The organism is Photobacterium sp. CCB-ST2H9, assembly GCF_023151555.2.
GTDB lineage: Bacteria > Pseudomonadota > Gammaproteobacteria > Enterobacterales > Vibrionaceae > Photobacterium.
Genome location: NZ_CP100426.1, coordinates 1,381,564 through 1,496,906, shown reverse-complemented (window position 1 = coordinate 1,496,906; position 115,343 = coordinate 1,381,564). Strand labels below are relative to the sequence as shown.

General features: G+C 48.8%; 113 protein-coding genes and 1 pseudogene (2 of these 114 only partly in view). 35 read left to right on the top strand and 79 right to left on the bottom strand.

The annotated features are described in order from the left end of the window. The 3 genes from L4174_RS23565 to L4174_RS23555 all read right to left on the bottom strand — a co-directional run. Positions 1-965, bottom strand: partial view of an HlyD family secretion protein gene (locus tag L4174_RS23565; RefSeq protein WP_248142821.1) — the 5' portion only. The gene continues 286 nt to the left of window position 1, outside the view; the window shows 965 of its 1,251 coding nt (coding positions 1-965); it begins with the start codon at positions 963-965; its stop codon lies beyond the left edge, outside the window. A gap of 582 nt (positions 966-1,547) precedes the next feature. Then, the gene (locus L4174_RS23560; RefSeq protein ID WP_248142822.1) at positions 1,548-2,786 is read right to left on the bottom strand and encodes a radical SAM protein; all 1,239 of its coding nucleotides are present in this window, start codon (positions 2,784-2,786) and stop codon (positions 1,548-1,550) included. A gap of 69 nt (positions 2,787-2,855) precedes the next feature. Next, positions 2,856-3,008 carry a hypothetical protein gene (locus tag L4174_RS23555; RefSeq protein WP_248142823.1) on the bottom strand — a complete coding sequence of 51 codons (153 nt, stop codon included), beginning with the start codon at positions 3,006-3,008 and terminating at the stop codon, positions 2,856-2,858. A 1,137-nt stretch (positions 3,009-4,145) separates the two neighbouring features. Between L4174_RS23555 and L4174_RS23550 the strand changes: the two genes are divergently transcribed. Continuing rightward, positions 4,146-4,601 carry a GNAT family N-acetyltransferase gene (locus tag L4174_RS23550; RefSeq protein WP_248142824.1) on the top strand — a complete coding sequence of 152 codons (456 nt, stop codon included), beginning with the start codon at positions 4,146-4,148 and terminating at the stop codon, positions 4,599-4,601. Positions 4,602-4,842: 241 nt separating this feature from the next. Next, positions 4,843-5,580 carry a hypothetical protein gene (locus L4174_RS23545; RefSeq protein WP_248142825.1) on the top strand — a complete coding sequence of 246 codons (738 nt, stop codon included), beginning with the start codon at positions 4,843-4,845 and terminating at the stop codon, positions 5,578-5,580. A 225-nt stretch (positions 5,581-5,805) separates the two neighbouring features. Here the strand turns inward: L4174_RS23545 and L4174_RS23540 are convergent, their stop codons facing one another. From L4174_RS23540 to rimK, 12 genes are all read right to left on the bottom strand, one after another. After that, positions 5,806-6,462: a Qnr family pentapeptide repeat protein gene (locus L4174_RS23540; protein WP_248142826.1), complete on the bottom strand. Its 657-nt coding sequence runs from the start codon at positions 6,460-6,462 to the stop codon at positions 5,806-5,808. A gap of 361 nt (positions 6,463-6,823) precedes the next feature. Further along, positions 6,824-7,117 (bottom strand): antibiotic biosynthesis monooxygenase, encoded by a 294-nt coding sequence (locus L4174_RS23535; RefSeq protein ID WP_248142827.1) that lies wholly within the window; start codon positions 7,115-7,117, stop codon positions 6,824-6,826. Between the two features lie 81 nt (positions 7,118-7,198). Continuing rightward, the gene (locus L4174_RS23530) at positions 7,199-7,558 is read right to left on the bottom strand and encodes a hypothetical protein (RefSeq protein ID WP_248142828.1); all 360 of its coding nucleotides are present in this window, start codon (positions 7,556-7,558) and stop codon (positions 7,199-7,201) included. 70 nt (positions 7,559-7,628) lie between these two features. Beyond that, positions 7,629-8,015 carry an ASCH domain-containing protein gene (locus L4174_RS23525; RefSeq protein ID WP_248142829.1) on the bottom strand — a complete coding sequence of 129 codons (387 nt, stop codon included), beginning with the start codon at positions 8,013-8,015 and terminating at the stop codon, positions 7,629-7,631. Between the two features lie 221 nt (positions 8,016-8,236). Then, positions 8,237-8,680, bottom strand: coding sequence for an NUDIX hydrolase (locus tag L4174_RS23520; protein ID WP_248142830.1), 444 nt, complete (start codon positions 8,678-8,680; stop codon positions 8,237-8,239). 98 nt (positions 8,681-8,778) lie between these two features. Beyond that, positions 8,779-9,111 (bottom strand): DUF3332 family protein, encoded by a 333-nt coding sequence (locus L4174_RS23515; RefSeq protein ID WP_248142831.1) that lies wholly within the window; start codon positions 9,109-9,111, stop codon positions 8,779-8,781. Between the two features lie 181 nt (positions 9,112-9,292). Continuing rightward, the gene (locus L4174_RS23510; RefSeq protein ID WP_248142832.1) at positions 9,293-9,688 is read right to left on the bottom strand and encodes a DUF2391 family protein; all 396 of its coding nucleotides are present in this window, start codon (positions 9,686-9,688) and stop codon (positions 9,293-9,295) included. 102 nt (positions 9,689-9,790) lie between these two features. Beyond that, a complete protein-coding gene (locus L4174_RS23505) occupies positions 9,791-11,185 on the bottom strand; it encodes a magnesium transporter (RefSeq protein WP_248142833.1) in 1,395 nt (464 codons plus the stop codon). A gap of 20 nt (positions 11,186-11,205) precedes the next feature. Further along, on the bottom strand, positions 11,206-11,787 hold the full coding sequence (locus L4174_RS23500; protein ID WP_248142834.1) for a mechanosensitive ion channel family protein: 582 nt from the start codon (positions 11,785-11,787) through the stop codon (positions 11,206-11,208). Then, complete coding sequence (locus L4174_RS23495; RefSeq protein WP_248142835.1) at positions 11,787-12,743, bottom strand: CorA family divalent cation transporter; 957 nt, start codon at positions 12,741-12,743, stop codon at positions 11,787-11,789. The genes L4174_RS23500 and L4174_RS23495 overlap by 1 nt, the downstream gene beginning before the upstream one ends. A 51-nt stretch (positions 12,744-12,794) precedes the next feature. Then, the gene (locus L4174_RS23490) at positions 12,795-13,838 is read right to left on the bottom strand and encodes a succinylglutamate desuccinylase/aspartoacylase family protein (RefSeq protein WP_248142836.1); all 1,044 of its coding nucleotides are present in this window, start codon (positions 13,836-13,838) and stop codon (positions 12,795-12,797) included. After that, a complete protein-coding gene (gene rimK, locus L4174_RS23485) occupies positions 13,825-14,730 on the bottom strand; it encodes a 30S ribosomal protein S6--L-glutamate ligase (RefSeq protein ID WP_248142837.1) in 906 nt (301 codons plus the stop codon). Before rimK ends, L4174_RS23490 begins: the two co-directional genes overlap by 14 nt. A gap of 328 nt (positions 14,731-15,058) precedes the next feature. Between rimK and L4174_RS23480 the strand changes: the two genes are divergently transcribed. Then, positions 15,059-16,039 carry a DUF3187 family protein gene (locus L4174_RS23480; RefSeq protein WP_248142838.1) on the top strand — a complete coding sequence of 327 codons (981 nt, stop codon included), beginning with the start codon at positions 15,059-15,061 and terminating at the stop codon, positions 16,037-16,039. Here L4174_RS23480 and L4174_RS23475 read toward each other — a convergent pair. Beyond that, positions 16,011-16,922 carry a LysR family transcriptional regulator gene (locus L4174_RS23475; RefSeq protein ID WP_248142839.1) on the bottom strand — a complete coding sequence of 304 codons (912 nt, stop codon included), beginning with the start codon at positions 16,920-16,922 and terminating at the stop codon, positions 16,011-16,013. The two genes, L4174_RS23480 and L4174_RS23475, sit on opposite strands and share 29 nt — an antisense overlap. Positions 16,923-17,039: 117 nt before the next feature. Here L4174_RS23475 and L4174_RS23470 point away from each other — a divergent pair, with 117 nt between their 5' ends. Then, positions 17,040-18,134 carry an HlyD family secretion protein gene (locus tag L4174_RS23470; RefSeq protein WP_248142840.1) on the top strand — a complete coding sequence of 365 codons (1,095 nt, stop codon included), beginning with the start codon at positions 17,040-17,042 and terminating at the stop codon, positions 18,132-18,134. Continuing rightward, positions 18,127-19,710, top strand: a complete 1,584-nt coding sequence (locus tag L4174_RS23465; protein WP_248142841.1) for a DHA2 family efflux MFS transporter permease subunit — start codon at positions 18,127-18,129, stop codon at positions 19,708-19,710. The genes L4174_RS23470 and L4174_RS23465 overlap by 8 nt, the downstream gene beginning before the upstream one ends. 93 nt (positions 19,711-19,803) lie before the next feature. Here the strand turns inward: L4174_RS23465 and L4174_RS23460 are convergent, their stop codons facing one another. From L4174_RS23460 to L4174_RS23420, 9 genes and pseudogenes are all read right to left on the bottom strand, one after another. Beyond that, complete coding sequence (locus L4174_RS23460) at positions 19,804-21,513, bottom strand: hypothetical protein (protein WP_248142842.1); 1,710 nt, start codon at positions 21,511-21,513, stop codon at positions 19,804-19,806. A 94-nt stretch (positions 21,514-21,607) separates the two neighbouring features. Next, positions 21,608-23,320, bottom strand: a complete 1,713-nt coding sequence (locus L4174_RS23455) for a hypothetical protein (protein WP_248142843.1) — start codon at positions 23,318-23,320, stop codon at positions 21,608-21,610. Between the two features lie 196 nt (positions 23,321-23,516). Next, positions 23,517-24,008 (bottom strand): methylated-DNA--[protein]-cysteine S-methyltransferase, encoded by a 492-nt coding sequence (locus L4174_RS23450; protein WP_248142844.1) that lies wholly within the window; start codon positions 24,006-24,008, stop codon positions 23,517-23,519. Beyond that, positions 24,005-25,414 (bottom strand): DNA-3-methyladenine glycosylase 2 family protein, encoded by a 1,410-nt coding sequence (locus L4174_RS23445; RefSeq protein WP_248142845.1) that lies wholly within the window; start codon positions 25,412-25,414, stop codon positions 24,005-24,007. The genes L4174_RS23450 and L4174_RS23445 overlap by 4 nt, the downstream gene beginning before the upstream one ends. Before the next feature lie 123 nt (positions 25,415-25,537). Then, complete coding sequence (locus L4174_RS23440) at positions 25,538-25,852, bottom strand: YbjQ family protein (protein WP_248142846.1); 315 nt, start codon at positions 25,850-25,852, stop codon at positions 25,538-25,540. Positions 25,853-25,916: 64 nt separating this feature from the next. Then, positions 25,917-26,618: pseudogene (locus L4174_RS23435) on the bottom strand (dienelactone hydrolase family protein). A 507-nt stretch (positions 26,619-27,125) separates the two neighbouring features. Then, positions 27,126-27,620 carry a MarR family winged helix-turn-helix transcriptional regulator gene (locus tag L4174_RS23430; RefSeq protein WP_248142847.1) on the bottom strand — a complete coding sequence of 165 codons (495 nt, stop codon included), beginning with the start codon at positions 27,618-27,620 and terminating at the stop codon, positions 27,126-27,128. 87 nt (positions 27,621-27,707) lie between these two features. Continuing rightward, a complete protein-coding gene (locus L4174_RS23425) occupies positions 27,708-28,133 on the bottom strand; it encodes a DMT family transporter (RefSeq protein ID WP_248142848.1) in 426 nt (141 codons plus the stop codon). A gap of 6 nt (positions 28,134-28,139) precedes the next feature. After that, complete coding sequence (locus tag L4174_RS23420) at positions 28,140-28,625, bottom strand: DMT family transporter (protein WP_248142849.1); 486 nt, start codon at positions 28,623-28,625, stop codon at positions 28,140-28,142. A 243-nt stretch (positions 28,626-28,868) separates the two neighbouring features. Here L4174_RS23420 and L4174_RS23415 point away from each other — a divergent pair, with 243 nt between their 5' ends. The 5 genes from L4174_RS23415 (at position 28,869) to L4174_RS23395 (ending at position 33,880) form a co-directional block, all read left to right on the top strand. Further along, positions 28,869-29,201, top strand: coding sequence for a YegP family protein (locus L4174_RS23415; protein WP_248142850.1), 333 nt, complete (start codon positions 28,869-28,871; stop codon positions 29,199-29,201). A 194-nt stretch (positions 29,202-29,395) separates the two neighbouring features. Continuing rightward, the gene (locus L4174_RS23410; protein ID WP_248142851.1) at positions 29,396-30,163 is read left to right on the top strand and encodes a (Fe-S)-binding protein; all 768 of its coding nucleotides are present in this window, start codon (positions 29,396-29,398) and stop codon (positions 30,161-30,163) included. After that, entirely contained in the window at positions 30,156-31,619 is a 1,464-nt protein-coding gene (locus L4174_RS23405; RefSeq protein ID WP_248142852.1) for a LutB/LldF family L-lactate oxidation iron-sulfur protein, read from the top strand. Before L4174_RS23410 ends, L4174_RS23405 begins: the two co-directional genes overlap by 8 nt. Then, positions 31,616-32,272, top strand: coding sequence for a lactate utilization protein C (locus tag L4174_RS23400; RefSeq protein ID WP_248142853.1), 657 nt, complete (start codon positions 31,616-31,618; stop codon positions 32,270-32,272). The genes L4174_RS23405 and L4174_RS23400 overlap by 4 nt, the downstream gene beginning before the upstream one ends. 645 nt (positions 32,273-32,917) lie before the next feature. Further along, a complete protein-coding gene (locus L4174_RS23395) occupies positions 32,918-33,880 on the top strand; it encodes a TDT family transporter (RefSeq protein ID WP_248142854.1) in 963 nt (320 codons plus the stop codon). A gap of 29 nt (positions 33,881-33,909) precedes the next feature. Here L4174_RS23395 and L4174_RS23390 read toward each other — a convergent pair whose 3' ends face one another. Then, complete coding sequence (locus L4174_RS23390) at positions 33,910-35,109, bottom strand: MFS transporter (RefSeq protein ID WP_248142855.1); 1,200 nt, start codon at positions 35,107-35,109, stop codon at positions 33,910-33,912. Between the two features lie 98 nt (positions 35,110-35,207). Between L4174_RS23390 and L4174_RS23385 the strand changes: the two genes are divergently transcribed. Both L4174_RS23385 and dkgB read left to right on the top strand, forming a co-directional pair. After that, a complete protein-coding gene (locus tag L4174_RS23385) occupies positions 35,208-36,092 on the top strand; it encodes a LysR family transcriptional regulator (RefSeq protein WP_248143351.1) in 885 nt (294 codons plus the stop codon). A gap of 112 nt (positions 36,093-36,204) precedes the next feature. After that, positions 36,205-37,011, top strand: coding sequence for a 2,5-didehydrogluconate reductase DkgB (gene dkgB / locus L4174_RS23380; RefSeq protein ID WP_248142856.1), 807 nt, complete (start codon positions 36,205-36,207; stop codon positions 37,009-37,011). On the opposite strand, the gene L4174_RS23375 is transcribed toward dkgB, so the two are convergent. Further along, positions 37,008-38,441 (bottom strand): ATP-binding protein, encoded by a 1,434-nt coding sequence (locus L4174_RS23375; protein ID WP_248142857.1) that lies wholly within the window; start codon positions 38,439-38,441, stop codon positions 37,008-37,010. The two genes, dkgB and L4174_RS23375, sit on opposite strands and share 4 nt — an antisense overlap. Next, complete coding sequence (locus tag L4174_RS23370; protein ID WP_248142858.1) at positions 38,419-39,096, bottom strand: response regulator transcription factor; 678 nt, start codon at positions 39,094-39,096, stop codon at positions 38,419-38,421. The genes L4174_RS23375 and L4174_RS23370 overlap by 23 nt, the downstream gene beginning before the upstream one ends. Before the next feature lie 163 nt (positions 39,097-39,259). Between L4174_RS23370 and L4174_RS23365 the strand changes: the two genes are divergently transcribed. After that, positions 39,260-39,742 carry a heme-binding protein gene (locus L4174_RS23365; RefSeq protein WP_248142859.1) on the top strand — a complete coding sequence of 161 codons (483 nt, stop codon included), beginning with the start codon at positions 39,260-39,262 and terminating at the stop codon, positions 39,740-39,742. Between the two features lie 130 nt (positions 39,743-39,872). On the opposite strand, the gene L4174_RS23360 is transcribed toward L4174_RS23365, so the two are convergent. From L4174_RS23360 to L4174_RS23340, 5 genes are all read right to left on the bottom strand, one after another. Further along, positions 39,873-40,127, bottom strand: a complete 255-nt coding sequence (locus L4174_RS23360; RefSeq protein ID WP_248142860.1) for a hypothetical protein — start codon at positions 40,125-40,127, stop codon at positions 39,873-39,875. Positions 40,128-40,223: 96 nt separating this feature from the next. Continuing rightward, complete coding sequence (locus tag L4174_RS23355; protein ID WP_248142861.1) at positions 40,224-40,472, bottom strand: hypothetical protein; 249 nt, start codon at positions 40,470-40,472, stop codon at positions 40,224-40,226. A gap of 263 nt (positions 40,473-40,735) precedes the next feature. Then, positions 40,736-41,479, bottom strand: coding sequence for a carbonic anhydrase (locus L4174_RS23350; protein WP_248142862.1), 744 nt, complete (start codon positions 41,477-41,479; stop codon positions 40,736-40,738). 515 nt (positions 41,480-41,994) lie between these two features. Continuing rightward, a complete protein-coding gene (locus L4174_RS23345) occupies positions 41,995-42,594 on the bottom strand; it encodes a pentapeptide repeat-containing protein (RefSeq protein ID WP_371929454.1) in 600 nt (199 codons plus the stop codon). A 137-nt stretch (positions 42,595-42,731) separates the two neighbouring features. Then, positions 42,732-43,058: a MerR family transcriptional regulator gene (locus L4174_RS23340; RefSeq protein WP_248142864.1), complete on the bottom strand. Its 327-nt coding sequence runs from the start codon at positions 43,056-43,058 to the stop codon at positions 42,732-42,734. 293 nt (positions 43,059-43,351) lie between these two features. Between L4174_RS23340 and L4174_RS23335 the strand changes: the two genes are divergently transcribed. From L4174_RS23335 to L4174_RS23315, 5 genes are read left to right on the top strand one after another with little or no spacing between them, the layout of a single operon-like run. Continuing rightward, complete coding sequence (locus L4174_RS23335; protein ID WP_248142865.1) at positions 43,352-44,518, top strand: MFS transporter; 1,167 nt, start codon at positions 43,352-43,354, stop codon at positions 44,516-44,518. Further along, positions 44,508-45,158: a hypothetical protein gene (locus L4174_RS23330; protein WP_248142866.1), complete on the top strand. Its 651-nt coding sequence runs from the start codon at positions 44,508-44,510 to the stop codon at positions 45,156-45,158. Before L4174_RS23335 ends, L4174_RS23330 begins: the two co-directional genes overlap by 11 nt. A gap of 25 nt (positions 45,159-45,183) precedes the next feature. Then, positions 45,184-45,948 carry an AfsA-related hotdog domain-containing protein gene (locus L4174_RS23325; RefSeq protein ID WP_248142867.1) on the top strand — a complete coding sequence of 255 codons (765 nt, stop codon included), beginning with the start codon at positions 45,184-45,186 and terminating at the stop codon, positions 45,946-45,948. Position 45,949: 1 nt separating this feature from the next. Continuing rightward, a complete protein-coding gene (locus L4174_RS23320; protein ID WP_248142868.1) occupies positions 45,950-46,621 on the top strand; it encodes an HAD family phosphatase in 672 nt (223 codons plus the stop codon). Continuing rightward, positions 46,618-47,127, top strand: a complete 510-nt coding sequence (locus L4174_RS23315; RefSeq protein WP_248142869.1) for a DUF2165 family protein — start codon at positions 46,618-46,620, stop codon at positions 47,125-47,127. The genes L4174_RS23320 and L4174_RS23315 overlap by 4 nt, the downstream gene beginning before the upstream one ends. Positions 47,128-47,271: 144 nt before the next feature. Here the strand turns inward: L4174_RS23315 and L4174_RS23310 are convergent, their stop codons facing one another. From L4174_RS23310 to L4174_RS23285, 6 genes are all read right to left on the bottom strand, one after another. Continuing rightward, the gene (locus L4174_RS23310; RefSeq protein WP_248142870.1) at positions 47,272-47,610 is read right to left on the bottom strand and encodes a hypothetical protein; all 339 of its coding nucleotides are present in this window, start codon (positions 47,608-47,610) and stop codon (positions 47,272-47,274) included. Positions 47,611-47,764: 154 nt separating this feature from the next. Further along, complete coding sequence (locus L4174_RS23305) at positions 47,765-48,871, bottom strand: ABC transporter ATP-binding protein (RefSeq protein WP_248142871.1); 1,107 nt, start codon at positions 48,869-48,871, stop codon at positions 47,765-47,767. 5 nt (positions 48,872-48,876) lie between these two features. After that, on the bottom strand, positions 48,877-49,734 hold the full coding sequence (locus L4174_RS23300) for a carbohydrate ABC transporter permease (protein ID WP_248142872.1): 858 nt from the start codon (positions 49,732-49,734) through the stop codon (positions 48,877-48,879). Further along, on the bottom strand, positions 49,731-50,651 hold the full coding sequence (locus tag L4174_RS23295) for a carbohydrate ABC transporter permease (protein ID WP_248142873.1): 921 nt from the start codon (positions 50,649-50,651) through the stop codon (positions 49,731-49,733). Before L4174_RS23295 ends, L4174_RS23300 begins: the two co-directional genes overlap by 4 nt. 135 nt (positions 50,652-50,786) lie before the next feature. Continuing rightward, the gene (locus L4174_RS23290; protein ID WP_371929453.1) at positions 50,787-52,007 is read right to left on the bottom strand and encodes an ABC transporter substrate-binding protein; all 1,221 of its coding nucleotides are present in this window, start codon (positions 52,005-52,007) and stop codon (positions 50,787-50,789) included. 423 nt (positions 52,008-52,430) lie between these two features. Beyond that, positions 52,431-53,162: a response regulator gene (locus L4174_RS23285; RefSeq protein WP_248142875.1), complete on the bottom strand. Its 732-nt coding sequence runs from the start codon at positions 53,160-53,162 to the stop codon at positions 52,431-52,433. Positions 53,163-53,426: 264 nt separating this feature from the next. Between L4174_RS23285 and L4174_RS23280 the strand changes: the two genes are divergently transcribed. Beyond that, the gene (locus L4174_RS23280) at positions 53,427-53,951 is read left to right on the top strand and encodes a GNAT family N-acetyltransferase (RefSeq protein WP_248142876.1); all 525 of its coding nucleotides are present in this window, start codon (positions 53,427-53,429) and stop codon (positions 53,949-53,951) included. Between the two features lie 48 nt (positions 53,952-53,999). On the opposite strand, the gene L4174_RS23275 is transcribed toward L4174_RS23280, so the two are convergent. Then, entirely contained in the window at positions 54,000-54,989 is a 990-nt protein-coding gene (locus L4174_RS23275; protein ID WP_248142877.1) for an NADP-dependent oxidoreductase, read from the bottom strand. 118 nt (positions 54,990-55,107) lie between these two features. Here L4174_RS23275 and L4174_RS23270 point away from each other — a divergent pair, with 118 nt between their 5' ends. After that, positions 55,108-56,037 carry a LysR family transcriptional regulator gene (locus tag L4174_RS23270; RefSeq protein ID WP_248142878.1) on the top strand — a complete coding sequence of 310 codons (930 nt, stop codon included), beginning with the start codon at positions 55,108-55,110 and terminating at the stop codon, positions 56,035-56,037. On the opposite strand, the gene soxR is transcribed toward L4174_RS23270, so the two are convergent. Next, complete coding sequence (soxR, locus tag L4174_RS23265; protein WP_248142879.1) at positions 56,032-56,469, bottom strand: redox-sensitive transcriptional activator SoxR; 438 nt, start codon at positions 56,467-56,469, stop codon at positions 56,032-56,034. The genes L4174_RS23270 and soxR overlap by 6 nt on opposite strands. 102 nt (positions 56,470-56,571) lie before the next feature. On the opposite strand from soxR, the gene L4174_RS23260 reads away from it, so the two are divergent. Beyond that, on the top strand, positions 56,572-57,765 hold the full coding sequence (locus L4174_RS23260) for an MFS transporter (protein ID WP_371929452.1): 1,194 nt from the start codon (positions 56,572-56,574) through the stop codon (positions 57,763-57,765). 50 nt (positions 57,766-57,815) lie between these two features. On the opposite strand, the gene L4174_RS23255 is transcribed toward L4174_RS23260, so the two are convergent. Then, positions 57,816-58,727, bottom strand: coding sequence for a LysR family transcriptional regulator (locus tag L4174_RS23255; protein ID WP_248142881.1), 912 nt, complete (start codon positions 58,725-58,727; stop codon positions 57,816-57,818). 110 nt (positions 58,728-58,837) lie between these two features. Between L4174_RS23255 and L4174_RS23250 the strand changes: the two genes are divergently transcribed. The 5 genes from L4174_RS23250 (at position 58,838) to L4174_RS23230 (ending at position 63,667) form a co-directional block, all read left to right on the top strand. After that, positions 58,838-59,944, top strand: a complete 1,107-nt coding sequence (locus L4174_RS23250) for an alkene reductase (RefSeq protein WP_248142882.1) — start codon at positions 58,838-58,840, stop codon at positions 59,942-59,944. A gap of 27 nt (positions 59,945-59,971) precedes the next feature. Further along, complete coding sequence (locus tag L4174_RS23245) at positions 59,972-60,991, top strand: zinc-binding alcohol dehydrogenase family protein (protein WP_248142883.1); 1,020 nt, start codon at positions 59,972-59,974, stop codon at positions 60,989-60,991. Between the two features lie 313 nt (positions 60,992-61,304). After that, the gene (locus L4174_RS23240) at positions 61,305-62,075 is read left to right on the top strand and encodes a TIM44-like domain-containing protein (protein ID WP_248142884.1); all 771 of its coding nucleotides are present in this window, start codon (positions 61,305-61,307) and stop codon (positions 62,073-62,075) included. Between the two features lie 55 nt (positions 62,076-62,130). Next, positions 62,131-62,913: a hypothetical protein gene (locus L4174_RS23235; RefSeq protein WP_248142885.1), complete on the top strand. Its 783-nt coding sequence runs from the start codon at positions 62,131-62,133 to the stop codon at positions 62,911-62,913. 37 nt (positions 62,914-62,950) lie between these two features. Beyond that, on the top strand, positions 62,951-63,667 hold the full coding sequence (locus L4174_RS23230) for a hypothetical protein (RefSeq protein ID WP_248142886.1): 717 nt from the start codon (positions 62,951-62,953) through the stop codon (positions 63,665-63,667). A 59-nt stretch (positions 63,668-63,726) separates the two neighbouring features. Here L4174_RS23230 and L4174_RS23225 read toward each other — a convergent pair whose 3' ends face one another. The 9 genes from L4174_RS23225 to menB all read right to left on the bottom strand — a co-directional run bounded on the left by L4174_RS23225 (position 63,727) and on the right by menB (position 74,934). Beyond that, entirely contained in the window at positions 63,727-64,884 is a 1,158-nt protein-coding gene (locus tag L4174_RS23225; protein WP_248142887.1) for an MFS transporter, read from the bottom strand. Between the two features lie 12 nt (positions 64,885-64,896). After that, a complete protein-coding gene (locus L4174_RS23220; RefSeq protein WP_248142888.1) occupies positions 64,897-66,456 on the bottom strand; it encodes an ABC-F family ATP-binding cassette domain-containing protein in 1,560 nt (519 codons plus the stop codon). Between the two features lie 419 nt (positions 66,457-66,875). Continuing rightward, positions 66,876-67,022, bottom strand: coding sequence for a hypothetical protein (locus L4174_RS23215; protein WP_248143375.1), 147 nt, complete (start codon positions 67,020-67,022; stop codon positions 66,876-66,878). A gap of 131 nt (positions 67,023-67,153) precedes the next feature. Continuing rightward, positions 67,154-69,748: an alpha-amylase family glycosyl hydrolase gene (locus L4174_RS23210; protein ID WP_248142889.1), complete on the bottom strand. Its 2,595-nt coding sequence runs from the start codon at positions 69,746-69,748 to the stop codon at positions 67,154-67,156. Between the two features lie 352 nt (positions 69,749-70,100). After that, the gene (locus L4174_RS23205) at positions 70,101-70,958 is read right to left on the bottom strand and encodes a hypothetical protein (RefSeq protein WP_248142890.1); all 858 of its coding nucleotides are present in this window, start codon (positions 70,956-70,958) and stop codon (positions 70,101-70,103) included. Positions 70,959-71,226: 268 nt separating this feature from the next. Next, on the bottom strand, positions 71,227-71,475 hold the full coding sequence (locus L4174_RS23200) for a hypothetical protein (protein ID WP_248142891.1): 249 nt from the start codon (positions 71,473-71,475) through the stop codon (positions 71,227-71,229). Positions 71,476-71,621: 146 nt separating this feature from the next. Further along, complete coding sequence (gene menE / locus L4174_RS23195) at positions 71,622-73,076, bottom strand: o-succinylbenzoate--CoA ligase (RefSeq protein WP_248142892.1); 1,455 nt, start codon at positions 73,074-73,076, stop codon at positions 71,622-71,624. Continuing rightward, the gene (gene menC, locus L4174_RS23190; RefSeq protein WP_248142893.1) at positions 73,073-74,050 is read right to left on the bottom strand and encodes an o-succinylbenzoate synthase; all 978 of its coding nucleotides are present in this window, start codon (positions 74,048-74,050) and stop codon (positions 73,073-73,075) included. Before menC ends, menE begins: the two co-directional genes overlap by 4 nt. Before the next feature lie 17 nt (positions 74,051-74,067). Continuing rightward, complete coding sequence (gene menB, locus L4174_RS23185) at positions 74,068-74,934, bottom strand: 1,4-dihydroxy-2-naphthoyl-CoA synthase (RefSeq protein WP_248143352.1); 867 nt, start codon at positions 74,932-74,934, stop codon at positions 74,068-74,070. Positions 74,935-75,390: 456 nt separating this feature from the next. Between menB and L4174_RS23180 the strand changes: the two genes are divergently transcribed. Both L4174_RS23180 and L4174_RS23175 read left to right on the top strand, forming a co-directional pair. Beyond that, positions 75,391-78,858, top strand: coding sequence for an alpha/beta fold hydrolase (locus L4174_RS23180; RefSeq protein WP_248142894.1), 3,468 nt, complete (start codon positions 75,391-75,393; stop codon positions 78,856-78,858). A 43-nt stretch (positions 78,859-78,901) separates the two neighbouring features. After that, a complete protein-coding gene (locus L4174_RS23175) occupies positions 78,902-80,110 on the top strand; it encodes a metallophosphoesterase (protein WP_248142895.1) in 1,209 nt (402 codons plus the stop codon). Between the two features lie 111 nt (positions 80,111-80,221). Here L4174_RS23175 and menH read toward each other — a convergent pair whose 3' ends face one another. From menH to L4174_RS23160, 3 genes are read right to left on the bottom strand one after another with little or no spacing between them, the layout of a single operon-like run. Next, positions 80,222-81,028, bottom strand: coding sequence for a 2-succinyl-6-hydroxy-2,4-cyclohexadiene-1-carboxylate synthase (menH, locus tag L4174_RS23170; protein WP_248142896.1), 807 nt, complete (start codon positions 81,026-81,028; stop codon positions 80,222-80,224). Beyond that, entirely contained in the window at positions 81,018-82,796 is a 1,779-nt protein-coding gene (gene menD, locus L4174_RS23165) for a 2-succinyl-5-enolpyruvyl-6-hydroxy-3-cyclohexene-1-carboxylic-acid synthase (protein ID WP_248142897.1), read from the bottom strand. Before menD ends, menH begins: the two co-directional genes overlap by 11 nt. Further along, on the bottom strand, positions 82,796-84,127 hold the full coding sequence (locus L4174_RS23160) for an isochorismate synthase MenF (protein ID WP_248143353.1): 1,332 nt from the start codon (positions 84,125-84,127) through the stop codon (positions 82,796-82,798). The genes menD and L4174_RS23160 overlap by 1 nt, the downstream gene beginning before the upstream one ends. 241 nt (positions 84,128-84,368) lie before the next feature. On the opposite strand from L4174_RS23160, the gene L4174_RS23155 reads away from it, so the two are divergent. Further along, a complete protein-coding gene (locus tag L4174_RS23155; protein WP_248142898.1) occupies positions 84,369-84,608 on the top strand; it encodes a hypothetical protein in 240 nt (79 codons plus the stop codon). A 138-nt stretch (positions 84,609-84,746) separates the two neighbouring features. On the opposite strand, the gene L4174_RS23150 is transcribed toward L4174_RS23155, so the two are convergent. From L4174_RS23150 to L4174_RS23100, 11 genes are all read right to left on the bottom strand, one after another. Continuing rightward, positions 84,747-86,198, bottom strand: coding sequence for a bifunctional 2-methylcitrate dehydratase/aconitate hydratase (locus L4174_RS23150; RefSeq protein ID WP_248142899.1), 1,452 nt, complete (start codon positions 86,196-86,198; stop codon positions 84,747-84,749). Positions 86,199-86,240: 42 nt separating this feature from the next. Further along, positions 86,241-87,428: a 2-methylcitrate synthase gene (gene prpC / locus L4174_RS23145; RefSeq protein ID WP_248142900.1), complete on the bottom strand. Its 1,188-nt coding sequence runs from the start codon at positions 87,426-87,428 to the stop codon at positions 86,241-86,243. A 196-nt stretch (positions 87,429-87,624) separates the two neighbouring features. After that, positions 87,625-88,494 (bottom strand): methylisocitrate lyase, encoded by an 870-nt coding sequence (prpB, locus tag L4174_RS23140; RefSeq protein ID WP_248142901.1) that lies wholly within the window; start codon positions 88,492-88,494, stop codon positions 87,625-87,627. A gap of 28 nt (positions 88,495-88,522) precedes the next feature. Continuing rightward, complete coding sequence (locus L4174_RS23135) at positions 88,523-89,233, bottom strand: GntR family transcriptional regulator (protein WP_248143354.1); 711 nt, start codon at positions 89,231-89,233, stop codon at positions 88,523-88,525. 264 nt (positions 89,234-89,497) lie between these two features. Next, positions 89,498-90,289: an SDR family oxidoreductase gene (locus tag L4174_RS23130; RefSeq protein ID WP_248142902.1), complete on the bottom strand. Its 792-nt coding sequence runs from the start codon at positions 90,287-90,289 to the stop codon at positions 89,498-89,500. 67 nt (positions 90,290-90,356) lie between these two features. After that, complete coding sequence (locus L4174_RS23125; protein ID WP_248142903.1) at positions 90,357-90,860, bottom strand: DUF962 domain-containing protein; 504 nt, start codon at positions 90,858-90,860, stop codon at positions 90,357-90,359. A gap of 169 nt (positions 90,861-91,029) precedes the next feature. Further along, positions 91,030-91,956, bottom strand: a complete 927-nt coding sequence (locus L4174_RS23120; protein ID WP_248142904.1) for a DMT family transporter — start codon at positions 91,954-91,956, stop codon at positions 91,030-91,032. Then, positions 91,949-93,136: an acetyl-CoA carboxylase biotin carboxylase subunit family protein gene (locus L4174_RS23115; protein ID WP_248142905.1), complete on the bottom strand. Its 1,188-nt coding sequence runs from the start codon at positions 93,134-93,136 to the stop codon at positions 91,949-91,951. The genes L4174_RS23120 and L4174_RS23115 overlap by 8 nt, the downstream gene beginning before the upstream one ends. Beyond that, complete coding sequence (locus tag L4174_RS23110; RefSeq protein ID WP_248142906.1) at positions 93,133-94,350, bottom strand: acetyl-CoA carboxylase biotin carboxylase subunit family protein; 1,218 nt, start codon at positions 94,348-94,350, stop codon at positions 93,133-93,135. The genes L4174_RS23115 and L4174_RS23110 overlap by 4 nt, the downstream gene beginning before the upstream one ends. Before the next feature lie 12 nt (positions 94,351-94,362). Beyond that, positions 94,363-95,244, bottom strand: a complete 882-nt coding sequence (locus L4174_RS23105) for a 2Fe-2S iron-sulfur cluster-binding protein (protein ID WP_248142907.1) — start codon at positions 95,242-95,244, stop codon at positions 94,363-94,365. Between the two features lie 23 nt (positions 95,245-95,267). After that, positions 95,268-95,945 (bottom strand): hypothetical protein, encoded by a 678-nt coding sequence (locus L4174_RS23100; RefSeq protein WP_248142908.1) that lies wholly within the window; start codon positions 95,943-95,945, stop codon positions 95,268-95,270. A 502-nt stretch (positions 95,946-96,447) separates the two neighbouring features. Between L4174_RS23100 and L4174_RS23095 the strand changes: the two genes are divergently transcribed. The 3 genes from L4174_RS23095 to L4174_RS23085 all read left to right on the top strand — a co-directional run bounded on the left by L4174_RS23095 (position 96,448) and on the right by L4174_RS23085 (position 98,617). Further along, positions 96,448-97,029, top strand: coding sequence for a chloramphenicol phosphotransferase CPT family protein (locus L4174_RS23095; protein ID WP_248142909.1), 582 nt, complete (start codon positions 96,448-96,450; stop codon positions 97,027-97,029). A gap of 185 nt (positions 97,030-97,214) precedes the next feature. After that, positions 97,215-97,820: a LysE family translocator gene (locus tag L4174_RS23090; protein WP_248142910.1), complete on the top strand. Its 606-nt coding sequence runs from the start codon at positions 97,215-97,217 to the stop codon at positions 97,818-97,820. Between the two features lie 14 nt (positions 97,821-97,834). After that, positions 97,835-98,617, top strand: a complete 783-nt coding sequence (locus tag L4174_RS23085; RefSeq protein ID WP_248142911.1) for a hypothetical protein — start codon at positions 97,835-97,837, stop codon at positions 98,615-98,617. Positions 98,618-98,705: 88 nt separating this feature from the next. Here L4174_RS23085 and L4174_RS23080 read toward each other — a convergent pair whose 3' ends face one another. Both L4174_RS23080 and L4174_RS23075 read right to left on the bottom strand, forming a co-directional pair. Next, on the bottom strand, positions 98,706-99,023 hold the full coding sequence (locus L4174_RS23080; RefSeq protein ID WP_248142912.1) for a chaperone modulator CbpM: 318 nt from the start codon (positions 99,021-99,023) through the stop codon (positions 98,706-98,708). Next, entirely contained in the window at positions 99,020-100,039 is a 1,020-nt protein-coding gene (locus L4174_RS23075; RefSeq protein ID WP_248142913.1) for a DnaJ C-terminal domain-containing protein, read from the bottom strand. Before L4174_RS23075 ends, L4174_RS23080 begins: the two co-directional genes overlap by 4 nt. Positions 100,040-100,214: 175 nt before the next feature. Here L4174_RS23075 and L4174_RS23070 point away from each other — a divergent pair, with 175 nt between their 5' ends. Beyond that, on the top strand, positions 100,215-102,056 hold the full coding sequence (locus L4174_RS23070) for an MFS transporter (RefSeq protein ID WP_248142914.1): 1,842 nt from the start codon (positions 100,215-100,217) through the stop codon (positions 102,054-102,056). A gap of 142 nt (positions 102,057-102,198) precedes the next feature. Here L4174_RS23070 and L4174_RS23065 read toward each other — a convergent pair whose 3' ends face one another. Then, on the bottom strand, positions 102,199-103,671 hold the full coding sequence (locus L4174_RS23065) for a PepSY domain-containing protein (RefSeq protein ID WP_248142915.1): 1,473 nt from the start codon (positions 103,669-103,671) through the stop codon (positions 102,199-102,201). Between the two features lie 105 nt (positions 103,672-103,776). Then, entirely contained in the window at positions 103,777-104,148 is a 372-nt protein-coding gene (locus L4174_RS23060) for a hypothetical protein (protein ID WP_248142916.1), read from the bottom strand. A 569-nt stretch (positions 104,149-104,717) separates the two neighbouring features. On the opposite strand from L4174_RS23060, the gene L4174_RS23055 reads away from it, so the two are divergent. Beyond that, positions 104,718-105,131: an aegerolysin family protein gene (locus L4174_RS23055; RefSeq protein ID WP_248142917.1), complete on the top strand. Its 414-nt coding sequence runs from the start codon at positions 104,718-104,720 to the stop codon at positions 105,129-105,131. A gap of 72 nt (positions 105,132-105,203) precedes the next feature. On the opposite strand, the gene L4174_RS23050 is transcribed toward L4174_RS23055, so the two are convergent. The 9 genes from L4174_RS23050 to L4174_RS23010 form a co-directional block, all read right to left on the bottom strand. After that, positions 105,204-106,439 carry a His-Xaa-Ser system-associated MauG-like protein gene (locus L4174_RS23050; protein WP_248142918.1) on the bottom strand — a complete coding sequence of 412 codons (1,236 nt, stop codon included), beginning with the start codon at positions 106,437-106,439 and terminating at the stop codon, positions 105,204-105,206. Further along, positions 106,440-106,787 carry a TIGR03982 family His-Xaa-Ser system protein gene (locus L4174_RS23045; protein ID WP_248143355.1) on the bottom strand — a complete coding sequence of 116 codons (348 nt, stop codon included), beginning with the start codon at positions 106,785-106,787 and terminating at the stop codon, positions 106,440-106,442. It lies immediately after the preceding gene. A 5-nt stretch (positions 106,788-106,792) separates the two neighbouring features. Next, entirely contained in the window at positions 106,793-107,326 is a 534-nt protein-coding gene (gene hxsA / locus L4174_RS23040) for a His-Xaa-Ser repeat protein HxsA (protein ID WP_248142919.1), read from the bottom strand. Beyond that, entirely contained in the window at positions 107,323-108,441 is a 1,119-nt protein-coding gene (gene hxsC, locus L4174_RS23035; RefSeq protein WP_248142920.1) for a His-Xaa-Ser system radical SAM maturase HxsC, read from the bottom strand. The genes hxsA and hxsC overlap by 4 nt, the downstream gene beginning before the upstream one ends. Beyond that, positions 108,434-109,831, bottom strand: coding sequence for a His-Xaa-Ser system radical SAM maturase HxsB (gene hxsB / locus L4174_RS23030; RefSeq protein WP_248142921.1), 1,398 nt, complete (start codon positions 109,829-109,831; stop codon positions 108,434-108,436). Before hxsB ends, hxsC begins: the two co-directional genes overlap by 8 nt. Further along, the gene (gene hxsD, locus L4174_RS23025) at positions 109,828-110,103 is read right to left on the bottom strand and encodes a His-Xaa-Ser system protein HxsD (RefSeq protein WP_248142922.1); all 276 of its coding nucleotides are present in this window, start codon (positions 110,101-110,103) and stop codon (positions 109,828-109,830) included. Before hxsD ends, hxsB begins: the two co-directional genes overlap by 4 nt. A 481-nt stretch (positions 110,104-110,584) precedes the next feature. Beyond that, a complete protein-coding gene (locus L4174_RS23020; RefSeq protein ID WP_248142923.1) occupies positions 110,585-111,826 on the bottom strand; it encodes an RtcB family protein in 1,242 nt (413 codons plus the stop codon). 205 nt (positions 111,827-112,031) lie between these two features. Then, positions 112,032-112,919, bottom strand: a complete 888-nt coding sequence (locus tag L4174_RS23015; protein ID WP_248142924.1) for a DMT family transporter — start codon at positions 112,917-112,919, stop codon at positions 112,032-112,034. Positions 112,920-113,035: 116 nt separating this feature from the next. Beyond that, entirely contained in the window at positions 113,036-113,536 is a 501-nt protein-coding gene (locus L4174_RS23010) for a GNAT family N-acetyltransferase (RefSeq protein ID WP_248142925.1), read from the bottom strand. Between the two features lie 150 nt (positions 113,537-113,686). On the opposite strand from L4174_RS23010, the gene L4174_RS23005 reads away from it, so the two are divergent. Further along, complete coding sequence (locus L4174_RS23005) at positions 113,687-114,709, top strand: GlxA family transcriptional regulator (protein WP_248142926.1); 1,023 nt, start codon at positions 113,687-113,689, stop codon at positions 114,707-114,709. Here the strand turns inward: L4174_RS23005 and L4174_RS23000 are convergent. After that, positions 114,690-115,343 carry the 3' portion of a dienelactone hydrolase family protein gene (locus L4174_RS23000; RefSeq protein WP_248142927.1) on the bottom strand. It continues 210 nt past the right edge of the window, so 654 of the gene's 864 nt are visible here — the last part of the coding sequence; its start codon lies off the right edge, out of view; it ends in the stop codon at positions 114,690-114,692. The two genes, L4174_RS23005 and L4174_RS23000, sit on opposite strands and share 20 nt — an antisense overlap.

Sequence of the window (115,343 nt, the reverse complement as noted above, 5' to 3'; positions counted from 1 at the left end):
TCTCCGTTTTCAATAAAAGCCGACGATTGGGTATTAATTTCTAACTCTGCAATCAGTTTAGAACCATAGGGTATAATCATTGCCAGAGAACTGGCTTCATCAATATAATCTCCAACATTGATATTGACCGAACTCACCAGCCCTTTTTTAGTTGCCTTTATGATTTTTTCACCACTATTTTTTAATTTTAATATTTCCTTTTTAACATCCGACAATTGATTGAGAATAATATTTTCATTTTTTCTATTTTTAATCTCATAATCAGATGATTCTATTTCAATATTGCTTATTTTTGACTGCCATGATCGCAATGCAAAATTGCTTTCCTCTATCCTCAGTTTCAACTCTATTAATTCATCAATTAATATATAATGATCAAGAGAGTTTTCTAAACCATCCTGCAGCAATTCATATGATGATTTTATAATTTCCTCTTTATTTATTAACTGTTCATTCAGTTGGGTAATCCGAGATTCAAAATATAATTTTTCCGTTCGTGCTGTTTCCAACTTCACTTTTATTAGCTTCTTAAAGTTCAAAAGAAGCTCTTGATTACGCTTAATTTCATTTTTTAAATTTCCCTCCTGAAGTTTCAGTTCGAATAATAATAAACTTAGGTAAGAGGTATCATCATAATAGTCTTCAGATACGATAGAGAAAAGGTTATCACCATTATTAACCAAGTCACCTTCTCTAATGTAGATCTTATTAACAACCCCATTATACCTTGGCTCAACTCTTATAATTCCCGAGCTACTTTCTATCATACCATGGACAACTGTTTTTCTAGAATAGTCAAACGATAGAACATAAAACAAAATCGAAATAAATAAAATTAAAACGACTACAAATATATATCTTGTTTTATGTGAATTTGCTAAATTAATAGTACCACATAGCCGATACTGTTCGTTCTCAAAAACTTCAGGCCTGAAAAGACTCTCTTGTTTATTATCTAATCCCATGATTTACTTGCTTTACATTATCAGTTTTAATTGACACGATGGCAAAACCATTAGAGAGAAACGCCGTAAAAATCTCGTTATTTTTTCATACATTCAATACTTCGAAATATTTCTCTGTCATGTTAAATCCTGTTTAAATTTCTAATTTTCTACTCAAAAGTGAATAAGATAAAATTTACAATATTTTTCCAATTATTCGAAAAAATACCCCCTTGCCTAACTTACTCAGTAAAAACCATCAAAGTAGAAAAATAACCATCAATGTCTAATAATAACGTCTGAACGATTACAACATCATAATAAGACAATTGAAAATCAAAACCATGTTTGAGAAAAAGATTTAATAATTTTTAATGCTTCCTATGTCAAAGAATGATTTTATCTCATCAAATCAATAGCGATCAATTATGATTTACTACATATGTATAACGATAATTACTGTCCCCAATGAAATTCATTCCATCCGGCATCGATAAAATTCAATCAAGATGATACCCTCTGTAGAAATAAGAACCAGAAAATTCTTATCCCACCATAATGATAACCTCAAATTATTTAAGAAATCTTCTGACTACGTATTACTCAAATTAAAAATCTATTTCCAAGTTTCTCTTTGATTTCATTTTCCGGGTATCCTGATGCTATTAGTTTCTCATTAGTTTTATCAAAAAGATACTTTATATCATTGCAATATATACTGGGATTATTAAAACCATTTTTTATTGAGTATCTGTGTTGTAGATCTCCCCCTCCACAAATTGTTTTGTAAAGGCAAGCATCACATTTTTCATGTTTATTTTTATATATTCTATCTATCTCTACAAATGTATTAGAGTTTAAATAGTCTAGAAAATAAATATTTCTAATATTGCTTTCATCACTAGCAGCTAGAAGTTTATCTGCTTCAGCCGGTAGGAATCTATCATAATGATAAAGCCCACCATCACTTCTTACAATAACCATTCTAAATGGTGTGAATTGACTTTTAGAAATCGAATTCAATTCAATTGTCATCGTTTTTTCATCTTCAATGTAATCATAGTTTCTTAAAGCATCAAGATAATCATTAATATTCTTGAACGCAATTTCAGGTTTTTCTGACCACTTTTCTACACAACCTAAAAGAGCTTCACCAAGATTATTTACATCAAAAAATGTATCAGATGTCCACTCATCATGTGTTGCATCTGGATATAAAAAACTTATACGTTCGATATCCATCTCATCAACAAGATAGCTATAAGTACTGAGGAGATCTTCCTTATTTGAAACTACTGAAATTACACCAACAGCTGGAGCTTTTTTCAGATCAATCCCCTCCTGAAGCATCTTTATTCCTCGGACAACATCGTCAAAGCTCCCACGACCCGATTTATAAACTCGAAATTTATCATGAATAAACTTGTTGCCATCGATAGAAACACCTACACCAATAGAATATTCATTAACAAGATCAATAAACGACTGATCAACAAGTGTTCCATTGGTTTGAACACCAAAAGTCAAGTTTGTCTTGTTTTCAAATTTAGAACGGAAGTTTTCCAAAATCTCTTTAAGATACTTTCTTTTTAAGAGAAGAGGCTCTCCTCCATGAAATACAATATCTAGATTATTTATTTTTACTCCAGACATCATCATATTTGATAGATCGGAGATTAATTTTTCTACGACATCTTTTTTGAAAATGGCAGGCCTTTGCCTATAGCTTTGGTCAGATCCATTGAAATAATAGCAATAACTACAATTTAGGTTACACCTTTCTGAAACCTTCACTATAATTTGAATCTTATCAAATATTTGAGTTGTAACTTCCGTATTCATGATCCATTCTACATTAAGATATAAAACATAAAATAGGCACTATGGTATAGTGCCTATGATTTTTATTTATTATAAACCTGGTTTATCTCTACCTGCACCGCGACTATGATCTTTGTGATTGTATCCACCAACAATCACTTCAATTTCCTTTTCATTTAGTACTTTAAAATCTTGTTTTTTCGATTTTTTTTGACGCAGAATTTTTACAACATTATCAAACATATTATTTCCTTTATATAGCATGATAAAAATCAATGATTATTCTAAAGTGAATACAAATATATAATTTCAACTAAAAATATACCTAATTGAATTTACTTTATATTTATATGATATCTTCACTTTTAATAAATCATAATCACATTCAATGTCGCATATTGAACAAGCACATAGTTGCATAACATGCATGATGTCTCAATTATTTTTGCGGTTGAAATTCACAAAACATATGAAATACATTGAATTATTATATTTTTTGCGATCCATAGAACAAAATACCCACACTACTACAATAGCTTTAACATAACGTCTACAGCTGATAACACACGCCATCTGCTTGTCAACAAAAACGCCCCTAAGCCAACAGGGCGATAATTAATGTGGCAACTTCCAAGGAAATAATAAAAAAGATATTCGACTCTGACTTTACTAAATAGTTGTTCCTAATGGCAGCTCTCTCAGGGAAAGGAACTCAGTCCAAATTGCGAAATCTGATCATTTATCTCCGCAGCATTTCAGGGAAGGCCATGCTTCCAGTCAATATCGACACTCTGGGAAGGATTGGTGACAGTGACTTCTTCCGTTGAATCGTTTGATAGTACACAACTTTGTATCATATGCTCGCTCACCTGATCGCGATTTGACCGTTTTATTGAGTTTGGTTTAGTAGCGTTGGCATCACTTCGCCATCAGTAAGACTTGAAAACAAAAGTTCTGACCAATTGATTTGATGTGTAACTATCAATAACAGGATGAAGCTTGTGACAGACTCGCGCTGTTTTTGGACATGCTATTTCCATTTTCCAATAACCTTCATCGAAAACTGTCAGGCCATTTGCATCAGTAGTCTTATGGCGATTTACATCTCGGGCTACCATTTTAACGAAGATATCGACAGACCGTAAACGGATGCTCGTAAATAACAGTGAATCATGAGACAAGCTCGGACTCAGTTGTCAAGTATGATTCGCTGAGCATCGAAAAAAGCAACATCCATCTCTGAGTTTTTTAGCGAGTTCGTCTCAGTGGTGGCGGCAGCCATGCAATCCAAATAGCGCAATCCAAGGGTCAGAATCCGGAAGACCAAAAGTGGCAGATGTTAAATAATATCCATGCCATGAATGATAAATACAGGACCATATGAACGAATACTTAAAGTTAGATTTGCTGACTCTGGCGCAGTTATCGCAAGACGCTGGCAAGCCGATTGACGATGCGTTATATCTGAAATCCCTCCACAAAGCGGATCAAGACGGACTTCTGTTTGAATGCAGAAAACAAGGGTTACTTCAAGGGTATTTCACACTCAGAAAACTGGATGAATCAACATGGTTTATCCCGATGTTCGTCGTCCATCCGCAGTACCGAAATAAAGTTGTATTGACCTCTCTGTTTACACAACTGGCTCGTTTCATCAGAAAAAATTCCGTTCAAAACCTATTCAGCAATGTATTCAGAAACAATACATTATCGGTCAACTTTCATCAGCGACTTGGCTTTGTCATCACGCGAGAAAACGAACTGGAGTATGAATTCCAGTTAACCATCAATGAAAAAGTGAACACCCAATGGAAGCACCTCGAAAAAGATCGCTAACTACAGAGTAAGGCAGCTCCCTTTACAAGCAGACTGTATTTTGACCATATAAATGAACTATAAATCAATCGCTTGCCTTAAAGAGGATCTGCATAGATACTAGCGCAACATTGAGCTATGCAATCAACTGATCATGATTTGTTGGCATCTCATCTCTGTTTATCAGACTGTTTGGGACCGGCTCAAGATGCCGTGGACATGGCTCAGCTTTTTACACTCTTCGAAAAACAAGGTATATCAAGTGAAGATGAAACTTTTTTCTGTTGTCAGTTTAGTGGCATTAGTCGGTTGTGGTGGCACTACAACAGAAGATCTCGGAAATACAGAAACCGTTTTTCATGGAAGCAGCACTGGATATTCCAGTGAGATTTCAGATTGGTTTGACATTGAGGTTGGACTGTACAATCAGATTCAAAACTCGGTAGAGAAATCAAGCATTCGGATTACATTTGACATCAATCAAAACGCAATCTTCGATGACGGGGATATTCGGATCATTGCCGGTAATGCAACTGACTTCACTCAGATACTGGGCTCATGGGCTTATAATTCTGATTACATCGTTGAACTGAACAATGGTGGTTCTCCAGTGATCCTCCGTGAGCCAAAAGGATTCATTATTCGCGATTCGGAGACTCAGTATGTCAGTAATCTGGGAGGTGTAAAAACCGACATTGAAAAAGTTAACGGAAACGTTACTCAGCAGAGTTTAATCCTGCGTACAAACAGAAATATTTCTGGCTCGACTCCGGAAGTCATGCAATTTGTACAGCAAGCGAGATTGATTGATGCAAACACACCAATCAATATTGAGTTAACCGATGGGTTGAGTGATGCGAGTTCTGACTATGTCCCAGAACGTAATCTCTTTACTCAGCAGCCTGTGCTTTCTTTGAAAGACCCTCAACATGATTATGTTGGCAATAGTTCATGGGTTGATATTAAATCCGTAAACTTTACATCCAGCCGAATTGAATAATCAACCTACAAGTGATATCAGCTGATATTTAGTCGCTGAAATTCAACGCCGCCAATGGTTCATTGGCGGCATTCTATATCACACCAAACCTGATATGAAATACCGGGACTTTTATTTAAATCCGGAGGTTTTGCTTTACCTGAACGAAGAATCATTCGTTCAAACACGATTTATCTGATTGACATCAATCTGATTTCAACAGCAAATTTTGCAACAACAAAGCTATCAACATGGTAATACAATCACCCCAAGTGGTTGCAATAACTGCTCTTGCTGCCAGTCGCAAATTTTAACGCCGCTTAGATCGACTGTTCTGGGATCAAGACCGTCGAGTTCTGAATGACTAAGATCAGCGCCCTGGATGGAAAATTGTCCCCAGCTGTCTTCTGAAAATACGCTTCTGCTCAGATCAGAGCCTTTGAATGATGCGCCACGCAGGTTGGCCCCAGTCCATTTATTTTCAAATAAATCGCATTTTTCAATACACTGCCGTTCAAAGTTTGTATAAGACAAATTACACCCGGTGATATAAGCGGCGCAAAAGTACATCTGATGGCTGACCTGATTCACAAAACTCACCTGAACAAAGTTTGCCCCTTTCAGATCACAGCCTCTGAATTCAGCTCCGAAGCCGTTCGCCCCTCTGAAATTCGCCAGAGATAACTGACAGTTTTTAAAACTTGCATCGCGCAAGTCGCAATAGTCAAAGTGACAGCCTTCCACCGCCCCTTGTTCAATGAAGAGGCAGTCTTCAAATTGCGTTTCTCTCAGATTTGCTCGGCTAAAATCACAACGATAAAATTTACAGCGTCGAAAGCATAAATGGCTCAGATCCTGATTTGAAAAATCAACCTGTTCAAATATTTCATTTTCTTTGGTCATGCGTCGTCTCCTGAAAACCCGGGCCAGAGACTAGCACTGAAAAAATGGATGACCAAGAAAAACAACCCCTTTAAAAACAGCAATTTAATACCTCTCCAAATCACCATTTTAAGGCACCAAATCAGCCCACAGAGAAGCGTTTAAAGAGATGTACGTCCGCTTGAATGAAGAAAAAAGTTTTGCCGAATACAGCGCGATACAGGGATTAACTTATTTTCATGATATACAGGAAATTCCGGCCTGCATCTGAAAGGCAGATGGGTACGCTTTTGCCATTGAAACTTGTCATTTACAACGCGAAAGCAAGATAAGGTGCAGTCAGTCCCGCCTGACAGCACCGCTGGACTCAATTGCTGCCCCCTTACTCCTGGAAGCTGTACCGGCGCTTCACTTCCACAACCTCGACCGTATAAGCGGCATACCATTTTTCACGGCCCAGTTGTTGCGCCAGTGTGTGCTGACTGTCCTTGTGCCAATTTTGGATATCCTCTTCAGACTGCCAGTAAGAGATTGCGATTTCCTGTTCACCTTCGGTCACTGCGATAAAGTCCTGACAATCATATTTGGTAAAAGCCAGCTCCCGCATCACTTTCACCATGTCCGAATAGTGGCTGTCCTGCTCACCAGTTTTTGCTTTAAAAATGACAGCAAACATCGTGGCTCCATTGCTTTTGTGATTCTATTGCACGATCTACAGTATTCCTGAGCGCCTGAATGGCACTCAGGATTCGGTCTCTTACTCTGATTCCAGCCAAACATTCACGAATTCACAGTCTGGCAAACCATGACCACTCGCTTTCGGAATTGTGCTGGAAGTCTTGTAATAAAATCCGACTTTTTTATTTGCAGCCTTGGCCGTTAAGAATAAAGACAATAAATCTTTATCGTCCGCAGACAGCAACACCCGAGGCAAATGATTACTGTCAACGCGACAATCCCCTGCATGTTGCAAAGCATTTTTCAGCTGAATAAAGTGCCCGCTATTGGTTTTATTGGCACTGACAGCAACCCAGTCTACAACATTATTCCGGGATATTTCTGCATTTGACGTCAACGGGAACAGCATAAATGAAAGCAACACAATCTTTTTCATCATTGAACTTTTTCTCCTTCGTGATTGATATCAAACAATAGGTGCAAACAACTTCATCCAGTGAAACTGAAACTTACCTTTCAACACAAGCTGCCACAGCAGTGGCTTCTGACACTGAAAGCTCATAAAACTTTCTTTTTGCCATTGCTTTGACCGGATGTGATAACTTTCTGATATTGCTAAGTTCCCAGGCGAGATAACCCGCCACAAATTCGGACTCATCACAACCCGCTTGACGGCATTCCGATTGAACCCAGGATTTACAACCGACAATATCAACAATAGCGACCACTTCACCGTTTGGATCAATCTGACCGGCCTGAGTTAAGCGAATCTCATTCTGGACAAGCGCAATATTTTTCATCGGTAATGTGTCAGGTTGCCAGGAACGAATTTCTAACGTCTTCTGACCATTGGCAATGATGTTTCCCCAGGGGGATACCACAGAGAATGCTTTCAATTTTCCTCCCTGAAACAGGCATTATTTTGTCATTTGAAGATCAATGACTTGTAACCGATTCTTCAATTCAACCGCTAAGATACAATACAACATGATTCATATCGACCAATTGTGACTGAATCTGTCATGCTGAAAGCCGGAAATGAATTAATTCCCTTCATGATGTCCGGATCACCTACAAAAAAACGGCGGGAGATCCGCCGTTCATTGGTACTGATGAATTATTCGGACAATATCCGCTGCCGCGCCTGTAATGCCACATCAGCAACCTTTTCAATCAAATCGCTTTGCTGACGGACAATCTCAGAAACTGACATCCATCGGCAATCACTGGCGTCATCACCGGGTTGCAACTCTCCGTTCAGATACCGGCACAGTACTGGAACCAAAATGAAGTGGTGATGACGGTTATCTGCATCAAACTCATTGACTTCTACCACATCCAGCAATTGCTCTGGCTCAGCCGCAACGCCGGTTTCTTCTCTGAGTTCACGTACGGCTGCATCATACAGACTTTCCCCGGGCCAGACCGAACCACCGGGAAACCCCCAGCCACCTTTTTGGGGTTCATTTTTACGTTGGACCAAAATCAGCTGATCGGCTTGATAAGTCACCGCAAGGACGGCCACTCTGGGTGTGGAGAAAGGATGGTCTGGCTTTGTCATGACTGGCTTCCAAAAATATCTCAGAGCGCCATGATAAAACATGTTGCAGGACGAGCATACCTTCCGGCCCGTACAGACCGGAAAGTAAGAGAAAAGAGTCAGTTCAGCGGTTTAATCGGGGCAGTTTTAAACTCTGGATCCAGTTGATCATTAATCTTGATGTAATCTTTCCCTTTCGCATCGTAAATTGACGGTTGCTGAGTCACGACGTTTTGACCCGTCCAGAACTCAATTGGATTCAGGACCACATAATCAGCCACCGTTGCGACAGCGTATACCGGAGACATCAGAATTGTCAGGCCGCCCCGGGCGTAACGGTTGTCCACCGCGTCCATATTCAATTCCATTGTTGTCTGAGTGGCCGCCATTTGACCTGCACAGCCCGTCAGCAAAGTCACCAGAGAAACAGCAACAAAAGCCAATTTTTTCATATTGATTACTCTTACTAAAACAGGCCTGAATTGTACCAATCCGCTTTTTTATTGAAATAAAAGAAGTGTCAAATTTCCGCAAAATTCAGCGAAAATTCAGAGAAAAACAACGTTATATTCATGAGAGAAATCTTGCGGGGGGAATACTTTTTCCAGATGGATAGGGTTGACTCAATAGCACCTATTCCTTATCAAAACTATCTACGATAATTGCCCCCATGGAAGCCGGCATGGCAATCACCAGCGCACGTTTCACCGCAACAACCCAATTGTCCAGAATCGGAAATTGATTCAAAGAGAATAAAATTAAGCAAACGACCAGATAAGTGATCAAATAAGCACCAAAAACCCGGGCTAAAAAAACCGGAACACGTCGGTGAATATTCTGACCAAACATTGATTGATAGGCATACAAACCAATAAAGACCAGTGTAATCGAAACGAGTACGGTCAGATTAAGCAGCGGCAGCGTTTCACTCAATTGCCAGGCTTCTTCAGAAAAAGAGATGGGGACCCCTAAGGCAAAAGCACCAATAACAATCTGCCCCAGATCTTCAGTATTGAATTTCCAGTCCATCGCTTGTCCTCCATCCACATTACCGGCAAATCTGCGGAAATGGCCGCCTGTTGTTCAGGTCGCCATTTCCCCCTCCGTAATCCCGGAGGGGAAAGACACAGGTTAACCGAGCAAAAACAAGCTGCCCAATCCCAGAAATGTGAAGAAACCGACCACATCAGTGACGGTGGTCAGAATGACTGAACCCGACAGCGCCGGATCGATTTCATACTTATCCAGGATCACCGGGATCACGACGCCAGATATCGCAGCAACCACGATGTTGATGGTGATCGCCGCTGCAATCACACCGCCAATCGGCACACTACTGAACCAAAACGCGGCAATGATAGCGATGACAATCGCCCATAACACCCCATTCAGACAGGCGACCAGCAACTCTTTCTTAGCCAGCGACCACACGTTACCGAAGGTAATCTGCCCCATCGCCAGACCGCGAATGATCAGCGTCAGTGTCTGACTGCCGGCAATTCCCCCCATTGAGGCAACAATCGGCATCAGAACGGCCAGCGCAACCACCTGACTCAGTGTGGCTTCAAACAAACCAATGGTCCAGGATGCCAGAAACGCCGTCAGCAGGTTAATACCCAGCCACAAAGCCCGGCGTTTCGCACTGAGCCAGACCGGCGAGAACAGATCCGTATCTTCATCCAGACCGGCACGGGCCATTAGTTTCGCTTCATAAGATTCGCGCGTGATTTCCATCGCCAGCCGCAGAGTTGCGCGCCCGACAAAACGCCCGCTTTCATCCACCACGGCCATCGCAGCCTGATCGGAGTGCTCCAGACGTTCTGCGGCGTCATCCACATCCATCTCTGCATTCAGCGGTGCTGCAATGTCGTCCTGCAAGGTATCCACTCTGGCCTGGCCATCTGCGGCCAGCAGCACAGACAACGACACTTCGCCTTTGTACATCCCTTTTTTATCAACAATATACACCCGGTCCAGCATGGCATGCTCCGCACGGCGGACAGCCCGCAAGGCTTCCGCAACCCGGGTATTCGGTGTCAGCATCACCAGATTGTGGTCAACATAGCGGCCGATTTGTTCTTCATTATACTGCTGGCTTTGCTCATACCAGGTTTTCTGATCCTGGCTCATCTTCGCCAGTGCAAAATCCACCAGCTTATCTGACAGGCTCTGTGACAGCTCGATCAGATCCTCGGCATCCAGACCATGCAGCATGGCCCGCAGATCCGGCATGCTGAGGTTATCGATCAGCGTACTTCGCGCATCCCCCCGCATGGCAACCAGAACTTCAACCCGTTGTTCTGGTGCAACCGTTTGCCAAATCGCCAGACGCTCGCCCATTGGCAGAGATTCAAGCAGAAGACCAAGTTCTGAAGTTTCCAGCGCTTCTGACGCTTCATGGAATACCCGTTCCTGCTCTTCATCCTGCGCACGGTTCAGATCCTCAACCCATTGACTGAGTTCCTGCTGAGGAAGCAGATCCTTTACGGCTGCATTTACATCTGAATTGTTTTCTTCTTCCGTCATATTTCTTCTTTTTATCGAGATTACTGCGGGTTGACCTGTACGACTTCCGCCTGCGGAACTCCCTCAGTTTCCGGTTTGGCGGCTTCCGTCAACCGGGTCAGTTTAATCACAGGTTTTTGCAAAATGATGTTATTGGGATAAGTGACCAGACTTCCGTCCGCACGCTGAATCAGCACATGAAACATGGTGATGTCCTGAATCACACCACTGATATCTTCGTCCTTATCCACCACTTTCACCATGTCGCCGATACGGTACGGAAACACAAAAAAGATCAGCACGCTGGCGGTCACGTTACTCAGCATGGACCACTGGGCAAACAGCGCCACACCCAGCACGGCAAAAGCCGACGAGAAAAACAGCGAGATGTCACTGTAACCCAGCCCCAGACTGATCACCGTAATGCTGAACAGCACAAAAAAAACCGCCGATGAAAGCACGCGTGAAATAAATTTCACTCTGACTTCGCTGACCATCTTTGTCTTCCCCAGCCGGATCAGCCAGAGATTCAGCACACGTTTGGCTATGGTGTAAACCACCAGAAATGTCAGAATAATAAACAGGTTATACGTGAGCCTGCTTTCGAGAACAGCTTCTAGCATTAAAGAAATTTCATCCTTCTCAACAGAATAATTTCAAACAAGGTAATCGCACCCAATGCAATACAAAAGGCCCAGAATGATGCCGCAGAGTCCACCCCGGGCATGCCGCCGATATTAACCCCCAGCAGACCGGTAAGAAAGCTGATTGGCAGAAAAATAATGGAGATCAGCGAAATCAGATATGTGTTTCGGTTCACTTTTTCTGACTGGATCTGTCCCAGGTGCTGATTGACCACCTGAATTTGTTCAATGTAAAAGTTAATGGATTCATTGATCCGGATGACGAGGTCACGACAGTTCAGCAACGGAATACGCCAGGCTTCTAATTCATACATTTCCGACTGGATCAAATCATCCAGCGCATACCGTTGCGGCGTTAAAAATCGCCGGATTTTCAGTAGCCGCTTGTTCAGATCAGCCAGTGACTGACTGTCCGCTTCATCCTGATGCTCGGCGTAATACTCGATTTTTTCCTCAATCGGATCGAGGAAGATTTCAATATTTCGGTTGAGTTTATCAATAATGGTGATCAGCAAAGCGATCAGATTTGCCGGCCCTTTGCCTTCTTCATACTGTCGGCGCGCTTCTGCTATCGCCCGGGACGGATACTTCCGTGTCGAAATCAGACTGCCTCTGAAATAAAGAAACCGGATACTCAGCATGTCATCCGGATTGGTGCCTTCGTTCAGGTTGATTCCCCGAAGAATTAACAGAAAAATGTCATCTTCCAGCTGCTCAAAACGCGGGCGGGTATCATCAGAAAGCAGTACCGAAGCAATCGGTGAAGGCACGCCGACGGCAGATAACCATTCTTTCAAACCTGCTGCATCCCGCTGGCAGTGATACCAGCAATTTTTTTCCAGCTGTTCACAATCCGCCAGTGTCAGCTTCTTTGGCGTTTCCCCTAACTGCCAGCCTTCGATAAACCATGCACCATCGTATTCAGAAATACCCATAAGGCGCGCCTCCTCTGCGCAAAAATTGAAAGACCTGAATGACAGCTTCGTTTAAGTGATATCAACTTCATCACTGACTTCGTCGAGAAAATTCTCAATTTGTTGTTCCACTTCCGAACTGGCGCCTTTACTGAAAGAAGCCAGATGAAACACCGCATCACCTTCATTGACCAATGGCAGCATTTGCTGGCCAATCACAATACCATCCCTTGGCGCCACCATCGTATCTTCTCCCTGGCCCAGGGGGGCGCTGATATAGGCCAGCACCTGGCCTTTGATCACGCGTTCACCCAGCGCAACCACACAACGGACAATCCCGTTCTGCTCGGCCCGTACCCAGCTGCTGGAGCGGGCGATAAAAGGAGATGCTGTTTCTTTCTTCCGGCTGACCCGGCGAATCATACCCAGCATCCGCATTACGCCGACCACGCCTTTGACCGCCGCGGCAATCACCAACGGTTCGAAACGCAACGCTTCACCGCCTTCATACGTGATCACGGGAATATTTGCAGAATCCGCCACCGCACGTAATGAACCGTCGCGGATCGCAGCATCCAGAATCACTGGGGTTCCGAAAGCATGCGCCATGGCCGAGCTGGCTTCATCTTCCAGATTCGCCCGGACCTGAGGCAGATTCGCCCGGTGGATCGCACCGGTATGCAAATCGATAATATGGGTACATTTCTTCACGACATGCTCACTGAACTGATAAGCCATTCTGGCTGCAGTTGAGCCTCGTTCTGAACCGGGAAAACAGCGATTAAGATCTCTCCGGTCCGGTAAATAGCGTGATTTATGGATAAAACCGAACACATTCACCACAGGCACAGCAACCAGCGTACCGTGCAGTTTCATCGGGTCGACTTTATTCAGCAGTTGCCGGACGGCTTCCACACCATTGAGTTCATCTCCGTGAATTGCAGCACTGACCAGTAACACAGGTCCCTGATACCGGCCATTCACCACATGAACCGGAATGTTCAGCGGTGAATGGGTATAAAGTTGCGCAGCTTCAAGATCAATGGTGGCGGATTGCCCGGGAGGCACTTCTGTGCCCATAAATTCGATGACTTTATTTGATTTAGCCTTTGCCACTCGTGCGCGTCCTTTGCGGTTTTGCAGTTGATTCTATGTATTTGATTATCATACCGGCGATATCCTTACCAGTGGCTTGTTCAATCCCTTCCAAACCTGGGGAGGAGTTCACTTCCATGACCAGCGGCCCCCGCTGAGAACGCAGCAAATCGACCCCGGCAACCCGAAGGCCCATCACTTTCGCGGCCAGTACCGCAGTTCTCCGCTCCTCCGGGGTGATCCGTACCAGTGACGCCGAGCCTCCCCGGTGCAGATTTGAGCGAAATTCCCCTTCTGCCCCCTGACGCTTCATCGCTGCGATCACTTTATCGCCGATCACAAAACAACGAATATCCGCCCCGCCGGCTTCTTTGATGTATTCCTGCACCATAATGTTGGCCCGCAGACCCAGAAAAGCTTCAATGACACTTTCTGCCGCTTTGCGGGTTTCCGCCAGCACCACACCAATCCCCTGCGTCCCCTCCAGCAGTTTAATCACCACCGGCGCACCGCCGACCATTTTCAGCAAGTCATCAATATCGTCAGGCTTACTGGCGAAACCGGTAATCGGCATCCCCACCCCTTTCCGGGACAGTAACTGAAGTGAACGCAGCTTGTCGCGCGAACGGGTAATCGCAACAGACTCATTCACTGGGAACACCCCCATCATTTCAAACTGCCGCAACACCGCACAGCCATAAAAGGTCACAGACGCGCCAATTCTCGGAATAATGACATCGAAACCAGAAAGATCCTGGCCTCTGGCATGGATAGAAGGTTTATCTGAATTGATGTTCATGTAACACCGCAAAGCATCGATCACTTCAACCTGATGGTCTCTCTCCTGACAGGCTTCAATCAGTCTTCGGGTTGAATAAAGTTTCGAGTTGCGGGAAAGGATACCGATTTTCATTGTTACTCCAGTAAAACACTTGTCGTCGTAATGTATGGGACAGCCAGCGCTGAAGGAAAATCACCCGGAGCCGGACCCAATTCGTCATCGCAACATGATTCGTCCGTATCATGACAGTCTCACGACATGAATCCTGCATGGGCCGATAAGGTTGCAAAGCTGAGGCACCGCCCGGTTCAGCTGCTGACTATACTCCCCCTATGCTCAATACGCCTTATAAAGACTGAAGTTCAGCCTCAAAGAAACAATAGCTCTCAATAGCTTAGCTGAAAATAACGTGCCCCGAAGGAATGAAGCACAACCGATTTAATTCTGTGCGTGGAAAAATATGGTCGATTGCTGTGCTCTGAATCTGGCAAGAGGTCTGCTCATCGGCGGCGTCCTTTGCCCATCTGCCTGGGCAACGCCCGATACCGTTCAGCCGGATTTCGGTCCGCTCAAAACCTATGCGCAGTCACCATTGCAGTCCACCAGCCTGAGTCCGCAACTCCGAAGCGGTTTTGCACTGCCTGAAGACAGCCTGGAATTTTATGCCAATGCGACGGCATCCAGCATCTGGGCAGAAACAGATGAGTATCGTGCCGATTATTATCAATCCACTTTCAGCACCGGGCTGATGTGGCAGGCCACAGAAGGATGGCAACTGGAACTGGATGCCAGCTGGCGGATTGCTCTCGATACTCATTTAGATAACCTGACGATTGGCTTTCACAAACTGTTCGGTATCGACCAGAATGGCAGGCAACAAGTGCCGAGACACAGTTTCGATATCGCCATCCCGGAATATGATGTGGCCTATTCAGACTTTGAAGGAGAAACGCTGTCTCGCACTTTTACCCTGTACAGCGGATGGCAAGTGATTGATTACCCAAATGAAGCCTTATCAATTGGCGCCTCACTCTATTACAACTATGTCGGTTCCGGTCCGTTTCACACCCATAATTTTGAACAGGCACTTCAGATCAACTACAGCTATCACCAGGATCGCCATCGCTTTCATGCCATGTTCGGCGGCGTGTACCGGAAAAATCCGGCAGCACTGATCCCGTATAACAAGCTGACCTATGCCGCTGCCGCCGGATGGCAGTACCAGTTCAACGGTCCGCACCGTTTTTTACTGGAATACCATTTTTATGAAGGGGCATCGGAAGCCACCTCAGCCCTGTCACAAGCTTCCAATGAAATTCTGACCGGGTACCGGTACCACTTTTCAAGCAGTGTGCTCGAACTGATCCTGATTGAAAATGTTTTCAATATGGACAACAGCCCGGATGTCGCCATTACTTTGGGCTACCGTCAGCGTTGGTAACCGCTGCAAACTGAGCCAGCAGGAAATCAATAAACAAACGCAATCGCTTCGGAATCAGTTCTCTCTGCGGATAGACAAAGCTGATCGGAACCACAGGCGATTGCCAGTCCGGTAGAATCCGGACCAGCTCATTTTTCTCGAGGTATTCCCGACAGATAAATTCCGGCAACATGGAAATACCCAGTCCGTCGACACAGGCAGAAACTGCCGAGGTAATGGTATTGACCCGGAAACGGTAAGGCAGATCAACCTGCATCTTCTGGCCGTCTTTCTCCAGCTCCCAGTAGGTCAGCTTCACCGCATTGTAAATTTTGATCTGATGATGCGGTGCAACCAAATCAGCAGGGGTCATGATTTCCCCGTGCGCGGCCAGATATTCCGGACTGGCGACCAGTATCCGGCGGGATGAGTGGAACGGCCTCGCGACCATCCCCGAATCATTCATATCCCCCACCTGGATATACAGATCAATGCCTTCAGCTACCAGATCGACTTCCCGGTTACTCAGCTCAAGATGCAGGCTGACATGAGGGTAAAGCTTCAAAAACTCGTTCATGCTTTTCCCGAACACTTTCTGACCCAGCTCGACCGGCATCACAACATTCAACCGGCCTCGGATCAGTTCCTGATTCGCCGAAACTTCCAGCTCCGCCTGATTGGCAATTTCGACCACCTGACGGCAGGAGCGGTAGAAGGTTTCTCCTTCATGGGTCAGCACCAGACTCCGTGTACTCCGCGTCAGTAAACGGACACCGAGATCTTTCTCCAGCTCTGCAATTTTCCGGCTGAGCGTGGATTTGGTGATATCCATCGCTGCAGCAGCCTGCGTGAAACTGCCGCATTCCACAACCTGAGCAAACATCGCCCATGCATTTAAATCCATTCCCCACCCATTCATTCAAATATTGCAACAGTGTTTTCGATTTTTCCTATCTAATAAACCAATTCATATTTTTTTACAATTCTTGCTCAAACATAAATGACAACAATATGAGTTCCCATGGCCGAACAATCATCCAAAAAATCTTCTCGTCTTCCTTTGATTGCAACGCTTGTGCTGGGAGTGGTGGCTGCGTCCGCAGCTGGCTACTGGTATGGCTACGGCCGTTATTTCCAGTCAACGGACAATGCCTACCTGCAAGGCGAAATCACCAATATCAGCCCTAAAATTGCCGGATACATTCAGGAAACCTACGTCAGCGATAATGAGCTGGTAGAAGCCGGTCAGCTTCTGGCCACCATTGATGACCGGGATTACCAGGCTGCGCTGGAAAAAGCCAAAGCAAATCTGGCTGTCACACAGGCCGCAGTCACCAACCTCAAAGCACAGTCTCAGTTACAGAAAACCGTCATTCGTCAGTCCGCCAGCCAGGTTGACTCCGCGCAGGCTGAAGTCGAACGAGCCCAGCAACAGGCCAAACGTGCCCGCTCTCTGCTGGCCAAAAATTATTCCTCTCAGGATGAAGTGGACGATGCCAGCTCACACCTGAAAGTCAGTCAGGCAGAGTTCGAAGCCGCAAACGCAAATCTGCAGGCTGCCCGGGATCAGCTGCAGGTGCTCAACAGCCAGAAAAATCAGGCAGAAGCCTCGGTCAGTGAAGCACTGGCACAGGTCAAACAGGCAGAGCTGAATCTCAGCTATACCCACATTTATGCACCGGTCGATGGCATCATCGGAAAACGCAGTCTTCGTCTCGGCCTGTATGTTCAGCCGGGCATGCCGTTACTGAGTCTGGTACCGACGCATGAAGTGTGGATTGAAGCCAACTTCAAGGAAACGCAGCTGGCCAACATTCGTCAGGGGCAGCATGTGGAAGTTGAGCTGGACGCCTATCCGGGCCAGACACTGGAAGGGATTGTCGATAGCTTTTCTCCGGCCACAGGCGCCAAATTTGCCCTGCTGCCGCCCGAAAATGCCACAGGCAACTTCACCAAAATCGTGCAGCGTGTGCCGGTAAAAATTGTGATTCCGCATCCCGAGCAGCTCAATGGTCAGCTTTTGCCGGGGCTGTCGGTGATCACCATCATCGATACCCGTGGATCTTCAGTACAAGACCCTGAAACCCTGGCTAAAGCTGAGGTTGCCCATGAGTGAGCAGGCACTGACACAACCGGTCGCTGCTCCTGCTCAGCAAAACGCCGATGCGGTGCCACGCCGCCATTGGATTGCGCTGCTGGGCGGGATGCTGGGTGCCTTCATGGCTATTCTGGATATCCAGATCACCAACTCGTCGCTGAAAGATATTCAGGGCGCCCTGTCGGCCACACTGGATGAAAGCTCGTGGATCTCCACCTCCTATCTGGTCGCAGAAATGATCGCGATTCCGTTGAGTGGCTGGCTGTCCAGAGCGCTGGGAACACGACGTTATCTGATTGGCACCACGGTAATTTTCACCCTGTCATCCCTGCTCTGTTCTGTGTCCTGGAGTATGGGTTCGATGATCACCTTCCGGGCAATTCAGGGATTCAGCGGCGGTGCGCTGATTCCCATGGCTTTCTCGCTGGTCGTCCAACTCCTCCCCATTCACAAGCGGGCAATTGGCATGGCGATGTTTGGGGTCACAGCGACCTTTGCGCCTTCCATCGGCCCGACACTGGGGGGCTGGCTGACGGAAAATCTGTCCTGGCACTATATCTTCTACATCAACCTGCCCCCAGCATTGCTGATGCTCGCCATGCTCCGCTATGGGCTGGATGATGAGCCGATGAATATCGACACCCTGAAAAAAGCAGACTGGACAGGTATCTCGACCATGGCCATTGGTCTGGGAAGTCTGGAAGTTCTGCTGGAAGAAGGCAACCGGGAAGAGTGGTTCAGCTCACAGTTCATCATCGCGCTGGCTGTCATTGCCAGCCTCAGCCTGATTGCTTTTGTGATTACCGAGCTTCGTCATCCAAAACCACTGGTGAACCTCAGATTACTCCGCAATCCGCACTTTGCCATGTCCGGACTGGCCTATCTGATCCTCGGTATGGCGCTGCTGGGTTCCATTTATGTTCTGCCTTTATATCTGACGCAAATTCAGCATTACAACGCACTGGAAATCGGTAAGGTTCTGATGTGGATGGGATTCCCGCAGTTGCTGCTGTTCCCCCTGATCCCCAGACTGACCCGGATGATCAAACCTAAGTATCTGGTTGCGTTTGGTTTCGTGATGTTCGGACTGAGCTGTTATGTCAACACCCATATGAGTCAGGATTTCGGCGGACAGCAGATGATGCTTTCCATGCTGCTCCGGGCCTTTGGCAGTCCGTTCATTATTGTGCCCCTGTCGCTGGTCGCCATGCAGACGATCGAAAAACCACAGACACCCGATGCCTCAACCATCACCAATGTCCTGCGGAACTTAGGCGGCGCATTCAGTATCGCCCTGATAGCCACTATGCTGGATAACAAAGCCCGGGAGCATCTGGCGCACATCAAAGCCAGTCTGCCCAGCGTCAGTAACGATGCCTGGCATCAGCTGGCACAACAGGCCGGTCAGTATCTACAACAAGGCACTGATTCGACAACGGCGATGCTCAAAGCCAAAACCAGTCTGGCGCAAAGCATGCAAACCGACGCTTTCATCATGGCTTATAATGATATCTTCATGATGATGACAGGATTCCTGGCCTTCGCAGCCATTCTGATTCTGTCGCTGCCGGATGCAGAACCGGCCAGTGACTAAGTGAATCACCAGCGGCACAACAGCAAAGCGCCTTGCCGGGAATCATTGGCAAGGCGCTTTTTCTTTCAGTAAAAAGGGTATCCGGGGTCTTTTTCAGGACGTGAGATGCGCATACCTCCGCTCGGCAGTAAAATAAGCGACAACGCTATACAGCAGCATAAACAGGCACAGCAAATACCAGGTACGGTAGAAGTAAAGTGCCCATGTTATTGCACTGACTTCGTCTTTTGGATAGGGCAACGGCGGATAAACATAGACCACCAGCTCCTTTTCCTGTGGCCTGAAAAAACTGGCCGACGCGTGCATCGGTTGAGTCGTTCCGTAAAGATAGCCAGTCAGTGCCCGTTTCACTTGCTGCTGTAATTGTTGCTCGTTCAGTGGCTGCGCACTGAGATAAGCGGACGAGTCAAAAATTTTTGCCTGAACCTGTGCCAGCGAAAATTCTGCGACATCAAAGTGCCTTTCCCCGATCTCAATTTTCAATCTCGCCTGAGACTTCACAGCTTGCTTAGCGGCAACCAGTTGTCGGTAAATCGCACCTTGCTGACGGAGTAACAGCTCACTTTCATCATGCAATCGCTGGAGCGCATTTGAAGCGTCAACGGTCGGTTCAGTCTGCACCGACCTGACTCTGTCTACAATCAGACCTGTTAAACGGCGAAGTAATGTTTCATCCAGGCTGTCATAGGCGTAAAGCACGCCGGAATCATCGCTCGAAGTAAAATAAATATCCTGTAGTTTGATTGTCTCACCGGAATTGAGCGCAGCAAGTTGCTCAAAGTCTATCTGATCAATGACTTGGTAATTCACATGAAAATGAGTGAAATTGGCATATTCCTGGTAGGTCTCAGAGCGATAAAAATTCAATGTCATATAGCCAAAGAGTACATTTACAATCAGCCACAATCCAATGCAATACTTTAACGAATCTTTCTTCTCGGCAAGAGAAAAAGAAAAATTCTTACCGTTAATCAACAATGGTTCAATGTGAATAGACGGTTTTAAATGAATTCTTCCATGAACTGTATAGTGTTCACCCTCTTCAAATACAGCACGATGACCTTGAATGGGAACACTGGCAATCTCTCCGCTCGTTTGAAACATTGAATCTCTGTATCTTTCTTTACACTGAAAAACACCAGTCAACTCATACAACCTGTGTTGTCTATATATTTCCTGACAGATCACACCAACCGGAAAAAAAGCAAATAAAACATTACAAAAAGTCAGATATCCATAGGCCACGCCATGTCCATACTCATATCTAAATGCCAGCATCAAAAACATATTTACAAAAGAAGCAGGAATCAGTAAATACGACAAATCATAATGATCAGGATTTACTTTCATGACTCTCGGAAGTGTATAGAATGGCTCGAATTTTGATAATATCTGCACCTGATCAATACGAGTCACATAAAAAGAATTCAAGAATATCACGCCTGATATCTGAACTTGCAACGGACCCGACGTCTGATTTTTTTCAACTTTTCTTATTTTATCTTCAGGCCAATAGACGGAGTGAACCTTCATCTCATCAATGTAATAGCATGAGCCATCTATTTTCAAAGTCCCATGAAGTTCATATAGCCGACGGTCATAAAAAGGTCGTTTGTATATCTTTCTCAGTAATTTCATCTGTTCATTAGATAAGTTTACTCGTTCTTCCTGACAGCGAATTGCATGAATCAGTCCCGCTCGTTTGTAAATATATGTGACTATGCCATAGATAATCGCACCTAAAATATAAAAAAGCATGGGTACAGCAAGAAAAACAAAAAGTGATGCAAGAAAATCAAACAAGTCAGCATTCCTGTCATATAGAAAAATCAACGAAGTTCAATCACACTCATCAGTGTATGATTAAACTTCGGCATGTTCTGAAAAAATGTTGTGGCTAATGGTTGTTCTGTTCAGATTCACCCCAATGGCCATATCGCTTATCCAACGACAAATACACAGAGAGTGAATACAAGAAAAATATAATATATAAAATCACCCAGAAGCGATAAACGCGCATACTGACCGAAATCTGATACACCTCATCAGGCAATTTCTTCGGCTGATAAAGATAAACAACCAGAATTTGTTCATCCGGCAGGAAATAACTGACAGAGGCATGCATCGGTTCGACAGCACCATAAAGATATTGAATCACGGCCTGTTTAATTTTGGTATACAGTGCATTTGACGTGATTGTCTGAGTTCCGGACACATGGAATACTTTTGCTAGGAGCGCTTTCAGAGAGAGTCTTTGTGCTTCAAATTTTTTTTCGCCGATATCAATTCTGATGTGTGGTTGTGATAAGACTTGCCTTTTGGCAGCAATCAATTGCTGCTCTAAATTTCCTTGATCGCTCGTCATATTTTCTTTATGCGTAAAAAATGACTTGAGTTTTCTGATATCTAAACTCTCCCGACGCTGATTCTCAGGGATCGTACGCCAAACTTCACTGAAAATACTTTCGGTAAGTTGTTCAATCAGTGTTTCATTCAGTTCACTGCTTGCCCGTATGCTCCCGGGTTCATTGCCGGGAGAAAAATAGACATCTTCGAATTTAATCGCATCTCCCGAGACATAAGATGATAGCTGATCCGTATCAATCTCTCTCACGATCTGATAATCGGCATGCAGTGTTTTGAAACGCGTATATTCCTGATACATATCCGACTGATAAAACCGGCCGGTCATCACGATAAATAAGTAGCCCATCGCAAACCAGATCAGCATCCCCCAACGCATGATTTTCTTCATATCATTCAGAGAAAACCCTGGTCTTTTCTCATCAACAAATCTCACATCGAGATGAAATTCAGGGCAAAGTTTTATTTGTCCGTGTACGGTATAACTCTGATCTTCCTTGAAATCAAAAGAATATGATTTTACCGGAAACCCATTGATCTTACCCTGACTCGAAAATAAATCATTTGACTGCTCCACTGACCGAAACTTTCCAGTCAACTCATAAACCCAGCGATTTTTTCTGAGTTCATTCCAAAGCCACAATAGAAATAAAGTGGCTATTCCATTACAAAAGAACAAGAAATCAGAAGTGCTGTCATAATCCATCGCAGCCAGAATGAATAGATTCAAAAAAGCAACTGGCATCAGGGAAAACAGAAACGCCAATAGACCCAAATTACTTTTCTTCACTTTTGGCAATGCAAAATAAGGTGCTAAAGTTTCAAGAATATTGAAATCATCAACACGAATCACGTAAAAACCATGCTTGTAAACCACACCTTCTAATTTCGTTATTTTCCCACCTTCTTTTTCTAATAATTCTTTCTCTTCAATTGTGTTTGCTTCGGGAATATCTTGATCTGGCCAGTAAATTGATTCGAGCTTCAGCTCATTCAGACAGACTTCCACATAGCGCTGATACAATTGCCCGTTGAGTTCAAATACACGATTATCATTGAAATTCTTTTGATAGATGTTTTTCAGCAGCTGCATTTGCTGGATGGATAAATGGGCCTTATGCCTTTGCCTCGCTAGCTTTGAAATTAATGCTCGCTGATGAAAAAAACCTGACACCAAGTTCGCAATGACGCCAACGATCAGGTAAATCACAGCAATGGATAACAGAAAAGTGAATAAAACTTCCATGGAGAGACGAACCAGATGAAATTAACGCTCTGATAATGCGACCAAAATCAGAAATTATAAAATGAGTCGAACAAGGATTCGTTTCATCAAGCGCCTGAATAAACACCGAAATTCAAGTGATCATCTGGATGTTACTCTCACAGGCAAGTACAGTCCAAAACGGGCCATAGTTACCCTATTTACAATGTAAATCCACTTACGTCTTCACAGTCAGCCCTTCGTGTTCAAGCAACCATTGTTTTTTATCTAACCCGCCGGCATAGCCTGTCAGTGTGCCTGAACTGCCAATAATCCGGTGACAGGGAACAACAATCGGAATCGGATTCTTCCCGTTTGCAGCACCGACCGCACGGACCGCTTTTGGACGCTCAATGCGAGAGGCGATATCAGAATATGAGCAGGTGACACCGAACGGAACGGCCGTAAGCGTTTGCCAGACTTGCTGCTGAAATTGAGTTCCCGGCATCTTCAGCGGCAGATCAAAGGTTGTCCGCTGGCCTGAAAAATACTCCTGCAACTGTGTCACACCGGCTTGCGTGATATTGTTCCCGGCATCATCCGGCTTTGTTTCCGCGTCAAATTCGATGGTGACAATCGCAGACACGTCTGCCACCACCGCCAGCCAACCAATCGGGGTGTCCACTAACTGACGAAACCGCGCTGTTTCTGCTGAATTTCGGGAAGTCATAACATGCTCCATAAATACAAAGTGAGGTAACTGCGCCACGGTGCAGCGGCTGACTCATTGATGGGTTGATCCCATTGCAATAGCGCTTTTTTCACGCCTAAATCCCCCGACAAAAAGATATCCGGGTCACTCAACCCACGCATGCGCATATAGTGAAGCGTCCAGGGACCGATGCCTGGCAGCGCCAGCACTTCTTTTTCCGGTGCGTCCAATCCCGCCGGATGCGACAGCGCAAAACGGGCAAAATGCTGCAAGGTTTCACGGCGTTTCTGTGGCATGCCGAGCTGTTGTAAGTCGGTCTCCAGAACTTGCTGCGGCGAAGGGAAAAACTGATGCACTTCACCGCTGTCCGGATTGAGTTGTACCAGTTTTTCGACAAGGTTCCGGGCCGCTTTCACTGAAACCTGCTGACCCAAAATCGCACGGATCCCGGCTTCAAACGGGCTCCAGATCCCAGGCAGCCGGATTCCGGATTGAACGTCAGGAGAATCTGAGGCCGCCATAGCCAGCCGAATAGCTTCAGCGATCCGTTCGCTGTCCGCATCCAGATCCAGACAGCGCCGGATATTTTGGATCACCGGAATCAGGCCGCACAAGTGATCGATCTGAATCGTCACATCAAAACAGCATTTTTCAGGGCAATGAGTCGCCGTAAAATATCCCTGATAATGCTGTTCCGGATCTCCGCCGGACCGATGCGAAAACGTCCGGCCGTAGCTGCGATCGGTTTGCCATTCCAGACCGGGAATCAGCCGCGCCGCATAAAAATCATGTACCTGTTGCCAGTGATAGGGCGGCCGATAAGCTAATTGCAGCCGGATCCCCTGTCCCAGCGACTGCTCGGCTTTGCCCTGTCTGCGCAGTTGCGAGGGCGACAATGAAAACTGTTTTTGGAAACAATCATTAAAGCGGCGAACACTGTGAAAGCCACTCGCATAGGCGATTTGGGTGATCGGTAATTGCGTTTCATGCAGTAATTTTTTTGCCATCAGGCATTGCTGATACAAACTGTAAGCTTTCGGTGAAAGTCCGGTTGCCTCTGTCACTAACTGCCGCAGATACCGGTCTGTGACCCCTAAACGGGATGCCAGAGTTTCAAGCGACTGATTCATGAGCGTCCCTTCATCAAGCAATCTGAGCGCGCGTTTCACCGTTGCGCCGGTGCCCAGCCATGCCGGTGAACCCGGAGCACTGTCCGGACGACAACGCAGACAAGGACGATACCCCGCCCGTGCCGCTTCCACAGCCGTCGGAAAGTATTCCACATTCACTTCTTTCGGTGCCGGGGCAGGACAGATAGAGCGGCAATAAATCCCGGTCGTTTTCACGGCGGTAAAAAACAGTCCGTCATAGCGGGGATCTTTGGCAAGTCTTGCCTGCTGACACTGTGAAGGTGATAAATTCATGCACTAAGCCTGCGTTGTGGCGCTATCAGACACGCCATACTTCATCCATGTGCTCAGTGTACTCCGACAGCCAGACAAAACTAGCCAGAATCGGAACTGAATAGGAGGGATTGATGTAAACGTTCAGCTCAGCTTCACTGCAGTCCCGTAAACCAGAATTTCTGAAGCCCCCTGCATGATGGTACTGGTTGTAAAACGGACATTGACGATAGCATCCGCCCCCATATGCTCCGCTTCAGCAATGGCACGATGCATGGCCTCTTCTCGCGCCTCCACCAGCATTTGGGTATATCCGCGAATTTCGCCGCCGAAAATCGACTTGAATCCGGCCATGATATCGCGGCCCACATGTTTGGATTGCACCACACTGCCACTCACGATGCCCAGCACCGATTGAATCTGGCGATGCGCTACATCCGGTGTCGTTACACAAAGCATATTTTCACCCCGGTGTCTTCAGGGCGGAGCAAAAGCTCCGCCTTCAATTGAAATCATCTTAAAATCAGAGTGTTTCACTCAGATATGCCAGAAAGCGCTGCCAGGATTTCCTGTCCGCATCTTCACGGTAACGGTCAGAGCCAAAGACCGTGAACGCATGCGGTGCACCACTGTAGACGACCATCTCATTTGGAATGCCAGCCGTTTCCAGTGTCTGATTCAGGGCAACAAAATCATCCATTGTCACCGAGGTATCTGCAGCCCCGTGGAAAACCAATATATTGCCTTGGGTCTGACTGTAGTTCTGTCCCTCTGGTGTGGCCAAGCCCCCATGGAAGGTCACAAATCCCTTCAAATTTGCGCCCGAACGGGCATATTCCAGTACAGCTGTACCGCCGAAACAGTACCCCATCGCTACCGCATCCGACGTATTTCCGCCCGCATGTTGCGCAGCAGCAAGCGCCCCCTGCATCAGGCTCCGCATCTTGTCACGATTCTGATAGAGCGCGCCGGTCAGCTGGCGCTTATCTTCGACGCTTTCCGGACGAATGCCGGCACCAAATAAATCTGCGGCAAAAACTGCATAACCTTTCTCAGCCAGCATCTTCGCCCTTTTCTACTCGTAATCAGTCAGGCCGTCCCAGTCATGAACCATCAAAACCAGTGGAGCATCTTTCTTCGGAGAAATGTAATACCCCTCATAATCTGCACCATCCACCTGATAACGAATGCTCTGCCCTTCATCCGCCGCAGCTTGCGCAGACATCAGCGTTCCCGCAAGAAACACAACCCAGCCCACCACTGCTGCTTTATTCATTTTTACTTTATTCATCAGGTCGTCCTCATCATCTTCTGACAACAAGTGTAGGACACAGGTTAAATCAACCGACAAAATACAAGCAGTTGACGTTCAAATGCTGCCCACGCCAAATCAGATTATTTTTTCACCAGCATGAACCCCAAACATCCCCAAAGTTACCCACTGTTTTTGTGGATAAACTTATTTATTCCTTCAAAAACAGCCGATTAAAAAATGCAAACGCCATTTTTGCTAAAATAACAATTCAGTTTTTTGTTGAAATTTTCAGGACAGGTGCATTGCATCGCTTGGCGTGAAAAAACGAAACCGCCTGAGATGAAAAAGAAGATTCTTCATCTCAGGCGGTTTTTGTCATTCCGGTCGGTGTACCTCAAATACCCTGAATCCGATTGAAATCAGGCGATTCCGGAAACAGCGGTCTTTACAGTTTGAGTATAAAAATTCGTGCACGCCCTACGAGTCGGAATCTTCATGCGGCAGCAACCATTTTCGCAATAAGCCAGCCAGCGCTTCCTGTTCATCGGCTGTCAGTGGATCCAGAATTTTTCTTTCGTTCTCCACGTGATCTGCCACAGCCTGATCAATCAGCGCTTTACCTGCATCCGTCAGCGTCACGCTACAGCTGCGCCGGTCTTCGGCACTTGCGATTCTGTCAATGAAACCACGCTTCACGAGGGCATCAATCCGTGTACTCATCGCACCGGACGATAACATTAAGGTCTGATAGAGCTCAGTGGGAGTCAGCGCTTCCCGGCTTCGGCGTAATGTAGCCAGAATATCGAATTCAATCGCGCTGAGATCGTGTAATTTAAATGCCCTGAGCAATTGCTTATCAACAATCCTGCTGGCTCGGCTGAGCCGGCCAATCACCCCCATTGGTGAGCAATCCAGTTCTGGTCGACACGCCTGCCACTGTGCCAGCACTTTATCGACATGATCTTGTTTCAAAGGCCCCCCTACATTCATTGCTTTCTAAAAAGTGACTTGAGTGAAAATTTATCCCTGTGCATCCGCAAATGAAAGGACTTTCTCCTCTTACTTCCTGTTGCTCAGATAGATACCGGACAAAATCAGACAAGCACCCAATACCCGGTACAGCCCAGGGACTTCACCACGACTGAGACAATCAATCACCACAGCAGACAGCATCTGTCCGGCAATCACAAAAATGGCAGCCTTCATGGCCCCCAGTCGCGGAAAAATATAGCTGCTGACAGCCACAAACAGCGCACCAAACACCCCACCGAGATAGGCCCAGACCGGTACGTTACCAAATGCAGAAAGCTGCCAGTCTGTTCCCATCGACAGCACTAAAATAACAGTCAGGAAAATCAGCCCGACAATATGGTTCCATAGTGAGGCCCTGAACGCCCCCAAAGACACACTCAACTGGCCATTTATGGTTCTGGCCGTTCCGATCATCACGCCATTCAGCATGGCAACGAATAAAAAAGTCATCATCAGATATCAGGCTCCAAATAAAATCATCGCGCTGCCGGCCAGTACCAGAACAACCACACCCATGTCTTTCAGGGTAATGTTTCTTTTTTGCGTGTTCAGCAGACCAAAGCGGTCCGAGAGCATGCCAAACAGGATCTGGCCAACCAGTCCTAAAGAAATTGTGCCGGATAACGTCAGGCCGCCATTGATCGCAATTGCCGCAAGAATCACCGTGAACGCACCGGGGATCCCGCCCAGATATAACCACAACGGTATTTTTTCCCGGATTTGCTGGTTACGGCGCTGACCTGAAAATGCCCGAATCGCAATCAACACAATCAGTAAAGCCGTCAGGGCGCCTACACCGTGTGCAACCCAGGAAGCAAAAAGAGGAGAAGTATCTCTGGCCAGCAAGCTGTTTGTCTGGATCATCAGCGTTAAAAAACTACCGCCAAACAAAGCCAGACTAATGTTTTTGATGGTGTTCACCATGTTGGTGTGATCTGTACTCATACTACCTTTTAAACTTTAAAAAAGTATCTTTCAAAAAAGATACACCAACAAAGACTCCCTATCAAGAATCTTTCGAAAAAGCTTTCTTGGCATCACAAGTTTCTTCTGATGCACCGCCATTTCCAAAACAGGTCGCTTCAACTCCCGCAATGACAAAACACCCGTGCTTCGACAAATATCACTCTCTTTTACCGAAACAGGACTAATCTTGATCTAAATTCACTACACAACAGGGAGTTGGACATGGGCAGTTACGAGTTGAAGAAGGCGAAAAATGATCAAATTTATTTTGTTCTGAAAGCCGCAAACGGCGAAGTTATCCTCAAAAGTGAAATGTATACCACCAAGGCAGCCGCGCAGAATGGGATTAAGTCGGTTCAGACCAATGCGCCCCATGCTGAACAGTTCGAGCTGAAAGAAGCCTCAAACGGACAATTTCACTTCAATCTGAAAGCCAAGAATCATCAGATCATTGGCAGCAGTGAAATGTATCAGTCCAAATCCGGTGCAGATCATGGGATCAAATCGGTGCAGAAAAATGGCCCGACGGACAAAATTAAAGATCTGACTGCCTGAACGAATGATTGAGCCACCTCTTTTACCTGTCATCTCCACTGACCAATGCGGATGGAGATGACATTCCGCCAGTTATGGAATAAATCTTTTTCATGAATGCGCTATTTGACGGTCTGCGAAGCCGTTACCCTTGGTCTGGAAATACATTTCCATAACATCATTCATGTATCCGCATGTCGAACAGGGAGTCCTGCATGCATATCCGTCGCCTTTATCCCGCCAAGCCACAAAAAGTGTATCTCTACGCCACCTGTCTGGTCGATATGTTTGACCCTCAGGCCGGTCTGGATGCCATCTCGCTGCTCGAACGTGAAGGGATTGAGGTCATCTTTATCCCCAAACAAACATGCTGCGGCCAGCCCGCCTACAGCAGTGGCTATAACCGGGAATCCCGTCAGATTGCCCTGAATCAGATCGCCCTGTTTCCTGAACCCTGGCCGGTTGTGGTGCTGTCCGGCTCCTGTGGCGGCATGATGCATCACCATTACTTACGTCTGTTTGAAGGCAGCAAACATGCACTTGAGGTCAGCCGTTTCTGTGAGCGGGTTTTTGAATTCACGGAATTTCTGATCAACGTCTGCCGGGTCCGCTGGCAGGATACCGGGGAACCCACTTCAGTGGTCATGCACACCTCCTGCGCCGCCAGACGTGAAATGCAGGTTCATGTCACCGCCCGGCAGCTACTCAGCCAGCTTGCGCATGTCGACCTCCGTGAACAGGCTTACGAAAGTGAATGCTGCGGCTTCGGCGGCACCTTTGCTGTCCGGCATCCGAACATCAGCCAGGCGATGGTCGAGGATAAAACACATCATCTTTGCGATACTCAGGCGGAACACTTCGTCAGTGCAGACTGGGGCTGCCTGCTCAATATTAACGGCGCCCTTTCCTATCAGGGCCGAACGTTACAGGGGCAACACTTAGCCAGCTTTCTGCTCAGCAGAACCGGAGGCCAGCATGAGTAAATTTCAGCCGGAACACTTTCACCAGCAGGCCGCCGATGCGCTGGCTGATCCGCAACTCAGACACAATTTTCGGGGAGCGATGGATTACCTGCAGAGCAAGCGCAAAAGCGCATTTGCAGATCCCCAAGAAGAGGCAGCCATCCGTGACCGGGCCGAGGCCATTCGTCGGCGCTGCCTGCGGAAACTGCCCGAACTGCTGGAACAACTGGAAACCAACTGCACCGCCAACGGGATTCAGGTGCACTGGGCCGAAAATGCGAAACAGGCAAACGCAATCTTCCTGGCTATCGCTCAATCCGTTGCGCAGCCCGTCTCTAATCCAAAGACGAATCACGCCTTGCTGATGATCAAAGGAAAATCGATGGTCAGTGAGGAAATCAATCTCAATCATGAAATGGCGAAGCATCAGATCACCTGCCTTGAAAGTGACATGGGCGAATACATCATCCAGCTGGATGGCGACACACCGTCCCATATCATCATGCCGGCGATCCACAAAAACAAACAGCAGGTCAGTGACACCTTTTCTGAACATCTGGATCACTTTACCCCCACCACAGATGTCGACAGTCTGATCCGGACCGGCCGGCAGCAGCTCAGGGAAAAATTCCGCACCGCGCAAATCGGTGTTTCCGGAGTGAACTTTGCGGTCGCTGAAACCGGCACGCTTTGTCTGGTTGAAAACGAAGGCAATGGCCGGATGTGTACCACAGTACCTGACATCCACATTGCCGTCACAGGCATTGAGAAAGTGGTGGAATTATTAAGTGATGTGCCGCCCCTGTACAGCGCGCTGACCCGTTCCGCAACCGGGCAGGCCATCACAACCTATTTCAATATGATTTCATCGCCGCGCAAACCCGGTGAGCTGGACGGTCCGAAAGCGGTGCATCTGATTCTGCTGGATAATGGCCGCAGTCAGGCCTATCAGGATGAGGAAACCCGCCAGACCCTGCAATGCATTCGCTGTGGCGCCTGTATGAATCATTGCCCGGTCTATACCCGAATTGGCGGCCATGCTTATGGCACAGTTTATCCGGGGCCGATCGGCAAAATTATCTCGCCGCATCTGCTGGGCCTTGAAGCCACGCAAGACTTAGTCACTGCGTCCAGCCTGTGCGGAGCCTGCGGGGAAGTCTGCCCGGTCCGCATTCCCATTCCGTCCCTGCTGCAGCGTTTACGCCATGATGCGAAACTGCCTCCGGAACAGGAGCATCAACCCTTACGCGGCCAGCAATCTGCGGCCAGCACTACAGAATCCATGATGATGAAAGCATTTGCTACCGTGGCTTGCCATCCTTCGGTTTATCACACCGGCACCTGGCTGGCCGGGAAAGTTCGCCATTGGATGCCCGACAACATGAGCAATTGGACACAATGCCGTACAGCCCCGAAACCGGCAGCCACTTCCCTGCACCACCTGTTAAAACAAAAACGAAAAGGAACGCAGCAATGAACCCAGCCAGACAAGCCATTCTGGCCCGCTTACGCGCCGGACAATCCACAGCATCAGTCACGGACACACAGGAACCGGCATATACTGCCTGGACAGCCCGTGACCCAGCAGAGCAAATGGCTCAGTTTTGTGAACAGCTGACCGCCAGCCATGCTGAGGTTTATCACTGCACATCAGACACTCTTTCAGAGCAGCTGGCGGAACTCATCAGTGAGACTGGCGTCAGACGAATTGCAGCCGGTACAGCTGGTGAATTTCTTGCTCAGATACAGCACGCTTGCCGCACCGCAGAACTTGTTCCTTTCGATGACCCCATAGACAACTGGAAAGATACGCTGTTTTCTGAGGTGGATGCCGGGGTCACGCATGTGCATGCTGCCATTGCTGAGACCGGCACTCTCGTATTGTGGCCGGATCGCAAAGAACCCAGAACCTTATCGCTGGTGCCCCCTTGTCATATCGCACTGGTCAATGCGTCTCAACTAACCGACAACTTTACGGCCCTGATGCACCAGCAACAATGGCATCAGGGTTTACCCACCAATGTGGTCCTCATTTCGGGGCCTTCAAAAACAGCCGACATACAGCAAACACTGGCGTATGGTGCCCACGGCCCGAGCAGACTGATGGTTTTGATCGTGGTAAACCGGTAAAAACAGTCGTTTCGTTCACAATTCAGGGCAAGCCGGAGAAGGAGCACAGATTGGTACTGCGGTGCCGTGAAAATATCCTGGACAAAAAAAGCCGCACGTTGCGTGCGGCTTGTGTTCGTTATCACCTTCAGTCTACCTACTCAGCACACCGATGGTATTTATAACGGGGGCTTCGCCACTCATTACGTTGAGTATGCCGGACTCGATAATCGTCATTTCTTCCAATCGAGCTTTATGGTTTATTGGCGAAGAAGTATTAATTTTGTGGTGTCACTTTCCAAATTGTAACACTAAGTTTTCACAGGCTTAGTGCCTTGGTGGCTGCATCCTCTGAAGCCGGAAACAACCGTGAAGCACAGAACGCAAGACAGTCGAAGAACAGCTTTGATCCTCCAGAAGCTAGAGCATGAAACTCTCTCAGTTCATACGCTTCACTATTACTATGGGATCAAATCCTGTATTTCGCAACTTTTGTCCTCACTCTTTCTGTATCCGCTTCTTTGACTCATTCAGTAACGATTGCAGCTATATTTAGCCCGTACCAGAGAATCTTTCTATTCTTAAGCGATTGGCCGGGATCATTTGTCATCATTTCGTGTAAAATCCCCTCTCTTTGATTAGCTGGTCAATTGAAAAGGAGACCCAGTGACACTCGGCAAAGCATTCGCACAAGTTCCTACCGCTCAGGCTGCTTTAGCATTAGCCATCACAGGGACCGGCCTTGCCTGGTCACTCTACTATCCAAGTTATGGCAATTTCATCCGCTCTCTCTGTGCGTTCGTCGGTGCCTGCCTCCTGATCCCGGTCGTACTGAAATATCTGCTGAATCCGAAACTGTTTCTGTCTGATCTGAACCATCCGTTATACGGCAGTCTGATGCCCCCGATGTCAATGACAATGCTGGTACTGGCCGATTATCTGGCAGGCATTCATCAGGCCAGTGCCCGCATGCTGTGGTATCCGGCTCTGGCCCTGCACTTAACCATGATGGTGATCTTTTTCAGTTGTCAGTTAAAGAAATTTCGTCTGATTCATCTCTATCCCAGCTGGTTCCTGTACCCGGTTGGCGCCATCAGCGGTACTCTGGCCGGTTCACAACTCGGGTACACTGAGTTTTCAATCTTCATGACCAACGCCTGCGTGGCCATCTACTTCTTCATGCTGCCTGTTGTGTTGTACCGGCTGTGCTTTGCCGGACGGCTTCCGCGCGTGGCAAGACCAACGCTGACCATCATGGCCGCGCCGGTGAACTTGTCACTGACCGCGTATCTGACCAATCTGGACACGCCTGATCCCGTTCTTACCGGTGCACTGGCCGGAATCGGGATCACCATGACGATCTTTGTCTACCTGTGCTACATCGATATTTTAAAGTACCGCTTTCAGCCCTCCATGGCTGCGATTACCTTCCCTTCGGTGATCAGTGCCGTCGCCATGCACCGCCTGATCGAGTGGCTGCCGGACGATCACGTTCTGTCGAAGTACCTCAATATGACGGGAGTGATTGAAATCAGCGTTGCAACCTTACTGGTCCTCTGGGTAGGCGCTAACTACGCTGTCCATTACTGGAACACCTACCTCAGAGAGCCGTCCAACGCCAGTCGCTGATCTAAAAAAGGCCCTGAACGGGCCTTTTCTTATTGAGCTGATGGTGCTGTTTCTGATGCTGCCGAAGGTTCACCAGACCGATCCAAATACCCCGATAACCAGGTCAACAGGAAAGCAAGCACCACGATCAGTGCCCCGATCCACGGTGCATCCGTCAGCGCCATTCTTTCAACGACCACACCGCCGATGACAGATCCTAAAGCAATCCCCACGTTAAACGCAGCAATATTCAAACCTGAAGCGACGTCGACTGCGTTCGGATTATACTTGCCGGCAAGCTGCACCACATAAACCTGTAAACCAGGTACATTTCCGAACGCAAAGGCGCCCCAAACCAGAACCGTCAAGACGGCCAGTACAGGACTGTGCGCAGTCATGCTGAACACCAGCAAGGTCAGCGCCAGGGCCGCAAAAATCCACAGCAAAGCATTCACCGGTCCCTGCCGGTCAGCCAGCTTCCCGCCCCAGATGTTGCCAACCGCGACGGATACACCATACACCAGCATCACCAGACTGATAGCACCTTCCGCCAGCCCGGTGACCTGCTGAAGGATTGGCGCCAGATATGTGAACGCCACAAACGTACCCCCATAACCCACTGCAGTCATGGCGTAGACTAGCAATAACCGCGGATGGATCAGTACAGCCAGTTGCTGTTTCAGTTGTGCTGGCGGTGATTGCTTCAGATTGGAAGGGACGAGAAGCGCACTGCCGATCAAAGCAATCAGCCCCAGTAACGCCACAATCAGAAAAGTTGCCCGCCAGCCAAAAACCTGACCAATCCAGGTTCCCAGTGGCACACCCGTCACCAGCGCAACGGTCAGCCCCGTGAACATGGTCGCGATCGCACTGGCTTCTTTTTCTTTGCTCACCAGACTTGTCGCAATCGTCGAGCCGATAGAGAAAAAGACACCGTGGGCCAGACCGGTCAGAATTCGTGCTGCAATCAGAGATTCATATCCGGGGGCCAGCCAGGCCAGAAGATTCCCGCCAATGAACAACGCCATCAGTGCAAGTAAAACCGTTTTGCGCGGCCAGCGTCCGGTCAGCGCTGTCAGCACCGGTGCCCCAATGGCAACACCCATGGCATACAGGCTCACCAGCAACCCCGCAGAGGGCAGTGAAACCGACAAATCCTGTGCAATCGTGGGGACAAGCCCGACAATCACAAACTCTGTGGTTCCGATAGCAAACGCACTCAATGTGAGTGCCCAAAGTGCAAGCGGCATACATCAATTCTCCGTGATTTAAGATTGACGGCGAGTATGCCCAGCCTTATTTTTGTAAAAAACAGCACCAACAACAAATGACTTTATCGAAAATGACAATAATTTCCCGGACAGAAGAACTGGAGATTTTCCTGGCTGTCGTCGACAGCGGCGGATTTTCTGCAGCAGCAAATCAATTAAACATTCAGGTTGCCAAGGTTTCCCGGGCCATTGCGAGGCTGGAAACAGAACTCAGCACAACCTTGCTGACACGCACCACACGTCGGGTCGAACTCACTGAAGAAGGGCGCTTCTTTGCCGAACACATCCGCCATGGCCTGAGCCAGATTGCCGGTGCAGAAGAAAAACTTCGCCTGCTCAAAGGCAAGCCTGCCGGACGCTTACGGGTCGATTCGGCCAGCCCGTTCATCCTGCATCAACTCGTGCCTCATATGGCAGCATTTCAGGCGGCCTACCCGGACATTGAGATTGAACTGATTTCCAGTGAAAGCTTCATTGATCTGATCGAAAAGCGCACCGATCTGGCCATCCGGATTGGTGAGCTGAAAGATTCAAACCTGCATGCAAAATTCCTCGGACGCAGTCCGCTGCGGATTGTCGCCAGTCCGGGCTACCTGGCAGAGTACGGCACACCAGACAGTATTGAAGCCCTGAGTACACATCGCTGTATTGGCTTTGCCGTTCAGCCGAATCTGAACAAATGGCCCTTTGTGAACGGCCCCTATTCCCCGCGGATGCACATCCAGGGCAGCAGCGGGGAAACAGTCCGGCAACTGTGTCTGTCCGGGAATGGATTCGCACTGTTGTCAAACTTCATGGTGTGCCGCGATCTGGCCGCGGGCAGGCTGGTTTCTGTCCTTGAAGCAGACATTGCGACCCCCAACGACAGAGAACCGATTCATGCGGTGTATTACAGAAACACGGTACTTTCACCGCGTATTCGCGCTTTCCTCGACTTTATTGCGGAAAGACTGTGCCTTTAGCCACTGATTATTGTGAATTCTGAAATAGTTATTTGTTCGTTGTGGTCTTTTTCAAAGTGCAAAGGGAAGTAACCTGAGCAGCATCACTCACAATCCCAACAAGGAATACAACATGAATCACCCGATGCCGCATCTGGGCTTTGGCACTTTTCGTCTGGAAGGACAAACCGCATTTGACTCCGTCACCCTGGCGCTGAATGCAGGTTATCGCCATATCGATACGGCGCAAATCTATGGCAATGAGCAAGCCGTAGGCGATGCGATTCAGTCATCCGGTATTGCCAGAGAAGACATTTTCCTGACCACAAAAGTCTGGACAGACAATTTCAGCCGGGAATTATTCATCCCGAGCGTTCAGGAAAGCCTGCGTCAACTGGGTATGGCTGATATCGATTTGCTGCTGATTCACTGGCCGCTGAAGAATCAGGAAGTCGATATGGCGGACTATCTGGCCTCACTCAAGCAGGCTCAGGATCTGGGGCTGACCCGTCAGATCGGTATTTCCAACTTTACCATGGCTCACATGGAGCAAGCCGTTCAGATCCTGGGGAAAGATGTATTGCTGACCAACCAGATTGAGGTGCACCCGTATCTGCAAAACCGCCAGGTGACTGAATACTGTCGCGCCCTGGGCATGCGCGTCACAGGTTACATGCCGTTTGCCTACGGTGCTGTCCTGCAAGATCCTGTCATTCAGGCGATTGCAGAAAAACATCAGGCCACAGCAGCGCAGGTCGTTCTGGCTTGGATGCGTCAGCAAGGATTCGTCACCATCCCGTCTTCCACCAAACAGGCGAATATCGAAAGCAACCTGGACGCTGACAGACTGACGCTGGATGAAACCGATCTGGCGGCCATCGCCGCATTGGATCGTGGGCACCGAGTTGCAAATCCTGACTTTGCACCAGCATGGGACTAACGATCGCTGGTCTGGGTCATTGTTCCCGGCAACCGGATTGTAAACCGGCTGCCTTCTCCCAGCACGGAGTTCAGCTCAATACGGCCTTGCAGCGTATTTACCATGGCTGAAACCATGGCGAGCCCTAACCCGTACCCCGGCTGATGACGACTTCCTTCCACCCGGTACAAACGCCTGAAAATCAGCGCCTGATGCTCAGGCGCAATCCCCATCCCCTGATCGGTCACGCTGAACCAGACACCTGTCCCATCGTAACCACAGGCCAGCTGAACTTCAGTGCCAGCCGGGCTGTATTTCATGCTGTTATCCACCAGATTCACGACAATTTGTATCAGGCGTTTGGCGTCAGAGATGAAAGTCACAGCTTCTAAGCCGTCGGTGTCCAGCCGAATTTCCGCATCTTCAGCGACTTCCTCATACCAGGCTGCGACCTCCGACAATAATTGGGCCAGTTCAATCGGCTGTGTTTCCAGCACATGCCGTCCCACCTGTTCGTCATGAATCCGCATCAGGGTCGTCAGCATCTGATTCGCCTGCTGGGCTGATTCAGCACAATCAGACAGGGCGGAACGCAGGGAGGCTTCAATTTTCTCGGGCTGAAGCTTTGCTGTGTCCCGGCTCAATGCGGCCTCGGTGGTCAGTATCATACGAGACAATGGTGTCCGGACATCATGAGCAATGGCATCGACGGTTTGATCCATGCCTCGAACGGTTTCTTTCAGCCGATTGAGTACCTGCTGCACACTTTGACTGAGCTGACCCAGCGGGCCGCCCGATTCAAGCTCTGGCAGATCCGTTTCCAGCATCACATCCAGGGACCAGCCCCGAACCTGATCCACCCCTTTGGCAAGGCTGTGCAACGGCGACAGCGTTCGGCTCAGCAAACGCCAGACGATCAACGCAATCAAGCCAACCATCGCCGCCAACGCAACAAACAACCCGGTTCCCTGAACAAATAGCTGGGTCCGTCTGGGCGTGCCGTCCATAATGAGCCAGTACTGCGAAGGTTTGCCATCCAGTTTCAGACTTAGATAAGGCGCATGGCTGAATAAATGATACCAACGCCGGTTCATGGACTGATATGCAGAAACAGTTTCCGGTAAATCAGGCCGATCAGCACCACTGAGCCACTCCAACTCTCCCGAAGAGTCGGCCCGGACAACGCTGATCGCATTTTCGATGAGCCGGTTGGGATTATTGATGACCACATGTTCCAGTTTGGTATCAGATTCAAAAGTCAGAATACGCTGATATTCCTGCCCGAGTGAACTCAGCAGCTTCCGCTCCTGGTAATCGAGCAGATAGGTCAGGATGAACACCATCACAGCGTTGAGGAAGATAAAACAAATCAGCAGGGTCAGCAGAAAACGCTGAAACAGTGCCCGCTGAGCGGAACGGGAGGCCTGTTCAGCGTTCATGTCTGAGGACATAACCCACCCCGCGAATGGTGTGGAGTAAGGGCGCTGAAAAACCTTTATCGATTTTGCTGCGAAGACGGCAGACCAGCACATCCACGACATTTGTCTGGGGATCAAACTGAAATCCCCACACATGCTCCAGAATAATGGTTTTCGACAGCACCCGGCCCGGCTGGGTCATCAGTAATTTCAGGAGGGCAAACTCTCTGGGTTTCAGTTCAATACGCTGGCCATCGCGGCTTGCCTCCCGCGTCAGCAGATCCAGTGTCAGTCCCTGATAACACAGCGACTCAATACTGGCTGCCGACGACTGGCGCCGGAGCAACGTCTGGCATCGGGCTGCGAGTTCAGCAAAGGCAAACGGTTTGACCAGATAATCATCGGCACCGGACTGAAGCCCCAGCACACGCTCGTCGACTGAATGACGGGCACTTAAAATCAGCACCGGGGTCTGATGGCCTTCGCCCCGTAAACGGTGCAGCACTTCCATGCCATCCATCCCGGGCAACATCAGATCCAGAATGATCAAATCAAAAGCTTCCTGACAGGCAAGCAGATACCCCAGTTTGCCATCTGCACAGGCTGTCACCTGAAAATCCAGTTCTTCCAGCCCGTGACGGACGAACTCCCGAATCGACTGATCATCTTCGACCACTAAGATGTGCATCTCTTATCCTGTCTGTATGCCGCTGCGATATACCCAAGCCAGTTTTGATACTAACATGACGGTAAATTATCAAAGATTACAATCTGGTAATCTTCAGGCAAGTCTGTGGCAATTGAGGATAAGTTAAAGTCTTTCCATCTCCCATCCCAAAGAAGGATAGAACATGAAAACTCTGACTCCCGTATGCCTGGCACTGTCCGTGTTTGCTGCTTCAGCATCTGCAGCAACGACAGTCGCAGAAACCCACCTTTCTTCAAACGCAGCTTTCGAACTCGCCAAGTCTGCCGTCGCGCAATGCGCAAAAGATAATTACGCAGTGACGGCAACCGTCGTGGACCGTTCCGGAAGGGTTTTAGCTCAGTTGCGACAGAATCAGGCGGGACCGCATACGCTCGAAAGTTCGCGCAAAAAAGCCTTTACTGCAGTCAGCCTGAAGCAACCGACAGCGAACCTGATGAAACTGGTGAATGACAAACCACTCTTAGCGCCGCTGAAAGATATGGATGACAACCTGCTGCTGCTGGCGGGTGGTTTACCGATTAACGTCAATAACCAGGTCGTTGGTGCGATCGGTGTCGGTGGTGCGCCGGGCGGGCACTTGGATGCGGCTTGTGCAGAAGCGGCCATCAAGGCGGTCATCAAATAATTTGCCTGTCTGGCGATATCAATAACCGGCGGTATCGCCGGTTATTGTAATGAACTGAGCGTGATAGAGCGCTGAGAATGATTCCGTTTGTTTTTCAATCATCAACAGTGAGAATGATTCCGTTTGTTTTTCAATCATCAACAGAAAGTACAACCGGAATCGTAAGCGCCTCAATCATGGCAAGCGTTGTGGTTGCCTGGCAATTAAAGTCGTTTTCTTGCTCATACTTTTCCACCGCTTCCTTTGCAGTCTCGGCATCAATACTCTTGATATCTAACTCAAACCCTTGCTCAAATAATTGTTTCTCTTCTTCGTGAAAGGTTTCTGAATTGACATCAAGAAACGTATAAGCTTCATGTTTTGTATAAAAATGAAATGTTTTCATTCTGTGTGCCCTTTTCATCAGATAGCCACGGTGAACCAGATATATCGATGGGATTAAAAATGTTCTTATCATCTGGTCGTCCAGCGATGAAATGGATCAGCGCTCAGATGAAAAGGCAATCTTGTCGAACATAAAATCAAATGCACCGGATTGGTGTTTATGGCGGCACTGCTCGACGGCTCTGTACTTTTGAATCGCTTCAGCGACTTCAGGGGCAGTGATCAGGAAATTTTCTTTCTCAAACCCTTGTTCAAGCAGCTGAGATTCACCTTCCCGATAATCAGGCGCATCAATCTGAAGACAGGTATAAGACTTTTTCCTGGTAAAAAACTGATAGGTAGCCATCGTTACTCGCAGTCCCGTTCATAAATAATGAAAATAAAAATTGGCTTTTACTGACGTTGACTTACAGGTGAACCCGGCGCTGAGAATCTAATTGATATTCATGATTTTCTGGTAGGACTTTTATCAAATGAAATGTTTTTTTCGAGTCACTTCACGGTTCCAAGCCATTCAGTCTCGTTTGAAATCCCACCAGCAGTTCAAAATGCTTTAGAGATCCGCACCTTCAGCACATAAGGCTCTGCTGGTGCGGTGATGGCAATCCATCAGGATGAAACAACCAACCGACCATTTACAGGCTGAACCGGACGGTTATTACTATGCCCCAGGACCCGGTATAACGCCTGGATCTGATCTGCCGAAACCGTCTGAGGCTGTTTGAGCACAATCCAGCGAACCCCTTCAGTACACGGCGGAGTCGTCAGCGAACCACTGAAACGGTAATAATCCTGTTTTGCCGGAAGCATCTGTCGCGCATCCACCTTTTGATTCAGAGAAACGGCTTTCCCGGCTACAGTCGGCATTTGTGTCCAGATATCAGCCAGCGTTTGATTGGCTTCACCTTCTTTAAACATCACAGCGATGACTGCCAGATTGCCGTTTTTATCCGCGTGAACAAAATGGCCTTCCAGCGGGAAAGACTGCCCCCGGATATGGTTCTCGCTCGGCGTGTGAAAATGAAACTGCTTCAGCTCAAACTGCTGGCCGTCCAGTGTCAGATAACTCCCCGGCGCATAATTCACCTGCACTGTATGTCCATTATCAATAACACTTGCCGACGCCGGCTGATAGTGCAATGAGAGCGGTGGTAATTGGCCCACAACCACTGCAGACAGATCAATCGGAGACTGATTTTTCCCCGTTGCGCATGTTGCAAAATCGCCACTGAGCGTCGCCCAGTGATCCGGTCCATTTGCCCCTTCGTATCCCCATGAATGCTCCGCAGCCTGTGCAACGGAGACACTTTGCAGCCCAATGAACAGACTGATCAACTGAACAACTTTTCGCATATTTCTGTTTTTCCTGTTGAATGGTTCCATAATTCAAAATTTACATTGCTAAAAATTTCGGGACATGACTACATGCTCCCGAAGCATGACAGCCATCCTGAATCAGATATCATCCGCTGCAATGAAACATCGAATTAACTAATAAATACTGCCTGAGATTCAATCATAAAATTCAAATTGAATTTATTATTTGCTCGTCATCAAACAAAACCATGCAACAAAAAAAACTTAACAATAAATATGCAAAAAGAAGACAAAATCGAATAATTTAACCTGATACTCACCCCAACATAAAAATATATTTACACTGAGTGTAAAAAAATAAGATTAAATATAAAATCAACCTAATAGATGTTTCAATTTGTAACAAATTGAAATAAAAAGAACAATGGTTCCAAATAAACCCACTATTTATTTACAAACGCTTTTGATAAGAATTCAGGCTCATATTGCATAGCAAAGGAACGAACCATGTGCTGGTTCATTTTCCATAACTCAAATCACAGACTGAAAGCTCAGTCCACCAATTCAACACCTAAACTTTCAAGCAGATGCAAGGCTTCAAATCGGGAAAACCTGGCACCCTCAACGGAGTTCTCCAGCACATGAATATTGTATTGAGTCGATTCAGTGAAATCGACGCGGCGCAGATCCGTTCGCATAAACAGGCTATGCGTGAAATCACAATACGTCATTGAGGAATGTTTGAAGTCCCCTTCCCTGAAATCAACATCGTGAAGTTTGCATTCATCCAGAACAAGCTCGTTCAGGGTCAGACCAAAAAATGAACCATCATTCAGAATACATTTCCGAAATTTCAATTCATGGTCAATATTGAATGCTGGCCAATTTGCCTGCGTCCAATCGACACCGACTAATTTACATTCAACAAATGAGACCCCAAAAAAACGCGTCTGCGGTATCTTCAGCAGACTCAGATTACACCGATAAAACTGACAGTTAATAAATTTACAATTTTTGAAGGTCGACTCTGAAAAGTGACAGTCATGAAACTCGCAATCCTCAAACTCAACCCCATTGAACGCTGACAATGAAAGCAATAGTTTGCCGAAATTTTCATCATAATACTGTTCATGATCGGCAATGCGGTTCACTTGTGCTCCCATAAGCCTTAGTCCTCTGAAACAAAATCATAGACGACGACACGGCCAGGTAGAATTTCGCTTTGGCTGGTGCCCCGTCTCCGTACAACGGGTGACTGAAAATGACTTCAGTCTGTCCGTTTTTTACCTTACTCAGATTCTGATGTTGGCAGCACAAGATCAAACATACGTTTTAACTTATCGATGCGCTGGTTGACTTTGTTCGCAGCCCCATCCAACGTATAACCATCGTCTATCAACTCTTGTATCAATATGATTTTTTTCACATTAATCAGATCATACTGACGCGTCGAACTGTTTCCTGAGGTTGTCTCGATATACCCCTTCTCCTGCCAATAGCGAATCTTTCGGGTTGGGACACCGGTAATATCCGATGCTTCATGGATACCGACTTTCACTTTCTTTAAAAATTGTTGGTATTGATTCTCTGCCCCAAGACTGTCTTCAAGGATCATACTCAGCTCACTTCCCTTATCACCATTTAGTCATAGCATCTACCAAAAGCACTCGTTGCAGATTATTACTTCTACCTTTATCAGATATTCAGTCAATAACACCAACGACTCTAATTGGTCCGACTTGAGCTCTATAGTAGACCAATTGGTGTTTATGCTCAAAATCGATATTAGACGTAAAAGTGTAACAATCGGCGAACAGCACATACATGCAATGAAACTATTGACATAATGACAAACCTGCAATTACATTAATTGTCGTCAAGTTACAATTAATGAAGCTAGGGTTCACGATGAATACAAAATACAATTACTACCTCATCCTCTTTGTGGTTAGCGCAATCGCAGTTGTCTCACAGCTGTATCTCCTTCTCCCCGTCAGTCAGCTGCTCGCAGATGTCTTTCATTCCAGAACAGAATCAATTGTCTTATTGACCAGTTGCTTTGGGTTCGCCTATGCCAGCGGTTTTCTCTTCTGGGGACCGTTATCAGACCGCTTCGGTCGCAAGGCTGTACTGGTTGCAGGGATGGCAGGATTATCCGTCACCACCATCATTGTTGCCTTAAGTCAGCAATATGAATGGGTGCTCACATTGCGCATCATCCAGGGTTTTATGGCCGCTTCTTTCCCGCCGGTGGCCCTGGCCTTTATCGGGGAATCCTTTCCGGAGAAAATGCGCATGAAAGGGATTGCCTGGTTAAGCTCTGCATTCCTTTTATCTGCACTGGTCGGACAAACTCTGGGCGCAGCAATGATTGAGGACTCCCTGCAAAATGTCATGCTGCTTCTTTCCAGCGTCTATATTCTGAGCCTGCTTGCCTGCAGCCGCTTACCTGGCTCACAGAGCCAAAACACGCCCAAGGTGAATGCCAAGGGGTATTTCAATATTCTTTTCGGAACCGTCACCAATCTCCGGTTATTACGGATCTATCTGGTTGCACTGGTTTTGCTGGGCAGTTTCGTGACCTTATATGCCACACTCACGTCCCAACATGCCGGCGGTTTTATTTTTGAGAACCTGCAGGTCAATGATTTAAGGCTCTATTCAATTCCGTGTATGTTTATGCCGCTTCTGATTGGCCGTTTCATCGTCAGACTTGGTGCCCTGACAACCGTTTTCATATCAGTCATCACAGCTTCTCTGACGCTGTTCCTGCAGATGCAAACTTCGGACAGTGTTGTATTCATCATTCTGCACTTAATTTTTGTCTCTTCCATTGCTTCGGCCGTCCCGAGTGTCATCAGCCTGGTCAGCCAGACTTCAGACGCGAGTAACCGCGGACTAGCCGTATCTTTATACACTTTCACACTCTTCATTGGCGCAAGCATTGGCGCAGTCATCCCGATGCACTTTGGAGAAAAAGGCGTGCTCTACTTTTCAGCATGTTTAGTTTTGTCTGCATTACTGAATGTACCGCTGTCTATTTTCAGGAAGGAAAAAAGTAGATATGCGAGCTAACCCGTCGGTTTTTTCATTCGCCTGTTTCGGCTTAGCGTTATTACTGATACCGGCACAAAGCGCAGCAACACAAACACTGAATTCGAAGACAAAGGAATATAAAACCATGACAAACTATCAGGCTTGGATTGAAGAAGATTATGCTCCGGTAAAAACATTTTCAGGCGCGATGGATGGCACAGAGGTTACCGTCACCCGATATGAAGACAACACAGACAACCCGTTCATCCTGGGTGGAGAACACATCACATTTGTTTCAGATAAAGGAGGGAAACTAAAAGGCTTAGCCCGGATTCTTGGTTTATATCAATTGGAGAACACCACATTACCAACTGAAAATGAGTCAAAGAATATTGCGATGAATTTTCTTGAATCAAATGCACCAGACTTACTTCAAAACATGAAAGTTCAATGGATTAAGCCACATGATGAAGAAGTAATGATTGATAACAAAAAAATTATCATCACAGGCATGAAAGTGAAATGCCGTAATCTTGATGATGGAAAATATTTCTGGGTTATTGTCGGACACGATAATTCAGTGATGGTTTTCGAAAGGGACATTGTCTGGGACTTTTTTAAAGCCGGCAGACAAACAGAAAAATGGCTGCATGACAGCTGGTTAAAATCTCAAATATAGAAATTCAAATCGAAAGGGAAAAACAATGGAAAATATCAATACTCTATTTACTATCGTTGGCGATAAATTAACAAACTATAACGCATTCCCACAATGCATTACGTATAGTGAAATGATAGAGTTCATTGACAAAGGGAACTTTCTGGATTCCTACTATCAAATTGGACAAGGATTGTCCGAGGAATCCATTAGCTTTCTGATCGCAAAGTTTGAACGTCATGGCGGATCTCACCTTTTAGTGAATGGCAGAGATAAACTGTTCAGCTATGCATCAAGGAAGGAAACCCATAAATATAAAAAAGAGAATATTTTGATCACCTCTCCGGAGCGGGTCGATGAATATCATTACCATTTAAATCTGGTGATGGATGAAAGAGGTGAATTACTGCAAGATCATCTCACCGGTTACCATATCCAGGGCATGGTTCTGATTGAAGCGGCCAGACAAGCATTCCTCGCTGTCACAGAAAAATTCTTTTACAGTGATGAATTGCCGTCTTCGCACTATTTCGTTATCAATTCAATGAACACAAGCTATCAGGCTTTTGTTTTTGCGGTTGATACTGAGATCAAATACTCAATCATTGAGCATGCGAATAAACCTGGCAGAGATTTTTATTCCGTAAAAATTGAGTTCTTCCAGAATGAAACCGTCTGTACGACAGTTGATGTTGAATTTACAGTTTTTGAATCTGCACGGCTTGAACAAAAAGAATTTCAGCTCGCACAAAATGCGATTTCATATGCGACGAATCATCTTGAATCAAACATCGTGAGAAAGGCTGGATAATATGACCCGGATTGCAGCTTTCTATGATGTTGATGAAACCATAATTAATATAAAAAGCATGTTTAGCTTTCTACAGTTTTTTTATCAATCATGCGACGGTCAAGATAAAGGACGTTCTCGGTTTGAATCGATGATGAAATCGTTTCAGACCATGGCAAAAGAGCGTTCACGTGCAGAGGTCAATCGTTACTATTATCAGCAATTTAAAGGATTCAACCGAAATTCATTCATTGACATGACCCAATCCTGGTTTCAAGAAGTTCATCAATCCGATAATTTCTTTATCAATGAAACATTAGAGACGCTTCGTTGGCATCAGGCACAAGGACATCTCATCGTATTTGTCTCTGGTGCAAGTCATGAAATTTTGCGTCCGTTGGCCAGCCTGCTGAATGTACAGCATATATTAGGCGTCCAATTGGAAACACAGGATGACCTATTCACAGGTGCAATTATCCCGCCTCAGACAATCGGTGAAGGGAAAGCAGAAGCGGTAAAATATTTTATGGAAAAACATCAGATTTGTGCTCGCGAAAGCTTTGCTTATGGCGATCATCACACTGACATTCCCATGCTTCAGTGTGTGGGTCATCCTCATGTCCTGCGTGGTGACGATGTACTTGAACAATGGGCATCCGAAAACAACGGTTCTTTTATTGAGGTCATCCATTGAAGTCTTTCTATTTATTTAAAGCGGCGATTGTTACCGGCTTAGCCATGTGGCTGACAATCGCAGCAACCAATAACTTATTGGATAGCGGCACAAATCAGTTTTTGCTGTCATCCATGTTTAAAATGGAAGGGTTGATTGCCGACCCTGTTTTTGGAAATGGTCTTGAGTCAAGAGCGATTCACATCAATGGAATTGAAAAAATAGCGCTTTCGGTCATTATATTGGTTCAATACATTGTCTCGCTCTCCTTATGGTATGCCTCCTATTGTTACTTCAAAGCTTTTGCTTTGAACGGATGTGAGGTCAAAGCAATCAGTGTGACCAATATTGCACTGTCACTTTTTGCCATGATTTGGGTCTGTTTCCTGTGCGGCGGGTTATATTTTGGTTATTGGCTAAAATTTTCCGGCCCGCAAGGTGTCCATTTCACCTTACTGATTATTTCAATCATCGCTTTTGTGATGAACAACATTCCCTCACTGAAATGGGAAGCCGCACATCAGTAATTGATTTCCAGTCGCACTGATGAGTGCTGATATGACAAAAAAAGCCCGTTCCGGTACACATCCGGAGCGGGCTTTTTATCTCAGCCAAACAATCAGACTGAGCAAAGATCACGATGTTAACTCTTTACTGTTTCGACACAGCCATTATCGATAACTGATCGCGTACATGCGGCAATATTTACCCTTTGAGCCTGACCAGACTTCATCCGGCAAACCAAAAGCCATAACGGATGTTTTTGCCTGATAGGCCGCAATCACCATCGATAAATTTGCCTGGAAACCCGGATCGGTCTTCCGCAGCCAGTAACCGCTCGGGCACGTTGCTTCAGGTGACGCGAGTTTAAATACAACATCACCATCGCCGTATTCAGAATACGAAGTTACCTCTTTAATCGTCGATACCGTTGATCCAATATAGTTTTGATTCACTGCATAGCTGTGAAAAGACATCAGCCCGAATACCAAAGCAGCCCAAAATTTCATTCCATTCATCCTTAATCAATCTACCCCAAATAAAACCAAGTGCATATTGAACCACAGAAGGTAACCGTGATCACCAAGGCGAGGAACATCAGAAGAAAAAAACCGCTCTGGTCCGAAACCCGAGCGGTTTTTCATCACAATTGAGTGCTATTCTTTAGACCGCAATCCGTTGTTGAGTCGTGGCATCAAAGTAAACGGCTTTAGACAGATCAATACAAAATGGCAGCGTATCACCAACATTCGCATTGAAATCTGGGGAAATACGACACGCGACCTCTTGCCCATTCATCGTCACCATCGCAATCGTGTCCGGACCGGTTGGCTCCAGAACATCGATCGTCAATGGCAAACTGGCACAGGTTTCCCCTTCTGCCATTTGCTCGGTGATATTCTCCGGGCGCAGTCCGATGACAATCGATTGTCCGTCCCGCTCCCGCAACGATGCCGGGAGTGGCAAGTCAAAAGTATCGCTGCCGAGTTGAACCTGCGCGATGGGTTTATCCTGTGCGTCTAAATCGACCTGAGTATGAATGAAGTTCATCGACGGTGACCCCATAAACCCGGCAACAAACATATTGTTGGGCTGGGTATAGATTTCTTTTGGCGTACCCAGTTGCTGCAGTTCACCATCCTTCATGACGGCAATCCGGTCCGCCAGCGTCATGGCTTCAATTTGATCATGCGTGACATAAACAATGGTGGTACCGAGCTGCTGATGCAAGCGTTTGATTTGAGTCCGCATTTCGACCCGGAGTTTGGCATCCAGGTTCGACAGCGGTTCATCAAACAAATACAGCTTCGGCTGGCGCGCCAGTGCACGACCCATGGCAACCCGCTGGCGCTGCCCGCCTGATAACTGTGCGGGTTTACGATCCAGGAGGTGATCGATTTGCAGCATGGACGCCACACGGTCCACTTCCTGCGCAATCTTTGCCTTGTCCAGCTTTCGAATTTTCAGACCAAAGGCGATGTTATCGCGAACCGACATGTTCGGGTACAGCGCATAAGACTGAAATACCATAGCAATGTCGCGATCTTTGGGTTCGACCTGCGCCACATCGATACCATCAATCATAATTTCACCGGAACTGATATCTTCCAGACCGGCAATGGTGTTCATCAATGTGGATTTTCCGCAACCCGAGGGACCAACCAGGATCAGAAACTCTCCGGAATCTATGCTGATATCAATTCCTTTCAGCGTCTCAATCTCAGCATTACGGTAAGTTTTGCGAATCTGTTTTAAAGCGAGTGTCGCCATAATGGTTATCCTTTCACTGATCCCGCGGTCAGACCGCGTACAAAATACTTCCCTGCCAGCACGTACACCAAAAGTGTCGGTAAGGCGGCAATAATGGCGGCGGCCATGTCAACGTTATACTCTTTCACCCCGGTACTGGTGTTCACCAGGTTATTCAGCGCCACGGTAATGGGCTGTGTTTCGGCACCGGAATACACCACGCCGAACAGGAAATCATTCCAGATCGCGGTGAACTGCCAGATCACCGTCACCATAATGATGGGTGTCGACAGCGGCAGCAGAATACGGAAGAAAATGGTAAAGAAGCCTGCACCGTCGAGCTTGGCCGCTTTCACCAGTTCATCAGGCACGCCCACGTAAAAGTTACGGAAGAACAGCGTCGTGAACGCCAGGCCATAAATCACGTGCACCGTCACCAGCCCCGCCGTGGTGTTCGCCAGACCCAGCTTGCCGAGCAGCGCTGCCATCGGCAGCAAAATCACCTGAAACGGAATGAAACAGCCGAACAGCATCAGGCTGAAAAACAGCTGAGAACCGCGAAACTGCCATTTACTGATCACATAACCGTTAAATGCGCCCAGCAGTGTTGAAATCGCAACCGCCGGGATCACCATCTGAAATGAATTCCAGAAATAGCCTTTGATGCCGTCACAGCTCACACCGGTACAGGCGCCGGACCAGGCTTTATTCCAGGCATATCCCACCCATTCCTGAGGCAGTGACATCAGGTTGCCGCTTTTAATGTCCGGCAGCGTTTTAAATGATGTCATCACCATCACGACCAATGGCATCAGGTAAACCACACAGAAAAAGAGCAGTCCGCTGTAAATCGCCATCCGGCCAAGCGTGAAATGCTTATTCATGATTTTTTCTCCCGCAATTCCGAGTAGAGGTAAGGCACCAGAATCGCCAGAACACCAGCCAGCATCATGATGGCACTGGCAGCCCCCAGACCAATCTGGCCGCGGGTAAAGGAGTGGGCATACATAAAGAGTGCAGGCAGGTCAGAAGAATAACCCGGGCCACCCGCCGTCAGAGCAGTTACCAGATCGAAACTCTTAATCGCAATGTGCGAGGTAATAATGACTGCGCTGAAAAAGACCGGACGCAGACAAGGCAGAATAATTTTCCAGTAAATGACCGGCATGCTGGCACCATCCATTTGCGCAGCTTTCATGATTGAGGAATCAATTCCGCGCAGACCCGCCAGAAACATCGCCATCACAAAGCCGGACGACTGCCAGACTGCAGCAATCACTAGGGTATACACCGCCATATCCTGGTCCACCAGCCAGTGAAACTGAAAGTCGGTAAAGCCCCAGTCGTGCATCAGTTTTTCAATGCCCAGTCCCGGGTTCAGAATCCATTTCCAGGCCGTCCCCGTCACGATGAAAGACAAAGCCATCGGATAAAGATAAATCGTGCGAATCGCGCCTTCCTGACGAATGTTCTGATCCAGCAAAATTGCCAGCCCCACGCCAAGTACGATGGCGATGAACATGAACATCAGGCCAAAAATCCCCAGATTGGTGACCGAGGTGAGCCAGCGATCGTTGTCCATCAGTTTTTCGTATTGCAGCAAACCGGCAAAGTTAAAACTGGGCAGAAAACGGGAATTGGTCAGCGACAAGTAAAAGGTCCAGAACATAAAGCCGTAAATACAAACCACAGTGACCAGCATGGTCGGGGCCAGCACAATTTTTGGCAGCCACTTCTGCAATCTGTCCGCCAGACCGGGTCTGGCAGCTTTCAGTTTGGTCAGCGACAAGGTGTGCTCCATAGTGCGTCCTTGATTTGGGTGACATCTCAATCACGTGATTTCCCGGGCAACAACAGCCCGCAGCGCTGAAATTCAGCACCGTGAAGTCACGTGAATCAAAAAATGCGGGCCGGTATTCAGCCCGCTGACGGTTGATTAAATGGCGGCTTTTACGGCTTTGGCCAGTTGTTGCGCGGCTTGTTTCGGATCAGCATCGCTATCGTTGAAGAAGTTAGTGACCACATCATAGATTGCGCCCTGAACATAGCTGGTTGTCGCCAGACCATGCGCCATACTTGGCACCAGATCACCTGTTTTCGCAGATGCCTTGAAGGTTGCCATCGAATCCAGCGCACACTGGTCGAACTTATCCATATTCATATCCAGACGAACCGGAATTGAACCTTTATTCAGGTTAAACACTTCCTGGAAGTCTTTATCCAAAATAGTTTTCGCCAGATGTTTCTGAGCGACTTCATTGTCTTTATTGTTCAGTTTAAAGAAGGCAAAGCTGTCAATGTTGAAGGTAAACTGGTTCGCCGTGCCTGGAGTCGGTGCGCAAATGTAGTCTTTACCCGGCTTTTTCCCGGCCGCAGCAAACTCACCTTTTGCCCAGTCACCCATGATTTGCATGGCGGCATCTCCGTTGATCACCATTGAGGTGGCAATATTCCAGTCACGGCCCGGAGAATTGTCATCAATATAGTTGTGCATGCGCTGGAAGGTCGCGAAGGTTTCCACCATTTTCGGACCGGACAGCACACCCATATCTAAATCGACAAAGGCTTTGTTGTAATCTTGCGACCCCAGCACATCCAGCGCCACGGCTTCAAACAACGTTGCGTCCTGCCATGGCTGCCCCCCATGAGCCAGCGGAATAAATCCGGCTGCTTTGATTTTGTCTGCCGCGGCAAAAAATTCTTTCATGTTCGTTGGCACTTGCGCACCGGCTTTTTTGAATACCTCAGGGTTGGCCCAGAGCCAGTTCACACGGTGTACATTCACCGGGACGGCCACATAATCACCATGGTATTTCATCACTTTCGTCACGACTGCAGGCAGAACGTCATCCCAGTGACCCGCTTTTGCAACATCATCCAGTGTGGTCAGGAAGCCAAGATCACCCCACTCCTGAATATCATGGCCTTTAATCTGTGCCGCAGAAGGCGGATTCCCCGAAACCGCGCGGGTTTTCAAAACGGTCATCGCACTTTCACCGCCGCCACCGGCAACCGCGAAGTCCTTCCAGCTATCTCCCTGTTTTTCTAGCATTTGTTTCAAAACAGCGGCGGACTTGGCTTCACCGCCGGAAGTCCACCAGTGAAGGACTTCAACTTCACCCGCATGCGCCATAGAACTTACCGCTGCAAAGGTCATTGCAATCAGTGATTTTTTCAGTGTAAAGGTACGATTCTTTATCATTATGATGTTCTTCCTTGTGTTCAGGTTGAATGCTGGCGTGCAGGGTACGGCGAGCCAGTCCTCCTGAGTCTACCCATCCAAGGAAAACGCACTGTAACAAAAGGAAACCCAAACGTAACACACAAGTAACATTATCATTTTTAATCTTTAGAAGCAGAGACTTGCAGTGTTAACAAAATGATAAAAAGTGTGAGGTGAGTTGGTGTGAGTTATATATCTATGTCTGATGAATCAGGAATTCCTGCCTGCGCTGAAATCACAAAGCAGTGGCGGCATCCAAACATCAAACGCCGTCACTCCTGCGAAGGCAGGCGTCCGGAAGAGAAGAAAACACAGTCCGGCCATTTGCCTTAATCCTCAGGCAAACGGCCTGGCAGTTCAGTGCTCATACGTCACCGGGGCAGTAAAAATATAGCCGTTTCCGCGCATGGTTTTGATGAATTTGGGCTGTTTGCCACTGTCGCCCAGCCGCTGACGCAACCGGCTCAGCTGAACATCAATGCCCCGCTCGAACGGCAACGCCTCCCGACCGCGGGTGGCGTTCGAAATCGTGTCCCGGTCCAGCACTTCATTCGGACGGGATAAGAACAGCATCAGCAAGCTGAAATCCCCCCCGGTCAGCTCAAAGTCCTGCTCCGTTTGCAGGTTATACAAGCGATGGGACAGCGTCTCCAGCCGCCAGTGACCAAAACGAATGGTGCGCGGCAATGTAGCGGGTTGCTGAAATTCATCCTGTGCAACCGGCCGTGTCCGCCGTAACAGCGCTTTGATTCGTGCCAGCAACTGACGCGGACTGAACGGTTTGGCGATGTAATCGTCGGCCCCGATCTCCAGGCCCAGAATCTGATCCATTTCATCAGACGCTGCCGTCAGCATCATAATGGGCACTTCAGAGGTTTTACGCACAAACTGGCACAGAGTGAAGCCGTCATCCCCCGGCATCATCACATCCAGCAAAATTAAATCCGGGTCGTCGGCCTCCAGCCGTAGTTTCATCGCGATCCCATCTTCAGCCGTGATCACGGCATAACCGGATTTTGTCAGGTACTCTTGCAATAACTCGCGGATTTCAACGTCGTCATCCACAACAAGAATGGTCTTTGTCGACATCTTGGTGTTCTCTTTCCTTGTACACGTCAGATCCCAGACTCCCTTCAGATGCCGGTCCAACGGCTTCTAAGGTGGCTGAGGTTTATTGTTTTTATTGGCAGTGTTATTCATTACAGACATGAAATCACGACTGATACCGCAAAAGTTTGAGGCGGGTAAAGTTTTCCTCTGAGATTGAAAGCAGAAAGTCGCCAACCACTTTCTCTCATACGCCATTCAGGCATAATGTCTGAAAAACTCATAAATAAGAAAAGAAGTGCCTATATGCTGACCATTCAAGACGCAACTTTCGACGATCATCAGGCCATCGCAGATCTGCACATCCAGAACTGGCAGATGGTGTACCGCCACGACTTATCTGAGCAGTACCTGACGCAGGACATTCATCAGGACAGAAAGCAGGTATGGCATCAACGACTCATCCAGCCGATGGAAAAACGACATATTCTGGTCGCAAAGCAGGACAATCAGCTCTGTGGTTTCATCTGTATTGAGCTGGATGCACACCCTGAACTCGGAACGCTGATCGATAACCTGCACGTCAGCCCGCAGACGAAGGGACAAGGCGTTGGAAAGCTGTTACTGAAAACGGCTGCCGGAATCATTGACCAGAAAGCACAAGGTCAGGGTATCTATCTGGAAGTGCTGGCTTCGAATTTGCCGGCCATTGGTTTTTACCAGCGCGTCGGGGGCACCGAATACTGTGCGCAAACCTGGCAGGCACCGGATGGCACCGTGGTCGATGAGTTTGTTTACAACTGGTCCGGAACAGACCGGCTGGTATGCTGATCTCACTGAGCCGGGCATCTGCCCGGCTCACTATCCGACTGCAATGACTTACAGTTCAACAATCAGTTTGCCCTGATTCTCTCCGGAGAACAGCAGGTTAATGCCTTCAATTGCGCTGTCCAGACCGTGCAGCGTATGCGCGCGGTATTTCAGCTGACCAGCCATCAGATGTTCAGCCAGCTTCTGTCCGTATTCCGCAAAACGGTGGTAATGATCCGGCATGGTAAAACCCTGAATCATTAAACGCTTACGAACAATGTTCATCCAGTTGGGACCCGGCAGCGGCGTCGCGGTATTGTAATCGGCAATCATGCCGCACACAGCAACACGGCCATGAGCATTCATCCGGTGATAAATGTGCTGCTGGGCCGCACCCCCGGTGTTTTCGAAAAACAGATCGATGCCATCCGGGGTTGCTGCTGCCAGCTGCGCTGCAAAATCAGGAGCTTTGTAGTTGATCGCAGCATCAAAACCCAGTGTTTCGGTCAGCCACTGACACTTCTCATCACTGCCCGCGATCCCAACAACCCGCACGCCTTCGAGCTTCGCCAGCTGACCGACCATCGAGCCCACAGAACCCGCGGCACCCGTCACAACTAAAGTCTGTCCTGCTTCAGGTTTCAGCACTTCATAAAGACCGTGGTAAGCCGTAACGCCCGGCAGTGCCACGACAGACAACAATGCTTCCTGCGGCACTGTAACCGGCACCGGTGAAAGGCCGCCTTTGGCAACAAAATATTCGGTCCAGCCCATCATCCCCATCACACGGGTACCCACCGGAAAATCAGGATGACGGGATGCCACCACATCACCGATACCACTGGAGCGCATCACATCACCCAGTTCTACCGGCGGGATATAACTTTCCCGATCCGCACTCATCCAGCCGCGCATCGCAGGATCCAGCGACATATGGGTCTGCTTGACCAGAAACTCGCCTTCCGCCAGTTCAGGCATTGATTGGGTGACTTTTTCAAATACATCCGGCGTGATACGGGTGTCCGGACGTTTTTTCAGAAGAATCGCGTTATAGCTCATGATCTTGTTCCTCGCTTTGCGTTGAGGCACACTCTAACTCTTGCTGAAAATGAAAATAAGACAGCAGATTTAGGAAACACTTTTGCTTAAACTGGAAAAATAACCAGAGAGAAATCGCATGGACAAACTCAAAGCCATGGAAGTTTTTGCCACAACCATCCAGTGTGGCAGCATTTCCGGTGCCGCCAAACAGTTACAGTTGCCGGTCTCCAGCGCATCCCGTCATCTCAGCTGGCTGGAAGAAACCCTGGGTTCCGAGCTGATGAAACGCAGCACCCGGGCCATCAAACTGACGGAAGTCGGCCAGGCCTATCTAACCCAGTGTCAGCGGGCTCTCGAGCAAATCCGCCAGGCCGAGGAACTCGTCCAGACCTACCAGCATACACCTTCAGGTATCCTGAAAATCAGCTGTATGAGCCATTATTTTGAGAATCAGATGCTGCCTCATCTGAGTGAATTTGAATCGCTGTATCCGGATATCCGTCTGGATATTGATGTGTCGGATAAAGTGAATGATCTGTCGCAGGCTGAAATCGATATCGCAATTCGGGGGGGCTATATGCCGGACGAGCGAATTCACGCCCGCTGGCTGTGTGATAACACGCCGCATCTGTGCGCCAGCCGCCAGTATCTCGACATGTTCGGAATGCCCGCAAGCCACGAGGAATTGCATCAGCATCAGCTGGCTTTTTACCGGGGTCCAAGCCAGATCCTCCGCTGGGGAATCGTCCGACAGGGCCAGTGGATGGCGATGAATCTCACGCCCTATGTGGTGACCAACTCCGGCCGGTACATTCGCGAACTCATGATGGCAGGCAAAGTTATGGCGCTGCTGCCGGACTGGGCGACCCAAGAGGACAGAGACAATGGCGAGCTGGTTAAAATTGATTTACCTCAGCCTGCGTGTCTGTCCACCGAAAAACTCGGGATTCACCTGCTCTATTACAAGCCAAGGTATCAGGTGCCCAAGATCAGAGCCGCCGTGGATTTCTTCACCAAAAAACTGCTCACCCAAAAGCTCATTCCACAGCCAGATCATGGTTTATGAGGTCTTTGCTTCCAGCAGGACTGCACCTGTCCCTTCTTCGGCCAGCGCATCATCCGGGTTTCGCAGCTGGCATTTTTTCAGCGACAGGCAACCGCAACCAATGCACTCTCCCAGAGAATCCCGCATTTTCTGCAGCTTTATGATCCGTTCATCCAGCTGCTGTCGCCAGAGACTCGCCATCTCCTGCCACTCTTCCTGTGTCGGCGCATGATCTAACGGCAAGTGGGACAATGCCGCGCCGATCTCTTCCAGCGACATGCCCAGCTGCTGGGCCGTTTTGATCACAGCAATCCGGCGCAACACACTGCGGTCATAGCGGCGTTGATTGCCCGGATTTCGCCAGCTTTGAATCAGTCCTTTTTGCTCATAAAAATGCAGCGTTGATATTCTGACGTCTGCACGCTGTGCCACCTGTCCGACCGACATGTCCATTGCTTTTCCTGTCCCCAAGTAAAAATCTGTTTTTCCGCCTTGACCTCAAGTTTACTTGAGGTTTTAAGCTCTGCCCACCATCAAGAAAAATAAAAGGAAATCATCATGTCAGGGACTGTCACCTATCTTACCGGCCGCTTTTTTGACGGAATTTCTTCAGGCATGTTTATGCTGGCGTTACCCTGGGTCATGCTCAGTCAGGGGGATATGGGCGTATTTGTTGCAACGGTTTCACTGGTCTGCACTGCGTTATCATTTTTCGCGACGCCATTCACCGCAACTCTGATCGACCGCCATTCCAGAAAAGCCATTCTGGTCACCATTCAGATCATTCAGTCGTCCACCGCCCTGGCAGTGCTGGTCGCATTTTTGTTTCAGGCCGATTCCATCTGGCTGCTGGCGCTGGCACAACTGATTTTCTGGCTGACCAACGATATAGCCTGGAGCACCAACAATGCCTTTACCCAGGAAAACTATGACAAAACCGACTACGCAAAAGTGACCGGCCAGCAGGAAGTCGTGATGCAGCTCACCACACTGGGAGCCGGGGCTGCCGGGATTGTGCTGCTGAGTCTCTGGTCCATGCGAGAATTTGCCCTGCTGGCCACCCTGGCTTCCGGCATCGCTGCAGTCAGTTATCAGCTCACACCATATCGGCGTCAGCTGATGACGCATCGACCTCAGGCATTCTTCCGTCAACTCTCGGACAGCCGCCAGATCTTCGCCCGTCAGCCGGCTTTTTATCTCTTTCTGGCGCTCTCGTGCCTGACATATCCGATGCTGTCTTATCTGGCGAAGCTGGTTCCGGTCTATTTTTCCGAGCAGCACATCAGCGGCAGCTGGTTTGCCTCCTGGTCTCTGAGCTACGGCATCGGCGCCTTGATCACAGGACTATTGGTGACCCGTTTGCTGACCCGGATCAGCCACGAAAAAGCAATGACCGGATCGGTGATTATTATCGGGGGTCTGCTGATGGTGATCTCAGTCTGGCTGACGCCGGAAGTCCTGGTCAGTGTGACCGTGATTCTGGGATTCTTCAACGCCCTGAACCGCATCGCCCGAACCAATAAGCTCAACCATGAAGTCAGTGTACATGAGCGGGGACGCATTGAAGGGGGCCTGAAACTGTTTTCCGTCCTGAGCCAGGGTCTGAGCTTTGTGCTGATTGCCGTCCTGAGCTCTCTGCAAATCACCGAACTGGGCTTTGCCATCATGGCTGTGATCATTCTGCTTGCCGGACTGGGCATGCAGATGCTTTACCAGCGTCAGGCCCATGTCCATCTGACGCCAGCCTGATCTCTGTCTGTGTGACACGCCGCCTTCCGCTGTTTCGGGGCGGCGTTTTTTTATTGTCCGGCCATCCACTCGAGCAAGAAACGGGAAAATGCCTGAACCTGACGGGGCTGAAATTTCCGACCGGGAAACACCAGATGGATACCGACAGCATCGGAATCACCGGGATGGAGGCCAATGATCTGTTCATCAAACAGCACGACCAGCCGTCCATCCATGACATCTTTTCGGACATCCCACCAGGATTTCATGGCGATACCACAGCCATCAACGGCCCACTGACGAACCATTGCTCCATCGGTACTCACCAGTGCCGGGCGAACCTTGACCGACATCTGGCCTGTTTCGGTTCTGAAAAACCATTCATCCATTTCCTGACCGCCCCATGCCATCACCAGACAGCGATGCCTGACCAGCTCATCAGGAGATGCCGGCATGCCCGCCTGTTCAAGATACGCCGGAGAAGCGCACAGCACCCGGCGATTCTGAACCAGTGCGCGGGCGACCAGATTACTGTCGGGTAAATTGCCCATCCGGATGGCAATATCAATCCCTTCATCGATCAGTTTCAACCGGCCGTCTGTCAGATAAAGATGAGAAGAAACGTCCGGATGCGCAGCATGAAATGCCGCCAGTGCCGGGGCGACATACTGTCTGCCAAAATCTGACGGCGCTGTGATCCGCAACGTCCCGGACAACGCCGCTTCCTCTTCACTCAGTGCCGCCTCGGCCATCGCAACTTCTTCCAGAACCCGCAGGCAGCCTTCATAAAAACGCTGCCCGGCTTCCGTCAGCGCAATGTGCCGTGTATTCCGGTTCAGAAGACGCGTTTGATAGTGCTGTTCTATCTGATTCATTCTGGCTGTCATGCTGGCTGGTGACAGCCCCAGTTTGCGCCCTGCGGCAGCCAGTCCGCCCGATTTCACCACCTGGGCAAACAGCGCCATGTCATCAATTTTCGCCATATTATTCAATTTTTATGAAATGAGTTTTCAGATTCAAGCCAATTATCAATCTATTCTGAATCAATACACTGAATGCGTCCAATCACTGAATCATTCAACGGAGTTTCAAAATGCCGGATTCCAACCTGTTCTCACCGCTTCAACTGGGTGCATTAACACTTTCCAACCGGGTTGTCATGGCCCCGATGACACGCTCACGCACCAGCCAGCCGGGGGATATTCCAAACCTCCTGATGGCGGATTACTATGCCCAGCGCGCCAGTGCCGGCCTGATTATCACAGAAGCCACCCAAATCTCACCGCAGGGGAAAGGCTACTCGTTCACCCCCGGCATTTACAGCTTTGAGCAGATTCAGGGGTGGCGGGCTGTCACTCAGGCCGTCCATGCCCGGGGCGGCAAAATTTTCCTGCAATTGTGGCATGTCGGCCGGATGTCGCATCCGTCTTTCCATGCAGACGGGCAACCGGTCGCACCATCCGCAATTGCACCGGATGCTCAGGTCTGGGTTGTCGGCGAAGACGGCATTGGCCGGATGCAGGACTGCCCGGTTCCCCGCGCGCTGACGCTCCCGGAAATCAAAAACATTATTGAAGATTACCAGCAGGCTGCGATCAACGCGGTCGAGGCCGGATTTGACGGTGTGGAAATTCACGGCGCGAACGGTTATCTGATCGATCAGTTTCTGCGCCGCACCTCAAATCAGCGGACGGATGAATATGGCGGCTCGCTGGAAAAACGAATTCGTTTTGCCACAGACGTTGTTGATGCCGTCAGTGAAGCAATCGGCGCCGACAAAGTGGGCATCCGGCTGGCGCCTTTCATTACCCAGCGCGGCATGAATGATCCGCAGGCCACCGATGCTATCCTGCTGGCTGCCAGACACTTCGAACAAACCGGCATAGCCTACATCCATCTGGCTGAAGCCGACTGGAGTGATGCCCCTGAAGTGTCCGTCAGTTTTCGTAAAGCCCTGAGAGCCACCTTCAGTGGCAGCATCATAGTTGCCGGGAATTATACGCCGGAAAAAAGCCAGGCTCTGATGCAGACAGGTTTAGTCGATCTGATCGCGTTTGGCCGCAAGTTTCTGGCGAACCCGGATCTGCCCTATCGTTTACAACACCAGCTCCCGCTGAATGAAATCACCGATCCGACCACGCTCTTTGGCGGCAACGAGACCGGTTATACCGATTATCCTTTTTATAACCCAAACCTTTAATCAATCCGCAAGATAGAGGAATCCAGCATGAAAGCTGTCGCACTGACGCACTATTTACCCATTTCGAATCCGGACAGCCTGATGGATATCGAGCTCCCTGCCCCGAATGTTTCCGGCCGGGATATTCTGGTCCGGGTTGAGGCCATTTCCGTCAATCCGGTCGATGTCAAAGTCCGGGCACCGAAAGACAAAACTGAATCTCAGCCACGCGTGCTGGGCTGGGACGCCGCAGGTACCGTAATCGCCACCGGTGAAGATGTCACACGATTCAAAACAGGCGATGAAGTTTATTACGCCGGAGACATCACCCGCCCCGGCACCAACAGCGAATATCACCGGGTCGATGAACGTATTGTCGGGAAAAAACCGCAGTCCCTTTCGATGGCGGAATCAGCGGCCCTGCCGCTCACCGGAATGACCGCCTGGGAAGCTTTATTTGAACGGCTTGGCATCCCGTCTGAAGGTTTCCAAAGCCCCAAAAGCATCCTCATCATTGGCGGGGCCGGTGGCGTCGGTTCGATGGCGATTCAGCTGGCAAATCAAATCTCAGGCCTGACTGTCATCGCAACGGCATCGAGAGAAGAGACCGCCCAGTGGTGCCGGGATCTGGGGGCAGACCAGATCATCAGCCACCGCCAGAACATGGCGGAACAACTGGCCGAGCAGGGTTTTCCGGTTGTGGATTATATCCTCTGTCTCAACGACACTGCCGGGCACTGGGCTGCGATGACACAAATCATCAAGCCGCAGGGGATGATTTGCAGTATCGTGGAAAGCCCCGAACCGCTGGATCTGGAACCGTTAAAAAGCAAAAGCGCCGGGTTTATCTGGGAATTTATGTTCACCCGTTCGATGTTCCAGACCGAAGATATAGATGAGCAAGGTAAACTGCTGAACCAAATCAGTCAGCTTGTCGAGCACGACACCCTGCAAACCACAGTGCGGGAACACCTGACACCCATCAACGCAGACAATCTGCGCAAAGCCCATGCCTTGGTTGAACAAGGCAATATGATCGGCAAAGTGGTTCTGTCCGGCTGGGAGTAATCTGCTCTCACAAGCTGAAAACGCCACCGCCCTGCATTGCAATCGCGATGCAGGGCGGGTATTTCAAAACCGAGTCCGGCGTTGGTCGATCAACAAGCCGTGGGTTTCTCACCAAATAACTTTCTTCACCAATATAGCTTTCTTCACAAAATAGTATTCATCACAGAAAAGCTCTCATCAAAAAAAGCTATCAGCCCTCCAATGCTCTTTAAGACACTGAAACACAGCGCTTAATCTCAGCCAGCCACCATCCGCCCTCAACAGTATACCCATAAAAATAATGCCGCCATTCAGTTTGGTTAAGGATATATCGTTGAGAAAACAATCACTTCTTGTCCTGATAACAGTTTTGCTCATCGCAATTTTTGCAGGTTCCGCAGTCGCTGGTCCCGGAGGATCGATTGCATCATCAGGCTCTTCTTCAAGATCATCGTCGAGCACTTCATACAATTCCTATCACAGCACAAACTTTAATGGCGGTGATGGCTCTATCCCTGAATTCCTCCCGTTCCTGATATTTATCGGCATCCCCATCCTTCTGATTCTGAAGCTGTCAAATACACAACAAATTCGTACCCTCAAAAAAACAGCCAAAGCGCGATTAAATGAAATTGCTGAAGATGAGAAAACATTCGAGTGGCAAAAGCTACAGCCTCTTTTTGAACAACTGATGCACAATACCTATCGGGAATGGCAAAACCTGAATATATCCGCACTGTCAAAGTACATGACCCAGGATTTTTTACGGGAACAAAGCGAATCCTATTTACAGGAGTGGAAACAGGAAGGCTTTGTCAATGTTTGCCGTATCATCAAAATTAAAAGTCTCGAGCCTTATCTCATTCATACCGAAAAAGATTTTGATGCTAAAAATGGCATCATCTTGACTGTTGAGCTGGATGCAATTGTCAAAGATTACCTGGAGTTTCCTGAGAACGGAAATATCGTTGAAGGCACAAAGGAAAATGTTCAATCCATCAGATACTGGACTTTTATACTCCGCCAGGGCAAATGGAAAGTGACTGAAATCGCAAGCAGACCGACTCACGTAAAATTCGTCAATCAATACCAGAAAAACAATTAAGTCCTTAGTGCATGAAGTCAATTCACACAATCGTCATTGGAAGGGAAAATACACCTTGAAAAAACAAATAACATTATTCATCTTATCAACTTTGGCTGTGGTATTTTTTACCCGGTTGGCAATAGCTGAGACCAGCCAACCAACACATTATTCAAAAACTGAAATGTATGCAAATAAAGCCATATCAGCTTATATAGAAGAATCAACCTCTTCTTCTATACCATTCCCTTGGTATATTTTTACATCAGCCATCTTTTTATTTATTCTCATCAAAATAATTACCACGGTAAGAACATATAAAGTAAATCGATTCAAGAAAAAGGCAAATATTGAATTGCACTCACTATCTGCAATTCACCCTGAATTTGACTTAAATTCCCTCAACACATTCATTGAAGATCGCATCCATGAAATTTATCAGAAATGGGAAGTTTCAGATACAGACGCTCTTTCAAAAAAAATGACAAAAGACTTTTTTGAACTCATGTATAAGCGATATTTCAGAGTATGGAAAATAGAGAATATCCTCAACATCCGCACACTAGAAGAGATCCACTTACTCGAACCCTATTTAGTCCACATTCAAAACAAAAAAAACTTAGAACATGGTATCACGATAACGTTCCACTTCCTTTCGACAGGGAAAAATTATTTTATCAGCACCTGTGGTGGTGGCCTGATAGAAGGTGACAAGGAAAGCCAATACTCTGAGAGCTTTTGGACTTTCATACTCCAAAAGGGTAAATGGAATCTCGCTGAAATTGCCGACTCTCCTAAACAAATAAAATTGATTCATCAGCAGATGGACCTTGAGAAAATTGATAACCAACTTAAGTAAAACTGCATTCATTCAAATTGACAGAGAAATATAAACAATGAAAAATAAAACTCCGATTCTCATATTAGCCGCTTTCGTTTTCGCATTCGCCGCTGAATCCGCCTTAGCTGCCCCCGGAGGATTTTCATCTTCATTCAAACACGCTCGCTCTTCTGGAAGTGTCGCCCCTTTCGTGATCATACTTGCTGTACCTGTCATCATTATTTTATTCATTTGTGAGTTTTGTAATTCATCCAGCCAAAAGTCTGACCTGCAACAGCAATTTGATTGCCTGATTGCAAAAAGCAATGACTTTGAATGGACCAATCTTCAGCCTGTCTTTGAGCAACTGATGCATGAGATCTATCGTTACTGGCAGGAAATGAATAAAGAAGCCTTGTCAAAAAGAATGACAAATGATTATTTTCATCAGCAAAACGAACGTTTTTTAACGCCATGGCAAAAAGAAGGCGTCATGAATATTTGCCGGATAGAAAGCATCACATCCCTGCAACCATATGCAATCCATGTGGCAGATCTGAATGATCTTAAAGACGGGATCACCGTAACCGCTTCATTGAATGCGATGATCAAAGATTATGTCGTCGATAAGGAAACCGGCAAAATCACGAAAGCCAGTGGTCAGTTGAAGAAAGGAACAGAATACGCCAAAAAATCTTCAAGCTACTGGACCTTTACCCGGATTGACGGTGAGTGGAAGCTTGCAGAAATTGCTTATCGTGAAACCGACATCCAGTATATCCATACACTGTAAAATACAGCATGAAATTTTCCGCCCTGCACGATCAATCCCGTACAGGGCGGACACTCATCTTATGATGCGCGTTTCATTTTCACCGGCTGCAAAACCGTCATTGCCACGCCAAACAGGACAAAGGCAAGTAATGCCATCCCGACCGGACCTGTCGTGTAGACAAACCCGGCAACACCAGACCATAGCGCAACCCCCAAATGCATCATGGTCATTGCCAGTGACATCAGGATTCCACGGTGTGCCGGCGACAGTTCCGCAATATAGCTTTGCAATGCCGGTGAACCCACACCGCCCGCCAGTGACCACAGCAATAATGGCGGAATCAGCACCAGCAGATTTTCTGCGGGGAACAGATAAAACCAGACGCTGACCAGCACACAAACCAATAAGGCGATACGCATGACCTGACGACCGCTTTCCAGACGCGCCGATAACCGCGGCATCAGAAGATTACCGACCACGCTGACACAGCCCAGCACCGCATACAGGCTGCCGACTGACCACATGGACAAGCCCTGTGTGTCCCGTAAGTGCTGACCGATCAGGTTAAATAACCCAATCCCGCCGCCAAGACCAAAGCACATGGCCAGCAGCGCCCCGGCCGCACCGGGGATCGCCCAGATTTTGCCGGATGCATCTTCGCGCGTTTCAGATGCAACGACCGTTTTTACCGGCAGATCCTTTTCGCTGAGAGACAGATATCCCAATGCCGCTGCAATAATCCAGGCACAGACACCAAGCACCAAAAAACCAGCCCGCCAGGACAGGCTTTCCGCCAGAAATGCCCCCAGCGCCGGGCTGGCAATCATGCCCAGTGTCAGTCCGGACTGCACCCAGGCGATCCGTTTCATTGCTTCACCACCGGAAGAATCCGCTGCCAGGGCAAAGGCAATTGGCAGCATACCTGCACTCGCCAGCCCTGTCACAACCCGAGTCACCAGACCGGCTTCAAATGTGCCGACCACACCGGTCGCCACCGAAGCCAGCCCGAATAACAAAGATGCCGGGATCAGCACGGTCATCCGGCCATGTCGATCAGAATAAGCACCCAAAAACGGCGCCACACAGGCCAGTGCCACGCTGTAGGTCGTAATAAACAAAGTCACCCGCTCCGGCGCAACCCCCAAATCATTGCCGATAGGGGCCAGAATCGGCCCCAGCATCAGCTCATCTGCACCGACCAGAAAAGCAATCAAAAACAGCAGAACATTCAACATCTTCATCTTTCCTTAAACCAATGCCGCGCTTGCTGACGTCTGAACAGACTGGATATCCACCACCCGGTCCGGCCATCCGGCGACAAAATCCTTTTCGTGCGAAACCACAATCAACGTTCCGTTGTAATCCTTCAGCGCCTGCTTCAGCGCCGATTTCACTTTGGCATCCAGATGCGTGGTCGGCTCATCCAGCACCAGCAGGTTAGTTGGCTGAAGTGCCAGACGGCAGAGCTTCACTTTAGTCTGCTCGCCGCCGCTCAGTGAACGGATCGGTTGAATCGCCAGCTTGCCTGAAACCCCAAAGCGTGCCAAATGCTGTCTGGCCGCTTTGTCATCCGAACCAGGGCAGGCAGATATCACCAGATTCACAGGCGTTGCCTCCGGATCATCCCAGTGTAATTCCTGTTCGAAATAGCCCAGTTTCAGTCCCTGTGACAACGCCACCTGCCCGGCAATGGGCGCCAGTTCGCCGACCAGTGTTTTCAGCAAAGTGGATTTTCCGATCCCGTTAAAACCGGCAATCACCACTTTCTCGCCCCGGGACAGCGTGAGGCCCATTTCCGGCAGCAACGGCCGGGAATAACCAATCACCAGTGACGATGCCGACAGCACTTTCTGTGCAGCATGATCCGCAGTTCGGAAAGCAAACGAAATTGCCTTTTCCTGCTCTGGTGCAGCCAGACGATCCATGCGTGCCAGCTGCTTTTTCCGGCCATTGGCAATGCTCGCATTGACCCCGGCCCCGTTTTTGGCGATGAACTGTTCCAGCTTATCGATATGTTTTTTCTGCGCCAGATACTGCTTGGCATGCGCCGCATCCGCACTGGCTTTCTGGGCCAGCGCCTTATCCACATTACCTTTATATTTGCTGATTTGCTGACGGTCGATATCGCAGATCCCCGTTGCGATCCGGTTCAGAAAGGCCCGGTCATGAGACACCACCAGAAACGCACCCTCAAAGCTGTTCAGATAGTCAGCCAGCCAGTCGACATGCGCGGTATCCAGATAGTTGGTCGGTTCATCCAGCAGCAATACATCCGGCGAAATCAGCAACAGCGAAGCCAGCATCACTTTGTGCCGCTGCCCGCCGCTCAGATCACCCAGCCGGGTGTCCATTCCGAACTGAATGATCCCCAGCCCGTCAGCCACCGCATCAATCCGGCTGCTGATCACGTAAAAAGACTGGCTTTCCAGCGTGGCCTGAATCGTCGCCGCCCGGCTCAGATAGCTGTCCCGGACACTTTTTTCAGGGCAGGCATAAATCGCCATCATTTCCGCTTCGAGAGCATATAAATCAGCAAAGGCCGTTTGCAGATAACCGCGGACAGACAACGCCACATTCATCTGCGCATGCTGGTCCAGATAACCGATCTGTACAGACGGCTGCCAGACAATATCGCCGCCGTCAGGCAGGATCTCTGCCTGAAGCAGTTTCAGAAAGGTAGTTTTCCCGACGCCGTTCTTACCGGTCACCCCCAGATGCTCACCGGGAAACAGCATGAAATCGGCATTCTGATACAGGGTTTTGTCGCCGATGTGGTAAGTCAGATTTTGAATATTCAGTAAACTCATTGTGTTACATCCATAAAAAAACGGGGGGCGGTATTTACATACCGGCCCCCCGCTTCAAGAATTTTCTTCAAGAAACATCATGCTTTGTTTCTGTCTGCCAGAAACAAAAAAGGCCGGCGATGAAGGTCATCGTCGGCCCCACTCTCTACTTTGTTCAGATACAACACATCCGCCTGTAAAATCAGGCATGCCGTGTTATATCTGATGAAGATTCAGAAGAGTTTCAGCTCCGAGCAACACTTCATCGTGTTAATGCGCGGAGCACACTCGCCTGACAAAATTCTTAAAGAGGATGTAAAACATCGTAGAGAAGTCCAAATTCGTATTCGGCGGAAAGTTACCCAACTTTATTGTCAGAGTCAACTCCGCATCTGTTCGCGATGTTCCGATTCGCAATACATCGGTCAGCGATGTCATGCTTAGCCAAACGCGACCGCCAGCACTACAATCACCACAGCCAGCCCCAGAATCCCCTTCACCAGCAGCCCCAATTTATTGCTGCCGCCATTCGGTGCCTGATTACAACAGCCCATCGTATCCTCCTCATCAACAACAGCCATTAGCATAAAGCTTCCCGTTGCAGGAAGGTAAAGCAAAAAATCAATTCCGGACCTCAGGTTCTGAAACGCACAAAAAAAACCGGTCACCCTGAGCGAATCACCGGTTTTGAATGTCAGGTCACCTGTGAATCAGAGCCTTACCGGGCCTGCGTAAACACAGTCACCGCTGTCCCTTCAACAATGACGTTGCCGGAAAGTCCGGGCTGGTTCTGAGCACCCGAAGCATCCGCAGCCAGCGTCCAGTTGCCCGCAGGCAGGCTGATGGTCTGATGATTCCCGCTGTTATACACCACAAACAGGTTATGCGTGTCTTGCGGGTAGGTGATATAACCGGTCACCAGTTGGCCGCCAAACGCATCCGGTCTGGTAACCGTCAGGTAATTGGCAATATCCTGATTCGAGGTCATGCGCAGTCCGGCATGGTTACGTCGCAACGCAATCAGATCTTTCAGGTAGTCATAGGTGGCAGCGTTGTCAGCGCGACGATGCCACTTGATGCTGTTAAAGCTGTCCGGGGCATTGTACGTATTGTGCGTGCCGCCGTGATCACCGAAGTTCCAGGCGCTGGGGGTGCTGATTTGTTCATTGTCGGTTTTAGTCCTTAAGAACTCATCCCCGGCATGGACAAACCCAATGCCCTGACTGGTCAGCACCATCCCCATACCAAAGTTCACCACTCGCTTAGCGTAATCGAGATTTGCGGGCGGCGTCAGGCTGAGAATTTGGTGGGAACTGTTCTGCACGACATCACTCGACAGACTTAAGTAAACCTTATCCCACAACCCAAAGTTATCGTGGGCAGAAATGTAGTTGATGCTTTGCTCCGGATCAGCCGCATAGTTCCTGAACCAGGTACTGTTCCGGCTGTCGTTCGGGTCGTATGCCGAGCCGCGCATCCCGTCGTAGATTGACCATCCGGCTTCTGCACTGTCCAGATTGTTGAACATAAAACCGGTGCGGGTATCGTCATTCGAGCCCTTCAGCGCTTCCCGATACGCACCGTTGAAGACGCCGACATGTTCATCCGCCATGTTGTGCGTTGTGCCGTAGCGGACGCGTTGCGCTTCTTTCGGATCACTGGCGTAGCCATTCCACGGTTCACCGTAGATAAGCAAGTTGCGGTCCGGGAATTGCTGATTCAGCGTGCGTCCCCATTTTTCAACTTCCCCGTAAGAGAAAATGCCGATCAGGTCGAAACGGAAACCATCAACACCATACTCATCAACCCAGTAAGCCAGTGAATCCTGAATCATCCGGCTGACCATCGACTGGTCGGCGTCAATTGAATTGCCGGTCCCGGAAAGGTCCGTTGCGGTGTAATAGCTGCCACTGATGTTTTCAAACATTTCATTGGCGAAAGTGTGGTTATACACCACATCCATGATGACCCGAATCCCGGCTTTGTGGAATTCATTCACCATCGTCTTAAACTCGTTCGCACGCGCCTCGTAATCGGTCGGCACCTGTGAATAACGCTCTTCCGGCACATTGTAATTGCGCGGGTCATAACCCCAGTTGTAACACGGGTCGCTGTCCGGCAGTCCGTCACAGGTCGCGAAATCATAGACGGGCAGCAGCTGGACGTGCGTCACCCCCAGATCGACCAGATGATCAATCCCTGTTTTCAGTCCGTTATAACGGGTGCCGCTTTCGACCATGCCCAGAAACTTACCGCGCTTGGCCGCGCTCACGCCAGAACTGGCATCGATCGTAAAATCACGGACATGAACTTCGTAAATCACGGCATCTTCCCGATTGACGAGTGCAGGCCGCTCAGCCCAGCCCCCTTCAGGACGGGTGCGGGACATATCCATCACAATGTTGATGGCTTCACTGTCTCCCGTACCGGGTTTCACCATTTTCCCGTAGGGGTCCCGGACCGGAATCCCGTTGATCTTGAAGGTGTACTCAGCCAGATACAAATCCCCACTGACTTCAGTCTGATAAACATCGGTGTAACCGTTGAAGTCACTCACTTTGGTGAGCGGGTACTCTGTCCCATTCACGGTGATCGTGACATTGCTGTGGTCCGGCGACCAGATCGCAAAAGTCGTCTTATCCGGTTGATAGGTGGCGCCGAGTGTCGGCTGAATCGCACAGTCAGTGGTACATGGATTCACGGCCCTCAGACTGTACGCCAGTGTCTGGTCGTTCACCGTGACCACATAATCGCCACTCACGTTTGTATAGATATCACCACCAGCCGCATCCAGCACGCCGTCATTCTGATTGTCACCATAGTTCTGCGACCAGTCCCCGGTCAGGTCAAATTTAAATCGCTGATTGGTCTGCCCGTCAAAATGAATCAAGCGTGACCACGTATGGTCACCGGCCAGCGTCATCGCATCTGCGGCCCAGTTGTTGGCCGTGCCGCGAAAATAAAGCGCGCTAAAATTTTGTGCATAAGTCTGGCTATCACAACTGGCAACTTGCGTGGTTTGTATGCTGTGGCTGTCGGTATAAAAATCAATTTGATAGCTTTGATCTCCGGTAACCGTGTAATCGCTGGCGGGATAACTTTCCTGCCAGTCAGCGTAGCGGTCAATTTTAAACCGGGCACCACCGGTGGCATCCCCTTGCTGAAAAGTCTGGCAAGTTTGATAGTGGTTGGCCGCGATTTCTGTCATCTGTGCCGCGTTCCACTGGTTCGGCGTTCCCCGGAAGTGCCAGTCGGCGACCGCGGGAGCACTGATCAGCGTCGCGCCAATCACGAGTGTAGGTAAGGTTCTCATGTCGATTTCCTTTTGCCGTCCTTTGCGGGAGAGATGACTCCCGAAGGATCACGTTATTGTTGATGTTTTCTTACTCCCCCCGACGCAGCGATTTACGCCCGTCAGGTGAGATGTAGATAGCACAAAAAATAACGTCCGAAATTCTGCTTCCGGTGAAATCCAATCGAAATGTGAACCGATTAACTTATTGTATGGCAAGAAAAAATTGAACTGTGATCTTGTTATCTCACCCCCTGCCTACGCCCCCTATTCTACGCCCTGAGGGGGTGTGGGGGCGTCAGCGTTAGAGTCAGAGCATGATTCATTTTCTGCGAATCGGTTTTCAAAAACTTATAATTTGATTGATAGATACTTATCTTCCTAATCTATCCTGCAAAGCATTTATGAATTTTTGATCACCATTTTGCTCGACTGACAAGAAAAGCTTGATCCAATGGTCTGGATCTTCAGTATTCACTTTATAGATACTTTCAGTGAATATATCACCCTGTAATTCCATTTCTACACTGGTGATTTCACTCAGGGGAATTTCATAAACCAGCACCGATTCATTCTCATCTGTCAAATAAAGAATCACTCGATCTTGAGTCAAAACATTCCCACTCTCCATAATTGATAAGAATCCTTGAGAATAGAAAAACTCAACCTTATCGTCATCGTTAACAATACCATTCTGTCTAAGAATAGAGATGTCATTCTTGCTAATTTCTTGATTTGATTGGACTCTTGTAGATGGAATAAATCCGAAAGTTGACATTAACACAAACCCAAGGATTAAAATAAAAACGACAACAGATGGGATACTAATGACATAAATCCATTTCGGTGTTTCCTTATAATCTGGATTATTCTCTTTATCTAATTTATGGTAAACAAACGCTCCCTTGATGGCCTTGCCATAAAAATAGAGAAAAACAAAAGAAATCCACAGACCGTTAACCGATTGAGTTTCAATGGAAATAATTAATTTCGACACAATAAAATGAACCAAAACTAAAACTGAAGCAATTCTTGACTTTTTATACACTCCCAAAGCAAAAACAAGTATCAACCCCACATCGAAAAAATTGGCAGGATCATTCATTATTGCCAACTTCCCTTCTGCATTTGTATTAATGGCAATTAAAATCACAACCAGACTGATAAATGCAGATATCAATGCAGCTATAGCACCATTCTTCGTTGCTCTTATTGCTTCATTCTTATTCAAATTCCCCCCTTCGTCTTATGATATTTTTATGACCGCATTCAGAAATGAACAACGTAACCGAAAAAACCAACCAATGGATGTCTCAGCAACCTTAAATAACTGTTGATAATGATTAAAACCAGCCCGCCACTATAGGTTCACTCAAAATTTTTCATTCTGTGCTCTCTCACTTTCATCAAATCAGAAAGGAACGCATCTCTGTCGTTGTCATTCAATTTACTCAGCAGCGTTTCAAAGTAACCGATTTCTTCTAAGTTATCAAAAAGATTCACGGAATACTCTGGAATATACCCTTTTTTAATCCGTATCGATACGACAAAACAACTGAAAAACAATGATCCATTTTGTCAATTCCAATTCTGGAATCGTCATAAGACGGCTCAAGCAATTCTCCAAATGGTTTATCTAACCATTCCTCGACATAAAACCTTCCAAAGGCTCCCTGAATCCCGCTGCTGGGAATTGTTTCTGCCAGCATTTGCTCAATACTTTCAATACATTCCTGATAATAGCTCATCTTGATACTAATCATTTGATTCAACGACACCCGCCGTGCATCTTACGCAAACATCTAAGGTGTTCAAACTGTTACACTTTATATTTATCACATATCATCACACACCCACAAAAATCAGAGACAAACATTCTGATAAAAAGGCAGCATCACAATGTTTTTATTAGCCGAGCGTCACCAGCGTGATCTGCAAACCAATCTTTCATGGCTTGTCGTGACACTTTGATGCCCGCCTGCGGCAACTTGGGCATGGGGTAGAATGCATCCGGGATTTTGAAGCAGTCGAGTTGATTAGCCAGCCAGTGCGGCAGGTTCAAAGTGGACGGGTCTTCAGCGGCGTCGATCAGGGCGATCGGACGTGCGCCGTATTCGTCGCATGCAACCGGAATGACGATACTTTGATGAATCGCAGGGTGGCGATTCAGCACAGCTTCAATTTCTTCGCAGTGGATATTTTCGCCGCCGGAGATGAACTGATTATCGGCCCGGCCAATGATACGGAGTTCGCCGTCGACCCACAGCCCCAGATCCTTCGTATCAAACCAGCCCTGTGCATCGTTCAGCGGAGTAAGTTGGCCCTGATGATAATAGCCACTGGCGAGTGTCTGGCCGCCAATATAAATCCGGTTGTGTCTCAGTTGCACCAGCCGGTTTGGCAAAACCCGTCCGGCACTTGCAACCGCATCGACTTGCTTGGCGGTAACGGTGGAAGCGGCTTCTGTCATGCCATAGCCCAGCCAGGTCTCAATGCCCCGTTGCGCGGCCTGCTGACACAGAGGCAGAGGAACATCACTCCCGCCCAGCAGCACATGGCTGAGTTTCAGTCGCTTGGGCTGCGGCTGCTCCAACTGATCCAGCAGCCGTTTGAGCTGCGTCGCCACCAGTGAGGCATGGGTAACGCCCTGAATATCATCCTCCAGCTTTCCGCAGCCGATTTTCAGACAGGCACCGGCACTCAGCCAGCGATAGAGAATCGATAATCCGGAGGCGTGATACATCGGCAGGCTCAGCAGCCAGCAGTCTGTTTGCTGAAACGAAAACACATCCAGCAAACCACGGGCAGAAGCCAGATGCTGCGCCTGCGTATGCGCGACCGCCTTCGGGGCACCGGAAGAGCCGGAAGTGAAAATAATGGACGCGATGGCGTTCACCTCAGCAGGACAATGAGGAGTGTCAGATTCAGACTGAATCTCCAGATCCAGCACAGTGGCGTCTGTTGTCAGCGCTTGCCAGTCCGGTTCTGAGAAACTGTTTCGGGCCTGCTCACTGAACCACAGAAACCGTGCCTGTGCTTTTAGATTCGGTTCAGTTGCATACAGGACATTCAGCTTCTCCCGCAGGGGCAGCACTGGCTGTGGCATGGTCAGCGCGGTGATAGCGCCCAATTGCAGGTTGGCCAGATGCAGCAGCACCAGTTCAGGAGCATTCTTTGCCACAACCGTCACCACAGCGCCGGGCCGCACGCCCTGCTGCGACAAACTGTTTGCCAGCGCATGAATCCGCACCGTCAGTGTCTGCCAACTATATGCCGTATCCGGCGTGATCAGTGCAATTTGATCGGGCTGAACAGTTGCCCATGTCTGCCAGAGAAAATGCTCACTCATGACTGCCACACCAAGGTTTGATCATCCAAGCCCTGAAGGGGTAACGGGCTGCCCGGCCAGGAAATTTCAAGTTGTGCCTGAAACAGGTTCAGGGTATCCAGTCCCGGAGTGCTGTCGGGTAACAGCCAGTGCGATAAACGGGCAAGCTGGGTTAAGCCAAGGCTGGACTCAAGACTCGAACTGATGACGGCATCCATCCCCAGTGTTTTCGCCTCACGAATGATCGCGGCGCACTGCTGTACAGAGCCGATCAGACTCGGTTTCACGACGATGGCAGCCGCACCGGACAAATCTTCCAAGCGGAAATCCGGTTGTCTCACTACGTGCTGCAAAGTTTCATCCCAGGCCAATGGCAGACCGCTGTCTGACGTAAATGCCAGACTGTCTTGCGGCTGTCGGCAAGGTTCTTCGATGAAAACAATATGAGCAGCAGAAAATGGCATCAGATGGCTGGCAAACTGCCGTGACTGTTCCGGCAGCCAGGCACGGTTGGCATCCAGACGTAACGTCAGATTCGGATAAGTTGCCAGCAGCTGATTCACCCGGGCTGCGTCCTGAGCCGGAGACTCCCGACCCACTTTCATTTTGGCAATCCGGTGTTCCAGTGTCGGGCAGGCATCGGTTTGTCCACTCAACAAAGGCGCAGTCCTGAACTGGCCTTGTGCAGGCAGCTGCCCCGCACAGGTCAGTTCAGCCATCGACAAGCCAAAAGCTACCGAAGGAAAAAGTCCGGAATCCACCAAAGGCAATCCACGGACCCAGCCAGCCAGTGCACCTTTCGCCTGTTGGGCCGCCTGATCCGGTGACTCCGCACTCAAGCCGGACAGCGGGGCGATTTCCCCGAGGCCGCTGCATTCCCCCTCTTGCAGCGCGACAACATACCCACGTCGTTCAGTCAGATGTTTACCCCGGAGCACGACCCCGCTGTCCATCGGCAGTTGATAACGGTAAAGTTTTGCCGAGCGCTTCATCATGTCTTCTTCCCGTGCAGTTACGGGTTTCGTTTAAATTTGTTGAAATCCGGCTGACGCTTTTCATTAAAAGCGTTCCGACCTTCCTGACCTTCTTCCGTCATGTAGAACATCATGGTGGCATTCCCGGCCAGCTCCTGTAACCCGGCCTGACCATCGCAGTCGGCGTTCAGCGCTGCTTTCAGGCAGCGCAGCGCCATCGGGCTGTGCTGAAGCATTTCGCGGCACCAGCGAACGGTTTCTCTTTCCAGTTCAGCAAGCGGGACCACGGTATTGACCAGGCCCATATCCAGCGCTTCCTGCGCATCATAGAAACGACACAGGAACCAGATTTCACGTGCTTTTTTCTGGCCGACGATCCGGGCCATGTAAGACGCGCCCCAGCCACCGTCAAAAGAACCGACTTTCGGGCCCGTCTGGCCGAATTTGGCATTCTCCGCCGCAATGGTCAGGTCACACATCATGTGCAGTACATGACCGCCGCCCACGGCCCAGCCTGCCACGGACGCCACAACCGGTTTCGGACAGGTGCGGATCTGACGCTGAAAATCCAGCACATTCAGATGATGCGTGCCTGCGTCATCCTGATAACCGCCGTAATCGCCCCGCACTTTCTGATCGCCGCCGGAACAGAACGCATCTTCACCCAATCCCGTCAGAATGATCGCCCCGACTTTGTCGTCATACCGGGCATCTGCCAGTGCATGCATCATTTCTTTCACGGTCTGGGGCCGGAAGGCATTGCGTACCTGTGGCCGGGCAATCGTGATCCTGGCAATCCCATCGTCAGATTTGTGGTACTGGATATCCGCATACTCATGACCACAGTTGATCCATTCAATCGGTGCATACAAGGCTTGTTCTGAAATGCCTGTGGTGATTGTCATATGTACTCCAAAAACAAAGAAAATTTTTAAATTCGCCTGTCCCTGTACGGCGATACTGGTGGTGAGCATAGCACTGCCACCAATCCCCAAACTTTGTTTTTGCGCATAGTTAGAACCAGTTCGTAAGTCTGACTGTATCCACCACATCTTTTTCTGCCTGTTCCAATTAAGGCACAGCCTTTGTACGAGTTTTGTGATCGGCCTGATAAGCGCCCTTCGCATACTCAACTACACTCACTTTGTGGTGCATTCTGCTCTCTGTATCAACAGGTTCACACTCTGTCCCGCCGCAGGATGAATCACATTGCGGGTTCAATCTGGTCTTGCCGGAAGACACAGGTTCAACGGTCGCAATTTCAGCAAACAGAACCTGCCGATGATGCCGTTCGGTAACACGCACAATCTGATGAAGGCGTGAACAGCATGAACCCCGAACGCCGACGGAGAACATTCAGGATGAACCGCATCTCACTTCCGAATACTCAACTGAAAGAAAAGCACCGTTATCAAGTCATCGTCATTGGTTCTGGTTATGGCGGTGCAATTTCTGCCTCACGGCTCGCCCGGGCCGGCATGTCGGTCTGCCTGCTGGAACGCGGTAAAGAAATACTTCCGGGAGAGTTTCCCGAGACCAGAGAACAAGCACTCGAAGCATTACAGTTTGATACCCCGGACGGCAAAATAGGCTCCGCAACCGGCCTGTACAACATCCATGTGAATCGGGAGCAGAATGTCGTGGTGGGGTGCGGATTGGGCGGCACCTCACTGATCAATGCCAACGTGTCATTGGAACCTCAGCCGGAAATTTTCGACGATCCCAGATGGCCGCAAGCCCTCAGAGCCGACAAAGACACGCGCTTAAAAGAAGGCTTCGATTTAGCCAGAGACATGCTGAAACCAACGGTTTATCCGGACGATTACCCGAAGCTCAGGAAAATGACTGCACATCAAAAGAGTGCCGACGCGATGGCTCAGCAGTTCTACCGCGCGCCGATTAATGTCACCTTTGCCACACCGGAAAACGGCACCAATCACGTCGGGGTTCCCCAGCAAGCCTGCAACAATTGCGGAGACTGTGTTTCAGGCTGTAATACCGGCGCCAAAAATACAACGCAAATGAATTACCTGCCCGATGCTTTCAACCATCAAGCAGACATTTACTGTGAGATTTCCGTCAGCCATATCGAGAAAAGCGAACAAGGCTGGCTCGTGCACTATCATCTGCTTGAAAACAACAAAGACAAATTTGAACCGGAAACCCGCACCATCGGAGCGGATATCGTGATTGTTGCAGCGGGTACCATGGGCAGCAACGAAATCATGCTGCGCAGCAAACACCGGGGACTCAGTGTTTCCGGTCACTTAGGCAAAGGTTTTTCCGGCAACGGCGATATTCTGGGATTCGGTTATAACTGCGATGACATCATCAATGGTATCGGCTTTGGCGACCGCGACCCCAGCGAGATGGCTCCGGTGGGCCCTTGTATTACCAGTGTCATCGACATGCGTCACGGCGATGACAGGACAAGCCGGATGGTGATTGAAGAAGGTTCAATCCCGGGGGCACTCGGCAAATTCATGACGCCGGTTTTAGCGGGTGCGGATGTATTTATGGGCAAAGACCCGCACCGGAGCGTGGCGGAGTGGCTGAAGAAAGAAGGACAAAAACTGAACAGCCAGCTGTTCGGCCCGTACCGGGGAGCGATGAACCGGTTGCAGACCTATCTGATCATGAGCCATGACAATGCCGCCGGTGAACTCCGGCTGAAAGACAACAGACTGCGCATCAAGTGGAAAAATGTGGGTGAACAGCCCAACGTCCTCAAAGGGAATCAGAACTTGCATCAGGCCACCCAAGCCCTGGGAGGCGATTACATTCAGAACCCGATCTGGACCAAATTACTGCGCCACAGTCTGGTGACCGTGCATCCGCTGGGCGGATGCAACATGGCGGATTCGGCTGAACAGGGTGTGGTCAATCATAAAGGGCAAGTCTTTGACTCAAGCCACGGCACTTCCGTGCACCGCGGCCTGTACATCTCCGATGGTTCAGTGATCCCCATGTCGATTGCCGTGAACCCGCTGCTGACCATTTCTGCGATCACAGAGCGTTGCTGTCAGTACATTGCCGCGGACTACGGCCAGAGCATTCAATATGACTTTTCAGATCAGCCACAGCGCCCGCCCGTTTCGCGGGATTTCCCAACTGCGGCACAAACCCCTGGCATCGAATTTACTGAGACCATGAAAGGGTACCTCTCCGCCGAAATATCCGGTGACATAGATGAGGAAAACACATCGCTCTACCACGATGCTTATCAGCTTGGAAAACAGCAACAACAGCCCATCACGTTTACCCTCACCATTCGCTCGGACAACCTGAAGGAAATGATTGCCACTTCAGCACACAAAGCTGGCATCACCGGGACGGTCATCATACCTCTCTTATCAGAGAACCCCCTGACGGTGGAGCAGGGCTCCTTCCAGCTGTTCGTGACTTATCCGAAAATGCCGAATGCCAAACACATGGTGTATTCAATGATCATGTGCAGCGAAACAGAGGAGCGTTTTCTCTTCAGCGGCTACAAAATGATCCGAGATGACCCGGACTCGCTGGACATCTGGCAGGACACCTCCACCCTGTACGTCACCATCCGGCGGGGGACACAGAAGGATTCCCCGGTGATCGCGACAGGCGTCATGCAACTTGAAGCCGCCGATTTTCTGAAACAGATGACGACGATGAAAGTGCTCAATGCCCCGGACAAGCAGTCCCGGCTCCGTGCACTGACGAAATTTGGCAAGCATTTCGCAGGCGCCTTATGGGAAAGTTACGGCAGCATTTTTGCGAAACCATATCGGTTTAACCCCGAAGCACCCCCGCGACAAAAACGGCCGCTGAACGCGCCGGCACCTCAGGTGCATTTCTTCAACACGGAAGATAACGTCACCCTGCGCCTGACCCGCTACCCTGCAGGCAGCAAAGGACCGGTCATGCTGGTGCATGGACTGGGGGTGAGTTCAGATATTTTTTCGACCGATCTAATCGACACCAACCTGTTAGAGTTCCTCTGTGCACATCAATACGATGTGTGGTTACTGGATTTCAGGGTCAGTATTGATCTTCCGGCCGCCCGTCAGCAGTCGAATGGTGATCAGGTCGCGCAGTATGACTTTCCGGCCGCAGTGCGAAAAATTCAGGAAGAGACCGGCAAAGATTCCATTCAGGCCGTTGTGCATTGCTGGGGCGCTTCAACCTTTTTCATGGCTTTACTCAGCGGGTTAACCGGCATTCGCTCCGTTGTTTGCTCGCAAATTGCAACCGACGTCGTGGTTCCCACGGCCACACAGGTCAAAACGGGACTGCATATCCCTGCATTTCTGGAAAAACTCGGAGTGGATTCGCTCACCGCCTATGTCGACAGTCACGAAGGGTGGAGCGAGCGGCTCTGGGATAAAGCGCTGGCGGTTTATGCGCTGGCTGAAGCCCAGGGGCAATGTAACAATCCGGTCTGCCACCGGGTGACCTTCAACTATGCCCCTTTGTACAGACACGCTCAATTAAACGAAGCACTGCACCGCAATCTGCATGAATTGTTTGCCGAGGCCAATATCGGCGCGTTTCAGCATCTCGCCGAATGCTGCCGGGCCGGTTTCCTGACGGATGCCGAAGGACATAATCGTTACCTCCCTCATCTGGAGCGGCTGCGGCTGCCGATCTGTTTTATTCACGGGGCCATGAACGAATGCTACCTGCCCGAAAGTACGGCGCTCACCTATCAGACGCTGGTGAACCGGTTCGGACCGGCGCACTACACACGGCATGTGATTCCCGATTACGGACACATTGATTGTATTTTCGGGCGCAATGCCAGCCGGGATGTCTACCCGCTCATCGTGAAGCACCTGGATCAGACTGCATGAAAACTGTCTGAACATACTTTATTCAGCACTCATAACGGGGACAATGATGGACGAATCAGCATTAAAACAGCGCCTGAAAACCGCTTATCAGAACTTTAAAAATAGGGTCTCGGTTGAAGTTCATGATGCAGTCATGCAAAAACTGACCGACATCCACATGCAAGCACAGAGACTGGTTGATGGCCAGGACGGAAAACTTGAGGGGCATGAGTTCGCACATGTCCTGAGTTTACTGGATCTGGTGCCGGAAGGGGGGCACAAGCTGCCAACCGACAAAAGTCTGTTCCCGACACGAGTCGAATCCGATGGTGAACTGCTCGGGGTCGGTCAATGGGAATTACTGGATCCGGACTGGGCTATTTCATTCGAACAATGGCTGATCCACATTGACGACAAAGCCTCATTTCAAGACCAGCCACAACGGATTCCTATTCCCGATGATATTGATATTGCGATTTGCGGCGACTGGGGAACCGGGCCATGGAAACCGGATGCCCCGAGTACAAAAGTTGCCACACAAATCGTGAAATGTGCCCCGCAGCTCACGATCCATCTGGGCGATGTTTATTACGCCGGTACAGCTCAGGAAGAAACGGACAACTTAGTTGAATGCTGGCCCATGGGCAGCATGGGCGGCTTCACGCTCAATTCAAATCACGAAATGTACAATGGTGCGCATTCTTATTTTGAAATCGCTTTGCAGAAGAAATTTGTACAGCAACGCGGCTGCAGCTTTTTCTGTCTGGAGAACAGCCACTGGCTGATTGTTGGTCTGGATACAGCGTATGACGCCGATACCTTTGATTTCTACCTGAAAGGCAAAGTCAACCAAACTCAGCTGACCTGGCTGGCACAGCTGCCCAAAGATAAAAAGGTCATTGTGCTATCGCACCATGAAGGGCTGGCGATCGATGGCCGGAATCACGGCTCCTGTTACCAGCCGGTGGTCGATGCACTGGGACGTGCTCCCACCTTCTGGTTCTGGGGACATCTGCACAACGGGATTGTTTATCAGTCGCAGGCTGGCATGCTGGGTCGTTGTGTCGGCCATGGCGCAATTCCCTACGGTAACGCCAGAATGCTGCAAGGGAATCCGGACATTGCCTGGTACGAAACCCGGAATGCCAACGACCCGAACATCCCGCTGCGCGTGAAAAACGGATTTGCGTTGGTGCAGTTACAGGCCGCACAACTGACTGAATCCATGATTGATGAAGACGGCGGAGTGCCCTTCCATCAGGTCCATGCCTGACCATACGTACGCGTGACTATTTGTATGCATGACCATTTGTATGCATGGCAAAGTGACCATCATGTGTCGTGACATCACCCAAACACGGGTACATGTCACGACACCTCTGGCTTATGCCTGTTCAGATTGCGGCAGCAGAATCCGCCGGTCGATAAGGTCCCGGAGCACCCGGGCAAACACCTGCGGCTGTTCATGATGGACATTGTGCCCCGCCTCTGGAATCCGGGTCGACGGTAACCCGCTCTCCCGCGCCAGCCGGGTAAATTTACGGTCCTGCGCGCCAAACAGGTAATGTACCGGCACCGGCTGTGCTTTCAGCAGTGCCAGCAGGTCATCCTGCCGGGCCAGAGAGGTTGCCAGCAGCATGTGCGCAACGCTGTCGCCACGATTCTCACTTCGCTGAATCACCAGATGCTGTTTTTGTGTCGCCTGAAGAGAAGCAAACACGGGCTGCTGATACCAGTCCTTTAATACCGTACTCACGGGCTCCCGCCTGAAACGGCGTGCCCAGCGTTGATCATGCCGCCAGCGTAAGGCTCTGCAACCCGCTGAAGCCAGCCCGAAGTGCCCGCCTTCGACCACCAGCCCCCGGATATCCAGCGGCGCAAACAGCCCGTTGGCGACCCCGTGCATCGCAATCCGGCCCCCCAGTGAATAGCCGACCAGCACGACAGGACGGCCCGATAAATTGCCCGCAAGCAGCGTTTCCCTGACCTGAAGGACTGCCTCATCGAACGAGCCACACCACACGCCATGGCTCTGACCATGACCGGGTAAATCCACCGCCACACACGTGTGCGTCTGCAGATACGCCGTGCAGGAACGCCAGTCATCGCCATTTCCCAGCAGACCATGCAGAAATACCAGAACCGGCTGTTCCGGGTCACTGCCTTCAGCATGAAAACGGCTAAAGAGCATGCAGCCTTCGGATCAACTGACTGAGCTGTCCGGCTGCCTGTCCCGGCGGCGTTTGCACCTCGACCAGCAAAGCCCCTGTTCCTGAACTGCCTGTCCCCGAACTGAGGTGTTCGCTGACAACCGACTGGTACTCCGCCAGCGTCTCTGCTTTGCAGTAACCTAAACCAAACTGGCGGGCAGCATGCCCAAATGCATAGCCATGGGGCATCTGATATAACCGCTGCTTATCGTCTTCCGGTACCGGCAGCAAATCAAAAATTGCCCCTCCGTCATTGTTGGTAACCACAATCACGACAGGAACCGTACAATGGCTCAGTAATGCCAGTGAGTTGAGATCGTGCAGCAGCGCGGTATCTCCCAGCATCAGCATCAGGGGCGTACCGGTGGCCCGCTGCACACCAGCCGCTGTGGCGACCAGCCCGTCGATCCCTGATGCACCGCGATTGGAATAAACCGCGCGTCCCCCGAAAACGGTCAGCATGTCCACCAGCCGGGCGATCAGGCTGTTGCCGAGAAACAGACTGGCCTGCTGCCCGCGCTGACTCAGATCCATCGCCAGTGCCATTTCAGTGAGACCCGGCTGTTCTGTACGATCCTCATCCAGCAGCGAGCGGATTTTCCGGGCAGCACTTTGGGTCAGCCCGCTCCAGCTGTTTCGGGCGGCATTTGTGTGTTGTGAAGAAATATCCGCCGGTAATTCCGCCAGAGCTGCGCGGATCCAGTCGGGGATCTCCGCAACCATCTGTCGCTGCGGCAGGTGACTCTGATTATTCCTGTTGCTATCCGGCGACACATACCAGTAATCACAGGTGCCTTTTCTCACCTGACCGGCCAGCCACTGATTCAGACGCTTGGAAATCAGCCGCGGACCAAATTGCAGGATCAGCCGGCAATCATTCAGCGGCGCTGCCAGCTCAGGGTGCTGCAGCCAGAGATCGTAATGAGCCCAGTCACTGCTGATCCCGGATTGCGGATCACACAGCAGTGGACAACCCAGTTTTTGTGCCAGTTCCGCCACAGCCCGGGCATCACTGGCGGACAAATCACCGGCAATCATCACCACATTTCCGTCCGCCAGTGCAGAGCAATCCGGCGGCAACGCAGGCGCGGCTTTGCCCATGTCATACTGCACATAAGGCGCGGCCTGTGTCAGCCAGTCGCCCAGTGCACGCCCATAAGCGCTGTCTTCTGTCAGCCGGGCATCTCCGTAAAGCGGTTCCGGGAAAGGACAGTTGAGATGCAGCGCACCGCCTTCACACCGCTGTCGATGCATCAGCGCATCCACTGAAGTCAGCAACCAGCTCAGCGGCACGTTTTGCGACGGACTGGGCAGTTCCAGGCTGGCCGTCACATGACTGGAGAACAGCCCCGGCTGATAAATGGCCTGATTGGCACCACAGCCAACCAGTTCAACCGGGCGGTCTGCGGTCAGCAGCACCAGTTTTTCCCCGGTCAGTCCGGCTTCAACAACGGCAGGTAACAGATTGGCGACAGCCGTGCCGGACGTGACCACCACCGCCACGGGCTGACCGCTGGCCTTCGCCAGACCAAGTGCCAGAAAACCCAGTCCGCGTTCATCAAAGTGGGTATGCAAGGTCAGCTTCGGGTTCGCATCAGCTTCCAGTGTCAGCGGCGTCGAGCGCGATCCCGGCGCAATACAAATATGGGCAACGCCCTGCCGGGTCAGTTCTTCCAGCAGGATTCTGGACCAGAGGCGGTTCAACTCAGCCTGCGCGATTGGTTTATCGCCTGAAACTTCTGCCACCATCAGGCCACCTCCGATACAGTTAGATCAGATCGTACATCCGTGAAAAGCGCCAGCAGGGTCGACATTTTCTTATCCACTTCCTGCCATTCGCTGGCCGGATCCGAACCCTGCACAATGCCAGCCCCGGCAAATAATTGAAGTTTTTCGTCAATCAGGTACGCACTGCGCAGGGCGACACAGAATTCTGCTTTGGGCAGGCTGACATAACCCAGCGAACCGGCATACCAGCCCCGCTCAAATGGCTCATGCTTCAGAATAAACTGCATTGATTTGTGACGCGGTAACCCCGCGACAGCTGCGGTCGGTTGCAGGGCATGCAGCAGTCTGACGCCGCAGACGTCAGGTTTCAGAACGCCGCTGATGTGCCGCTTGAGGTGCTGCACCTGACGCAGCCTGACCAGACTGACCGCATCCTCGGCGGACAGTGAATCGGTATAAGGGCGCAGACGATCAAGAATATCGTCAACGACATACTGATTTTCTTGCAGATTCTTGGCATCCAGACAAAGCCACCGGCCCAGCCGCTGATCATGGGCTCCGCTTTTGCCCCGGCCAATGGTCCCGGCCAGCGCTTCGGTCTGCAGAGCACGATCTTCCCGGCGGTACAAACGCTCCGGCGTCGAACCGAGAAATGCCCGTCTTGCATCGAATGCCAGCAGGAAGTGAAAACTGTCGCGATTTTCCTGCTGGCTGGCTTTCAGAACCTGAGCTGCGGAGCAGGCCGAATCGAATCCGACTGTGGTCTGACGCGCCAGGACCACTTTATCCATGAACTGTGCCCGGATGTCGCTCAGCGCCCCCCTGACCAGTTTGTGCCAGTCGTCTTGAGCGGGTGCGTGCCGAACCGACACAATCTGCGAGACAATCGGCGGTACCGACGGGTACTCACTGACCAGTTGCTGTAATACCTTGATTGCTGCGTCTTTGCCCGCGTGCAGGTTCACCGCCAGCGACCATTGCTCACCCGACCGGATCAACTCAAGATGCGGCAGAAAAAAGAAAGAAGACTTCGCAGGATCAGGGTTGTCAGCCTGACCATCAAATGCCCGGCATCCCCAGATGCGCTGATCTCCCTGCAGCAGCGCATAGGCGGGCACCGGGTCTGAAAACGTTGCTTGCTGCCCCAGCGCGACCACTTCTTCGACGCCATCCCGGGAATGCCAGTACAGTTTCGGGTAAACCGGCTGCGCATCAAACCAGTCAATGCAAGGATTGACCGAGTCGCCCGTCCGGGATCGTTCACCCACAGGCTCAACCAGACGTACGACGTCTGCAGAAGCCCTTTTGATACGTTCAATCAATGTGGCCGTAGCCTGACAGAAGTGAAACATCTTGACCTCGCTGAACAGATAATCCGACCGATCCATCCCTGCATTCTATTCACAGAGAAAGTTACAGGGCTGAACCAGATCAAAGTTGGCCGTATTTCCGGAGGGAATAAATAGTGTGTCCCGGAATCTTGAAGTTTTTTTCATCGTCCTTATATCCCTGATCAGAAAGCCCCCATTTTCAGCCCGTTTATTTTTTTAGGGATAACAGGAACAGGGTTCCTGCCTGATGACAGAAGTGAGCATGCTGATGCAATTTCCAAGGCTGCATCTGGAACTGACAGAAAGCCGCCAGACATTCAACCCGGCTGGTCTACCCATACTCAGTCAACGTGCTTGGCCCGCATGTCAGACCTTTCCGGCAAGACCGGTCAATGACAGCACATTTCGTCTGCCCCGGGTACAATTTGTCATGGTCATTGCTGTAAAACGCGAGACGGAGCAACTGAAACCACTGAACAGTCAACCGCCTGTGCTTCATTAACAATTCGCACAATGAACGACTCTGGTTTCAGGAGAAAACGTTCAGCGTGCTGCTGCCGGATCAAAGCCATAAAAAACCGGCGCATCATGCGCCGGTGTCAATTTGAAAGTTCTGAATCCGGACTCAGCCGGAATCGGCTCAGTTAATCACAAACAGTGACATAAACTCATGAACCGGGGTGGCTTCCAGTTTGGCCTGATCGCTGCAAAGTTCGAAAATCTTGTCGCAGCTGCCCTGCGGGAAGCGGGTTTGCAGATTCCGTTTAAATTTACGTTCCAGTACCGGAATCCCTTCTTCACGGCGACGGCGGTGACCAATCGGATACTCAACCGACACTTTTTCCGTGCTGGTGCCATCGTTAAAGAAGATCTGAATTGAATTCGCGATCGAACGCTTGTCAGCTTCCAGATACTCCGCGCTGTAGCGTTTGTCTTCAATCACTTCCATCTTGCTGCGCAGCACATCAATGCGACTGTCACCCCGGTGGAATTCGTCCTCATAGTGCTCGGCAATCAGATCACCGTGAATCAGCGGCACCGCAATCATGTACTGCAGACAGTGGTCACGGTCGGCCGGGTTCGCCAGATCGCCGGATTTGGAAATAATCCGGATGGCAGATTCATGCGTGGTCACTTCAATCCGCTCGATATCATCCAGACGATCTTTAACCTGATGATGCAGTGCAACGGCACATTCAACCGCTGTCTGAGCGTGAAATTCTGCCGGGAAAGATATCTTGAACAGCACGTTTTCCATCACATAGCTGCTGAAATCCTGATTCACCTTGAACGGCTGCCCGTTAAACAGCACGTCGTAATAACCCCATTTCGGCGCGGTCAGTACAGACGGCAGTCCCATTTCACCTTTCATCGTGATCATCGCCAGACGCACCGCACGGGACGTCGCATCCCCTGCAGCCCATGATTTCCGGGAACCGGCATTCGGTGCGTGACGGTAAGTCCGCAGCGAACAACCGTCGATCCAGGCCTGAGACACCGCATCAATGATCTGATCCCGGGTGCCGCCCAGCATTTTGGTGACCACAGCCGTTGAGGCCACACGCACCAGCAGCACATGGTCCAGACCGACCCGGTTGTAACTGTTTTCCAGTGCCAGTACGCCCTGAATTTCGTGGGCTTTGATCATCGCTGTCAGTACATCGCGCATCGTCAGCGGCGCTTTGCCTTCTGCGACCGCAACACGGCTGAGGTAATCTGCCGTGGCCAGGATACCGCCCAAATTATCCGACGGATGACCCCATTCCGCTGCCAGCCAGGTGTCGTTGAAATCCAGCCAGCGAATGATACAGCCGATATTAAACGCCGCGGTCACCGGATCCAGCTCATGCGACGTCCCCGGTACCCGCGCGCCGTGGCGCACAGTCGTGCCCGGAACCGTCGGCCCCAGATGCTTGGTACACTCCGGGAAACGCAGTGCCAGCAGACCGCAGCCTAAGGTATCCATCAGACAGTTCCGCGCCGTGTTATAAGCTTCCGCTGAGGTGATCTCGGTCTGCGCGACATAATCGGCAATTTTAACCAGTAGTTCATCAGGTTGCGGGCGTTCATTCAGTTCAACGTTGAGGCTCATTCATCTTTCCTTTTACTTCAGAGTCTTAAATTAGGGTCTAGCTTATTTGCGTTTATCAATCGGCAGCCATTCCTGATGATCCGGACCGATATAATCGGCACTCGGACGGATAATCCGGTTATTGGCGCGCTGTTCGTACACATGGGCCGCCCATCCCGTGACCCGGCTCATCACGAAGATCGGGGTAAACAGCTTGGTCGGAATGCCCATAAAGTGATAAGCCGAGGCATGGAAAAAATCGGCATTGGCAAACAGTCCTTTTTCGCGTTTCATTACGGCTTCCACCCGTTCAGAAACGGCATACAGACGGGTGTCACCCACATCCTGAGACAGCTTGTGCGACCAGGCTTTGATCAGCGCATTGCGCGGGTCAGATTCGCGGTAAATCGCATGGCCGAAGCCCATGATTTTTTCTTTATGCGCCAGCATCTTCATAATATTGGCTTCCGCTTCATCCGGCGTTTGCCAGTGTTCGATCATCGCCATCGCCGCTTCATTGGCCCCGCCGTGCAGCGGACCACGCAGACTGCCAATCGCCGCAGTAATGCAGGAATGCAAATCCGATAACGTCGACGCACAAACCCGGGCCGTGAAAGTCGAGGCATTAAATTCGTGCTCAGCGTAAAGAATCAGCGAGCAGTGCATCACCTGCTTGTGCAGTTCAGAAGGCGCTTTCCCGGTCAGCATTTCCAGGAAGTAGCCGCCGGTGCAGTCCTGATCAGAGCCGGCAGTATCAATCCGGACGCCGTCATGGCTGAAGCGGTACCAGTAGCAGATGATGGCCGGCAGCAAGGCCAAAATCGAGTCGGTTTTCTCTGCCTGCTGACTGAAATCCGTTTCCTGATCCAGATTGCCCAGCATTGAACAGCCGGTACGCATCACGTCCATCGGATGGGCATCTGCCGGAATCGCTTCCAGCACAGTTTTCAGCGCATCCGGTAAACCGCGTTTGGCTTTCAGCGTTGCTTTGTACTGATCCAGCTCGGCCTGTGTCGGCAGCTTGCCTTTCAGCAACAGATAAGCGACTTCTTCAAACTGCGCATGGTTCGCCAGATCCGTAATGTCGTAGCCGCGGTAAGTCAGGCCGGTGCCGGTTTTGCCGACGGTGCACAGCGCCGTACTGCCGGCACTCTGACCGCGCAGTCCTGCGCCGCCCAGGGGTTGATTGTGTGAACTGTCCTTGTCTGCCGTGTGTTGATTATCCGCTGTCACTGAATGTGTCGCAGTCATTACAGGCTCCTTTCTTCACGTTGTGTCACGTTATGGATTTGGCCCGGTTCCGGGCAGAGACGCTTACGTCATACGCCTTCTCATGATGATGTTCTTTCTCTGTTGTTTATTCGCTGATGTTCTTTCGCAAATGCTTTGCCGCTGATGTTGCCCGCTTCTCACACCCCGTGAACGGCGAAGCGGCATGTCTCAGGCCTTACCGGCCACTGAACAATTGATCCAGTTTTTGCTCATATTCATGGTAGCCAAGATATTGATACAGCTCCTCACGGGTTTGCATTTGGTCCACGACGTTGCGCTGATGTCCGTCTGTCAGCAAATGCTGATATACATTCAGTGCCGCCTGATTCATGGCCCGGAAAGCTGACAGCGGATACAACACCATCTCCACGCCCTGTTCTGCGAGCTCATCACAGGAAAACAGTGGTGTCTGGCCAAACTCGGTGATATTCGCCAGTACCGGAACTTTGACCGCATCGACAAACTGGCGGTACTGCTCCAGGGTGTTCATTGCTTCCGGAAAAATCATGTCGGCACCCGCTTCGACACAGGCAATCGCCCGTTCAATCGCCGCATCCATCCCTTCGACCGCCAGTGCATCGGTCCGGGCCATAATGACAAAGCTCTCATCCTGACGGGCATCCACCGCAGCTTTGATGCGATCCACCATCTCACTCTGAGACACAATCGCTTTATTCGGGCGATGGCCGCAGCGTTTTTGAGCCACCTGATCTTCCATGTGCACCGCGGCAGCACCTGAGCGCTCCATCTCCCGAATCGTTCGGGCAATATTAAATGCGCCGCCAAAACCGGTATCAATATCCACCAATAGCGGTAATTCACAGGCTGCGGTGATCCGACGGACATCTTCCGTCACATCGTTGAGGGTGGTAATGCCCAGATCCGGCAGCCCGTAAGATGCATTGGCAATGCCGCCGCCGGAGAGATATATCGCCTGATGTCCCACCTGCTGAGCCATCATGGCACAGTAGGGATTAATGGTGCCGACCACCTGCAACGGGTGATTGTCGGCCACCGCCTGACGAAAACGCTGTCCTGGTTTCATGAGTAACTCCTTGTTTGATTTGGTTCATTCAGCGCGCTGACGATTCATCCTTTCTCAGCTGGCTTTCAATCAGTGTCCGGCTGCGCATGATGTGGCGACGCATCAGCATTTCAGCCAGTTCGCCATCACGGTCTCGGATCGCAGACAAGATCTGAACGTGTTCGTTGAGTGCGCGCTCGGGGCGGGCATGTGAGCGGGGCGACTGATACCGGTACATGCGCAGCAGATGATAGAGCTCATCACACAGCAGACTGATCAGCTTGCTGTTGCGGCTGGCCTTGATGATTCGGTAGTGAAAATCAAAATCGCCATGCTGATGAAAATAAGAAGCGCCATCCACTTCTTCGATATACTCCTGATGCTGTCTGAGCAGATAATCCAGCCCGTCCAGTTCTTCTTCCGTGATATGGGCGCATGCCTGACGGGCAGCCATGCCTTCCAGCGCTTCACGAACCGCATAAATCTCTGCCAGTTTGCCCGGGCTGAGCGCCACCACTCGGGCCCCCACATGCGGTATCCGTTCAACCAGCCCCAGTGCTTCCACCCGCATCATGGCTTCACGCAGCGGCCCGCGACTGACGGCAAACTGCCGCGCCAGTTCAGGCTCAGAAATTTTGCTGCCTGCCGGGAATACGCCCGTGACAATCCGCTCTACCAGCACTTCCAGCAGGCTGTCCGATTTGGTTGGCTCTTTGGTGTTCTCGGCTTTTCCTGAAGCACCCACCGAAACGACCTTCACATTGTCGACAATATCAATACTCACTGCACTTACCACCAGGCTATAAAAAGCTCAAACCCACACATTGTTAACAATTAGATGTTAATAGAGCAAAAATAGACCGGAAGGCGCAATCCAACAAGTTGATTGTTTACAAAAAATGAATTGCTGGCATTGAGATTGTCGACAATGTGACAGACATCGAGAAAGAATTGAGAAAAACTTAAGAAGGATTTCAGAAGGGGAGGTTCGCGATATCCGGGGGCATGCACGCCCCCGGATCGATTAACGGTAGCTCGTTTTTGCAGTAATCATGTTAAACAACTGCGGGAAAAATCGTTTGATGGTCGGTGCCCAGCCACTGATCCCTTTGCCGATCACCACCTCATCTTTCCGGGCGGCAATGGCTTTCAGCATCTGGCGAGCTGCATCCGCCGGATCCATGCCATTTTCAATGGAGGCTTCCGGCTTGTTTTGCGCAACGCCCTGTCCGTTCAGCGAATTATGACCAATCGCCGTTTTCACGGAGCCCGGGCAAATCGTCAGGCAATGAATACCGTGCTGACTCACCTCAGCCCGCAAGCAATCCATAAAACCGACCACGGCATATTTCGAACCGGAATAGCCCGTCCTGAATTTCGATCCGACTTTTCCGGCCACACTGCTGATTGCCACGACACTGCCGCCCCCGGTTTCGATCATCCGCGGCAACACGGCTTTGGTCATTGCCACCAGACCGAAGTAGTTCACCTCCATCAGCTGGCGGTACACTTTGAATTCATTTTCCAGAAACAGGCTGCGTTGTGAAATCCCGGCATTGTTCACCAGAATGTCGACACGACCCACCTCGTCCAGCACCGCCGGAATGTCCTGCATCAGCCTTTCCGGCTGCGCCATATCCAGCGGCACGACTTTGTGATTACCCGGCGCAAGATCGGCTTTGATCGCCGCTAACTTCTCTGCATTCCGGGCCGAAAGAATGACATTTGCCCCTTCCTGAGCAAACTGCACCGCTAACTCGCGTCCGATTCCGGAAGAAGCACCGGTGATCCAGACGGTTTTATTCTTAAACAGCATGACATCTCCTTGTCTTGATTTGCTATTCAGAGTTTCAGGGTCTGATGACCCTAGCCTTTATCCTTGATCATGGCTGAACAGGACCTGCATGCTGATCAATATAATCTGCTAAAGACTGGTAATAACCCAAAAGAAACAGAGCCTCGGCCAGTACAAACAACGGACCAATGATCAGTCCGACAAGATCATCCACAAACGCCGGTTTCCGGCCTTCAAAATAGTGCCCGATAAACTGAAACACCCAGCCGACAATGAACAGGCTCAGACTGATCCCCAGCCAGCCCGACATTGGCAGCGACGCAACAGGCATCGCTGCTACCGTCATGACAATCAAAATGGCAGCCATGATGGCTCCCAGCGACCCGCTGAGACGGAGATAAAAAATCACGCACAGTGCCACAGCAATATAGGCGCCATTCAGCACCACGGTACCGAGAACAAACTCGGTTCTGGCCAAGAGGCAAATTGCCGCAAATACGATGGCAGGAATCCCGACAAAATGGGTCAGAATATTCCGCCTGGAACGGTGATAGCGCGCGTAATTCGTCAATTGCTCTTCCAGTGTCTTCATGCATCCTCCATAGCGTTTACTGTTACTTGAGTGTCCGCTGCCTTTAAGCTTTTACTCTAATGCCAGGTAAACAACATGTGAAAGTGCCGATTCTGTGATGCCGCCGATAAAGAAAGAGACAAAAAAGCCAGCCCGCAGGCTGGCTTCAAACGATGGCACACTCGCAAGCTTATTTCACTGATTCAGAAGCCAGCTTATTTTTCCGCCATGATTTCAATTTCGACAATTTCACTTCATGAATCAGAATCGCGGCCAGAATGCAGGCACCACCCAGCATCTGCATGGACGTGACCAACTGCCCCAAAAACACAAAACCCAGAATTAAGGCAAAAATTGGCTCTGATAATTCGACCAGCTGGACGGTCTGGCTTTTCAAAATGGTCAGTGATTTAGTGGTACACCAGAAGCCGCCAATCGTCGGCAGCAAAGCCAACAGCAACAGTGTCAGCCAGACATCATTTTCCACACCGACAACACCAGACATGGAGAATGGAATCATCAAATAAACCAGACCAAACATCAGCAAACCACAAACCGGAATCAATCCGCCGCCAATATCCAGCTTTTTGTTCAGCACCAGGAACAGTCCGTAACCGACACCCGCCAGCACCGCAAACAGGAAACCGGTTTGATCTGAATTGGCAATATTTTCATTTTCCAGAAAGATTAAATACAGACCCAAAACAGCAAACAGTACCGACATCCATTCCTGACCTGTCAGGTTTCGTTTTTCAAACAACGCGTTCGCAAAAAAAGTCACCAGCGTCGAAACACCAAACAGTAAGAAGACGACCACAGCAACATTGAGCGTTTCATAAGAAGCCGTTTCGAAAAAATACAACATAAAAAAGCCGAAGAAGCTGCACACGGCCAGGGATTTCCATTTCGATTTCAAATACGTCATCAACGTCGGTAATTTTCCGGTCACGCCAAGCACCAGAAGAATGATCACAAATGCAACCACGCATTTATAAAACGCAACCGCTTCAGAGGGCAGGCCAGACTGAAACAGATTAACACTCAAAATACCAACCATGCCGTTAAAAAATGCCGCCAGTAATGCCAGAACGACACCAAATATGTGTTTCTTATCCATTAGAATTTCCTGTTACTGCGAGTGGAGTAATTGATGAGCTTACCAGAGACATACATTGAACAATTGCGTCCCGGACTTCAATAGAATTCTCTCCTTCGAAGTGAACTCTTGCGGGTATCTCATCATAGGAGAACTCCGTACTTTCACCACTTGAATTAAATTCCTGGAATGTAACATTCGGATGTTCTAACTGAAATCCATCGGCCAACTGATATCCGGATTCAAACGGATTCGGAACCATCAGAAATCCGGTTACTTTCGTTTCTACCGCTTTCACGGTCTCTCCAAGTGAAGCCTTCGTCCACAAATCGAAGAGATCTACACCCTCATTATTGTAGGCAACAAATGGTATTTCACCACCGCCCACTCTTCCACCAATTTCCAAAAAGTAAAAATCATCACCATTTTCAATGACTTCTAAATGGACGGCTTGATTTCTTATGTTCAGTAAGTCCGCGACTTGATACGTAAATCGTTTTAATTTTTCATTGACGGATTTATCGTCAATGGTAAATGAGCCAAGCGGGATTTTATTTCTAAAATCAAGGCAGGTATTGATATATTTGGAAACTTTGAAATATGGCATCTCATCATGAGAAAGAACGGCATCAACATGATATATCTCACCTTCTATAAACTGTTCAATCTGATACCCTTCAAAGCGCTCCAGAGATGGAATATCTTCGCTTGAAAAAATCTTCTGAACACCTTCAGATGCAGCACCGACTTCCGGTTTGATGATGCAGGGATAACCATATTTCGAGATGAAATCCGTGATATCCTCATGCCGCTTCACCGCCTGAAACATCGGGAACAGAATATCCGACTGCATGAGTGCAGATTTCATCAGTACCTTATTTCGATACAGATCATTATCTTCAACTTTAGCGCCTGGTATCCCTAATGCGTCCCTGATCATGGAAGCACTATCCAGATCATACTCTGAATGTGCGATAACCAAATCAATCCGATCAACCTGATTCATTTCAATCGCAGCGGATAAAACATCTTCACTCTTTAATGCGTCCAGCGCCTTAACATGCAAACAAGTCTTCGGATCGATATATTTTGTTTTATTCTTCAGAGTCACGAATGACACTTGAAAATCATTGTGATCAATATATTTTTTGTAATCTGAAAACATATCATCATAACGATTGATAACTAAGACATGTTTCATAATAATCCCACCTCAGTATTCACTTCATGTACGACACTTTTGATTTCATGATAATCATCGCCGGAGAAAATAAAGTAACCAACGCGTGAGGTCCAATCCTGATGACTACCTAATACATCCCCATGATTAAAGTATATTTCATGCTTTTTGAAAAACTTATGACTCATATACTTTTCAATCGAACTCAGCTCAGTGAAAACCTCTTTGTTCCCTCTTGGAATAAATGAAATTGCAGAAACCACTTTCGGCAAATCAGATCGGGTAATATTCCGGTTTGTATAGGCTGCAATGGTCATCTGTGCTAAGTCGACACCATAAGACTGCTTGATTAACTCGACAATCTTGTCGCCAGGCATCCTCGCCGCCATTTCGATAGCCACAGGCTGACCTTCTGGGCGAACTCTCAGTTCCAGATGGAAAGGACCAATATTGACACCGATAGCGTTCACAACCGCTTCCGCATACTGGCGAATTGTACTCGCGATTGATTCACAGATGTCATGCCCGACAATATGGCCAAACTCGACAAAGTAAGGCTCTTGTCCCAGTACTTTTTCAGTAATGGATACAATTTCTACCTGATTATCAATGACGACACCTTCAACACTGAATTCATGCCCCGGAATATATTCTTCAATAATGAATTTTCCGGACGATACAAAATCCAGATCGTTAAGCGCAGACTGAGACAACCTTGTGACCACTGCAACGAACTCATCAATATTGTCCACTCGTCTGACTTCGGTACTTCCCGACATATCAACCGGCTTGATAACCGCAGGAAAAGTAAAACCATCCGGCAATTCAAGCGGCTGAAGCTCCGTCTCTTTATCGATTGAAAAGTAATGAATATGGCTCAGCTGAGTTTCTTTCAATTTAGTTCTGAAAGCATACTTATCCCGAACGAAATCAATCACAGCTTCGTCCAGATGTGGTAAACCAAAATATTTTGCTAACTGAGAACAGACCGGAACTGTATATTCAGAACCAGGGAAAATGGCTTCAACATTGCCAAGTTCTTCAATGACGTCCACCAGCGCATTCATATCCCTGGAGTCGACTTTAATAACCGATTGAACCAGGCTTCTTAAATCGTGGCTTAGCTTTCTTTCTCCTTCATCAATACAAAGGATATGTAAATCGATTCCCATTTCTGCTGCCGCATGGATATATGCGGTTCCAGATGATACTGGATCTATGACGACAATACTCACATGACCTTCCTGCTAACCAAAATATTCGATTTCTTTATTATCAAGTATTGAAACTTTCTCTGTCACAGCCGTTGAGCCGACAGAAACTGTAAAAAAGTCTTTCGAGATAAATCTATCAATATCATTAGCATCCCAGTCAGGAAAACGGACATTCTGAACATGAACACTGCAATCAACTCTGCTTGTGAACTCGCGAATGCAATTTTCATGATAAAAACTCAATGACGATCTGTTGATTGCAATCACATTGATGCCTTCCAGTGCGTGTTTCTCTGAGAGTTCTAATGCTCTGGAGAGAGCGGCCCCCATCCCACTCCCACCGGATATAACATTGATAGATCGACTCATTTCCTCATACCTTGGCACAGGAATATTCACGATTTGATATCGAACTTCATCACCGGGATTTAATGTTAAGAACCAGTTCGAAAAAACGCCGTCTTCTTTTAACTTCACATGGATACGTAAAAGATCAAATCCATCTTTATACATAGTGACCAGAGAATAACTTCGGGTGACTTTCAAATCATGACTAAAAATATTCACGATAGATTTAGACGTGAAGAATTGTTTTTTTATTTTTATCTGAATTTCTATGATTGATTTATCCAAATATTCAATCTGACGAATAGTACCAATTGAATAATTACTGACATAAGGTTCAATCGTTATATCAGTCAAGGCTTTGCTGACACAGGGTAAAAACATGTTTGGGGTGTTTACCATCTTACCGTTTTCCATCACTTGTCCAGCAACCAGCTTACAGCGACAGACCCGGCATACACCATTTAAACACCCCTTTGTGATGTAATCACTTGGGATATTATTGATTAAATTATCTTCAATGTCAGAAAATATCTCGATGTCAGATATTTTAATTTTTATCTCAGGCATATTACATCACTATTGATTAACAACTATAGCGTATTTGCTCTTAGCTCTGTGAAATATTCACCGACCATAGGAATAAAGGCTTCAATATGTTGAATTGCCAGTTTTACATCATGATCGTTTTTAATCACAGTTGACAGCATCTCTGTCATCATACCGCTATGATCTTCTGCTTCATCAAAGGCAACGTGAGAAGCAGCACCACTGACTTCTTCCTGCCCCAAATAAGAGCCAGCTTTTTGAGTGATGAATGGATTATAATTATCGCCATAATACTCCAGGAACCAATCCCAGATAATCGCGGCTAACGGGCCAAAACGCTCGACACTATAGGTCAGATAACCCATTAATTTAATTGTTGATGGAAAAGCATTTTCATCTTTTACATCTGCCATTGTATAGCCATATTTGATCAGGTCCTGAGCAAACATCTCATCATGACCTAACTCATCATACAGATAATAAGACAATTTCTTTGCCGCTGGAATATTACCCTTACATGCAATCGCAATTGCTCTCGCATCCAGCTCATTATTCATATTAATGCGGATGACACATTCAAGAATATGACGTTTATAATATTCTTTGTTAAACCAATCGCTTTTATGAAACTCACCCGTTACAGAGTCTTTTTCAAACTCTTTCTCCAGAAGTTCATTGACTTTATTTTCTAAGCTTTTAATAACATTTTCATTGATAAACATGATCATGCTCACTATTTGTAATAAAAGTTACCACTTTCAAAAACAAAATTTTGAAAGTCACTTATGTAACAAAAGAATCACAATGCAACAACATACATATGACCTGCACGCAAAGTATCTAACAGTTTATTGCCAAACAACGCACTAATTATAAAACCTCGAGACACTTCACAGTCCTGAAAAATTTAACTTTCCATGCTTTTTATTGATATTCAATTCAGTAACAAGGGAATCAATCACTTGAAATGTCTTTCAGGTAAAACCCGGGAAATATAATGATTAAAAGGATTTTTAAACCATTGAAAATTCATTCGGATGTCATACTGAACAGCAGGTATAGCAACACAAACATCCGGCATCCGTTTATTTTTCGAAAAAGAAAAGCTCTCTTTTTAAATGAGTCACTGATAACCCATCACTTCCCGTAAAAGCAAAAAGACAATATTTACAGAAACCGATACGATGGAGCGCATTCAACTGTGTAAAGGATATATAAAAACGCATGGACATCATCTTTCTCAACGGCCCCAGCAGCTCAGGCAAAAGTGCAATTGCCAAAGCGTTACAAGACGTGATGGCGGACGATTACCTTCATATCGGGATTGATACTTTCATCGCAATGATGCCTGCCAAAGCCAATACCCTGAATGAATCCGACACACCGGCTCATGGCTTTTACTGGCGGACCACCCTGCTCAATCAGCAGCCCGTCAATCGCATTTCCTCGGGTCCGTACGGCAAGGCTGTCAATGATGCCTATCGCACCACAGTCAGGCATCTGGTTGATGCCGGACTGAAAGTGATCGTGGATGATGTGCTGAATGGTTCGGAAGAAATGACTGTCTGGCAATCGGTGCTGGCTGGCAAAAACTGTCTGTATGTCGGCGTGACCTGTTCAGCAGAAACCCTGATTCAGCGCGAACAGCAACGGGGAGACAGACACATCGGCTCGGCCATTGAACAGGCATCCCGGGTGCATTGCGGCATTGAATATGATCTTCTCATTCATACAGACGACTGTTCCCCGTATGACAGTGCAAAACAAATTCATGATTTCATCGTCAGTCATGATTCAGCCCGATGAGATTGACTGATATATTTCTCGGCAAATCGCTCGCCTGCCTCTTGATAATATTCGCAATCATCTTCATATCAGAATGATGTTCATTCTCTGAGCAGTCTCAGCTGCGTTTTTATGCCAACCCGTTATGCATTCACAGTATCGCTGAGAGACATTCGCTGACAACCGAACCCAAGGAGCGCTCTCACATGGATTACCTCTACGCGATGATACTGTTCGCCGTTTCATCCTCTGTCACCCCGGGCCCGAACAACATCATGGTGATGACTTCGGGTCTGAATTTCGGCGTCAGAAAGAGTCTGCCGTTGCTGAGCGGCATTTGTATGGGCTTTGCCATCATGCTGTTGCTGGTTGGCGTGGGGTTCGGACAGCTGTTCGAACTGTTCCCCAGCCTGCATTTCATCATTAAATGTTTAGGTGTGTTGTACTTACTGTATCTCGCCTGGCTGATTGCCCGTTCCGGCGACATTGGATCATCAGATGCGCAGGCAAAACCGATGGGCTTCATGAAAGGCGCCCTCTTTCAATGGATTAACGCCAAAGCCTGGGTGGTCGCAACCGGGGCCATCGCCGCATTTACCACCGTGGGTGCCGACTTCCACAACCAGAACATGATGCTCGCAATCACGTTTCTGGTGGTGTCTTTTCCCTGTGTCGGCGTGTGGTTGATGTTCGGATCCCTGCTGAAAAAAGCGCTGACCCAGGCAAAATACCGCCAGTGGTTTAATTACACCATGTCAGGGCTTCTTGTCGTTTCAGTTTTACCTGTCATTCGGGAAATCCTGAATCATTAAGAGGCCATGCGCTCATGACAGAACTCACGCAAATGGGTCATGCGCAGGTCTTTCTGAAAGAGACCCGCGGCTTGCCCTATATCGAAAAAAGCAACGCGACAGATGTCGAGATGCATTTTTACCGCAACATCGCGCCTCAACTGACCATGGTGGGCGTACATACCCCACGGCTCTATCATTGCGACACGAAAAATCACGTGCTGCATCTTGAATACATCCCGACGCCAGTCACACTGGAAGCGTTGCATGAGGATCCACGCTGTTTTCAACAGTTAGCCGCGATTCACCACTTTTCACGGCATTCAGATCATCCCAGATGCGCTCACCAATGGACAGAACAACACACCATTCAGGCCCGGAACCATCTGCAACTGTCGGGCAATGCAGAAGCACATCTGCACCAGCTCAGAGAACAGTCCGAAGGGCTGTTTTATCCGCATGCCTGCCTGTCGGGTGACAGTAACGCTGGCAACTGGGGAATTCGGGACAACGGTGACCTGGTGTTATTCGACTGGGAACGGTTCGGCGAAGGCAGCCCGGCCATTGATCTTGCACCCCTGGTCAAAGGCATGGGCGATCGGATGTCTTATCAAGCCATCGCAGATCGCTATCTGGCGCATTCGTCTCTGTTACCGAAACAGACCCTGCTCCGACACCTCATTCTGGCGAAAGCCTGGATCGTGGTCGACGTGGTCAATATTCTGAAAGACAGAAACAAACCCGATACTGAGACCTATCTCAACTGGTTCCGACAGGTGTTTCCTGCATGGCTCAAAACGCACAGCAGTTACCTCTGACTTCACGACTGAACACCAGATATCAAAAAGCCCCCGGACGGAGACTTTGAATTGCAACGATCAGCATCTGCAATCGGATCAGAGTGAGTTATTCTCGGCGTTCCAACTGACGCCGCAATCGCTCGATTTCATCCAACAGATCAAGCGCCACAGCAATGCCAGCCACATTCAACCCTAAATCTTGCTGCATGCGACCAGCGCGCAGTGCCCGGCGCAGGTTGACGGTTGCAAATCGCCAGTGAATGGGCCGATCTCCCTCAGGGTCGAGGACGCCTTCTTCAACAAGCGTGATGACCCATTCAGCAGGCTGGTCACAGGCCCGGCAAAACTCAGCCATACTCAGCGTTGGCTCATGCTCTGAAATCACAGTAATGCTCAGCTGATCTGAAGTAACTTTCTTCTTCATGACTCAAAACCAAATTGGCTGCGGGGGTTAAAGGACATCAGCTCCTGCATCTGACGGTACAGTGCTTTTTCCTGCTCAGTTTCCACCTTCGGTTGGACAATATTCAGGGTGATCAACATATCCCCGGGGGTGGTTCCGGGAAGGCCCCGTCCGCGAAGCCGGAGTGTTTTTTCAGAATCTGAATTGGCCGGCACCTTCACCTCAATAGGCCCCGTGGGAGACGGTATCTTTATTTTAGCGCCCAGGGCCGCCTCCCATGGCGTGACCGGAAGCGTCATGCACAGATTTTTCTGTTCGAGACGATAGAGCGCATGCGGACGAAAACTGACTTCGAGATAAAGATCGCCTGCTTCACCGCCTGAGTGACCAGGCATGCCCTTTCCGCGTAGACGAATGTGCTGGCCTTCTCTGACGCCTTTTGGGATTTTTAAATTCACCGTCTGAGGTTGCGTGCCGTCCATTCGAGATGACGGCAGGGTGAGTGAACGCACCGCGCCATGAAAGCTGTCTTCAATATCAATCAGCACCTGAGCGTGTATATCTTCGCCCTTAGCCTTGAAATGTGGGTTTGCGCCGTGAGCCCTGTGAGCGCGCTGTGCCCGATCGGACCGGTGACCAAAGTGACTGCCAAACAGCGATTCAAAAAAATCTGAAAACGCACCTGCATCACCCCGGGTGAAGCTGTCACCGGAAAACTGAAACTCACGCTCCCAGTCTGGCGGCACATCAAAGCTCTCCCCGGTGTGCCAGTCTTTGCCCAACTGATCATAAGCAGCCCGCTTCTGGGGATCTTTAAGCACTTCGTAAGCTTCTTTGACCTGAATAAACTTCTGGTGAGCATCCGTTTCCTTCGACACATCCGGATGAAATTTCCGCGCACTTTTTTTATAAGCACGTTTGATATCCGCCTGCGTCGCATCGCGGGGAATCCCAAGAATGGCGTAATAATCACGATATTCCATAACACCACGATCCAGACTGAAAGTTGAAATGGGCTCTCCGGGGCTGTTCGCCATACGCTTTGCCGGCAAACATCTTTGAATTGCGGTTCTGGCGCGACAGGAGCCCATATCAGTATAGGCAAGTGAAAAAAAACATGGGTTTCAATGGAAAGACTGCACACTTGATTATGCTTAGAAGCAATCATGAGATGTTCATTCATTATTGTCCGGCATCGGAGGAGACGACATTTTGTCCATTACCGCGACACTGCAACCGCTGATACTCCTGATCATCAGCTCTTTAATCCTGATGACAGGTCATGGATTGAGCGGCATTTTGCTGCCGGTTCGACTCGCAACCGACAACATCAGCCTGCCCGTCTCCGGCTTCATTTTATCCATGTACTCCTTCGGATTCCTGCTCGGGGCAACGGTTGCCAAACGCATCCTGAAACAGATTGGCCAGGTGCGCACCTTTGCCATGTGTGGCAGCCTGACAGCCACCGCGATTTTGCTGATGGGATTGCGTGATGACATGTTCATCTGGGCATTGATGCGTGGCCTGATGGGATTCTGTATTGCCTGTGCCTGCGTGACCCTGGATTCCTGGTTCGGCAGTGTTTCTACGGAGGAAAACCGCGGACGGATACTGGGTATCAATCAGGTCGTGATCTTATCTGCAATCACCCTGGGCCAGTTTGCCCTGCTCATCGCGCCCCCAACCGAGAGCACCCTGTTTGTCCTGTGCGGCATCCTGTTCAGCCTGTCGATTACACCGCTGGTGTTTGTATCTCATTACGAACCCAGCATTGAGCAGACCCCGCACCTCCCGCTCCGACAACTGTTCGCCTTATCCCCTCTGGGGGTAGTCACCGGATTTTTATGCGGCATGCTCTACTCATCGATGGTCAACTTGCTGCCCTTGTATGCGAGCAGTGAACACATCACCGGACTCAGGCTCTCCCTGTTCATGGGCGCCGCGATGGTGGGTGGCATAGTGCTACAATTTCCCATCGGCTATTTATCCGATCGGTTCGAGCGCAGAAAAGTGATTCTGGGCTGCTGCCTGCTCCTGTCACTGACGACCATTGCTTTGCCGGTGACCGTCACAACAGGGCAATTTGGCGCCATGCTTATCTGCAGTGCATTCACCATGGGGATCATCGCCTGCCTCTATCCGCTCAGTATCTCAGAGACCTTCGACCAGGCTCAGAAAGGACAACTGCTTTCCGTGCTGTCCGGGCTGCTCGGTATCTATGCCGCAGGTGCAATGATCGCGCCCTATACCGCGACCGTGGCAATGCAGCATCAGGGAGAAGTAGCGGTATTCGGATTCATGCTGGCCATAGAGCTGCTCCTGATCGGCTTTACCCTGTACCGGATGAGAGTCGCGCCCCCTATTGCGGTGGAAGCGCAAGAAACCTTTGTGATGCACACCCCCAATATGATCTATGAAGAGCTGGATCCGCGAACAGCATACCGGGAAACATCCGCAGACTTCGAACACGCCATGAGTGAGTTCGAAAAACTGGCTGCCGAACATCCGAACAATGCCATTGCCTTTGTCCGCGCAATATCAGCAGCCCATCCGGACTGGGCAGCCATGCTGGCAGAGAAAGCCACTCAGTTCCCTGATATTGATACGGTGCTGCTGTTTCGTGCGCTGACCATGCTCAATTCTGAGCTGGCCGTTGATATCGCCAGCCGTCTTGCTCAGGGAACACCGGAACAGGCCGAAGCTCTGGTGGACTGGCTACTCGACAAAGAGCCCGAGAATGCTTTAACCCTGCTGGCGAATATTGCCTTCATCGCGCAAGAGCAACAGGCAAAAGTTGTCGACGCCCTTGCCCAAACCAGCCCGGAAAAAATACAGGCATTTAGCCAGGAATATGTCGACTCAATGGCTGAAAATCTTGCGAGCCTGCGCGCCCCGGACCGGGAAGATGTCAATATCGAACACTGTGTCACGGGATTGCTGGATTCCGTCACAGCCGCCGCCCCCGAGCAGATGAAACAAGTCGCAGCCATCGTCGACGAAGGTGTGGGTGACTGGATGACGGATCAAAATGAATCCGAAACAAAAAGGGAATAAGCCCGGGTCGGGGCGGGCCGAGTCTTGATGGCAGTGGAACCGTCTGAAACAGAAACACACCGATCCTGAATTCTGGGCTGGGTACAGACTAGTAAAAAGCCTCCGAACGGAGGCTTTATCAATCACCAACAATGACCAGCCGTTAACTGAAAAATCGGGCCAGCGTCGGTACCCGGGTCAGGACCAGACGGTCGGCCAGCAACACCGTCACCATCGCGATACCCGCCAGCGGGAAACACACTCCCAGCACAGCAATCACGACCGTCGCGCCCTTCCACAAGGCCATATTTTTCGGTGCCGGCGGTGCGGAAAGCACTACTTTTCCTTTCGGACGGCGCAGCCACCACATCACCACCCCACTGACACTGATCAGAATAAAGGACAGGCAAAGCACGGTATTCACCGCTTTGTTCCAGCCACCAAAGTCACCCTCGTGCAGCGCAATCCCCCAGGCCATCGCTTTCGCCATGGGCGAATACTGACTGTATTTGATGTCCGCCAGCACTTTGCCTGTGTACTGGTCGATGTGCAGGGTGCGATCCTGCGTTGCATCCGTGGTGTCATTCCCCATGGTGCTTTGCAGAATGCTGTAGGAACCCAGCTCTCCTTTGGGCAGATTCACCCGAAAGGCGGTGAAACCCTGCTGCTTGGCAAACGCCACTACGGAATCCAGATTCACCTTGCCCTGAATTCCTGTTTTTTGAATCTCCGTGCCCTGAATCTGTGCTGGAGCCCCATGATGCCCTGCATGCGAACCGGACATCGGTTGTGAAACCGGCATCGCTGTCTGTTCCAGATTCCACGGCACTTCTTTCAGATTGCCATGGTTCATCTCAGCATGTTTGACATCAGACAAAGGCACATCGCCAAAGACACCGGTCGGGAACGTGTTCCACGCCTGCACCATTTTACTGCCCCAGACACCGGACCAGGACAGACCGGACAGCAAAAACAGCAACAGAAACACCGCCGTGACCACGCCCAGATTGGCATGAAGGTCGCGCCAGAACGTGCGTTTTCCGCTCGCCAGACGAATCCGGAACATCCCGGCTTGACTGGCATGGTCCCGCGGCCACCACAGGTAGGCACCACTGACAATCAGGATCACAGCAAAACTGGCCGCCAGTTCAATCAGGCGATCGCCAGCATCTCCCATCAGCAGCGTGCCATGGATCGACTCTGCCCACGCATACAGGTTGTTATCCCGGTCCAGACTGCCCAGCACCGCTGCGGTGTAAGGATTGACGGTCACGAAAAGTCCCTGTCCTTCAGCGGTGACTACCGCAAAACGACTGGCCTCTTCGGGTTGTTTCGGCGTCAGATATTGCTTGATGGTGGCATCGGGATACGCCTGCTGTACGGCGTTGAACTGCTGCGTGACAGAGACTGACTCACCCGCCGGTTCCACAAACAGGAGGTCTTTCAAACGGATTTGATCGAGAGATCCGGCATACATCATCATCAGGCCGGTCACCGCCAGCATGATTAAAAAAGGCACCACATACAGGCCCGCATAAAAGTGCCAGCGCCAGGCCGTCATATACCAGGCCCGCTGTTCCGTGCACTGTTTTGGCAGCTGATCCTGCTGCGATATTGAATGGTTCTGATGTTTCATGATCTTCCTTCCGGTGCGCAAATCACGCGCACAAACAAAAAGCCGCTGTCCGCAGACAGAGGCAACAATATGATTTCTTACGATTCTGAGAAATGCAGGGACGGTTTACGCGCGGGCGAAAACCGTTAACGCCAGCGGCGGCGCACGGGAAGGAAGAAGAAAGTAGTCCCACTGGCGTGGCGAGAACTGATAGGCGCTGAGCGGGTGTTCGCGAAGTTGAGTGCCCAGCCCCAGCCATCGGTCATCAGTATGAGCCAGGCTGAACATTCCGATGGGACAGTGCCCCTGAGGATCATGCTTAAGCTGATCCTTGCCATCGGCCAGTTTGACCAGTTTGAAACCACCGAGTGTACAAAGGCTTGCCCAGGTGCCGGCCGGTTGGTTATGAGCATTCACCACCGGCATCGCAACGATCAATAGCCAGCTCAACAGGCTGGCGATGATCATCATTCTGTGCAATGAATTCCCTGGGCGCATTCGTTTCAGTATCCTTGGTTGCGCGAGCATACTAGTGCTTTGCGCATGGATTCACAAGATCATTAATAAGGGTATTGATTAAGATAGGGTTGGTATGTCGCGCTTGTGTTCAGTACTAATCTCAACATCTTTGATGCGCGCCAGATACGCTTTTCTGGCACAAAGAGTAACCAGAAATGCCTTTTGTTCTCTGGTGTCGGCCGGGCCGGTTGCAGACGCTCCCGGCGCCGACAACTTAAAAATTCATCCATGAATTTTTCCCCTGGGAAGGTGGAAAAGTTTAGCGTTGAATTCGTTATCTCAATCTACTTCTGTTACGTATTCTAAATACTTTGATTGATCTTGAGCGAGAAAAAATGAGTGAGCTGTAACAGCCAATGTGTAAATACGCTAGTGACGAATTACCCGAATTTTATCCCAAAATCACAGTTCACAAACATGCTGTTGTTTCTTGATTTTCCTGTACTAACTTTACGCTGACTCGCTTAGATTCATCGCCAGTCAGTGCTTCTGAGATGTCAGCGATACCTCTAGGCTCTTCACTCAATTGCAATTTAAGGAGCTCTTCAATGGCTTACGCACAATGGGTCAGCTATACCGTCATCGCAGATAATTGCACCCTGCAAGTGAAAAACGCACAACACAGCTGGGGCAAATTCTATTTATACGACAATAAAGATCATGAGCTTTCTCCAGAGGAAGTGGATGGTCAGATTGTCGAGATTGGTCAGGAAGGTTTTAACATCGTCAGCTCTTGCGGTCGTTCTGACGCGTCTTCAGGCACACAAGGTTCTTTCGACCTGTACGACGGTTCGACAAAAGTTGTCACTTTAGTGTGGGATTGTCCGTGGGGCAGTAAATCGAACAGCTGGTCTCAAACGTCTCAGAACCGCAACTATGTTGTCTCTGTGACTGGTGGCTCGATGAATTCAGGCGCCATTGGTGTACTGACTGTAGAAGTCATCAAAAAACACGTCGGCTAACAACGAAGGCAGTGCGGGATTATCATCCGCACTGCTTATTTCTTTAATAAAATACATTTAATAATCATTAACTCACAACGCTTGCAGAAACTCTATTAAGTCTTTCAACTCAGATTCATCAATCCTTATCCATCGAAGCAAATCACTTCTACTTGCAAATGACTCGTTATTTTTAAGTATCATATTTTCTGAAACCTCTGAATTTCTAAAATAAAAAATTGGGCTAATATGATATTTTACAACGCCTTCTAACGTAGAAAAAATTCCATTATGTCCATAAGGTTCAGTCTGAGAAACGCTAACTAATGAAGGGGTTCTAAACTTATATCTGTCCTTGGTATCTAAAGTAACCATAGCTCGACCGAGATCTTGTCCAAACATATGAGGACCTTGTAGTCCTTGTGGAATACCAATCGAATGAAAAGACATGTCGCTCATTAAATCACCAGAATGACAAGAAGCACATCGTGCTTTTCCATAAAATAGCAAAGCACCTCTTTTTTGTCTCAAAGATAAAGCGGATGTTTTTCCTAAAATATACTTCTCCCAAGCAGACTGCTGACAAAGATCTTGAGTTTTTTTCCTAATGAAGCTAGCTAATGCATTACCGACTGTAGGTAACGTCAAATCTTCTTTAGGCATTCCTATATTTTTTAGAGCATTTAATAATTTTAATACATCTTTATCATCGATTTCTTTCAACCTTTCCTGAATAAAAATGTTCTGTGCAGAAACTTTATCGTGATAATACTGATTTTCAACTAGTTCTACATGGCGGTTAGAATCATACAGTTTACTCGTCCCTAAAAATTCATCACGAGCAAGCAAAGGCAAAACAGAGGCGACAGACAATGCAGAGTCAAAGCCCATTGAGAATCCTTCACCTATAGGAGAGTAAATCTCGTTATCTACTCTCTGAACTTTTCCGTCCCAAAAAAAAGTAGTAAATCGATTATCACCTCGCGCAAATACAGTAAATGCATTCCTTGGAACCACAGCCCCTCCACTCGCTAAACGCTCGGAACCTTCTCCTTTACCACCAACTCCAATAGCCAGTGAAAGACCATCAGCCAATGCTTTGTTGTCGATGTGACAATTGGCACAAGCCGTATCTTTATCACCGCTTAATACGGGACGTTCAAATATAACTTCACCAATTGATGCTAATGGAGAAAACTTGGTTAATTTATTTTTATCGCAAACATTTCCTTTAAGCTGAAATGCATCAATAGCAACCTTAAGTGAATCATCAATATTTAAAGCATTAGCCTGAAAAGCTACAAAAAGTAAAAAATACCACGCTCTCATTTACCGCTCCCTAAACCTATGCTGTTCTGTTAACGCCTCAATTGAACGTTGATGCAATTCTATTGCTTCCAAACCAAGATATTCCAAAACAGGTTCTGGTACTCGCAATGACAACATAATTTTTCTTGTCTTATCATACTCGTGACAGGCCATTAGATGAACTTTCGTGGTTTTTTCTAATTTTTCTGAACCTACTTGCTCAATGTACCAAGTTTCATCCATAGCTAAAGAACATTCAGCCGTTTGATCCATAAACTGCTTCTTATAATAGAAATATGCAGATACAGGTGCTATAAAATTAATTCCTAGCCATACTATACAGAAGACAGTGATAACCAAGATAAACATATGTTTCATCGAGCTAATATTCCCAACGAGTTAAGGGTCTGGGCATCGAGAGTCTGAGACACTGGGATATTGTTAGCACGACGATAAGCATTTAATGCTACACGAGTTTGGCTGCCCATTATTCCGTCAATGTTTCCTTTGTAGTAACCGTTAGTATAAAGCGCAAACTGAACCCTAAGAATTAAATCCTTTCGCTTTGCTTGATCTGTGGATGTCACTGTAGATGATTTTACTGGTGGATTAGAATAACTCGGTTTTACTGGCTCACTTAAAGGCTGAGAATTATATTTTTTTGTGGGAATTTGGTAAGTGCCTCCAGAAGAAGAACGGTGAGAACTATGACTTCTGTGACTACTATGGCTTCTGTGCGCTGCAATATATAACGGAATCTCTTCGTTGAGCGGAGCTAAAACAATACTGTCTAAAGAAAGCTCATCATTAATGTTATAGTCATTATTTGTTACTCCACTTGCTTCAGCACTAGAATTCATTGCAAAAAAACCTGGAAGCAATGCAGCTAAATTAAATTTTCTTTTCATATTATTCTCCTAGGGTTTTGATGATACTTTCCTCTGGACGAAGAAAAATACCCACCACAGCTATTTTTCAACTGACATAGTGAGCATTCATCAGGATAATAATTTTTCCAGTCTGATATTGATTTCACTGCATAAGACCTCAAACTATCAGGCAAATGACAAAGAGGGAAGTTAAACAATGTAGGGTTTAGACCCATAATATCTGCGGATAGCACTCCCTCCTTAAGTTTTTCAACATACTGCTCTGTGTCGCATTGTAATTTGAGCCAATTTCTTTTCGCCCACCCTGTAGCCTCTAAGTTCATTATTGAGAGCTGCACTACTGATGAGAAAACTCTACTAATAAACTCAACAACCATTGGTAACTCAAATGCATTCAGTTGAGTTGGAATAAAACGAACTTCCATCCCAATCCCTGAATTACCAGCATTCACAATCCCTAAAACTGTTTCAGAATAAGCACCACTTGCGCCAACCAATCCATCATGAACACTAGGTTTTACTGAATATAAAGGAACTCCAAATGTAATCTGCATTTGACGTGAACGTATAGCTATTTGCTTAGTGAATGATAAATCAGAAAATGCACGTCCATTAGTTAGAATGTGTAACTTTGTTTTAGGGGCGTATTTCGCGATAAATTCCAAGAAATTCAAAAATTCATTTCCATATAAAAGCGGCTCACCTCCACTAATTCCGACTTCGCCATCAAAATCGAATGCAGCTAATGCTTGTGCGCTGTAAGTTAATAGCCAATCGTCTCGTTCTTCCCGGGGTGGCTGAGAACAAAACAAACAGCGATTGTTGCATCGCTCTGTCACCAATAAAGTATTGTGATTTGCCCGTCTAGATAGAATGACTCTCAATTGTCCAAAGTTATTAATAGTGACGATATCACCATCTTCTATGGAGTTGTACAAGGAATTATTCGTTATTACACCAACAAAATTATCAGATAGCTGTTCTGAAATTATTTTCTTATCATCGACCAATAAAATCTGTTCTAAAAATCTCGTCTCAATTATCCGTTCTGATTTACGAAGTTGATAATATCCTGATTGTGTAAAATCATCATCATTCAGTGAAAAGGTATCAGGTCTAAGCACATCACTCATACATCCACTCCCTCATCATCAAACCAATACCATCATTCTTATAAAGATGCCGGAGTATTAAAGTAAACATAGCTTTATGGTATTGGCAGAAACGCGAAAGACTTTTGTCTCCTATCGGCTCACCAAAAATGCTAATATTTTGGCAGGGGTCAGATCCGCAATAAGGTTGATAAGCACATGAAGAACAACCAGGATGTATTGATGAAAAGGATTGTGACAGCACTCGTTGATACAATTCGTTTGTTGTAAATTTAGGGGTTTCAATAGTCCCTAAAGAAAAGTCCATATTAGGATTAGATTTTTGAAGCATCCTAGCTTCATCACTCCCGTAAATACGGCCATCATAATTATAGAGAATGCTATTCAATATCAGTCCACTAGGTGATTTTAAGTCAGCGTATCCATTATAACCCGCGCTTAGTACCCTTTTTATGTGTATCAATGCAGAATGCTCAATTATCTTTTCTCCAACACGAGATTTCTTATACAAGACATACAGAAGCTTTTCATAAAATGCTATGTAATCTTGAATTTTATAATTTGATTCTATTTCGGGATAAGCAAAACCGTAAGGACTTATTGGTCTGATAAACATATCTGACAAACCAAGTGAAATGTGAGCTTCAACAATATCTTCTGGATTGCTTAGCAATTTATTTGTTACTGTTGTTACTGTTGCGATGCGGTTATTCCCAAGTTGACGCTGAATTTTCTCAATCCCCTTTTTAACTAGTTCAAATGAATTCCCATTTTTTAGCAACCTGTTAGCGTTATGAACAAACTGGCTACCATCAAGAGATGTTGAAAAGTGAACAGACTTGTCCTTCCCCCAAATCAACACATCATCACTCAAAAGCGATAAGCTTGTTGCTATTACAAATTCAAATTGATTAACACCAAGTATATCCGATGCTTCTGCATATATTCGCTGAACGAGATCGAACCTTAGCAGAGGTTCCCCTCCCTGAATTTCTAACTTATAAGGTGGGGAAGAAAGTGACTTTATTTGTTTCATTATTAACGGAATCAAGCGTTCATCTAAATCATAATTACTTGCATTAACAGATGCTCGACTAACTTGGCAATATCGGCATGTATGATCGCATCTTAATGTAGGCACAATCATAAATATTGGATTGAATCGTAGTGCATTCATCAATCGTTTTGAAATACCAGAAGCCAATGCACTACTTGCTACCATATTATATTCAGGGTCAGTTATGAAAAGTTTCCGCTCAAGTGAATCATCTTTAATACGACAACCTGTAGAATTTTCACAAATAAGATTCTCTAATTCTTCTCTACTAAGGTATTCATAAAATCCCGATTGATTACTCAAAAAAGCCAAATCTTTATCAATAAACTCGAAGTTAAAAGGAAGAATATTCATTGTGATAGCTTCCTCTCAACTGACTGAAGTACTGCGCGAGAAATTGCATCTAAATGAACACCCGTTTTACCAGAAATCTTTTCCCTGAGCACATAGTCATTTATAAGCCGTTCAAATTCAAACAGAACTGATTCGTCCTCTGAAGAGAATGTAATTAACCACTCTTCATTTTCTTCATTTAATTTCCAATGAGTTAAAGGGGACATCCAATATAAAGAACTTCTTACAACCATTTCTGAGAAACTGTCCTTTTTCAATCTACGTATCACCACGATTGCACCTTTTTATTAACATTTACCAAAATTTAAAACTTCCATTAATAGTGAAAATTAGAAAATGGTAATATCACGATTTTTGAACTGTTTTCTAAAAAACGTATGAGGGAATTGTGAATTTCAGCCTAATTATCCCCAACCCCAGGGGAAAAATTCAGGACGAAATTTTAGGTTGTCGGCGCAGGGAGCACCTGCAACCGGCCCGGACACCACCAAAGAATCAAAAGGCATTCCTGGATACGCTTTGGGCCAACAAAACCTGTCTGGCGGGCATCAGAAAATGCTGAAGGACATTCCGAATTGAAAGCGCGACATGCAGCGTCTCCCAAAGATTGCATTCCACGCTACCGCCGAAGCGTCCAAACGAGCCCCTGAAACCTTACTGTCATCAATGCTAGAACAGGGTTTCAGGGTGACTGCATTCAATCCGTCACAGTGTGACTTCAAGCTACAAATGGTTGCGACTGCATTGTTTTGATTAGCCTTTCACGCAGACGATCTGCTTGAGGGTGTGCACCACTTCGACCAGATCTTTCTGGGCGGCCATGACGCAATCAATGTCTTTATAGGCCATGGGAATTTCGTCGATCACGCCTGCATCTTTGCGGCATTCCACGCCTTGGGTCGCCGCAACCTGATCGGCGATTTTGTACACCTTCTTGGCTTGTGTCCGGGACATCACGCGGCCTGCGCCGTGGCTGCAGCTGTTGAAGCTGTCGGCATTGCCCAGCCCGCGGACAATGAAGGATTTGGCGCCCATACTGCCCGGAATGATCCCCATCTCCCCTTTCTGAGCGCGCACGGCGCCTTTTCGGGTGACATAGCAATCTTTCCCGAAGTGATGTTCCCGCGAGACGTAGTTGTGATGACAGTTCACCGCCAGTTCAGCCGCAGAGAAATGCACACCCAGTGCCTGTTTCAGCGCGCTGATGGCGTTCATCATCATGATTTCCCGGTTCTTACTGGCGTAATCCTGCGCCCATTCGACGGCTTCGACATAATCGTCAAAGTACCGGCTGCCCTCTTTTAAGTAGGCTAAGTCCTGATCCGGCAGGTGGATCTGATGCCGGGTCATTTCTTGCTTCGCCAGTTCGATAAAGTAAGTCCCGATACGGTTACCGACGCCCCGGCTGCCGGAGTGCAGCATGATCCAGGCGCTGTCGTACTCATCTAAACACAGCTCCAGAAAGTGGTTCCCTGTGCCCATAGTGCCCAGATGATGAACGTTGTTGGTTTTGCGGATCGCCGGGTGTTTGTCACAGATGCGTTCAAACCGGCTTTGCAGGGTCAGCCACTCACTGGCGACCCGATCAGGAATTTTGTCCCACGCACCGATATCTTTTCGTCCGCGTCCGATGGTGCGGCCATGCGGTACCGCGGCTTCAAAAGCACTGCGCACGCCTTTTAAGTTATCGGGTAAGTCGCTGGCCTTCAGGCTGGTTTTGGCTGCCACCATGCCGCAACCGATATCGACACCCACCGCCGCCGGGATCACCGCGTTCACGGAAGGAATCACACTGCCAATGGTGGCGCCTTTGCCCAGGTGAACATCCGGCATCACCGCAATATGGTGATGCACGATATCCATGGCCGCAATGTGCTTCAGCTGTTCCTGCGCCTTGGGGTCAAAAGGCACGCCCCGGGTCCAGGATTGAATCGGCACATGCCCTTTGCTGGTCAGGGTGTCGTACTGCTTTTCGTGTTTCCCATTGTGTTTCATGGTTTCGTTCCTTCTGCTCTGTGCGAGCAACAACAGGGGCGGAATCAATTCGAGCAGCTTGCGCAAAGCGATATCTCACCCGATCCCTCTTTAGAAATTATCGTACTGATCTCATCTGACGGTCTGGGCTTTCAAGGACAGAAAAACAAAAAAGGCAGCGTCTCCGCTGCCTTAAAATATGAAAAATGTTTAGATTCGTTTTGACTTAAGCCGCCACCAGCTTGCTGCGGCGCGCTTTCAGTTTAAGCTGCGCAACCGCAACACCACAGAGCACCATGGCGCCGCCGATCAGATGCACCGCTTCCAGCTGTTCGTTCAGTGTGATGCTTGCGATGGTTGCGGTAATCACCGGCATCAGGTTCATGAACATCGCCGTTTTGTCTGCACCCAGCATTTTGATGGCTTTCATCCAGCACCAGGGCGCAACCACGGAAGCCGGAATTGCAGCAAACATAATCAGTGGCAGCGACTCGCGGGTGACTGAAATCCGCTGGCTGATAAACAGCATCGGCATCAGGAACAACACGGCAAACACGCCCTGAACATACACCGACTGCCAGTTACTCAGCGGCATGTCCCAGTGCTTGAGCAGCACGCAGTACAGCGCATACACGAAGGCCGCCAGCAACAGCAAGCCATCCCCCTGATTGATCCCCTGCGCCATCAGGCGGGCCGGATCCCCGTGGCTGAGCATCAGCACTAAACCGCCCAGCGAGAACACCGCACCGATCACCGCCATAGGCGATAACTTTTGCTTCAGAATCGGCACGCTCAGGAACATGCTCATCAGCGGCACCAGCGAGGTGATCAGCGCCATATTGGTGGCCGTTGTTGTCGAAGCAGCAAAATAGCCCAGCGACTGGTTGAGCACCATGCCCAGCAAGGCTAGAAATGCCAGTTTGGACAAATAAGGTCTGATACTGGCCCAGTGACGAATCACAGATTTCAGGACAAAAGGGGTCAGTGCCAGCATGGCAAAAAACCAGCGATAAAATGCGATCGCTCCCGGATCGATTACGCTGTGAGAAAGTTTGTTTACAATGGCATTCCCTGCCCAAATTGAAACGGTCAATAAGGGTAATAAGTAGATCATGCGCTGCCTTAGATTAAGCTCGTAGAAAAATACGCTGAACGTATGTATTCATTGTCTCAGGACAGCTAAGAAATACATATCTCTAACCGGACATCCGACCCTTACTGTCGGACATATCAGCCAACCAAGGGTGATAACTCAAAGCACAAAAAGTTTGTCTGGGTTTCTTCATTAAAATAGTGCTTCAGCAAACGTCCTCCGTTCCGCTCGATCACCTGACGGGAAAAGGTGTTTTCCGCATCACAGGTAATACGCACAGGTGCTTTGATCACATGCCTGCAAACCCATTGCAGCATCTGACTGGCCACTCCCTGACGCCTGGCGTTCGGCTGGGTTTCATACCCGATATGGCCCAGAATATTCTCGACACGTTCATTCGTACCGGTCCTGACCCGGATCGTTCCCAGAATTTCGCCATCCCGGATGCAGAAATAGGTGGTTACAGGTACCCAGCCTTCAGGCAAATTTCGCCCCTCTGCATAATCGACCCAGTTTCTGAGATACGCTTCCGGTGCATCCGCAGCGGACTGATAGTGTTTGATGCCACTTTCGGCACACGCTTTCACATAGGGAACATACATCTGCTCATGCCGCATGGCTGCCTGGACGATTTCCATCCTTTCTCCTTTTCAATCAATCCGCTTTATTCTGAATAAAATCAGTCAACTACCGCCCTTAATCTAACATACTCATTTTATTGCACTAGCCTCTGAGACAAACGGGGTGATACATTGAGTGAAGACTTAATTTCAAGGGACTCAGTGGCAATGGATACTGCCAACCTCAATGAATCACCGAGAGATATTTATTTCCTGCTGACGCCGGAAGTGCACCTGCTCGATCTGGCGGGCCCCTGTCAGGCATTCCACGAAGCCATGAACTACGGCATGAAGCTGAACTTACATTTCATTGGCGATCAGTCTTCTTTCAGCAGCTTTCAGGGATTAACCATTGGCGGTATTCAGCCGCTGCCATCTGCCTTGCCGGACCATGCCATCGTCATCGTCTGTGCTTCGAAGTATCACAAAGCGATCTATCAGAATCAGGCCAGTCAGACCTGTATTGAATGGCTCCGGCGGATGCCGAAAGACAACACGCGTATTTTGGGGATTTGTACCGGCGCTTTCCTGCTCGGACTGGCCGGATGGCTGGATGAGCGGGAATGCACAACCCATCACAAACTGACGCAGGCGCTTTCAGATCAATTCCCGGCGGCCAAGGTGATTCCGGAACGTATTTTTGTCCGCGACGACCAGATTTACACCACGGCAGGTGTCACGGCCGGGATCGATCTGGCGCTCCAGCTCATTGAAGAACTGAACGGCAGCCCGTTGGCTCTCGAGGTGGCACGTGAACTGGTAGTCTACCGGCGCAGAATGGCCAATGACCCGCAAATTTCCCAGCAATTGTGTTACCGCAGCCACATCTCGCCCCTGGTGCATTCAATTCAGGATTATCTGCAAGCCCGGTTAAACGAGAAACTGACATTAAACGATATTGCCGAGGTGTTTCGGGTTTCTTCCCGCCATATGCAGCGGGAATTTAAAAATGCCACCGGCGTGACGATTCGGGACTATCTGGTTGAACTCCGGCTGGAAGAAGCAAAAAGCTATCTGGAACACGGTGAAACCGTTGAAGTGGCAGCGTTCAAATCCGGTTTTCCGCAGGCCAGTTCTCTTCGGGCGGCCTGGAAGAAAAAGTATCAGTCCCTGCCAAAAGAATCCGCCGCTAAGGGGCACGCGGCGGCCGAAAGTACAGGGAGATACCTGTTTAGTCGCTCAACCGACTGACAAAAAACTGAGATGCCAGTTGGAGTGCATGCTGGGTTGCTTCCGGGTTATAGCGGATCGGAACATTACCGCCCTTCCCTCTGAAAGCGTACGGGTCAAAGAAAAGACTGTCGGCTCTGGGCAGTTCAAAGGCATGGGTTGCCCCGGCCAGCGTTTCCAGTGTCACCCGGGACTGGCTGTCGGTGGGTAATTGCTGCACCAGATGCTCACAATCGTCCGGCCCATCATATTTATCCTCGGCGCCGGACAGAATCATCAGCTGGCGGCCTGCCGCAATCCGGGTAAACGGATACCCCGGTACCTTGTTATACGCCCAGCAGACCGGATAATTCGCGACCATTGCTTTGAGTGGCGCGGTCTGTTGTTCTCCGGCCATCAGCATCGCGACGACCCCACCCCAGGAAAACCCGATCAGACCGATATGGTCGGCATCAATATCCTGACGTGATTTCAGATAATCAATCGCCGCATAAACATCCGGCAGCGTGTCTTTGACATGCTTGGGCCGGGAGAGACCGCCGTCCAGACCGCGGGCCGCCCACATATCGATTTCCAGTGTCGCAAGCCCCCGGCTGCTTAGCGCCTGACTGTAAAGCGTCCCGCGCTCATCTACGCCACCGGAACCATGCACGAT

Coding starts and splice junctions, on each gene's coding strand:
- L4174_RS23360 (WP_248142860.1), bottom strand. CDS start 40,127: ATGAAAACATTTCATTTTTATACAAAACATGAAGCTTATACGTTTCTT.
- L4174_RS23320 (WP_248142868.1), top strand. CDS start 45,950: ATGACCCGGATTGCAGCTTTCTATGATGTTGATGAAACCATAATTAAT.
- dkgB (WP_248142856.1), top strand. CDS start 36,205: ATGAATCACCCGATGCCGCATCTGGGCTTTGGCACTTTTCGTCTGGAA.
- L4174_RS23115 (WP_248142905.1), bottom strand. CDS start 93,136: ATGAAACATGTCTTAGTTATCAATCGTTATGATGATATGTTTTCAGAT.
- L4174_RS23495 (WP_248142835.1), bottom strand. CDS start 12,743: ATGGGTATTTCTGAATACGATGGTGCATGGTTTATCGAAGGCTGGCAG.
- L4174_RS23050 (WP_248142918.1), bottom strand. CDS start 106,439: ATGAGAGCGTGGTATTTTTTACTTTTTGTAGCTTTTCAGGCTAATGCT.
- L4174_RS23045 (WP_248143355.1), bottom strand. CDS start 106,787: ATGTTTATCTTGGTTATCACTGTCTTCTGTATAGTATGGCTAGGAATT.
- L4174_RS23270 (WP_248142878.1), top strand. CDS start 55,108: ATGGACAAACTCAAAGCCATGGAAGTTTTTGCCACAACCATCCAGTGT.
- prpC (WP_248142900.1), bottom strand. CDS start 87,428: ATGACTGCGACACATTCAGTGACAGCGGATAATCAACACACGGCAGAC.
- hxsC (WP_248142920.1), bottom strand. CDS start 108,441: ATGAGTGATGTGCTTAGACCTGATACCTTTTCACTGAATGATGATGAT.
- L4174_RS23230 (WP_248142886.1), top strand. CDS start 62,951: ATGAAAAATAAAACTCCGATTCTCATATTAGCCGCTTTCGTTTTCGCA.
- L4174_RS23520 (WP_248142830.1), bottom strand. CDS start 8,680: ATGACAAAGCCAGACCATCCTTTCTCCACACCCAGAGTGGCCGTCCTT.
- L4174_RS23150 (WP_248142899.1), bottom strand. CDS start 86,198: ATGAGCCTCAACGTTGAACTGAATGAACGCCCGCAACCTGATGAACTA.
- hxsA (WP_248142919.1), bottom strand. CDS start 107,326: ATGAAAAGAAAATTTAATTTAGCTGCATTGCTTCCAGGTTTTTTTGCA.
- L4174_RS23505 (WP_248142833.1), bottom strand. CDS start 11,185: ATGACGGAAGAAGAAAACAATTCAGATGTAAATGCAGCCGTAAAGGAT.
- L4174_RS23250 (WP_248142882.1), top strand. CDS start 58,838: ATGCCGGATTCCAACCTGTTCTCACCGCTTCAACTGGGTGCATTAACA.
- L4174_RS23330 (WP_248142866.1), top strand. CDS start 44,508: ATGCGAGCTAACCCGTCGGTTTTTTCATTCGCCTGTTTCGGCTTAGCG.
- L4174_RS23425 (WP_248142848.1), bottom strand. CDS start 28,133: ATGATGACTTTTTTATTCGTTGCCATGCTGAATGGCGTGATGATCGGA.
- menE (WP_248142892.1), bottom strand. CDS start 73,076: ATGAGTGAGCATTTTCTCTGGCAGACATGGGCAACTGTTCAGCCCGAT.
- menB (WP_248143352.1), bottom strand. CDS start 74,934: ATGACAATCACCACAGGCATTTCAGAACAAGCCTTGTATGCACCGATT.
- L4174_RS23120 (WP_248142904.1), bottom strand. CDS start 91,956: ATGGATAAGAAACACATATTTGGTGTCGTTCTGGCATTACTGGCGGCA.
- L4174_RS23085 (WP_248142911.1), top strand. CDS start 97,835: ATGACAGAACTCACGCAAATGGGTCATGCGCAGGTCTTTCTGAAAGAG.
- L4174_RS23010 (WP_248142925.1), bottom strand. CDS start 113,536: ATGGAAATCGTCCAGGCAGCCATGCGGCATGAGCAGATGTATGTTCCC.
- L4174_RS23355 (WP_248142861.1), bottom strand. CDS start 40,472: ATGGCTACCTATCAGTTTTTTACCAGGAAAAAGTCTTATACCTGTCTT.
- L4174_RS23160 (WP_248143353.1), bottom strand. CDS start 84,127: ATGTTTCACTTCTGTCAGGCTACGGCCACATTGATTGAACGTATCAAA.
- menH (WP_248142896.1), bottom strand. CDS start 81,028: ATGCTCTTTAGCCGTTTTCATGCTGAAGGCAGTGACCCGGAACAGCCG.
- L4174_RS23365 (WP_248142859.1), top strand. CDS start 39,260: ATGAAAACTCTGACTCCCGTATGCCTGGCACTGTCCGTGTTTGCTGCT.
- L4174_RS23220 (WP_248142888.1), bottom strand. CDS start 66,456: ATGAGTTTACTGAATATTCAAAATCTGACTTACCACATCGGCGACAAA.
- L4174_RS23080 (WP_248142912.1), bottom strand. CDS start 99,023: ATGAAGAAGAAAGTTACTTCAGATCAGCTGAGCATTACTGTGATTTCA.
- L4174_RS23420 (WP_248142849.1), bottom strand. CDS start 28,625: ATGAGTACAGATCACACCAACATGGTGAACACCATCAAAAACATTAGT.
- L4174_RS23005 (WP_248142926.1), top strand. CDS start 113,687: ATGGATACTGCCAACCTCAATGAATCACCGAGAGATATTTATTTCCTG.
- L4174_RS23275 (WP_248142877.1), bottom strand. CDS start 54,989: ATGAGCTATAACGCGATTCTTCTGAAAAAACGTCCGGACACCCGTATC.
- L4174_RS23540 (WP_248142826.1), bottom strand. CDS start 6,462: ATGACCAAAGAAAATGAAATATTTGAACAGGTTGATTTTTCAAATCAG.
- L4174_RS23465 (WP_248142841.1), top strand. CDS start 18,127: ATGAGTGAGCAGGCACTGACACAACCGGTCGCTGCTCCTGCTCAGCAA.
- L4174_RS23180 (WP_248142894.1), top strand. CDS start 75,391: ATGAACCGCATCTCACTTCCGAATACTCAACTGAAAGAAAAGCACCGT.
- soxR (WP_248142879.1), bottom strand. CDS start 56,469: ATGGACATGTCGGTCGGACAGGTGGCACAGCGTGCAGACGTCAGAATA.
- hxsB (WP_248142921.1), bottom strand. CDS start 109,831: ATGAATATTCTTCCTTTTAACTTCGAGTTTATTGATAAAGATTTGGCT.
- L4174_RS23295 (WP_248142873.1), bottom strand. CDS start 50,651: ATGGAGCACACCTTGTCGCTGACCAAACTGAAAGCTGCCAGACCCGGT.
- L4174_RS23415 (WP_248142850.1), top strand. CDS start 28,869: ATGGGCAGTTACGAGTTGAAGAAGGCGAAAAATGATCAAATTTATTTT.
- L4174_RS23480 (WP_248142838.1), top strand. CDS start 15,059: ATGGTCGATTGCTGTGCTCTGAATCTGGCAAGAGGTCTGCTCATCGGC.
- L4174_RS23095 (WP_248142909.1), top strand. CDS start 96,448: ATGGACATCATCTTTCTCAACGGCCCCAGCAGCTCAGGCAAAAGTGCA.
- L4174_RS23155 (WP_248142898.1), top strand. CDS start 84,369: ATGCTGATGCAATTTCCAAGGCTGCATCTGGAACTGACAGAAAGCCGC.
- L4174_RS23475 (WP_248142839.1), bottom strand. CDS start 16,922: ATGGATTTAAATGCATGGGCGATGTTTGCTCAGGTTGTGGAATGCGGC.
- L4174_RS23515 (WP_248142831.1), bottom strand. CDS start 9,111: ATGAAAAAATTGGCTTTTGTTGCTGTTTCTCTGGTGACTTTGCTGACG.
- L4174_RS23555 (WP_248142823.1), bottom strand. CDS start 3,008: ATGTTTGATAATGTTGTAAAAATTCTGCGTCAAAAAAAATCGAAAAAA.
- L4174_RS23405 (WP_248142852.1), top strand. CDS start 30,156: ATGAGTAAATTTCAGCCGGAACACTTTCACCAGCAGGCCGCCGATGCG.
- L4174_RS23500 (WP_248142834.1), bottom strand. CDS start 11,787: ATGCTAGAAGCTGTTCTCGAAAGCAGGCTCACGTATAACCTGTTTATT.
- L4174_RS23290 (WP_371929453.1), bottom strand. CDS start 52,007: ATGACCTTTGCAGCGGTAAGTTCTATGGCGCATGCGGGTGAAGTTGAA.
- L4174_RS23200 (WP_248142891.1), bottom strand. CDS start 71,475: ATGAGCTATTATCAGGAATGTATTGAAAGTATTGAGCAAATGCTGGCA.
- L4174_RS23455 (WP_248142843.1), bottom strand. CDS start 23,320: ATGGAAGTTTTATTCACTTTTCTGTTATCCATTGCTGTGATTTACCTG.
- L4174_RS23340 (WP_248142864.1), bottom strand. CDS start 43,058: ATGATCCTTGAAGACAGTCTTGGGGCAGAGAATCAATACCAACAATTT.
- L4174_RS23020 (WP_248142923.1), bottom strand. CDS start 111,826: ATGAAACACAATGGGAAACACGAAAAGCAGTACGACACCCTGACCAGC.
- L4174_RS23100 (WP_248142908.1), bottom strand. CDS start 95,945: ATGTTTATCAATGAAAATGTTATTAAAAGCTTAGAAAATAAAGTCAAT.
- L4174_RS23090 (WP_248142910.1), top strand. CDS start 97,215: ATGGATTACCTCTACGCGATGATACTGTTCGCCGTTTCATCCTCTGTC.
- L4174_RS23245 (WP_248142883.1), top strand. CDS start 59,972: ATGAAAGCTGTCGCACTGACGCACTATTTACCCATTTCGAATCCGGAC.
- L4174_RS23280 (WP_248142876.1), top strand. CDS start 53,427: ATGCTGACCATTCAAGACGCAACTTTCGACGATCATCAGGCCATCGCA.
- L4174_RS23350 (WP_248142862.1), bottom strand. CDS start 41,479: ATGCGAAAAGTTGTTCAGTTGATCAGTCTGTTCATTGGGCTGCAAAGT.
- L4174_RS23410 (WP_248142851.1), top strand. CDS start 29,396: ATGCATATCCGTCGCCTTTATCCCGCCAAGCCACAAAAAGTGTATCTC.
- menD (WP_248142897.1), bottom strand. CDS start 82,796: ATGGTGGCAGAAGTTTCAGGCGATAAACCAATCGCGCAGGCTGAGTTG.
- L4174_RS23440 (WP_248142846.1), bottom strand. CDS start 25,852: ATGCTTTGTGTAACGACACCGGATGTAGCGCATCGCCAGATTCAATCG.
- L4174_RS23450 (WP_248142844.1), bottom strand. CDS start 24,008: ATGACTTCCCGAAATTCAGCAGAAACAGCGCGGTTTCGTCAGTTAGTG.
- L4174_RS23325 (WP_248142867.1), top strand. CDS start 45,184: ATGGAAAATATCAATACTCTATTTACTATCGTTGGCGATAAATTAACA.
- L4174_RS23375 (WP_248142857.1), bottom strand. CDS start 38,441: ATGTCCTCAGACATGAACGCTGAACAGGCCTCCCGTTCCGCTCAGCGG.
- L4174_RS23015 (WP_248142924.1), bottom strand. CDS start 112,919: ATGATCTACTTATTACCCTTATTGACCGTTTCAATTTGGGCAGGGAAT.
- L4174_RS23075 (WP_248142913.1), bottom strand. CDS start 100,039: ATGGCGAACAGCCCCGGAGAGCCCATTTCAACTTTCAGTCTGGATCGT.
- L4174_RS23055 (WP_248142917.1), top strand. CDS start 104,718: ATGGCTTACGCACAATGGGTCAGCTATACCGTCATCGCAGATAATTGC.
- rimK (WP_248142837.1), bottom strand. CDS start 14,730: ATGAAAATCGGTATCCTTTCCCGCAACTCGAAACTTTATTCAACCCGA.
- L4174_RS23400 (WP_248142853.1), top strand. CDS start 31,616: ATGAACCCAGCCAGACAAGCCATTCTGGCCCGCTTACGCGCCGGACAA.
- L4174_RS23510 (WP_248142832.1), bottom strand. CDS start 9,688: ATGGACTGGAAATTCAATACTGAAGATCTGGGGCAGATTGTTATTGGT.
- L4174_RS23310 (WP_248142870.1), bottom strand. CDS start 47,610: ATGAAATTTTGGGCTGCTTTGGTATTCGGGCTGATGTCTTTTCACAGC.
- L4174_RS23530 (WP_248142828.1), bottom strand. CDS start 7,558: ATGATGAAAAAGATTGTGTTGCTTTCATTTATGCTGTTCCCGTTGACG.
- L4174_RS23285 (WP_248142875.1), bottom strand. CDS start 53,162: ATGTCGACAAAGACCATTCTTGTTGTGGATGACGACGTTGAAATCCGC.
- L4174_RS23300 (WP_248142872.1), bottom strand. CDS start 49,734: ATGAATAAGCATTTCACGCTTGGCCGGATGGCGATTTACAGCGGACTG.
- L4174_RS23470 (WP_248142840.1), top strand. CDS start 17,040: ATGGCCGAACAATCATCCAAAAAATCTTCTCGTCTTCCTTTGATTGCA.
- L4174_RS23535 (WP_248142827.1), bottom strand. CDS start 7,117: ATGTTTGCTGTCATTTTTAAAGCAAAAACTGGTGAGCAGGACAGCCAC.
- prpB (WP_248142901.1), bottom strand. CDS start 88,494: ATGAAACCAGGACAGCGTTTTCGTCAGGCGGTGGCCGACAATCACCCG.
- L4174_RS23560 (WP_248142822.1), bottom strand. CDS start 2,786: ATGAATACGGAAGTTACAACTCAAATATTTGATAAGATTCAAATTATA.
- L4174_RS23175 (WP_248142895.1), top strand. CDS start 78,902: ATGATGGACGAATCAGCATTAAAACAGCGCCTGAAAACCGCTTATCAG.
- L4174_RS23550 (WP_248142824.1), top strand. CDS start 4,146: ATGAACGAATACTTAAAGTTAGATTTGCTGACTCTGGCGCAGTTATCG.
- L4174_RS23370 (WP_248142858.1), bottom strand. CDS start 39,096: ATGCACATCTTAGTGGTCGAAGATGATCAGTCGATTCGGGAGTTCGTC.
- L4174_RS23225 (WP_248142887.1), bottom strand. CDS start 64,884: ATGTTGAATGTTCTGCTGTTTTTGATTGCTTTTCTGGTCGGTGCAGAT.
- L4174_RS23445 (WP_248142845.1), bottom strand. CDS start 25,414: ATGAATTTATCACCTTCACAGTGTCAGCAGGCAAGACTTGCCAAAGAT.
- L4174_RS23060 (WP_248142916.1), bottom strand. CDS start 104,148: ATGCGCCCAGGGAATTCATTGCACAGAATGATGATCATCGCCAGCCTG.
- L4174_RS23210 (WP_248142889.1), bottom strand. CDS start 69,748: ATGAGAACCTTACCTACACTCGTGATTGGCGCGACGCTGATCAGTGCT.
- L4174_RS23335 (WP_248142865.1), top strand. CDS start 43,352: ATGAATACAAAATACAATTACTACCTCATCCTCTTTGTGGTTAGCGCA.
- menC (WP_248142893.1), bottom strand. CDS start 74,050: ATGATGAAGCGCTCGGCAAAACTTTACCGTTATCAACTGCCGATGGAC.
- L4174_RS23065 (WP_248142915.1), bottom strand. CDS start 103,671: ATGAAACATCAGAACCATTCAATATCGCAGCAGGATCAGCTGCCAAAA.
- L4174_RS23125 (WP_248142903.1), bottom strand. CDS start 90,860: ATGAAGACACTGGAAGAGCAATTGACGAATTACGCGCGCTATCACCGT.
- L4174_RS23215 (WP_248143375.1), bottom strand. CDS start 67,022: ATGCTAATGGCTGTTGTTGATGAGGAGGATACGATGGGCTGTTGTAAT.
- L4174_RS23130 (WP_248142902.1), bottom strand. CDS start 90,289: ATGCTGTTTAAGAATAAAACCGTCTGGATCACCGGTGCTTCTTCCGGA.
- L4174_RS23305 (WP_248142871.1), bottom strand. CDS start 48,871: ATGGCGACACTCGCTTTAAAACAGATTCGCAAAACTTACCGTAATGCT.
- L4174_RS23255 (WP_248142881.1), bottom strand. CDS start 58,727: ATGGCGAAAATTGATGACATGGCGCTGTTTGCCCAGGTGGTGAAATCG.
- L4174_RS23105 (WP_248142907.1), bottom strand. CDS start 95,244: ATGCCTGAGATAAAAATTAAAATATCTGACATCGAGATATTTTCTGAC.
- L4174_RS23390 (WP_248142855.1), bottom strand. CDS start 35,109: ATGCCGCTTGCACTTTGGGCACTCACATTGAGTGCGTTTGCTATCGGA.